This window comes from Marinobacterium sp. xm-d-579, from assembly GCF_013282935.1.
Taxonomy (GTDB): domain Bacteria; phylum Pseudomonadota; class Gammaproteobacteria; order Pseudomonadales; family Balneatricaceae; genus Marinobacterium_E.
The window spans coordinates 225513-340855 of record NZ_WBYP01000003.1; the positions used below are offsets into that span (position 1 = coordinate 225513).

Consider the following 115343-nt stretch of genomic DNA (forward strand, 5'->3'; position numbering starts at 1 on the left):
TAAGCACGGCTGAGGCCAATATGCTTGTCTCGTTTTTGAAGGCGCCCAAAAAGATATTAACGCGTGATCAACTTCTTGGTGATCAGATTATTCCTTACGACCGAAGTATCGATTCGCGTATGTCCAGATTGCGTAAAAAAGTCGAAGAAAATGTTAAAGACCCAAAAATTATTAAAACCGTTTATGGAGCTGGGTATATGCTAACAGTTGATGTTAGATGGGAAAATTAAGAATTATCTGGATTGATTGCTAACATCTGCTACTTAATTCAAAAACAATATAAAAACCATATTTTTTATGTCCAGGTCTAACAAGTAAATGTCTGTATTTAACATTTTTTCGTGAAATCCCTACCCCGATAATTGTACTAATTAAAAGTAGTTGCTGAGATAAATCACTCAGCAATTTCATACGTTTGCATTTAGTAATAATAAGGAACATTAAAATACATAACTCACCCTTTGAAACAAACCTTGACCAATGTGCAGCGAACTACGCGGCACTTACACCAATTAGTTTTCTGGAGCGTTCGGCTTTTGTTTATCCAGATCGCACCGCAACGGTAAATGGCTTGGTACGTCGTACCTGGAGCGAAACCTTTGCTCGCTGTAAGCAATTAGCAAGCGCCTTAAACAAGGCGGGTGTTAAGAAGGGTGACGCCACCACCAATAACCCCTGAGGCAATCGGCAGGGATTTGGCAATCAGACGCATAGTGATAGAACCTACCTGCCAGCCACTCGCTGCAAGACTTTCAAAGAAGGAATCCTGCGCAGATTCATCTGAAAGGTGGAATGGTTGAGGATCATAGTGTTCGGCAAAAGCTACGATATTCTCGTCAGTGATCTCATAGTTTTCACTTATATATTTATCGCCTGCTTTTAAATCTTCTAAATAGAGCATCGTAACGTCTCTTTAATGTTATTGGTTAGGCAGAGCTTTATAAAGTGGAATATCACTCTCAGCCCCCAGTGTTTGAATATTCTTTTCAGTCAACTGGTAGTTGATATAAGCCATCGTCTCACCATAAGCTAGGTGATGATCCAAAGGTGAGAGCGCCCTTGGAAAGAGAGCTCTCAGAATCTCTTCGGCAGTACTCGGTGTTAGGCAAAAGCTGAGTATTTTGTGAGCGTTTTCTAGATAACCTTTAATAAGCTCATCTACACGATCATGGAGATTGGAGATCGTCTTCTCATGTGATGGAAGAACCAATGTGTCTTTAGGCAGTGATTTAAGCCGCTCTAAACCGGCAATCCAAGTTTTTAGTGGGTTGCTATTAAGTTCTCCAAAACGGACGCTGACATTAGAGCTAATCCTAGCGAGCACTTGGTCGCCCGATATTAATATGCTCCGGTCCTGATTAAACAGTGATGTGTGTGCAACCGTATGGCCATCATTGATTTGTATCTGCCAGGTTTCACCATTGATGACTAATTTTCCCTCTTCCAGCGATAGGTATTTATCTGGGAGGGGGTGGAATGCTTTCTGAAAGCCCAATAAGCCTCTAATTATTAGCTCGTAATCTGTCTCAGGTATGCCCCCGCAATGATAAAAGTCGTTTAACTCAGTAGCTAGAGTGGTGTCATTTTTCGGATCCATTCCCAGAAAATGCTGTAATCCATCATACTCCGCTTTAGTGACCCAGAGAGGCACCTGCCAGGTTTCACAAATCCAACCAGCTACTCCAATGTGATCCACATGAGTGTGTGTTGCGAGGACGGCTTTAAGGGGCTTTGCTTTTGGTAGCGTATTTAGAATCTCTTTTAGAATAGTTTGCGAGTGTTCGCTCTTGATCCCAGTATCAACCAGAATCCATCCGTCATGATCCTCAATAAGGTATACATTTATATGATCTAATGCATAGGGAAGAGGGAGCCGTATTTGATAAATGCCATTAGTAATTTTAGTTGGCTTTCGAGTTAAGTTGATTAATTGATCTGAATGCATGAGCTCATTTGTTGTCGCTGGGTTATGGGGGCTTCTTAAACATTTTATTTTATAGATTTTTGTATATCGGATCGAGAAACTATCTTTGAGTTGATTTCCGTAGATCAGGTAGATTGCTATTATTTCAAACAATAAAAATAATTATCTAAAGTTAGGCTATGAAGGCTTTGTGGGAGTATCAGAAATGAATAATTCAATTGTATATGCTTTGGTAATGTTGCTTGCAGGGATTGGTATTCCGACTATGGCAACCTTAAATGGTGGCTTAGGTGGTCGTCTAATGAGTTCATCATTGGCTACTGCAATGGCGCTTGCATTAGGTTTTACATCAGTTGCAGTTTACTTGCTCGTAACAGAGGGCTTCCCGAGTAAATTTGTTGCAGATGATCTACCCATCTATTTCTACTTGGGTGGTTTTTGCGTTGCTTTTTACGTCATCAGCGTAACCTGGATTGTTCCTCGATTTGGCGTCTCTAATGCTATCGCTTTTGCGTTGCTTGGACAGCTAATAGCGATGAGCGCAATTGATCACTTTGGGCTATTCGGTGCGCAGCAATATGTTATTACCCTTAAGCGAATCGCTGGACTGCTGATAATGGCGTTGGGTATCTATTTAGTATTAGATAAGTCTGTTGCAAACAATCATTAAGACCTTCAATCAAAGCATTTTTATATTCGAGGTATAGAGTGACCATACCAATTTTAAAAGACGCTCTTATTCGCAAAGAAGGAAGAGTCGCTATTTTAACCATGAACCGCGACGATGTTCGAAATGCATTGACGGGGACAAATCTGGTTGAAGATATCCTTGCAACAGTTGAGTGGATTAATCGTGAATCGGAGATTTCTGTACTCATCATTACTGGAGCTGGTTCCTCATTCAGTGCGGGCGGTAATGTTCATGATATGGCTAATCGGGAAGCAGATTTTGCTGGTGATGTTGCGGAATGTGCAACGCGTTATAGGCATGGCATTCAACGGTTACCGGTGGCACTGCAATCATTAGAGGTACCAATAATAGCAGCAGTGAATGGTGCTGCAATTGGTGCAGGATTTGATCTGGCAAATATGGCCGATGTGAGACTTGCTTCAGAACACGCAAAATTTGGTGAAACATTTCTCAATTTGGGAATTATTCCTGGAGATGGAGGGGCTTGGTTTCTGCAGCGACTAATCGGTTATCAACGTGCCTTTGAATTGACTCTGACGGGCAGAGTAATCGATGCGATAGAGGCAAAAGAACTCGGAGTTGTACTGGAGGTTGTTCCAGATGATCAGCTTTTAAACGCATCATTGGAATTGGCAAACCGCATTGCGGCACAACCGCCAAAAGCAACGCGCCTAACTAAAAGGTTGATGAAAATGGCGCAGCGTATGGAGTTAAAAGACTTTCTCGATCTGTGTGCCTGTTTTCAAGGAATGTGTCATAACGAACCAGAACACCTTGACGCAGTACATCGATTACTGGAGTCGCTATCGAAAGCTAAGTGAATTTAAGTGCACCCTCGCTACAGCCTAAGTGGTCTCGAAAGGTCAAGCAGCAAAAACTGAGGCGTTTAATTTGATGTGTAGTAAAAGGCAATTTGTCTTTATTGATAAATTGCCATTTACACTGTTTATGCCAGCAGCTTTGGAAGTTACTAATTTATTGAGTTTTTATAAGCCTGCTTTAGATAATACCTGTTGGACTTCATCTAAAATCAGAGGGTCATCTATAGTTGAAGGCATCACGTATTCCTCTTTAGCAGCTATCTTACGAAGAACTGCTCGCAGCACTTTGCCTGATCTTGTTTTAGGTAGACGTTGGACTACAAAAGCTTGTTTGAAACACGCAACAGCTCCAACTTGGTCTCTAACCATATTAACTAGTTGAGTGACTAAATCTTCTTCAGAGATATTCTCGCCTGCTTTAAGCACAACTAGCCCAAGAGGGACTTGCCCTTTTAGCTCATCTGGCACTCCGATAACGGCACACTCTGCTATAGCATTGTGGGCTGAAAGAATCTCCTCCATCTCACCAGTTGAAAGACGGTGACCAGATACGTTGATTACGTCATCGGTTCTACCTGTAATGTAGATATATCCATCTTCATCGATATAACCGCCGTCGCCTGTGTGGTAAAAGCCTGGAAAGCTTTCCAAGTATGAAGAGCGATATCGTTCGTTATTGTTCCAGATGCTCCAGGCCACTCCTGGTGGCATGGGGAGGGAGACACAAATATTGCCTGCATTACCTCTCTCGACCTCGACTCCTTCATCATCGAGAACACGGATGTCATAGCCGGGAATTGGTTTGTTAGTCGAACCTAGTCGCTCTTTTGAGGGGCTCTCCCAACCCATCATGGGTGCGGTCATTGGCCAGCCGGTTTCAGTCTGCCACCAGTGATCCAATATAGGAACATTTAGCAATTCATCTAGCCAGCCGTAGGTCGACGAATCAAGTTTTTCACCTGCAACAAATACCCATTTAAGTGAGCTGAGGTCGTACTGATTGGCGAGACTGCCGCTCGGATCCTCTTTTCGAATGGCGCGGAAGGCGGTCGGTGCACAGAACATAGAGTTGACGCCGTACTCCGCAATCACACGCCAGAATGTGCCGGCGTCTGGCGTTTTAATTGGTTTACCCTCAAAAAAGATTGCTGAGCACCCCCCCATTAACGGGCCGTATACTATAAATGAGTGACCCACGACCCAGCCAATATCTGAAGCGCCCCACCAAACATCGCCTGCCTGCATCCCGTAGACGTTGTTTAGGGCATAACTCAGTGCAACAGCATGGCCACCGTTATCGCGCACTATCCCTTTGGGCTGACCTGTAGTGCCTGAGGTGTAGAGTATATAAAGTGGATCTGAACCTTTGACGACGACACACTCTGCAGGTTCAGCATCTTTTTGAAATTCTTGCCAGTCTAGATCCCATGGCTTGTCGAGTTCCGCAGATAGCATGGGGCGCTGACAAACGACAGTGTTCTGTGGTTTGTGAGTCGCTAAGTCAATCGCTTGATCGACTAACGGTTTATAGGCGATTTGTTTGTCGAATTCGATGCCGCATGATGCGGTAAGTATAATCTTGGGGTTTGCGTCGTCTATTCGGATAGCCATCTCGTGTGGGGCGAAACCACCGAACACGACCGAGTGCACTGCTCCTAGGCGTGCGCAGGCGAGCATCGCGACTGCCGCTTCTGGGATCATCGGCATGTAGATCAGCACCGTATCACCCTTCTTAACACCGCGTGCTTTGAGTGCACCGGCGAACCGCTGTACTCGAGTTAAAAGATCTGAGTAGGTGATCTCCTCTTTGGTATTACTAACCGGTGAGTCGTAGTAGAGAGCGACCTGATCTTGGCGGCCAGCGGCTACATGACGATCTAGAGCTAGATAACAGCTATTCAGTTCGCCATCGGGATACCAGCTGTAGGTACCAAAATCTGTTTTGCTAAGTGTCGTGCTTGGTGCTTTGAACCAATCGATGCGACTCGCCTGAGACGCCCAATAAGCTTGCGGATCTTGAAAAGCTGCGCTGTATTCGTTGTCGTATCTCATAACCTTCCACTTATATTTATTGTTGATAGTGAGTTAAGTCGTTACTGATCTTGATAGAGTTTTAAGATGCTAGAGAAGTCCAGTCCGCCATTACCTTTGCTTTTGTGTAGCATGAATAATGAGCGAGCTGCGGCACCCATTGGTGTAGGAGATGCACTCTGCTGACTCACATCCATTGCGAGCCCGAGGTCTTTGAACATCAGATCAACCTGAAAGCCGCCTTGATAGTTGTTGGACGATGGGACATTTGGCATTACGCCAGGAACTGGGTTGTATACTTGTAGAGCCCAGTTGTTGCCAGAACTCTGTTTCATGATTTCTGAGAGAACAGCTGGGTCTAGCCCATTTTTCATTCCCATATTGAGGGCTTCTGCAGTGCCAGTCATCAGTATTCCAAGCATCATGTTGTTACAGCATTTGGCGATTTGTCCTGCGCCACTATCGCCCGCGCGGAATATATTTTTGCCCATTCCTTGGAGAATCGGTTCGGCTTTAGCGAAAAGGTTTTCACTCGCACCTACCATAAATGCCAACGTGCCAGCAGTTGCAGCACCAACACCACCTGATACAGGCGCATCGATGAAGTCGATGCCTCGAGAGGCCCCTGCTGCAGCGACACGCTTGGCGGTCTCAGCGTCGATAGTTGAACTGTCGATCAACAGAGCTCCTGCCTCAACTGCATCAAATAGTGGTTGATCGCCCGTTACGTAAAGGCTCTCAACGTGCTTGCCGGCTGGAAGCATGGTGATTACAAACTCGGCACCTTTCACTGCCTCATAAGCTGAAGTGGTAGCTACTGCGCCGGCCTCTTCAGCTTGTGTAATAGCGGCACTGTTGAGGTCAAAAACCCTTACCATGTGGCCCGCTTTAACTAGATTAGCCACCATTGGGCAACCCATATTGCCTAAGCCAATAAATCCAATTGTTGCCATTTGTATTTCCTCTGTTTTTATTTTTAATGTGCTCAAGTTTAGAGCGAAGCGAGTGGGTTCTCGCTCCAGGGTGACTCGAAAAACTGCGCTACAAAGTTGCTATTAACATCTTGCACGGTTTTATAGATCCAATCAGGACTACCATCTTTATCGATCAAAAGCGCTCGGACTCCCTCGGGGAGCTCGCGATTACGACAGCACTGCACCGAAAGCACCAGTTCGGCCATAAATACCTCTTTAAGGGATAGGTGGCGAGAGCGCTGGAGTTGCTCTGCGATAATGTGTACTGAGAGAGGTGAACCATGAGAGATCGCTTTTTTCGAACGTTGAATCCATGGATCATCGCTTTCCAGTTCGTGCATCGCAGACATAAGGTCGGACAGTGAATCTTGGTCGGTGATCTGCTGGATAAATGCAAAGTGATTCTGAATAGGAGAGTCAGCCCGGAAACTGTCAGTAGAGTTCTGTTCAAACGCACGAAGCACCTGCGTCACTTTGGTGTAGGCATCGCCGCTCCAGTCGCTAGCTTGTAGCTGGGCCACCATTTCCCCATATTTACCCGCGTCGACGAAACGATCCGCAAGGCCTAAAAAGATAGCATCGGCTGCATAAATAGGGTTGCCGGTTAAGCCAAGGAACAGACCGGTTCGTCCTGGCATACGGTTGAGGAAGAAGCTTCCTCCAACATCAGGGTACAAACCAATGGTGACTTCCGGCATAGCAAGGTGTGACGTCTGAGTCACTACTCGGTGGCTACAGCCATTCATCAGTCCCATGCCTCCACCCATAACGATGCCGCTGGCCCAACATATGATTGGTTTGGGGTAGGTGTGGATCTGATAGTCGAGCTGGTACTCACGTGTGAAGTAGTTTTCAGGGAAGTTCGGCTGTTCACCTGATGTGATTGACTTGTAGAGTCCGACTACATCACCACCTGCACAGAAGGCTTTCTCGCCAGCACTCGTAAGGAGGACTGCTTTCACGCGTTCGTCGTTTGCCGCTGCGGTCAGGCGCGGTTGAATCAGCTCAATCATCTCCAGGGTTAACGCGTTTAGCGACCTTTCTGAATTGAGTGAAATTTCCAGGATAAGGTGGTTATCCTGGGTCGCGTGTTCGGTAAATAGTACGCAACTCATAATGATGCCCTTAGCAGTTTTTCCAGTTTGGCTTACGTTTTTCGAGGAAAGCATTTACGCCTTCCTTCTGGTCCTCAGAGTGGAATAGATCGACAAAAAGTTCACGCTCAAGCATATAGCCTGCATTCCAGTGATGTTTTCGGTTGTTTTGAATAAGTAGCTTACAGCTTGCAATAGACATTGGGCTCTGTTGATCCGCTTGTTTGGCCAGCTCCATAGCACGGTTGAATGATTCACCGGTTGCAACAAGCTCTTCAACTAAACCGATCTCTTTTGCTTTAGTAGCGTTTACGCGTTCGCCAAGGAGAATCATGCGCTTGGCCCAGCCTTCTCCAACCAGCATGGTTAAATTTTGAGTGCCGCCTGCACAGGGAAGTAGGCCAACTTTTGCCTCAGGTAAAGCTAATTGAGCCTGCTCTTCTGCAACACGGATATCACAAGCGAGAGCGACTTCTAAGCCCCCTCCCATAGCAAATCCATTTACAGCAGCGATAGATACGCCCCTAAAATTAGATAAAGCTTCAAATGCTTCTCCAAAATAACGTCCCATATCACGTGCTGTAGCGCGATCGCCGTCTGCAAACATATTTAGGTCTGCACCTGCACTGAAGAATTTATCGCTATCTGATTTCAAAACTAATGAAAAAATATTTCGATCTTCATTCAGTTCATTCACTAATGAAATAAGCCCTTTTAGACTCTCCTCTGTCCAAGTGTTAGCTGGAGGATTGTTCATTGTGATGATGGCTGTATGGCCTTGTTTTTCGAGTAGAAGTGTATCTGTCATGCTGTCTCCTATTTGTGATCAAAGAATTTTGGCGCAATCTTGCATTAGTGCGCGTCTAGCAATGATCAAACGCATTATTTCATTAGTCCCTTCAAGAATACGGTGTACACGGTTATCACGCAGATAACGCTCCATTGGGTATTCTTTGATGTAGCCGTTGCCTCCAAATATCTGCAGTGCTTCATCGGCGATGTTATAACCTGCATCCGTGGCAAACTGCTTCGCCATAGCGCAATAAACAGTTCGATCGGGATGTCCAGCATCTAGACGGCTAGCTGCCATACGTATCATCTGGCGAGCAGCTACTAACTGGGTCGTCATATCAGCTATTTTGAATTGCAGAGCTTGAAAATTGCTTAGGGTTTTTCCAAACTGACTGCGGTCGAGCATATAGTCGCGAGCACGTTGAAGTGCCGCTTGAGCAGTACCTATCGAGCAGGCCCCGATATTTATGCGTCCACCATCCAACCCCTTCATCGCTATCTTGAATCCATCGCCTTCGGCTCCAAGAATGGCAGAGGCAGGTACACGTACATCGTCAAAGGTGATCATTCGTGTTGGCTGACTATTCCACCCCATTTTTTGTTCTTTACGTCCGTAGCTAATACCCGGTAGTTTGGCATCTACCACAAATGCAGAGATGCCTTTCGCGCCAGCTTCACCAGTACGGGCCATAACGACTAGGACATCAGTTGAACCAGCTCCAGATATAAAGATTTTGCTGCCGTTGATTACGTAGCCATCACCATCGCGACGAGCAGTGGTTTTGAGGGAAGCTGCATCTGATCCCGCGTTGGGCTCTGTCAAACAGTAAGATGCGAATTGTTCACCAGCGGTTAGTTTTGGACACCAATCCATACGAGTATCGCTGTTGCCAAATTCCGCGATCATCCAAGTCGACATATTATGGATGGTGATGTAAGCAGTAGTTGAAGTGCAACCCATGGCTAGCTCTTCAAAGATGATACTAGCGTCAAGGCGGCTAAGACCTAGACCGCCAACATCTTCTGATGCGTAGAGTCCACAAAATCCAAGCTCTCCCGCTTTTTTAAGCGTATCAACCGGAAATATCTGCTCTTCGTCCCACATGGCCGCGTGAGGTTCGAGTTCTTTCTGTGCAAAACTGCGAGCCATATCTGCAAAAGCAATTTGGTCTTCGTTTAGTTCAAAATCCATACACTTTTCCTTTGTTATCTTTATCTGTTAGAAGTGGATGACTTACTTTAGCTGAATAGTAGTGTTTACCCCAGTATCGATATCCTCTTCAAACCAGCGTGCTGTTACTGTTTTGGTTTCGGTGTAGAACTTAACTGCCTGTTTCCCGTAAGCGTGCTGATCGCCGTAGAAAGATTTGCGCCATCCAGTAAAAGAGAACATTGGAAGCGGTACAGGTACAGGTACGTTAATGCCAACCTGACCAACCTTGATTTCATGCTGGTATTTACGCGCGACAGCTCCAGATGATGTAAAGATCGATGTTCCATTACCGTATGGATTTGCATTGATTAACTCAATAGCATCTTCGAGAGAATCCAACTCGATGGCGCAAAGTACAGGACCAAAGATCTCCTCTTGGTATATAGACATGTCAGTAGTTACACCGCTAAAAAGTGTCGGACCCACCCAGTTACCGTCAGGAAAGCCTTCAACTTGGCAGTCAGTACCATCAAGCAGACAATTTGCCCCCGAGTCTTTGCCTTGCTGAATAAAATTGAGAACACGCTGGCGTGCTGCTGGGTTGATTAGAGGACCGTATCCAGCTTCGGGGTCATTCCATGCGCCAGGGCGAACCTTCTTCATAGCTTCGCGCAACTCAGGAATCCACTCTTTAGCACTGCCTACAAATAGTGCGACAGATATGGCCATACAGCGTTGTCCGCCTGCACCTACAGAGGCGCCTACTAAATTGTTAATAACCTGGTTTTTCGAAGCGTCAGGCATTATCACCATGTGGTTTTTTGCTCCGGCGAACGCTTGCACGCGTTTTAGGTGTTCGGTACCTGTGCGGTAGATATGTTCACCAACTGCAACAGATCCTACGAAAGATATAGCAGGCGTGTCCTTGTGAGTGAGTAGTTGATCAACAACTTCTTTGGTGCCATGGACTACCTGGAGTAGGCCAGCTGGTGCACCAGCCTCGATAAACAACTCCGCGAGACGCATAGGTGTCAACGGGTCCTGTTCTGATGGCTTAAGTACAAATGTATTTCCGCATGCAATAGCCATGGGGAACATCCAAAGAGGAATCATTGCGGGGAAGTTGAATGGGGTAATGCCTACACAGACACCTAAAGGCTGAGTAATACTATAACAATCGATCTTGCGAGCTACGTTTTCAACAGTTTCGCCCATAGACAATGACGCGATGTTACAGGCATGTTCTACGACTTCAATTCCACGCCATACATCACCCTTAGCATCTTCAAACGTTTTGCCAGTTTCGCTTGATAGTAGGGTGGCAATCTCATCATGATGCTCTTTCAAAAGCGCCTGATAGCGAAGCATTAAGCGGGCACGTTCGCCGACGGGTGTCTCTTTCCAGGTTTCAAATGCTTTCTTAGCTGAGTCGATAGCTTGATCAACTTCTGCTTCAGTAGCGCAAGGTACCTCTGCGATAACATTTTGTGTAGCAGGATCGGTAACTGGAATGAATTTGTCTGATTGGCTTTGAACCATCTGGCCATCAATAAGTAAAGGAACACGAACAGTCATGAGAAACTCCTGATATATATTACTTTTGTATTTCGCTTACATTTGTAGCACCGTTTTAAGTGGAATGAGATTGATAATCTTGTTTAGTTGATGGACTATATTGCGATAACAATTAATTCATTAGTAGAAGATTCATAAAAATGAGCAGACCCTCCAATTGGCCTCTACCTCCTGAAAGTGTTCGCTATTTGGTCCCAAAAGCCCTTTATAAGGAACTCTCAAATAATCCACTCAGTTGCGATCTATTCCCTAAAGCGATGGGATATTATTGCCACGCTAAAGGGCACATGATGGAACGATTGATACACGATGATTATTTGATGATTTACTGTATCCAGGGGGAGGGGGTTGTTAGTGCAAGTGGTCATTCAAGCTCAGTAAAAATGGGAGATGTATTAATAGTCCCGTCGGGCTTATCACATCGTTACACTTCGTCTCTAGCTTCTCCGTGGACAATTTATTGGGTTCACTTCGAGGGAGCGCTAGTGAAAAAATTTTGCAGTAACACTCAAGTTGAACGGTCGCCTGGAGGGTTTTATTTAAAAAATATTGGTTCTCATCCGCAGTTAACTGGTAGTTTTGATGCCTTATTGAGTTGCCGCTACTCTGCCCATGATTTGACAGTTCATATCTTTTCGGCAAGCTTGCTTCGTCAAATTTTGTCACATGTTGCGTTTCTTAAGCCGCCTGAACAGTTGCGTCGCCAACGAGAGAGTTTGGACTTAGATAGCCTTCATACACTCATGCAAACGCACCTCCATGAACAGATAGACTTAGATACTTTGGCAGCCAGTGTGAATTTGTCGAAGTACCATTTTGTGAAGCGCTACAGAGCTATTACTGGCACAACACCGATTAATCGCTTCATTCAACTTAAAATAGAGCGCGCTTGCTACTTGCTCGATACCACTGCTATGGAAATAAAGGAGATCGCATTTGAGGTAGGTTATGAGGATGCTTACTACTTTTCGCGTATCTTTCGAAAGCAGATTGGGATTTCACCTAGCCAATATCGCAAGGCTCTGACTTAAAGGAATCTAAGCATGCCTAAATACCAAGCACGCTGTAGTTGTGGACAGTTAAACGCTGTAGTTCAGGCTGATCCATTACAAGTTTTTGTCTGTCACTGCTTCGATTGTCAGCGAAGGACCGGGAGTGCCTTTGGCCATCAGGCACTGTTTGAACAGGAGTCTGTTCATATTGAAGGCGAATCAAGGGAGTACACACAGATCGGGGACGAGGGGTTTAGTGTAACGTTTAATTTTTGTCCTTGCTGCGGGAGTCAGGTTTGGTATCGCGCCGAGCGTGCTAAAGGCATGATCGGTATACCTATTGGTGCTTTTGCTGATGCTGATTTCCCAGCACCGCGTACCTCAATTTATGAGTCGCGCAAACACCCATGGGTTGAATTAGTTGGTGATGTTAAAAGACTGCCTTAATTAACTAGAAACTGAAGAAAAGGGTTTACTAGTAATTCAGATTCGGATATTAATAAGGGAAAACCCCTACAGGAGTTCCCGTAATGAATCTGCAATTGAGTGAAGAACAGCTTCTGATACAAGAGACTGCAAAGCGTATTGCCGAGTCCCAGATAGCAGATGTTGCCGCTGATCTTGATCGCACAAAAGAGATCTCCCCGCTACTAGCGAATTGCAAGTCATTAGCTGAGTTAGGTTTCATGGGGCTGAATATTGACTCTAAGTATGGAGGTACTGAAGCGGGGACTGTTGCATTTAGTCTTGCTCTAACTGAAATAGGTCGCGCTTGTGCTTCAACTGCTGTCACCATGTCTGTAACTAATATGGTTGCGGAAGTTATACAGGCGGTTGGTAACGAAGAGCAAAAAAATCACTATCTACCTAAAATCTGCTCTGGGGAATACAAAGCGGGTAGTTTCTGTCTAACGGAGGCAGGAGCTGGTTCAGACCCTGCATCTATGCGCACGAAAGCGGAGCGGGTCGAAGGTGGTTTCTCAATCTCAGGTACCAAACAGTGGATTACCAGTGCACAGTTCGCTGGTGTATTTGTTGTTTGGGCTGTCACCGATCCAAATGCACCCAAGGGTAAGGGTATCTCATGCTTTTTGGTGGATGCTGATCTCGCTGGAATCAGCATCGGCCCTGCCGAACATAAGATGGGGCAACAGGGATCAGCAACTAACGAAGTACACTTCGATCAGGTTTTTGTGAAGGAATCGGCTCTGCTGGGAAAACTTAATGATGGCTTTAGGATTGCTGTTGCTGAGTTGGCTGGTGGGCGAATCGGTGTGGGCTCTCTCGCATTGGGTATTGGGCAAGCTGCGATGGATTACGCATCGCGATATGTTACTGAGCGTCAACAATTCGGAAAAGCGATTGCCGATTTTCAGGGCATACAGTGGATGATGGCTGATCGTTATACTGAGCTTGAAGCAGCCCGACTTTTACTGATGTCAGCGGCAGATCGAAAGGATCGCGGTATGAGCTTTGCCAAAGAGGCCTCTATGGCGAAACTATTTTCTACCGAGAAGGCGAATGCTGCTTGTTACACCGCGCTTCAGCTCTTAGGTGGATACGGCTACATGCGGGAGTTTCCGCTCGAGCGGTTCAGTCGAGATGCTCGAATCACCACGATTTACGAAGGGACTAGTGAAATTCAGCGGGTCATCATTTCGCGCGAAATTTTGCGTGAATTAGGTTAGTCGATGAAACCCTTAACAGGATTAAAAATACTCGATTTTTCGACACTCTTGCCAGGGCCATATGCCACTATGTTGCTCGCGGATTTGGGGGGGGATGTCATTCGCATCGAGTCCCCTGATAAGCCAGATATTGTGCGTGATCTTGAGCCCCAAATAGAGGGGCAGTCTGCTGCATTTCGTTACCTCAATCGAGGTAAAAGGTCGTTAGCGTTAGACCTAAAAAATCCTAATTCGATAGAGATAGTTCATAAGCTTCTGGAAGAATTCGATATTGTAGTTGAGCAGTTCAGGCCTGGTGTAATGGCCAAGTTGGGACTAGGGTACGAACAACTTAAACAATACAAACCTGATTTGATCTACTGCTCAATCACTGGTTATGGCCAAGATGGGGAGTATGCCGATCGGGCTGGCCATGACATCAACTATTTAGCACTTGCAGGTATATCAAGTCATACAGGACGTGTCAGCAGTGGCCCTTGCTTAAGTGGCCTACAGATGGCTGACCTAGCTGGCGGTTCTCAACCCGCAGTGATTGGTATTTTGAGTGCGGTTATTCATCGCACCCGCACGGGGGAGGGTGCTCACATCGATATTTCGATGGCGGATAATTGTCTTGCGCTTCAGCCCTTGTTGGCGCCCGGTCAGTTAAATGGTGCGTCCGACGAAGGGCTGGAGACGCACTTTCTAAACGGTGGTGGCTTTTACGATTACTACCCCACGCGCGACGGGCGATATATGGCTATTGGTAGCCTTGAGCCCAAGTTTAAGCAACAGCTACTAGAGCAATTAAATATTTCTGAGCTGGGTGCTTTGGATGACTGTACTCTCAAAGATAAGCTGCAAGAGCGTTTTTTATCGGCAGATCAAAGTTACTGGATCGAGAAATTTGCCGCAGCTGATGCCTGTGTTGAGCCTGTACTCAGTATAAAACAGGCGGCAGAGCACCCCTTGTTCAAATCGCGAGACATGGTGGCCCATAGCAATGGCGCAGAGCTTCAAGTAGCCCCCGCCATTCGTTTTAACGGCCATTCGAATCCGTTGCCAAAGCCTGCACCGCTGTTAGGTTGCGACAACAATGAGATTTTAAAACAACTAGAGCTCTTGTAGCTCTTAGGTAGTAAAAAACAATAAAAATAGTTTAAGGAGCGAAAATGAGCGCACAAAACTACCAGAAATTCTACGACCAGTTTAGCGTTGAATCAGTTGAACAGGAGATGTTAGGTACGCTAGAGAAAGGCTTTAACGTCTGTGAAGAGATGATCGATAAGTGGTGCTCTGATCCTACCGCCGTTGCCCTTAGGCATGAGTCGGTGAATGGAACTTCATCCGCTTATACCTTTGTGGAGCTGCGTGACAGAGCTGCGCAGTTCGCCAACTATTTGACCTCGCAGGGTATTGGTCAGGGTGATCGAGTTTCTGCACTCCTGCCTCGTTCAGCGGAATTGATGGTAGTGATTCTCGGTACTCTTCGAGTTGGAGGTGTCTATCAGCCGCTCTTCACTGCTTTTGGTTCAGGAGCCATCGAATATCGAGTGCAGCAAGCGGATACGCGGTTGATCGTGACAGATCCTGCAAATCGCTCAAAACTGGATGATGTCGAAGGTTGCCCAGCGGTGCTGTTAGTTAACGCGGCTCAAGCTCCGGAGCAATATGCTCAAGAGCCTGATTTCGTTACGTCTGTATATAATCAGTCCACTGAGTTTGTCCCCGTGCGTGTGGGTAAAGATGAGCCTTTTCTGCAGATGTTTACCTCGGGTACTGTAGGCAAATCTAAGGGGGTTGCAGTACCTACGAGAGCGATACTCTCTTTCTACGTCTATATGCGCTATGCCATTGGCTTGGTGCCCGAAGATAAGTTTTGGAACGTAGCCGATCCGGGCTGGGCCTACGGTCTCTATTACGCTGTTGTAGGCCCCTTACTCTTAGGAAACACTACTCATTTCTGCGAGGCTGGCTTTACACCTGAAACCACCTATCAGATGCTTCGTAAATATGGGATCACCAACTTAGCTGCGGCTCCTACGGCTTATCGCATGTTGATGGCAAATGATGATCAATTAGGGGCGGATGAACGCTTCAACCTTCGACTTGCGAGCAGCGCGGGTGAACCGCTTAACCCAGAAGTTATTTCCTGGGTTAAACGTCGCTTGGGGTGCCCTGTGATGGATCACTATGGGCAGACAGAGACAGGGATGACCGCTTGTAACCACCATGCGTTGGACCAGTCGGTTGTTCGCGTGGGTTCGATGGGCTTTTCAATGCCAGGGCATAGAGTCGTAGCTCTAGATGCTGATTTCAATGAAGTGAATGAGGGCGAACAGGGGCAGTTGGCGGTTGATATATCTAACTCCCCCCTCTTCTTCTTTCCAGGATACACCTGGCAGGAGAAAGAGCCCTATCATGGTAACTACTATCTCACGGGTGATGTGGTACTCAGTCATGGCGATGGAAGTTTCTCGTTTACTGGTCGAGATGATGACATTATTACTACCGCAGGGTATCGCGTCGGACCGGCTGATGTGGAGAGTACGTTACTAGAGCATGATTCGGTCGCGGAATCCGGTGTGGTGGGTAAACCCGACCAGAAGCGTGGTGCAATTATTAAGGCGTATGTTGTGATTAAATCTGGTTTTGCGCCGACAGAAGAGCTGGCGGAGACGCTGCAGACTCATGTCCGTAGTCGTCTTTCGACTCATGCTTTCCCAAGAGAAATCGAGTTTGTTGACGAGCTGCCTAAGACACCAAGCGGTAAAATACAGCGTTTTGTGCTCCGCAATCGTGCTCGCGACGAAGTCGACGCCTACTAAGGGTGAGTCATCAGATTTTTGGGACTTATCTCTTAGGGGTTCTTCCTTTAAGCAAGTTCATACGAGGTAAAAATGCAGTTAGATGAGATGCGGGCATTTCTTGCCGAACAGTTTCCTCAAGGGGATCGGTTTGGCGAGTTAGTTGAGTTGGAGCCTGGAAAAGCAACAATGGTACTAGCCGTGGGTGATGATCATCTTCGCCCTGGTGGTACTGTATCAGGTCCTACCATGATGGCTTTGGCTGATGTTGCAGTCTATGCAGCTTTACTGAGTGTTATTGGCCCGGTCAGCTTGGCCGTAACCACCAATTTGAATATCAACTTTCTTCGAAAACCCAAAGCTGATGCTAACATTGTAGCGATCGCTGAGATGCTCAAGGTAGGAAAAAGGCTGGCAGTAGGAGAGGTGACTATAGTTTCGGAAGGGGATACTGATCCGGTTGCACATGCCACCATGACCTACGCAATACCGGTCTAAGTATTACTTAGGGGCTAGATTGTTGTGAAGGCGAATCAGATCGGCAATGTTGCTTGCTTGCATTTTTGCCATTACACGGGAACGGTGTACCTCTACCGTCTTTGGACTGATATTAAGCTGATCTGCAATTTCGCGATTGGCATTACCCTGCACAACTAAATCCATAACCTCCACTTCGCGCTGACTGAGGTTGGCGTATAGCTCACGAATGCGTGTCTCTTCGGTACGCAGCTCGTAATTGTCCTCGGCGAGCGAAAGTGCCTTTTTTACCAAACGTATAAGTACATCACCATCGAACGGCTTCTCTATAAAATCTATTGCGCCCTGTTTCATTGCACTAACTGCCATCTGAATATCTCCATGACCAGAGATCACGATGATAGGCATCTTAATATTCCGTTCGATCATAATCTGTTGCAGCGCCAGTCCGTTGATCTCAGGCATACGTACATCCAACAACATGCATCCAAGGCCGCCGTCGTAGCGTTCTAGAAAACTCCGAGCACTTGAAAAACACTCAACCCTGCAGTTAACCGACTCCAATAACCAACTCATCGAGTTGCGGAAGTCTTCGTCATCGTCAACGATGTATATTGTGCTATTGGTTAGCTGATCCATGGCTAGTCTCTTATCGGAAGCTTGAGTGTAAATCGAGTTCCATCTTCTGCATCACTGGTCGCATACAGCTGCCCACCGTGTGTCTCTATAATGGTTCGTGATATGGATAAGCCCATCCCTAAGCCGGTCGATTTGGAAGTATAGAAAGGTTCAAATAGTCTCTCTAGCCCCTCTTGAGATATACCGCTGCCCTTATCTTCTACATGAATAACCAGTTGCTTTTCATTCAATTCTGTCTTTATGGTAACGGACCTCTGCGATCGCTCGCAATCACTGTATGCCTCAATCGCGTTACGGATCAGATTAAGAAGTACCTGCTCAATCTGTATTTTATCGGCCACCAGAAGAGGGTCCTGCTTAGCTAACTCGAAAATGAAGCGGATATTGTGATCCAGTGCTTCCTGATAGAGGAAGGTAGAAACCTCGCGGCAGCACTCGTTAATTGAGAACTCCACCTGATGGTGCTCGGTCTTTGCCACAAATGCACGCATACGTTTGATGATATCCGATGCACGTTTCGCCTGTTGAGTGATCAGTTTCATTGACTGGGTTACAGTTTCAACCGGATTTGTAACTCCCTCACTTAAACGTAAGGCCGTTCCGTGACAGTAATTGAGAATGGTTGCGAGAGGTTGATTGATCTCATGTGCCAATCCGGCAGCCATCTCACTTACAGACATCAGACGTGACATATGTGCAATTTCAAGCTGGTGTCGTTTTGCAGCTTCCTCTGCTCTTAATTTGAGGGTTATATCGCGACCAATAATAGAATAGTAGTCGACTTTATCGTCTTCGCGGCGATTGCGGTGCGCGATGATCTCACGAATTTCAGCGACCCGCTCTAGACTATCAGGCAACTCCATCGGGATGCTGCCGTACCAGACTCCGTGATCAAAAGCGTGCTTCAAAGCATCGCATACCAGTGAGTGATATATTTCTTGAGTGAATAGCTCTGGTAGGTAATAGCTTACTGGAGTCTCTTGTTCCGTTCCTAGTGTGTGGTAGGCGGATTCATTTAGGTATGTAAGCCTGTGCGTCTCATGGTTACAAAACATGATCATATCTGAAGATGCTTCGACTACTCTTGCAAGACGTGCCATAGTCTGCTGAATCTCTTCGCGTTCGGTTACGTCGCGTGAGACACAGATGATTTCCAGCGGTTTCCCGGCTGAATCACGGATGACGCGACTAGTGGTTTCTAACCAGATGTAGTGTCCCGCTTTATGACGATAGCGATATATGTTGCTATACAACCCTTCACGGTATCGCACGCTGGCGTCACGCTTGGTGAGGTTGTCTGCATCATTGGGATGGAATGCTGCATAACCAGAAGTGCCAATGATCTCTTCAGCGGTGTACCCTAGAATCTTCTCTACCGCAGGACTGACATCTATATAGGTCCAATCAGGCGAAGTGGTATGGCGAGAGATCATATCAGTCGACTGCTCTGCAAGCAGACGATATCTGTCGGCATCTTCGCGGCAGTTTTGAAGTTCGTCGATCGGTTTTATCATCTCGCCCTTGCTAATATTTCTACGACGCGTACCGCGTTATTAGAAATATTAAACACAATATTCTTTCCCATGGCTAAAAATTCTTGTCCAAAGATCATAGTAGGCGCTAGTTTTGCACGCGACTGTTGAGAAGTTGTTTCTTTGGCTACTTGCTTTTGGCGCCAGTTAAGCGCCTCCTCTGTCCAATCTTCTATTGACTGGATGTCGAAATCTGCAGACTTCAGTAGCTCAGTCATTTTTTCTATGCTGATTATATGCGATGTCGCGCTAGAGCGTGCCCAAGGAACAGGATAGACCATCATTTCGGGTGTGGTTCCTGTAAAAATTTCGTGCAGCAATAGTGAACCTTTCTCACGCAAAAGCCTATGGCACTCGTTTAACAGCGCTTGAGTATCGGGTATGTTGAGTAAAGAATGTTGAAATATAATTAGATCAAAACTGGAGTCTTTGAAAGGTAAAGCAAGTGCATCAGCTGTTACTACTCGACCTCTGAAATCGCCCACTGCAACACGGCTAAGCTCGCGGTTAAGGCGATTGAATTCGTGACAGATGTCGATTCCGGTGACTTGCATCGTCCCGTGTGACTCCACTTGACGCATTAATCCACCTAAACCTGACCCGACCTCCAAAACATGTAGCGGTTTCAGAGGTGTTAGTCGCTCAAGTAGCCTTTTTGATGCGCCCAAACCACCGACATGTAGTTGGTCAACTGGCGCTAGTTGAAAGTCTTCTGCGCCTTCAGAGAAATGTTTGCGAATTTGCCCGACGATCAGTTCTACATCGAGTTCATTTTGGTAGTGATTTTGAATTGTTACAGACATATTTACCTGAGAAGATAAGGGGAGTATTTAGCTCCCCTTGTTGACTATTACTCGCTCTCGATCTCTAACTCACTAATAGATATTTCACGCATCTTGAATTTCTGGATCTTGCCGGTCACGGTCATTGGGAAGCTATCAGTAAATTTGAAGTGCTTAGGAATCTTGAAGTGTGTGATCTGTCCTTTACAGAACTCCTTCAAATCATCTGCGCTTACCTCAGGTGCATTTGCAACCAGCTTAATCCATGCGACTAACTCTTCACCGAAGCGTTTGTCAGGAACCCCGATCACCTGTACGTCAGAGATGTGTGGATGGGTGTATAGGAACTCCTCAATCTCTTTCGGGTAGATATTTTCACCTCCACGAATCACCATATCTTTGATGCGGCCCACGATTTGGATATAGCCTTCATCGTCCATAATGGCGAGGTCACCTGTATGCATCCAGCGTGCCTCATCAATCGCATTGCTAGTCGCTTCTAAGTTGTTCCAGTACCCAAGCATTACGCTGTATCCGCGAGTACAAAGCTCACCAATCTCGCCTCGTGGGACCGTATGGCCCGTGGCTGGGTCCACCAGTTTCGTCTCCAGGTGCGGTTGAGTGCGACCAACAGTGGTGACCTGTTTTTCGAATGGATCACTGGCAGCAGTCTGGGTAGATACTGGGCTAGTCTCAGTCATACCGTAGGCGATCTGTACCTCTTTCATGTGTAGTTTTGAGTTGACAGCTTTCATCACTTCGGCGGGGCAGATAGAGCCGGCCATGATGCCAGTACGAAGAGTTGATACGTCGTACTTATCAAATTCCGGGTGCTCAAGTTCAGCAATGAACATTGTAGGAACACCGTAAAGTGCGGTAGCTCGTTCAGCCTCAACGGTTTCGAGCACTGACTGGGGCTCGAACGCATCGGATGGGTAAATCATTGTCGCGCCATGAGTCACACATCCGAGGTTACCCATCACCATACCGAAGCAGTGGTATAGAGGGACTGGAATAACCATGCGATCTTGATCGGTCAGGTTCATCGACTCTGCCACGAAGAAACCGTTGTTAAGAATATTATGATGCGACAGGGTGGCACCTTTCGGGAAGCCGGTGGTACCAGATGTATATTGAATATTAATTGCATCATCAGCCTGTAGTGCCGACTGAACAGATTCAAGGTGCTCACTTGAGACACCCTGTCCTAGCTCTACAAAGTCGTTCCAGCGCCACATGCCGGAATGTTTGTCTGAATCGAGATTGATCACTCCTTTTAGGTGGTTCAACTTGGTCGATTCGAGTGCTCCAACAGCAGCGTGTTGTAATTCAGGTGCTAATTCATAGAGCATGCCGCGGTAGTCGGAGCTCTTAAAAGAATCTGCGGTTACTAAATACTTGGCCTCTGATTGGTTGAGTGCATACTCAAGTTCATGTAAGCGGTAAGCAGGGTTGATATTTACTAGAATCGCACCGACTTTTGCAGTAGCGAATTGGGTAATAGTCCATTCAGCGCAGTTCGGTGACCACATGCCAACACGATCACCAGGTTCGACACCGATCGCGATGAAGGCTTTAGCCGCCTGTTCCACTCTTTCAGCCAGCTCAGCATAGGTCCAGCGGATGTTTTGATGACGCACAATTAATGCGTCATTATCAGCAAAGCGATGAGCAATTTCATCAAACTTGTCACCGATTGTAGTGCCGAGTAAAGGTGTAGTTGAAACGCCATTCGTGTAGCTTAGGTTTATTGTTTTCATTCCTTAGCTCCTTAGAGTTGTAGTGATTTAAGGTTAAGACCGATTCTGTGTGTGGTATTCAAGGTTTGGTTGCATATCGACAGCACTTGCTACGCGGTTGGTCATATTGTAGAAACCAGCGACATTGGCTATATCCCAAATGTCGCGATCGCTGAAGCCAACATCTCGGAGCGCTTGGCGATCAGCTTCGATCATAGCCTGTGGAGACTCTGTTAACTTTACTGCGAAGTCGAGCATTGCGCGCTGACGCTCGGAAAGCTCAGCTGCACGATAGTTCATCACCATTAATTCACCTAAGGTTGGATCACCAGAGTATCCCCGCACGGCGGCTCCGTGAGCTACTTGACAGTAGTAGCAGCTATTCGATGCTGAAACAGCAACAGCAATCATCTCTTTCTCTAATTTGGTTACGCCGCTTTCACCGAACATTAGCTCGTTGTAAATGCGAGAAAAGACGTCCAGTTGATCGGTTCTATGGCTGTAGGCTGCTAGAACATTTGGAACCATTCCAAGCTTTTCATCACAAACATTAAAGTATTTTTGAAAATTATCTGGCAGCTCTTCTCGTGCTGGTATGCCAAGTTCGAGAGCGGTTATATGTTTTGGTTGTGCACTCATTATTATTTCTCCAACTGTGATCGATTAGCTCCCATTGCCAATGCGACCTTTGAGTTATTTTTCTTATCCAGTTTTTCGGTAATCCAGTGGCTAGTTCTCACTAAAGCGTCCAGATTAATACCTGATGAAATGCCTAAACCTTCCAGCAAGTAGACCACATCTTCAGTTGCCACATTCCCAGAGGCACCCTTAGCGTATGGGCATCCTCCAAGGCCTGCAACAGAACTATCGATGACTGCAATTCCCTCTTCAAGAGCTGCGTAAATATTCGCCAACGCTTGCCCGTAGGTATCGTGAAAATGAACAGCCAAACGCTCTTTAGGGACGAGAGCACTCACTGCGGCCAGCATGCGCTTCACTTTTAATGGAGTTCCGACCCCTACCGTATCACCTAGCGATATCTCATAGCAGCCCATTTTGTACATAGCTTCCGCAACTTTCGCCACAGCCTCTGGATCGATATCTCCAGCGTAGGGGCAGCCAATTACTGTCGAGACATATCCGCGAACAGGAATACCAGCCTTTTCGGCGGCGGACATGACTGGCTTAAAACGCTCTAAACTTTCACTTATTGAACAGTTGATGTTTTTTTCAGTAAACGCCTCAGAAGCTGCACTGAATACGGCAATTTCATTAGCGCGAGCGCTAATTGCGCCTTCAAGGCCAATCAAGTTAGGAGTTAATGCTGAATAGGTCACACCCTTCTTGCGTTCAATACCACTCATGACTTCAGTAGCATCTGCCATCTGAGGCACCCACTTCGGTGAAACGAAGCTTGCAGCTTCTATATGGGTGAGCCCAGCATCCGCCAGGGAATTGATCAGTTCAACCTTAACCTCGGTGCTAATGAATTCACCTTTTTCGTTTTGAAGCCCATCTCGTGGGCCCACTTCAACGATTCTTACAGAATTTGGTAAGTTCATTATGCTTCAGCCTCTACAAGTGGCTCTATCGCAATAAGGTCTGCGCCTTCGCTAACCATGTCACCATCAGCATAAAAAATTGAGCTTACCTTCCCGTCACACGGTGCGGAAATTGTGTGCTCCATTTTCATAGCTTCCATAATCACAAGCGCTTGTCCCGCAGTCACCTCTTGTCCTTCTTCAACTAGAACGGCGACCACCGCTCCGTTCATTGGTGCTGAGAGTGAACCTTCGTTGTTCTCATTTGTATCAGTAAAGGTCTGACGATGGCGAATACATTCAAATTGTTCGCCTTGGTAAAATAGAGCCAGCTTGTCGCCATCTAAATTCCCATGAACAGAGAGTTTATGGCCATCAATCACCAGAGAAAGGAGATCCCCTGATAGGCAAGCTTTCACTTCATAGTGGATATCACCGAGACTGAGGTGATAGCAATTTCCTACCTCTAATACATTAAGATCATAGTGCTCATCATCAATTACTAACGTAACTGGCCGAGAATATGAAGCGTTCAAACGCCAGCTACTAGTTGAACTGAAAGGGGAGAACTGGTCGCCTGGAATGATTGAGTTGCTTCGTTCAGATTCGCAAAAGAAAGCCGTAGCAATAGCAAGTAAGCGATTTTTATCTGCAGACTGTGATTTGAAAATTAGTTTTTCGTGTTTTTCAATGAATCCTGTGTCTAATTCGCATTCTCTAAATGGAGTTGAATCAGCAAGTGCATGAAGGAATTGGGTGTTAGTTTTAACACCTGAAATACGATAATCCTCAAGTGCTTGTACCATGCGATCAACGGCTTTTTCTCTGCACTCATCCCATACAATCAATTTAGCAATCATAGGGTCGTAATAGATGCTGACTTCGTCACCCTCAACAACACCAGTGTCAACTCGGACATGATTGCTTTCTACAGGCGTTCTCAGGTAGTTCAGTTTGCCTGTAGCTGGAAGGAAGTCATTCTCTGGGTCTTCAGCATATATGCGCGCTTCAAGTGCATGCCCTTTAATTGTTAGTTCGTTCTGAGCAAGAGGAAGTGCTTCGCCACTAGCTATACGAAGTTGCCATTCGACTAGGTCTAGGCCTGTAATCATTTCTGTTACAGGGTGTTCTACTTGTAGACGTGTATTCATCTCCATGAAGTAGAAGGAGCCATCTACGTCATACAGAAATTCAACTGTGCCGGCGCCAACGTAATTAATAGCCTCTGCTGCTCGAACAGCGGCCTCTCCCATCGCACGCCTGGTTTCATCTGAAAGTCCTGGAGCAGGAGCTTCCTCGATTACTTTTTGATGGCGGCGCTGCACAGAACAATCGCGTTCAGCAAGGTAAATTGAATGACCTAATTGATCACAGAAAACTTGAATTTCTACGTGGCGAGGTTGAGTAAGATAGCGTTCAATAAGCATGTCGGGATTGCCAAAAGCGTTTTGCGCTTCTCGGCGAGCAGACTGCAATGCACTATCAAACTCTTCTAATGAATTTACAACGCGCATCCCTTTACCACCGCCACCCGCAATGGCTTTGAGAAGCTGTGGGTAACCACAACGCTCTGACTCTTTGCGCAGCAACTCAGGTGATTGATCTTCACCATGGTAGCCAGGAACTAATGGAACACCTGCATCTTCCATAATTGCTTTCGCGGCAGATTTGGAGCCCATCGCAGCAATAGCGGACGAAGGAGGGCCAATGAATGTTATTCCCTGTGCTTCAAGAGCTTCTGCAAAAGAGGTGTTTTCAGATAAGAAACCATAGCCTGGGTGGACTGCTTGTGCACCTGAGCGCTTGCAGATATCTATAATCGCATCTGTGCGTAAATAACTTTCTGAACTAGGTGCAGGGCCTAATAGGAATGCTTCATCGGCCATGGTTACATGTCGCGCATTCGCATCTGCTTCTGAGTAAACCGCAACACATTTTATGCCTAAACGATGTGCTGTCTGAATAACGCGGCATGCGATCTCGCCACGGTTTGCAATTAATATTTTACTAAACATCTTGGGTTACTCCTGAATCCAGTTCGGCTTGCGCTTTTCAAGGAAGGCACCTAGTCCTTCCTGACCTTCTGGGCTTACACGAATTTCTGCTATGCGGCGAGCTGTATCATTTATTAGAGGTTCATCAATTTCTTTATTGCTAACGGCAAAGATGAGATCTTTAGCTGCATGCATTCCCTGAGGGCTGTTCCCGATCAAAATGCTTGTGAACTTTTCTAGGGCCTCATCAAATTGAGTTGAGTCACTCACTACCTCATGAACTAATCCAAATCTATATGCTTCAAGTGCATTAAATGGCTCAGCACTTAGGAAAAATCTTCGTGATTGTCTTTCGCCAATTGCACGAACGACATATGGCGATATAACTGCTGGAATTAGTCCGATTTTCACTTCACTCAAGCAGAATCGACTTCCTTCTTCAGCAATCACGATATCGCAGCATGCGGCTAGTCCAACCGCACCGCCATAAGCAGCACCTTGAACGAGGCAGATAGTTGGTTTAGAAAATTGGTAAAGACAACGCATCAGCTCGGCAAGTCGGCCTGCATCAACGAGGTTTTCTGCATAACTGTTATTTGCTATCCGTTTCATCCAGCCAAGATCAGCCCCGGCAGAAAAGTTCTTACCATTAGATCGTAGTGCTAAGACGCGAACATCGGGATCGTTTTCGGCTTCTTTAAGTCCAGTAATGAGCTGCTCGATGATAGTGTCATCAAAAGCGTTGTGGACTTCAGGACGATTGATTACAAGATTCGCACAGCCTGATTTGGTTTTTTCGAGAAGAACTAAAGATTCAGACATATTCACCTCTTACATACGGAATACGCCGAACTTAGTGTCCGGGACCGGTTTGTTTAGCGCTGCAGAGAGCCCCATAGCTAGAACTTCACGAGTTTGTGCTGGATCTATGACGCCATCATCCCACAGTCGAGCGCTAGCATAGTATGGATGCCCCTGACGCTCATATGTGTCTAACACAGGCTTTTTGAACTCAGCCTCTTCCTCAGCAGACCAGGTTTGTCCTTGGCGCTCTAAACCGTCTCTTTTTACTGTGGCTAGAACGCCTGCTGCTTGTTCACCGCCCATCACAGATATGCGAGCGTTCGGCCACATCCACAAGAAGTTAGGGCTATAGGCTCTGCCACACATTCCATAGTTACCAGCACCAAATGAGCCGCCAATCAAAACTGTAAGCTTAGGAACATCAGCACAAGCAACTGCTGTGACTAGTTTCGCACCATGCTTGGCAATACCTTCCGATTCACTTTTTTGTCCAACCATGAATCCAGTTATATTTTGCAAGAAGATAAGAGGAATCTTTCTTTGGCAACATAGCTCAATAAAATGTGCCCCTTTCTGGGCTGAATCGCTAAACAGGATGCCGTTATTGGCCAAGATGCCTACTGGATATCCGTGGATGTGGGCAAATCCCGTAATAAGTGTTGTGCCGTATAGCTTTTTGAATTCATCGAATTCAGAACCATCGACGATACGAGCGATAATTTCTCTAACATCGAATGGTTTTTTAAGATCTGTTCCTACAATTCCGTAGATTTCATTCGCATCGAAAAGTGGTGCTTTTGGTGCTCGGATATCTCCTTCAACCTGCTTGCGGCGGTTTAGGTTAGCCACACAGGTTCGTGCGATCTGTAAAGCGTGTGCGTCATTTTCTGCATAGTGGTCTGCTACGCCTGAAATTTTACAGTGAACATCGGCACCGCCAAGATCTTCAGCGCTCACCACTTCACCTGTAGCGGCTTTTACGAGGGGAGGGCCTGCTAGGAAGATAGTGCCTTGATTGCGTACAATGATTGATTCGTCCGCCATTGCAGGAACATAAGCTCCACCTGCCGTACAAAGCCCCATTACTACCGCAATCTGCGGTATCCCTTTTGCTGACATTCTGGCCTGATTGAAGAAGATGCGACCGAAATGGTCACGATCCGGAAATACTTGATCTTGTTGGGGTAGGTTCGCACCCCCTGAGTCTACAAGGTAGATGCAAGGTAGATTGTTTTGCTCGGCAATCTCTTGCGCACGCAAATGCTTTTTAACCGTAAGAGGGAAGTAGGTGCCGCCCTTAACCGTCGCATCATTTGCGATAATCATGCATTCCTGGCCGCTAACCCTGCCAATGCCAGTAATAACGCCTGCAGCAGGTACGTTATCGTCGTAAACTTCATAGGCTGCTAGTTGTGATAGCTCTAGAAAAGGTGAACCTTCATCCAGAAGGACGTTTACTCGATCTCGAGGAAGCAGCTTGCCGCGTGAAAGATGGCGCTCTTGATACTTAGCGCCACCCCCTTGTTCGACTAGCTTTACTTTTTCTCTAAGATCGTTGACTGCATTGGTCATGCTTGTGTTGTTGTTAATAAATTCAATTGCACGTTTATTAACCTTGCTTTGCAGGATAGGCATACACTGTTCCTCACAACTTGTATCAAATGATGATGAGGTGATGAATGACTCTCCACCTCTGATTGGTTCTGTTACTTGTTTAGGAACAGCTCTCGGCCAATAAGCATTCGACGGATTTCTGATGTGCCGGCGCCAATCTCATAAAGCTTAGCGTCGCGAAGAAGTCTGCCAGTAGGGAATTCATTGATGTAACCGTTGCCGCCGAGGAGTTGAATAGCATCGAGTGCTAGCTTTGTCGCCGTCTCTGCTGTGTATAAGATAACACCAGCACAGTCTTTACGGCTTGTTTCACCACGCATCGCAGCTTGAGCTACCGTGTATGTGTATGACTTACATGCGTTCATCAACGTGTACATATCAGCCACCTTTCCTTGCACTAGTTCAAATTCACCAATGGCTTGGCCAAACTGCTGTCTGTCACGGATGTATGGGATGGAGATATCCATCGCCGCTTCCATAATTCCCAGAGGCCCACCAGCTAGAACTAGACGCTCATAATCTAATCCAGACATAAGTACACGAACACCACCATTTAGCTCGCCTAAAATGTTCTCTTTAGGAACAGGGCAGTCGATGAAAACTAGTTCACAAGTGTTGGATCCTCGCATACCTAATTTATCAAGCTTCTGGTGACGCGAAAAACCAGGGTAATCACGCTCTACGATAAATGCTGTAATGCCTTTTGCTCCAGCAGATGTATCTGTTTTTGCGTAGATAACATATGTATCAGCGTCTGGTCCGTTTGTGATCCACATTTTATTACCGTTAAGTAGGTAATGATCGCCGTTATCACGCGCAGTTAGTTTCATTGATACAACATCGGAACCAGCATTAGGCTCAGACATTGCGAGAGCCCCTACGTGTTCCCCACTAATTAACTTTGGTAAGTATTTCTGTTTCTGTTCTTCAGTGCCGTTTCGGTGAATCTGATTTACGCAAAGATTGGAGTGAGCGCCGTATGATAGGGCAACAGATGCAGAAGCTCGGCTAAGTTCTTCCATTGCTATTACGTGTGCAAGGTAGCCCATGTCAACGCCGCCATACTCTTCCTTAACAGTAATGCCTAACAGACCCATGTCTCCAAACTTGCGCCACAGGTCTTTGGGGAATTCGTTATTAAGATCAATTTCGGCTGCGCGAGGTGCGATCTCTTTTGCAGCAAAAGCATTGACTTGGTCACGCATCATTTCAATGGTTTCGCCAAGGCCAAAGTTGAGTCCAGAGTATTGTGAAATCATCGTATATTCCTATTATTTGTATTAAACAGCGTTGCGTTTGTTTGTTGATTGCTCACGAAGTTCGTTAAGTGCCTCGAGGCATCGAACCTCGGCAGCGGAAAGTTCGGTTTGGAGGTTGGCTATATCTTCAAGCTGTTGTGCCAGTTCTGCTCGCTTGGTGTTGATTACCTCTAGTAGTCGCTTGAGTTGCTTTTCACTGCCCGAACTAGTTTCGTCCCAGAGAGAGAATAGCTCGCCTATCTCAGCTAAAGAGAAGCCTAGGCGCTTGCCTCGTAGAATAAGCTTCAAACGCACGCGGTCCTGCTTGGAGTAAATTCGTGTCTGTCCTCTTCTTGTTGGGAAGAGAAGATTTTGGTCTTCGTAGAAGCGAACGCTTCGGGTGGTTAGGTCAAACTCTTTTGCAAGATCGCTAATTGAGAAGGTGGTTTGCTCGGTCATGGGCTGCCTTATAAAAAATATATAAAGCCACAATAACCCAGCTTTACGTTTACGTAAACATTAATAAGTGAAAACCTTTATTTATTATTAATGATGTGGATTTTTTCTTAAGTTGTTGAAAAATAATAATAATATTGAGTTTTTTTAGTAAAAATACCCTCTCGTATTACTAAAGTAGTACTTTGCTTTCCGGGTTATTACTTGCTAGGTTTACGCTCAAGCTAAAGCATTTTGAAAGTCGTTTTCTCATGCTGTGCTGCAATAAAAACAACATCGAATAGACGGGAAAAGCTAAGCTTCATGAGTGCCGATTACGTATTGCAGACGAAGAATCTGATTAAAGAGTTCAAGGGATTCACTGCTGTAGATAATGTGAACTTGAACATTGAGCGCGGAAGTATTCATGCGCTTATTGGTCCTAACGGGGCTGGTAAAACCACGGTCTTCAATCTGTTAACCAAATTTTTGATCCCGACCTCGGGGCAGATTCTTTTTAATGGCAACGACATTACGAATATGCGTTCCGCTGAAATTGCACGTCGTGGCGTGATTCGTTCTTTTCAGATCTCTGCGGTATTCCCTCACCTGACAGTCCTGGAAAATGTTCGTATTGCATTGCAGCGCAAAGAGGGTAATAGCTTTCATTTTTGGAAGTCTGATAAAGTTTTAGATCGATTAAATGATCGAGCTATCGAGCTATTAGATTCGGTTGGATTGGCGGACCATGCGAACTCTTTAACGGTTGATCAGCCATACGGTCGCAAGCGAGCACTTGAGATTGCAACTACGTTGGCGCTAGATCCTGAGTTGATGTTGCTGGATGAGCCAACTCAGGGTATGGGTCATGAAGATGTTGAGACGGTTGCTGAATTGATTAAAAAGGTATCGAAGGATAGAACGATATTGATGGTCGAGCACAATCTTCATGTTGTCTCAAAACTTGCCGATAATATTTCGGTGCTACAGCGAGGCGCTATCCTTACAGAGGGTGACTATGCAACTGTTTCTGCCGATAGCCGGGTACGAGAAGCTTATCTTGGTGTTAGCGAAGAGGAGGCTGAAGCATGATGACTGGTAATGAAAAAATCCGGATTCGTGATTTGCATGCTTTCTACGGTGAGTCTCATATCCTTCACGGTATTGATCTGCATGTAATGCAGGGTGAGCTTGTAACCCTGCTGGGTCGTAACGGTTCTGGTCGTTCAACGACGTTGCGCTCAATTATGAATATGGTCGGGCGTCGCACAGGTAGCATCAATATTAATGGTACTGAGACTCTTGAACTTCCTGCTCATCGTGTCGCTCATCTTGGCGTTGGGTTTTGTCCTGAAGAGCGTGGCATCTTCGCGAGTTTAAATGTTGAAGAGAATCTTATGCTTCCACCGACAGTTCGTAGTGATGGGATGAGTGTGGAGGAAATCTACGAAATCTTTCCTAATCTCTTAGAGCGTCGCTTTAGTCAGGGCACTCGTTTATCGGGTGGTGAACAGCAGATGTTGGCGATTGCACGTATTTTGCGTTCTGGTGCCAATATTCTATTGCTTGATGAGATTACTGAAGGGTTGGCTCCAGTAATTGTCAAGAAGCTGGGTGAGGTTCTAGTTGAGCTAAAACGTCGCGGACTAACAATACTATTGGTAGAGCAAAACTTCCGTTTTGCTGCTCCTATCGCAGATCGGCATTATGTGGTTGAACATGGCCATATAGTCGAAGAGGTCGCTAAGCATGAGCTTGAAGCTAAAACGCCTCTGTTAAACACACTTCTTGGTGTGTAAACGAACTGAGCAGTTTTTGAATTTCCTCAAGAACTATCGGTGAAGTTACTTCGGCCCTTAGGCTAATAAATATAAAAATGAAGGATATATCGATGAAATCAATTAAACCTCAGCTATTAGCAACTGCTATCGGTGCGGCTATGTCAATCAGTGCTGCAAGCGCTGCTGGCATTAGTGGTGATGTTGTTAAAATTGGTGTGCTTGCAGATATGGGTGGTGTTTACGCTGATATCTGTGGCGCTGGTTGTGTTACTGCTACTCAGATGGCAGTAGAAGATTTTGGGGGTACTGTATTAGGTAAACCAATCGAAATAGTTAGTGCAGATGACCAAAACAAAGCCGATGTTGGTGCTTCAATTACCCGTAAGTGGCTTGATACTGAAGGCGTTGATGCTGTTTCAGGTTTGGTGGCATCCTCGGTAACTGGTGCTGTTACAGAAGTTACAAAAGAGAAAGGTAAGCTTGCTCTTATTTCTACATCTGCATCGCATGCCTTTACAACTAAAGCATGTTCACCTTACAACGCTCATTGGACCTACAACGTAGTTGCACTAGCAAACGGTACAGTTAAGCCAATGGTTCAGTCTGGTAAGAAGAAATGGTTCTTCATTACTGCTGACTACGCATTTGGACATGCGCTTGAGGGTGTAGCTAGTAAAGTTGTTACTGATAATGGTGGTGAGGTGCTAGGTGCAGCTCGTGCACCACTTGGTACAACGGACTTCTCTTCATTCATTCTTCAGGCTCAGTCGTCAGGCGCAGATGTTGTCGCACTAGCAAATGCGGGCGCTGATTTCGTTAACTCACTTCAAGCGGCTGCAGAGTTTGGTTTGACTGAATCGGCTGATGTAGCTGGTCTGTTGGTATTTACACCTAACGCACAGGCACTAGATCCAGAAGTTGCTGGAGGAATGCTTACAACTACAGGTTTCTATTGGGATCTAGATGAGCAGACACGTGCATGGTCTAAGCGTTTTAAAGAGCGTCATGGTTCTATCCCTGCAATGGGACAGGCAGGGCAGTACTCTATGGTCATGCATTACCTAAACGCGGTTAAAGAAGCGGGTACTGATGAGGCTGAAGCAGTTATGGCTGTGATGAAGAAGAACAAGCCTAACGACTTCTTCGCACGCAATGCATACCTTCGTGCCGATGGTCGTATGGTTCATGATATGTACCAAGTGCGTATCAAAAAAGGTGATGAGCGAAGCTCTGCCGATGACATCTTCGAAGTGCAGAATGTCATCCCTGGTGACCAGGCATTTGGTCCAATGATGGATCAGTGTAACTTCGCAGCGAAGTAATCTGACCAACGTGTGCTGATGGGTTTTATGACCCATCAGCCATTCCCTCAAAGGAAAAGGTAATGGCGTCACTTTTTGATATTAATGTTTTCGGGCTCTTTGGGCAGCTTCTAATCGGCCTTATTAATGGCTCATTTTATGCGCTTCTGAGTTTAGGACTGGCAATAATTTTTGGTTTGCTAAAAATTATTAACTTTGCTCAAGGTGCACTTTATATGCTGGGTGCCTTCATGGCATGGATGGTGCTTCAGTATTTTGGAATCAATTATTGGGCAGCTCTTTTTATTGTTCCTTTGGCTGTCGGTTTAATAGGCGTAATAATGGAGCGTTTTCTATTGCGCCGCATCTCTAATGAAGACCATCTTTACAGTCTTCTACTAACCTTCGGTATAGCGCTGATTCTTCAGGGCGTATTTACTCATATATTTGGTTCGTCAGGCTTGTCGTACAAGATTCCTGCCGAGTTAAAAGGCGGTTTCAAACTGCCATTCATGTACCTACCGACCTATCGTGCGTGGATTATCGTAGTCTCGATACTTGTGTGTGGTTTGACTTGGTACATGATTGAAAAAACCAAGTTGGGCGCTTATCTACGCGCAGGCACTGAAAATCCCAAATTGATGCAGGCATTTGGTATCAATGTGCCATTGATTGTCACATTGACCTTTGGATTTGGTGTTGGCCTTGCAGGTTTGGGTGGCGTACTGGCTGCCCCTATATATTCGGTATCTCCATACATGGGGGCTGATCTATTAATCGTTGTTTTTGCGATAGTAGTTATTGGCGGAATGGGCTCTATTGGTGGAGCGATTCTTACAGGGTTGGCAATGGGCATTTTAGAAGGATTAACAAAGTACTTCTATCCCGAGGCTTCAACCACGATTATTTTTGTCGTAATGGTGATCGTGCTGTTACTTAAACCGTCGGGTCTTTTTGGTAAAGAGGCGTAGGAGTTAAGATGTTTAAAATTTCTAAATCGACACTTATTCTTGTGGCCTTGGGTCTGATTGCGCCTTATTTCCTGTACCCTGTTTTTGTGATGAAAGTGCTGTGTTTCGGTCTGTTCGCGATGGCTTTTAACCTGCTACTAGGTTATGTAGGTTTGCTCTCATTTGGACATGCAGCCTTCTTGGGTACCGGTGGCTATGTAACTGGCTACTTGGTTATGGAGACCGGCTTGTCGCCTGAGCTAGGCATACTCTGTGGCACCATTGCCGCAGGCTTGCTTGGTGCACTTTATGGTAAGTTGGCAGTTAAGCGAGAGGGCATCTATTTCGCAATGGTGACCTTAGCGCTCGCGCAGTTGGCTTTCTTCTTCTATCTACAAGCCCCATTTACGGGTGGCGAAAACGGCATGCAGGGTATACCGCGCGGTGAATTATTTGGCTTTATCGACTTAAGTGATAGTCTAAATATGTACTACACCGTTCTGGTAATTTTCCTGTTCGGCTTCTGGTTAATAAACCGTACTATCCATTCACCCTTTGGCCAGATACTTAAAGCGATACGCGAGAATGAGCCTCGTGCTGTTTCTCTTGGATACAATGTGAATGACTATAAGTGGGTCGCATTTATTATCTCGGCGAGTCTGGCTGGTTTGGCTGGTTCGACAAAAACCTTGGTGTTTCAGCTTGCGTCGTTATCTGATGCTCACTGGCATATGTCAGGAGAAGTTGTACTTATGACCCTTCTGGGTGGCATGGGAACGCTGTTGGGGCCGCTTGTTGGGGCAGCTTCTGTAGTTACTATTCAGAACTATCTTTCGGGTGGTGAGTTAGGTAATTACATTCATATCATCATGGGGCTAATTTTCGTTGTCTGTGTGCTGGCATTCCGTAGCGGAATCGTGGGTGAATTCCAGAAGTTCATGAAGAAGAATTTTAGTTAACTAATTGAGAGGCACTGCCTCTCTCTTTTTAATCTCAGGATTACGTTTACGTAAACTTTCATTTAGATAGGTAAGCCATGAACCAAGATCCAATTGTAATAGTAAGTGCAGCCCGAACTCCTATGGGAGGGATGATGGGTGTCTTTTCAGACGTGAGGGCGCCAGAGCTTGGGGCTACGGCGATAAGGGCGGTCATCGAACGTGCAGGTATAGCACCAGCCGATGTTGATGAAGTTGTCATGGGTTGTGTCCTTCCAGCAGGCCTTGGTCAGGCGCCTGCTCGTCAGGCATCACGCGGGGCTGGTATACCTGATGCTGCCGGCTGTACAACTATCAATAAGATGTGTGGATCAGGTATGAAAGCGGTTATGTTGGCTCATGATCAGCTTACGGCAGGCATGGTTGATGTTATGGTGGCTGGAGGTATGGAAAATATGAGCCAGGCGCCATACATACTTCCTAATGCGCGTTCAGGTATGCGTATGGGGCATTCACAGGTGATTGATCATATGTTTTGTGATGGTCTTGAAGATGCCTACGAAGGTGGCTTGATGGGTCTCTACGCTCAAAAAAGCGCTGATGATTATCAGGTTACTAGAGAGGCAATGGACGACTTCGCGATTGCTTCACTCGAAAAGGCTCTTGGTGCCATAGATCGTAAGGAATTTTCAGAAGAGATCGTTCCTGTGAATGTTAAAACTCGTAAGAGAGAGGTGATCGTCGATTTTGACGAGCAACCCGGTAACGCTCGTATTGATAAGATCCGTTCTCTTAAGCCTGCATTCAAAAAAGATGGCACAGTCACAGCTGCCAATTCTAGCTCGATCTCTGATGGAGCATCTGCGCTATTACTTATGCGAGAGTCCACGGCTAAGGCTAAGGGGCTCACACCGTTGGCTCGGATAGCTTCGCACAGTACCCATGCTCAACTACCTGCGGAGTTCACAATTGCGCCAATCGGTGCGATTAAGAAAGCAGCTGAACGTGCTAACTGGGATCTAAATTCCATTGATCTCTTTGAGATTAATGAAGCCTTCGCGGTAGTGACCATGTTGGCGATTAGTGAACTAGGTTTAGATGGTTCTAAAGTCAATGTTCGTGGTGGTGCTTGTGCGCTAGGACACCCGATAGGTTCAAGCGGCTCGAGAATCCTTGTGACTCTTCTGCATGCTCTAAAACAGAGCGGGAAAAAGCGTGGCTTAGCTTCGCTTTGCATTGGTGGTGGCGAGGCTACTGCAGTCGCGATTGAAATGATTTAAGACAGGGTGAAATCAACATGCAAATAAAAAATAACGTGTTTGTTATTACCGGTGGTGGACGTGGACTTGGCCGAGCAATGGCCGAAAGTCTTGCTAGGCAGGGGGCTGGTTTGGCTCTTATCGATCTGAGTGAAGAAAACCTCAGGGAAGTCGTTGCTTCGTGTCTGGCTTTAGGTGGTGAAGCGCGAGGATATATTTGCGATATCACTAATGAGGCCGCGGTAGAAGACTGCTTTGCTAAGATCAAAACAGAGTTTGGAAAGATCAATGGATTAGTGAATAACGCAGGACTCATGCGCGATGGTATGTTGATAAAAGTTAAGGATGGCGAGTTGCAAGACAAGATGTCACTCGATCAGTTCCAGTCTGTTGTGAACGTTAATATGCTTGGTAGCTTCCTGTGTGGTCGTGAGGCTGCTGCGATTATGGCGGTTCAGGGTGAAGGCGGCGTTATTGTAAATATCTCCTCAGTTTCACGTGCGGGTAATATCGGTCAGACCAACTACTCGGCAACTAAAGCGGCTGTTGCAACAATGGTAGCAAGCTGGGCGGGTGAGTTGGCGCGTCATAAGATTCGTGTTGGTGGAATTGCACCAGGTGTTATTGCTACAGAAATGACTGCGCAGATGAAACCAGAAGCGATCGACAGGATGATTTCATCTGTACCGCTACGTCGCTTGGGTGAAACCGAAGAGATGGCTCACACTCTACAATATATTATTGAAAATGACTTCTTCACCGGTCGAATCGTTGAGATGGATGGCGGGCTAAGAATCTAGTAAGAGCAACGGAGCTATATTTTATGCGTTATTTCGATGATTTCACTATTGGAGAGCGCCTCGAAGGCGGCAGTGCAACGTTAACTGAAGCTCAGATTATAGACTTCGCGATGATGTATGATCCGCAGAGTTTTCATGTAGATAACCAGGCGGCAGCTGAAAGCCATTTTGGAGGTTTGATTGCCAGTGGCTTTCAAACGATTGCCCTCTGTTTCAGACTATTTATTCAGCGGGATCACTTTAGGGCCTGCTCTATGGGTGGGCCAGCAATCGATGAGCTCCGTTTTTTGATCCCAGTGCGTCCAGGTGACACCTTGAGGTGTGAAGCGCAGATCGAGGAGTTAAACCCTTCAAAATCAAAACCAAACATCGGCATCGTACGTTACCGCATAGAGGGCTTTAATCAGCATAGAGAGAAGGTCGTGAGCTATCTTGTGACTAATATGCTTAAACGTCGACCTGAAGATAAGCCTTAGCGCAAAAGAGATTCCTATTATGGCTAAACAACTTTGGCAACCGACTCAGTCCCAGATTGAACATACTCAGGTGTGGCAATTTATGCAGACCGTTAATCGCAAATACTCATTAACTCTGCAGGAATATTCTCAACTTCACGAATGGTCAGTTGAGAACTCTGAGCAGTTTTGGTCTGACATTTGGGACTCGGCTGATGTGTTAGGCGATAAAGGGCGTGAGCCTTATCTGGTAGATAGGCAAAAAATGCCTGGAGCGCGTTGGTTTCCCGGCGCAAAGCTAAACTTTGCAGAAAATCTGCTTAAGTTTCGTGATAATCGCACTGCGATTTTATTTCGCAATGAGCAGGGTGGGCGACAGAGCCTAAGCTACTCTGATTTGTATACTAGTGTTGCTCAATGTGCATCCGCTCTGCGTAATCTTGGTGTTGGGAAGGGCGATGTAGTTGCTGGTTTCTTACCAAATCTGCCGCAGACCTGCGTTGCTATGCTGGCTGCAACAAGTCTAGGTGCAACCTGGACATCCTGCTCTCCGGATTTTGGTTTTCAGGGGGTTCTCGATCGATTTGGTCAGGTTGCTCCTAAAGTTCTTTTCACCGTTAGTGCCTATCTCTATAACGGCAAACGTATCGAAACGTGGGAAAAGAGCGCACAGCTTGTAGATGCTTTACCGTCTGTAGAGCAGTTGGTAGTGATTCCCTACATTGACGAGTACGTTGAACTCTCTGTGATTAGCAAGGCGTTGCACTGGGAAGACTTTGTTGATACGACAGCTTCCGACATCAGGTTTGAGCGGATGGCCTTTGATGATCCGCTTTATATTATGTATTCATCAGGCACTACTGGCCAGCCAAAATGCATAGTGCATGGCATCGGTGGGACACTTTTGCAGCATCTTAAGGAGCATCAGTTACACACTGATCTGAGGCGCGAGGATACCCTCTTTTACTACACAACTTGTGGCTGGATGATGTGGAACTGGTTAGTGAGTGGTCTTGCTACAGGCGCCACACTAATGTTGTTCGATGGTTCTCCCTTCGCTCCTGGGCCTCGCGTGTTGTGGGATATAGCGGAACAGGAGTCTGTGACTATCTTTGGTACGAGCGCTAAATATTTGGCAGCGCTGGAAAAGGCTGGCTTTAAACCGCGTGAGTCTCATAATCTATCGCAACTACGCACGATACTATCGACGGGTTCTCCTCTTAGTAATGAGAGCTTCGAATATGTATACCGTGACATTAAAGAAGATCTTTTGCTCGCCTCTATCTCCGGAGGTACGGACATTATTTCCTGCTTCGCACTCGGCTGTCCCATTTTGCCTGTATACGCCGGCGAATTGCAGTGTCGCGGTTTGGGTATGGCAGTGGCAATACTAGACGATGGAGGCGAAACAGTAGTTGAGCAGAAGGGAGAGCTAGTTTGCTGCGCTCCTTTTCCATCAATGCCAATCGGTTTTTGGGATGACCCCGGACAAGTGAAGTATCGTTCTGCCTATTTTGATCGATTTGAGAATATATGGGCACATGGTGACTACGGCGAAATTACGAAGCAGGGCGGTTTAATCATTCATGGTCGATCTGATGCAGTGTTGAATCCTGGCGGTGTGCGTATAGGAACAGCTGAGATCTATCGTCAGGTTGAGCAGTTGGTAGAGGTGCTCGAAAGTGTCTGTATTGGGCAGCCGTACAGAGATGATACGAGAGTAGTTCTATTTGTTGTACTGCGTGAAGATATTCGACTGGATGATGAGCTCAAACTGAAGATTCGACAGCAGATTCTAAAGAATACAACACCACGTCATGTGCCTGCCGTAATTATTCAGGTCTCTGAAATCCCTCGCACCATTAGCGGAAAGATAGTTGAGCTGGCCGTGCGCAAAACTGTCTTAGGTGAAAAAGTTAATAATGTGGAAGCGCTAGCGAATCCGAGCGCTCTAGAGCTATTCAAGAATTTAGCAGAGTTGCAGGAGTAATAGGGTGGAGAAACAGGTCAGTACCGATCAGGGGCAGGTTAACATAAAGATGTGGGGTTCAGAGCTTTATCCCGAACGTGCTCCTCTGGTACTTCTGCATGATTCCCTTGGTTCAGTAAACTTGTGGCGTGAGTTTCCAGAACAGCTCCTCGAACGGCTCAAGCGACCTATTATCGCATATGACCGTCTCGGATTTGGAAACTCTGACTCCAGAGCCGCCTTACCTAACCTCGACTTTATAGCTGAAGAAGCTAGGCACTACTTTCCACAAATTAAAGCCGCTTTAGGGCTGAAAGAGTATCTAGTTTTGGGCCACTCAGTGGGTGGTGCGATGGCTGTGGAAATTGGTGCTTCGGACCCTGATTGTTTGGCGGTAATTACAATTGCAGCACAGGCTTTCGTGGAGAAGCAGACGCTTAAATCTATTGGTGAAGCAAAGGGGCTCTTTACGCAGGATGGTCAGCTCGAAAAGCTTGAGCGTTGGCATGGAGCGAATGCCCGTTGGGTACTTAGTGCCTGGACTGATGTGTGGCTACATCCTGACTTTGCTGAATGGCATCTAACTGGTGCGCTTAATGCGCTTAAATCTCCAGTGCTCGCCATTCATGGTGAGTTGGACGAGTATGGCTCGCAGGCATTTCCCAAATATATTCACGATCAGAGTGCAGGTCTCTCTGAGCAGGTGATAATTCCTGGTTGTGCTCACGTTCCGCATAGAACAAATGCTGAGCAAGTTCTTGAGAGTATTGAAAGGTTTTTGAAAACTAATCTTGTTACAGACCAATAATAAGAGGAATGATGTGATGACAGTTTTAATACGTGAAGACAAAAGTGGTGTGGTGAAGCTAACCCTTAATCGCCCGGATCACTTTAATACTCTATCTGAAGCATTGCTTGAAGCGCTGCAGCGCGAACTCGATGATATTGCACAGGATGACAGTGTGCGCTGCGTGGTGATAGCAGGTAGCGGTCGCGGTTTTTGTGCTGGGCATGACCTGAAAGAGATGCGCGCTCATCCTCAGCAGAGTTATTACCAGGACCTCTTCGGGCGTTGTGGTAAAGTAATGCAAAGCATTGTGGCGCTTCCTGTGCCAGTAATAGCGAAGGTTCATGGAATTGCGACTGCCGCAGGATGCCAGTTGGCAGCTAGCTGTGATTTGGTAATTGCGGCAAGTTCTGCCCGCTTCGCAGTATCGGGTATCAAGCTTGGACTCTTCTGTTCGACTCCTGCGGTTGCGTTGTCTCGATCTATAGCACCAAAGCGTGCCTTCGATATGCTCGTGACTGGTGATTTTATTAATGCTGATACAGCATATGACTGGGGTCTAGTCAGTCAGGTCGTAGAAGAGGAAGAGCTTGATCAAGCTGTGGCCGACAAGGTTGCTAAAATTACCGAAAAGAGCCCTGATGCAATCCGCTTTGGCAAAGCAATGTTCTATCCGCAACGTCAGATGGCTCTATCAGATGCCTACGCATTTGCTGGCGATGTTATGGCTGAGAATATGATGTGCCAATCTGCCATCGATGGTATTGATGGTTTTTTGCATAAATCTTAAAGGATCTATTATGGGGCAGACCTGTTACCAGACCTAAATTCTCTAGGAGTTTGGCCGGTCCACTTCTTAAAAGATCGGGTAAATGCAGCAGTTTCAGAAAAACCAAGCTGTTGCGATATCCGCTGAATTGAAAGAGAGGATTGGTTTAGTAGATGTAGAGCACTGTCTCGTCTGAGCTCGTCTTTAATATCTTGAAATCCAGTACCCTCATCATCAAGTTTTCTTCGTAGCGTTCTAACAGTCATATTGAGTTGATGGGCGACACTTTCCATATCTATCTCGACAAACTCCATGTGACCCATGATATCTCTGACGCGACGGGTGAATACCGGTAGATACTCTTGTCGCGTGAACCATTGCAGCGGTGCACTTCTCAAATGATCTCGAAGGGTGTCGAGATTTTGGATAATTGGCGCTTTTAACGCCTCTACCTCAAAGATGAGTCGGTTAGCGGATGCTTCATATGAGACTGGGCAGGGGAAGATAAGCCGATACTCATCTGCGTGTGGTGGTTTGGGGCCTGTCATTTGCGCTTCAAATAGTTGGATCCTGCGGCCAATGAGCCAGCTTGGAAAGCGGTGCCACAACAGAAGTAGGAAGTCTCTTAGAAGGTAATCTGGATCCAATTCAGGTTTAGATAGCGACATCTCTAACGTCACTTTTTCTCCGTCGATAGATAGATTAAGCGAGAGGGATTCGTTCACTAAGCGGTAAAAGCGGCATAGGTGCTTGTAAACCTCTAACAGGTTTTCTGCACGCACGGCCTCTCTCGCGAAAAGACTAAACGTTCCGTACCGGGCTGGACGTTCGGCACAGGCCATGAACTCATCGTCACCCCGCTCCCATGAGAGTCGAGCTAGCGAGCCAAATTGCGCGGGCGTTAACCTAAACTTCTGGTTACCGAGAAGTCGCCCGTCCAGATTTGCGTCTTTAAGCAGTGAGCCAATATCAACACCCATTCGAGCTGCAGATTTAAGTGTTCCCAATGCAAAATGACTGGAGATGCTGTTGTTATCAAAATTCTGCATTGATCTGACCGAAAATCTATCTATTGGCTTCTACTTAGGTATTAGTGTCACAATATAGCGCAATTTCATGTCCGAAAATATCAATAAATAGTCTCGCCTTGTCATTTAGTCCTTGCTTTAATTGCTAGATAATTCCAAACATGCAAAAAAGCTTAAGGTTGGTTACATGATTCAGCAGGTTGGTGTCGTTGGTGCAGGTCAGATGGGGCAAGGTATCGCCCAGGTTTTGGCGTGCGCAGGCATCCAGGTTGTTTTGGTAGATATCTCCGCAGATCAGTTGGAGCTAGCGCTCGGTCGAACTGAAACGAGTGTTGCTAAGTTGAAAGAGCGCAACAAGCTGGCTGCGGGATGCAATCCACTCCCTTTCATTACCACATCTGTATCAATGGATGCGCTAGCTAATTGTGACCTGGTGGTTGAGGCTGCTACTGAAGATGAGATGACCAAGCGTAAGATTTTTCAAGCGCTCAATGGTGTATGTAAACCTTCAGCTATTCTAGCCAGTAATACCTCCTCAATCTCAATCGGTCGATTGGCAGCTTTAGTAGAAAATCCAGATCGTATGTTGGGTGTGCACTTCATGAATCCGGTGCCTTTGATGGCCCTGATTGAAGTGATAGTGACTAAGCACACCTCAGAAAATACTCGATCGGCTGTGCTCGAGCTCGCTGAGAAATTAGGTAAAACAGCGGTTGTTGTTAAAGACCGTCCAGCTTTTGTGCTTAATCGAATTTTACTTCCGACCATTAATGAAGCGATTCGTGTTGTCGAAGAGGGTACTGCAACACCAGAACAGGTCGATCAAATCATGACACTTGGGGCAGGCTTCCCAATGGGGCCGCTAGCTCTCGCTGATATGATTGGTCTAGATACCTGCTTAAGTATTTTGGATTTGATGTTTGTTGAGCTGAAAGATGCTCGTTATCTACCTGCACCTCTTTTGCGTGAAAAAGTGGTTGAGGGAGAGTTAGGTAAGAAAAGCGGAAAAGGTTTTTATACCTACTAAAATTAGGGAATTAACGCTGTTTAAGCTGCTCAAAGCGGTTTAAGCTGTGACGATAAACAGAATAAACGAGTGGTAAAACTCGCAAAAAATAAATGAGGGATAATCAGATGCACAACTCACCCTTTGAGACCAACCTTGATCAATGCTCTGCAAACTATGCAGCATTAACACCTATCAGCTTCCTTGAGCGTTCTGCGTTCATCTACCCTGATCGAACTGCAACAGTGAATGGCGCTGTTCGTCGTACTTGGTTAGAGACTCTCACACGTTGTAAGCAGTTAGCGAGCGCCCTCAATAAAGCGGGTGTAAAAAAGGGTGAGGCTGTATCAATCATTGCATCTAACCTTCCAGAGCATTTTGAATCGCACTTCGGTGTGCCAATGGCTGGTGCTGTTCTTAACTCGATTAACACGCGTCTGGATGCGGCAGCTGTTGCGTTTATCCTTCAGCACGCTGAAGCAAAAGTATTCCTAGTCGATAAAGAGTTTGGTGAATTGGCTACGGCTGCACTAGGCATGCTAGACAACAAACCGCTTGTGATTGGTATTGATGATGCTAGCTATGATGGCGGTGTGATGATCGGTGAGATGGACTACGAAGCGTTTATCGCTGGTGGTGATCCGGAATACGATTTCCCGCGCGTTACTGATGAGTGGAATGCGATCTCATTAAACTACACTTCAGGTACTACAGGTGATCCGAAAGGGGTTGTTTACCACCACCGTGGTGCTTACCTGAATGCTGCAAGCAATGCGTTATCTTGGGGTATGGAAATTCACGCATCGTACCTTTGGACTCTACCAATGTTCCACTGTAACGGCTGGTGTTTCCCTTGGACCATTGCCGCACAAGCGGGCGTCAGTGTGAGCTTGCGTCATGTCCGTGCCGATAAGATTTTTGAACTAATCAAAGAAGAAGAGGTTGGCTACTTCTGTGGTGCGCCAATCGTTCTTAATATGCTGAACTCATCTCCTGCTGAGATGAAAGCGGGCATCAACCACAAAGTTAAAGTAATGACCGCGGGTGCTGCTCCTCCAGCTCCAGTTATCGCTGGTATGGAAGCAATTGGTTTTGAGGTAACTCATGTCTACGGTCTAACTGAGACCTATGGTCCATGTGCTGTTTGTGCATGGAAAGATGAGTGGAATGAAAAATCACCTGCAGAAAAATCTGTGCTTAAAGCTCGCCAAGGTGTGCGTTCGCCAATGATGGAAGGCATGGTGGTTATGGATCCAGAGACCATGGAACTTGTGCCTAAAGATGGTGAGACCATGGGTGAGATCTTCATGCGAGGTAACCTTGTCATGAAGGGCTATCTGAAGAACCCATCAACTACTGAGAAGTCATTCAAAGGCGGCTGGTTCGCATCGGGTGACTTGGCAGTATGGTATGAAGATGGCTACGTGCAGATTAAAGACCGTTCGAAAGATGTCATCATCTCGGGTGGTGAGAACATCTCTAGTATCGAAGTTGAAGGTGTTCTTTATGCTCACCCTCACATTCAAGAGGCTGCAGTTGTCGCGAAGAATGATGAGAAGTGGGGCGAAACGCCGTGCGCATTCGTCACTCTTAAAGAGGGTGCGCCAGAGGTTAGCGAAGCGGATGTGATCGAGTTCTGTCGTGAGCACCTAGCACGTTTCAAAGTACCTAAGAATGTTGTTTTCGGTCCGCTACCAAAAACATCGACCGGTAAGATTCAGAAATTCGTACTGCGCGATCAAGCAAACGCGCTGTAAAACAGATTATGTAAAGTGGCCCTGGTGGCCATGATTTAAGGAGTTAACATGAAAGCATTAGTCGCAGTAAAACGCGTTATTGACTACAACGTTAAGGTTCGCGTTAAAGCGGATAATAGCGATGTAGATTTGGCAAACACTAAAATGTCGATCAACCCATTCTGTGAGATTGCAGTTGAAGAGGCTGTGCGTCTTAAAGAGGCGGGTGTTGTGTCTGAGATCGTTGTTGTATCGATCGGCGATAAGTCTTGCCAAGAGCAGATGCGTTACGCAATGGCCCTTGGTGCAGATCGAGGTGTGCAGGTCGAAGCGGAAGGCAAACTAAACTCTCTTGATGTTGCTCGCATTCTTGCGAAAGTGAACGAGTCTGAAAATGCTGGCATCTTTATTCTTGGTAAACAAGCGATCGATTCTGATAACAACCAGACTGGTCAGATGCTTGCGGCTCTTCTAGATGTGCCACAGGCAACTTTCGCATCTGAAGTAAAAATTGCAGACGGTAAAGCTCAGGTAACTCGTGAAGTGGATGGCGGTCTTGTGACTGTTGAGATGGATCTTCCAGCAGTTATCACTACTGACCTTCGTTTGAACGAACCACGTTTCGCAGCACTGCCAAAAATCATGCAGGCTAAACGTAAGCCACTAGATGTTAAGACTCTAGCTGACCTTGGTGTTGAGCTAACAAACAGCGTAGAGCTTATCTCTGTTGAGACTCCAGCAGAGCGTAGCGGCGGTATCAAAGTTGATTCAGTAGATGCACTGCTCGACAAGCTACGTAACGAAGCACAGGTTATTTAAGGGAGAGTTGATGATGAAAACGTTGATTATTGCTGAACACGACGGTCAGTCGCTTAAAGGTGCAACTCTTTCTGCAGTGACTGCTGCAACTAAACTAGGTGCGCCAGTTGATGTGCTAGTGGTAGGTTCTTCTGTAGCTGCGGCTGCAGCGCAGGCAGCTTCAGTTGCGGGTGTTGATCGTGTCCTAACAGTTGAAGATGCTGCTCTTGAACACTCACTTGCTGAGTTTGTTGCACCAATCGCTAAGCAGCTTGCAGGTGATTACACGCACGTTATTTTAGGTGCGAGCACTTTCGGTAAAGATTTGGCACCACGTGTTGCTGCACTTTGCGGTGTGAATCAGCTATCTGAAGTTATCGAAGTGATCGATGCAGATACGTTCAAGCGTCCAATCTACGCTGGTAACGCTATCGCGACTGTGAAGAGCAGCGACGCGCTTAAAGTGATGACTGTTCGTGGTACTGCATTTGCTGCTGCTGGTAATGGCGGTTCAGCTGCTGTTGAAGCGGCATCAGTGACTGTTCCAGCTGCGAAAGTACGTTTCGTAGGTGCAGAGGTGAGCGAATCAGATCGTCCAGAACTTGAATCTGCAGATATCGTTGTTTCAGGTGGTCGTGGTGTAGGTTCTAAAGAGGACTTCGCTAAGGTATTCGAACTTGCAGATAAGCTTGGTGCTGCAGTGGGCGCATCGCGTGCTGCTGTTGATAGCGGTTTTGTCCCTAACGATATGCAGGTTGGCCAGACAGGTAAGATGGTAGCGCCTAAGCTATACATCGCTGTAGGTATCTCAGGCGCTATTCAGCACCTTGCAGGTATGAAAGAGTCAGGCACTATCGTTGCAATCAACAAAGATGAAGAAGCGCCGATCTTCGGTATTGCAGACTACGGTCTAGTGGGCGATCTTCACGATATCCTTCCAGAGCTTGTCTCTAAGGTATAACCAGCACACCTTGGGGCAGTTAGCCTGCCCCGTTTTATTCATTCCGGAGACTAACAATAATGAGTATCTATAACGCACCGGCTCAAGACACCGCTTTTGTATTGGATCAATTGGTTGAATTCGATCAACTTTGCCAGGCGATGGGCCTGGATGAAGTTAATCTTGAACTGGCCAATGTCGTCGTTGAAGAGGCGGGTAAGCTCGCATCTGAAGTACTGGCTCCGCTCAATGCAGTGGGTGACCAAAATGGCGCACGTCTTGACGGTGATAAGGTTATAGAGACCTCAGGTTTCTCGGATGCTTACCAGCAGTACATGGAGAACGGTTGGGCAACCTTAACCGCGCCGGAAGCTTTTGGTGGGCAGGCCCTTCCGAATGTAGTGGGTACCGCCGTGAACGAGCTTTGGCACTCGGCCAATATGGCGTTTGCACTCTGCCCGATGTTGACTCAGGGTTCGATTGAAGCGCTGATCGCTCACGGCAGTGATGAGCTAAAAGATCAGTACCTATCGCGCTTAGTCAGCGGTGAGTGGACCGGCACCATGAATCTGACTGAACCTAACGCGGGTTCAGATTTAGCAGCCGTTTCAACCAAAGCGGTACCGAATGGCGATCACTACCTGATCTCAGGCCAGAAGATCTACATCACTTGGGGCGATCATCAGATGACCCCGAACATTGTGCATTTAGTCTTGGCGCGACTTCCAGATGCACCGGCCGGTGTAAAAGGGATTTCGCTGTTTATCGTGCCTAAGTTCTTGCTGGATGAGAACGGAAAGCCTGCAGAGCTAAACGATGCAAAATGCATCTCTCTAGAGCACAAATTGGGCATTCATGGTTCGCCAACCTGTACGATGAGTTTTGGCGATAATGGCGGTGCAGTAGGCTACCTGGTCGGTGAAGAGAACAAAGGCTTGGCTTACATGTTCACCATGATGAACCATGCACGTCAGTCGGTGGGTCTCCAGGGCTTGTCGATCTCTGAGCGTGCTTATCAGCAAGCGGTTGCCTACGCGAAAGAGCGCACTCAGGGCAGTCGTAAAGATGGTTCGAAAATACCTATTATTGAACATCCCGATGTGCGCCGAATGTTGATGGCAATGCGCTCGGGCTGTGAATCGATGCGCGCATTAGCCCTGGTTGCAGCGGCTGAGATTGATCGTTCGCACATCGAGGGTGATCAATCCGCAGCTAAAGCGCGTGTTGAACTGTTAACGCCGATCGTGAAGGGCTGGATGACAGAGATGGCCAATGAACTGACCTCTCTTAATATTCAGGTTCATGGTGGCATGGGCTTTATCGAAGAGGCTGGCGCGGCTCAGCACTACCGTGACGCGCGTATCTTAGCCATTTATGAAGGTACTAACGGCATTCAGGCACTGGATCTGATTGGTCGTAAAACCTTGAGCGATAATGGTGCAGCGTTAGCGGATCTGCTTGATGAGATGGCGGCTATTGAGGCCGATCTTCGAGCGTGCGGACTTGATAAAATGGCCAATCGTTTTGTGGCATCCGTCGCCCGCGCACGAGAGATTCGAGAGTTTATTCTTGATCGTGCTGCTGCCGATCGCAGCTTAATGGGCGCGGTCGCATTCGATTTCTTAATGCAGATAGGCTACCTCACCGGTGCCTACCTAATGGCAAAAGAGGCCATTCGTGCTAAAGCCTTAACCGGAGCAGGTTCTGCTTACTCGGATGAGTTTTTGGCCGCTAAAATTGCCACCGTGCGCTTTTATGCAGAACACTACTTGCCACGAGCAGAAGCTCATGCACAGACAATTATGACGGGCCTTGATGCCGCGTTTGTGCTGAATGACGAACAGTTTTAATTTACATTTCAGTGATTGAGTCGTTTTAGGAGAGATCAATGGATTATGAAGTAATGGACTTTGATGTCCTGATTGTAGGTGCAGGCCCTGCGGGACTTGCAGCTGCTTGTAAGATCAAACAACTCAATGCTGATTTGATGGTCTGTGTTGTTGAGAAAGCGGCTGAGGTCGGTGGTCATATCCTTTCAGGTGCGGTGGTCGATCCTAAAGCGTTAACTGAACTCTTCCCAGATTGGAAAGAGCAGGGCGCACCCCTGGTCACTGAAGCGAAAACAGACGAAATCGTCCTTCTAAAAAACCAGACAAAATCGATTACGGTGCCTAACTTTGCTGCACCTAAAACGATGCACAACCACGGCTGCTACATCGCCTCTGTGGGCAACCTTTCACGTTGGTTGTCAGAACAGGCTGAAGCCTTGGGTGTTGAGGTGTTTCCTGGCTTCCCAGCGGCTGAAGTCCTTTATAACGAAGACGGCAGTGTCAAAGGTGTTCTCACCGGTGCGATGGGCATTGGCGAAAACGGTGAAGAGAAAGATAGCTACGTGCCGAGCATGGCGCTGCAGGCTAAGTTCACACTCTTTGCCGAAGGCTGTCGCGGTCATTTAGGTAAAGAGCTGATCAGTCAGTTCAACTTGGATGAGGGCAAAGATCCTCAGCACTACGGTCTTGGTATTAAAGAGCTATGGGATATCGATCCTGCGCAACATAAAGAGGGCTTGGTGATTCATGGCTCTGGTTGGCCATTGAGTGACGGTACAAGTGGTGGCTTCTTCCTTTACCATGCTGAGAATAATCAGGTCGTTGTGGGCCTAATCGTCGATTTGAACTACTCAAACCCTTGGGTCAGTCCTTTTGATGAATTCCAACGTATGAAGCACCACCCGAAAATCGCGCAGTACTTAGAGGGCGGTACTCGTGTCTCTTACGGTGCACGTGCCATTGCTAAGGGTGGTTACAACTGTCTTCCAGAGATGACCTTCCCTGGTGGTCTATTGATCGGTTGTGATGCCGGTACCTTGAACTTCTCGCGCATCAAAGGTGTTCACACGGCAATGAAGTCGGGCATGTTGGCGGCCGAAGCGGTAGTCTCTGCTATTGCTGAAGAGTCAAACACGGCAACCACATTTAATGATCTCTACAAAAACTCTTGGTTGTACCAAGAGTTGTACAGCTCACGTAACTTTGGCCCAGCTCTACATAAGTTTGGTCCAATTCTTGGTGGCGCTTTCAATACGCTCGATCAGAACATCTTTGGTGGTCGTATCCCAGTGACACTGCACGATACTCACGTCGACCATGAGATGCTGCGTCCAGCAAGCGAGTGTACGAAGATCGATTACCCTAAACCAGACGGAAAGCTCTCATTCGATAAGCTCTCGTCTGTGTTTATTTCGAACACCGTGCACGAAGAGGATCAGCCTTGTCACCTACAGCTGAAGGATAGCCGTGTTCCTATCACCGTTAACTTTGCTCTGTATGCCGAGCCAGCACAGCGTTACTGCCCAGCCGGTGTATATGAAGTGCTTGAAGATGAAGCCGAACCACGCCTTCAGATTAACGCAGCCAACTGCCTGCACTGTAAGACCTGTGACATCAAAGACCCCACGCAGAATATTCGTTGGGTGGCACCAGAGGGTGGCGGTGGCCCTAACTACCCGAACATGTAAATCAGGCATTGGTTTAGCGGCCTGGTGAATTACTAATTAAAGAGAGCTTTTTAGCTCTCTTTTTCGTTTCTTAAAGAGACCGCTTTATGTTGCCAGCTTTAGGGTTGAAAGGTGAATAGGAAAGATCTATCAGCACCATAGAAAATTAAAATTAAGCCAATTTTGAGATCCTGGCGTATTTTTAAGTGAGACAAGAAATTTTCTTGTCCAAGCTCTGTTTAGTTAGCTAACAAAAATAGGAGAGAACATCATGGATCTCAAAGGTACTAAAACAGAAGAGAATCTAAAGGCAGCATTCGCTGGCGAATCAAAAGCAAACCGTCGTTACCTATATTTTGCCAACATGGCAGACATCGAGGGTGCTCCAGAAGTAGCCAACGTATTCCGTAATACGGCTGAAGGTGAAACTGGTCACGCGCACGGCCACATGGAATACCTAATCGATGGTGGTTCAGGTGACCCTGAAACTGGTCTAGCTGCAGGTAATGTGGCGGAAGCACTGGAATCTGCGATTGCAGGTGAAACTCACGAGTACACTGACATGTACCCAGGCATGGCGAAAGCAGCTCGTGAAGAGGGCTTTGACGAGATTGCTGATTGGTTCGAGACGCTTGCAAAAGCAGAACGCAGTCACGCTAATAAGTTCCAGAAAACTCTGGAAGCTTACAAAGCGGAAGCGTAATCAGCCTACGATAGGTCGGGCAAGCTGTTCGACCTATCGATCTTTGCCTGGAGAGTGTTATGAGTACAAAAAAAGAGGGCAACCTAGAAGCCCCAACACGCCATCCTCTGGATTGGAAAAATCCAACTTTTTACGACAAAGATGACCTTCACCAAGAGATGGAGCGCGTCTTTGATATCTGTCACGGTTGCCGTCGTTGCCTGAGTTTATGTGACGCCTTCCCAACGCTGTTTGATCTGATTGATGAAAGCGAAACTATGGAAGTCGATGGTGTTGCTAAAGAGGACTACAAGAAGGTTGTTGATCAGTGCTACCTCTGTGACATGTGTTACATGGCGAAGTGCCCCTACGTACCTCCACACCCGTTTGATTTAGATTTTCCGCATCTTATGCTGCGCGCTAAAGCGGTCGAGACCAAAGAGAAGGGTCTCCCCATGCGCGACAAGATTTTATCCAGCACTGACACCACCGGTAAGCTAGCCGGTATCCCCATTGTCAGTGAGACGATTAATACGGTTAACCATTGGAAGCCGACGCGCAAAGCACTCTCTGCAACCTTAGGCGTTGACGAAGAGGCATGGTTACCGCCATTTGCAAGTAAGAAGTTACGCAGCAAAGCCAAGCCGAATGAGACTTTTGACGTTGTAGCGGGTGAACGCACACCCGGCAAAGTGGCACTGTTTGCGACCTGCTACATCAATTACAACGAGCCGGGTATTGGTGAAGATTTTATTGCAGTACTAGAGCACAACGACATACCTTGGACCTTTGCTCAGAAAGAGGTCTGCTGTGGCATGCCGAAGCTAGAGCAGGGCGATCTTGAAGGGGTGGACTCACTAAAACGTATCAACATCCCGCAACTGGCTAAGTTAGCCAAAGAGGGTTATGCGCTGACGTCGGCTGTGCCAAGTTGTACCTTGATGTTTAAACAAGAGCTGCCACTAATGTACCCGGATGACGAAGAGGTTAAGTTGGTCCAGGAAGCATTTTGGGATCCGTTTGAATACCTGATCGCACGTCAAAAAGATGGTCTATTGAAAGCGGAGTTTGAACAAGGACTAGGTAAAGTCTCTTACCATGTTCCCTGTCACGGTCGCGTGCAAAACGTCGGTAAGAAAACCGAAGAGATGTTGAAGCAGATTCCTGATACCGAACTAAAAACAGTAGAGCGATGCAGTGGTCACGCTGGCACCTACGGTGTTAAGAAAGAGTTTCATGAAAAAGCGATGAAGATAGGTAAGCCGGTATTCCGTCAGATGGCTGATTTTGATCCGGATTATATTTCGAGTGACTGCCCATTGGGAGGAGCTCACATCGCACAAGGTATCGATAAAAATCACGATAAGCAGCCAGAAAAGTCACACCCAATATCACTATTGCGCAAGGCTTATGGCATTTAAGGAGTAGAGTATGACCCAATTAGTACGCGACTCGTTAATGTCGCTGGAAACCTACCACAAAGAACGTCCTGAATTTCGTAAAAAGGCACTGGAGCACCGCCGTCGAAGAACGGTCTTTATTGGTCCCAACGTCACGCTTCAGTTTGAAGATGAGTTGACCATCCGCTACCAGATCCAAGAGATGCTTCGTATCGAGAAAACCTTCGATGAAGAGGGTATTCAAGATGAGTTGGATGCCTACAACCCGCTGATTCCTGATGGGACCAACCTGAAGTGTACACAGCTCATTGAATTTGCCGATCCAGACGAGCGCAAAGTGGCACTGGGTAAGTTGGTCGGGCTTGAACACAAAACCTATGTTCAGGTATTCGGCCATGAAAAGGTGTTTGCGATAGCCGATGAAGATTTAGAACGCAGTACTGAAGAGAAGACCAGTGCCGTCCACTTCATGCGTTTTGAATTGACCGATGAGATGATCGCGACACTCAAAGCGGGTGCGGCTCTTGCTGTCGGTGTGGACCACCCCAACTATCAGCACCATGTTGATGAAGTGGACCCAGAAACTCAGGTTACTTTAACCGCTGATCTTAAATAGTTCTGATCCCTGAAGAGAGGGTGCAGTCGGCCACCCTCTCACTCTTTCATTTTGCAATGCACCATTCCTTGCTAGACTGCGTAGATATCGGTCTAGATCTTTAGACCATCCGTCACAATCGAGGTTAATGATGCGCTCCCTTCTTTTTGTTCTAGTGTTTGGCATAGCTAATAGTGTTCACGCAGCACTTGTGGTGTCGACCCAGTCTTTAGCGGACTTGGTCTACTACCCAACATTCTCAGCACCTGCTGAAGTGATCAGTGCCAATGATGCAGCGCTGAGTGCTGAACTCTCCGCACGTATTGTGAAGATTAATGTTGAGGTGGGTGATCGAGTGAAGCAGGGCGACTCACTGGTGAATTTAGATTGCCGTACCTACGAGAGTCAGTTGGCGACGCAAAAAGCGGTTTTGAGTGAGTTGCGCTCACAACGCCCACTTTTGAGTGATCAATACGAACGTGCCAAGACCTTGAACAAACGAGGCAATCTAGGTGACGATGCTCTGCAACAGCGTGAAACGGCGCTTACCTCATTGGATGCCCGCATCGATGTGCAAAACCGTCAGATTGAACTGGCTGGTATTGCGACTGAAAATTGTTCGCTGGTTGCTCCATTCGATGGAGTCATTGCAGCACGAATGGCTCAGCTAGGTGCCTTAGCCGCTCCCGGTATGCCTCTGCTTCAGTTGGTTCAAACGGATGGGGCAGAACTAGAAGCCAAAGTCGTCCCTGGAAAAGGGGTTGCTGAGAGCAAGGTGTGGTTTGAAAGCAACGGCCAATCTTTCGCGGTTGAGTTAAGAGCTAAATTGCCCATTATTGATCGTCGCGAACGCACGCAGACCTACCGTTTTATTTTTACTGAAGCGACGCCCGAGATTGGTGCAACGGGTCGTTTAACCTGGACCGCCAATCAACCGCACGTCTCCTCTGAACTGTTGGTTCGTCGTAAAGTCGATGGCGAATGGAAGCTTGGTCTGTTGCTTGAAGAGCAGGGTGTCGCACAATTTGTCGTCGTCGACGGTGCCATAGAGGGTCAGCCTGCGGCGGTTGATCTTCCCAAGGGGTCACAGGTCATTACCGAGGGTCGATTGCTCGCAGTCGAGGGCGAAGCGGTAGAGGTGCGCTGATATGTGGCAACGCTTCATTACTAACCATGTGCTAGCTAACCTGACCTTCTTGCTAGTACTGGCGGTCGGTCTGTTGAGTTATCAAGGACTACCCCGCCAACAAGATCCAACCATCAACTTCAACTGGATCATCGTCACCACACCGCTGCCGGGTGCTACAGCGCTTGATGTTGAGAGTAAGGTGACGGATCCGCTTGAAGATGCGTTACGTTCACTGGCCGATGTAAAGTTTGTCTCGAGTAATTCACGTGAAGGGATCTCTAGTATCCTAGTGCGCTTTGAGGACATCGATGATCGTACCTTCGATAAACGCTTAGCCGATCTGCGTCGTGAAATACAAAACACTGAATCTGAACTGCCGGATGCTGCGTTAGATTCACTGATTCTGGAGATCACCAGCTCCAATGCCTTCCCTGCCGCAACGGTGGCGGTGACCAGCTTGGCGGATGACGAGAACCTGCGTCTGCAAGCGACTCGTATCGACAAAGATCTGTCCCAGCTTAAAGGCGTTTCTCGCATCGACCCTGTGGCACTGCCTGACCCAGAACTGCAGGTCAATCTGGATGTCTCTGAACTGGAAGCCCTAGGCATTACCCCACAACAGGTTGCCAACACCGTTACTGCCTTCTTCCAAGATGAGGCGGCTGGTAACTTGGTACAAGGCGATCGTAACTGGTTGGTGCGTGTTGTCGGTACGGCCGCTGACCCAAGCTATCTGGCCAATCGACCGGTATTGGGGGCATCGGGAGAAGTGCCACTGTCACGTGTCGCCAGTGTCGAGCGCGCTCGTGAAGATTCTAGTTTCTTAGTACGTGTCGATGATAAACCGGCTGTGCTGTTGGCGGTAATGAAGAAAGAGGGTGCCAACACCCTGGAATTGGTTGAGCGTGTTCAGACCTACATGGATGAGCGAAATGCTCTATCGGTTGAGACCGGTGTCGAGATGGTCTTGATTGATGATCAGACCATTGCGACGCGCAAGTCGATCCAAATCATGGAGAACAATGCACTGATCGGTCTGATCCTGGTGTTGGTTGTGGCTTGGCTCTTCTTAGGTACACGTATCGCACTGCTCACAGCGATCGGCATACCCTTTATTTTGGCAGCCACTTTCTGGGTACTGGCGGGACTGGGCGAAACGTTGAACGTCACCGTGCTGTTGGGTGTGGTGATTGTGTTGGGTATGTTGGTTGATGACGCCGTCGTTGTGGTCGAATCGATCTACTATCGGCTACAGCGAGGATTTACTGGGATTGCCGCCGTTCAGGGTTCGTTGAAAGAGGTAGCGGCTCCCGTCACAGCGGCGGTACTGACCACCATCGCCGCTTTTTTACCGCTGATGCTACTGCCCGGTATTTTGGGCAAGTTCATGAAGGTTATTCCTATGGTGGTGTCGATCGCCCTAGCGATCAGTCTGATTGAAGCCTTTTGGATGCTGCCTGCCCACATTTTGGCGGCTAAGGTTGGGTTTGATAAACCGAGTCGAATTCAGCGTCTGCGTGAAACCATGACCCACCGCGTGCAGATCACCTATGTTCGTCTGTTGATCAAAGCGCTGCGCCGTCCGGTTCTCTCACTGATTGTCGCCGTATTGCCACTGATAGGCGCGGTCGGTGCCCTAGGCAACGGCTACATTAAGATGGATTTCTTTGCGGCCGATCCTGTCCGCCTATTCTATGTGAACGTTGAAATGCCGGCAGCGACGCCTGTCGCGAAAACGATGGAGGTGGTCTCACGTGTGGAAGAGCGTGTCCGTCAAAATGTGCGTGACGGGGAAGTGCGCGCCATCGCAAGCTATGCCGGTCAGATGTTTACCGAGACAGAGCCGCGTATTGGCGAGCAGTACGGCCAGATTCTTGTCGGTCTAAACCCTAAAACACCTGAACTGCGCACAGTTGAAGAGATGACCGATGCGGTGCGTGAAGATTTGGGTGACATTGCCGGTCCGATTCGCATCTCATTCTTGCGCCTATCGGGTGGTCCGCCTGCCTCTAAACCGATCTCGGTCAAGGTACGTGGTGATGATTACCAAGAGATTCGCGACGCTACCAACATTCTGATTGAAATTCTGAACAGTCACGAAGATTTCGTGGATGTTGAAGACGATGCGGCTCGTGGTCGTTATGAGTTGAGTCTGGAGTTAGACAGTGATGCGATCAATCGTACAGGTTTGAACCCTGCGGATGTTCGTCGCACCCTGCGCCTATTGGTCGACGGTGAAGTTGTCGCGAGTATGCGAGATGCCGGTGAACGCCTGGATGTTCGTGTTCGTGCTAATCCTGAGTCGCTACCCTCTCTTGAGCGTCTGCTTAGCTACCGTATTCCTGTTCCCGCGGGCGGTGCTATTCCTCTGTCGGAGTTGGTAATAGAGGAGCGTAAACAGTCGTTGGGTAACATTCGTCACTACAACTTCCGTCGTGCAATCACCTTAGAGGCTGACCTTCGCTCTGGCGGTATGGATACCGTACAAGCCAACGCCTTCTTGCTAGAGCGCTGGAAGGAGTACGAAGCGCAATATCCTGCCATCGATCTCGACTTCTCGGGTGAGTTGGATGATATCCAAGAGAGTATGGATTCGATTGCGATTCTCTTCTTGGTCGGCGTCGGCTTGATGTACCTAATATTGGGCACGCAGTTCCGCAGTTACTGGCAGCCACTGATGATATTGGCGACAGTGCCCTTGGCGTTTACCGGTGTCGTATTGGGATTGATCGTGACGCAAAACCCGCTCAGTCTCTACACCATGTACGGTGTCGTGGCGTTGGCAGGCATCGCCGTGAATGCCGCGATCGTGCTGATATCCGCCGCTAATGACCGAATTGGTAACGGCATGAGTCTGATGCATGCGACGCTTTATGCTTCGCGTCGACGCGTGATTCCGGTATTGATCACCACCCTGACCACCATGGCGGGTCTATTCTCGCTTGCAGCGGGTCTGGGGGGTAAGTCACTGATCTGGGGCCCAGTCGCCACATCGATCGTATGGGGTCTGGGCTTCTCGTCTGTGCTAACGCTGTTTGTCATACCGCTCCTCTATCGTCTATCGATGCGCAGAGCGGTTAAGCGACTCTCTTAAAACGGCTGAGGGTGGCGTTTAAACACCGCCGCTAGCTCGCTTTGCAACTCTTCAGACAGTGGCATATCGAAGGCGGCGATGTCCTCTTTAAGTTGTTCCATTGAGGTAGCACCAATGATGGTAGAGGTTACGCCATCGACTTGATCACACCACGCGAGTGCCAGCTGCGAAGGGGTGTAACCAAATCGATGTGCCAGTTTGACGTACTCAGCAACGGCTTCGTGAGCCTCAGGCGTATTACGATGCAGTGCGGCAGGGTTAGAGATACTCCAACGGCTACCTTCCGGCATCGCTCCGCCCGCGTATTTACCAGAGAGTAATCCGGATGCAAGTGGTGACCAGGGCAGGTAAGCGATCTCTTCATGAACGCAGTTTTCGATCAAATAGGGCCAATCTTTGGCATGCAATAGACTAAACTCATTCTGAATCGATACGGGTTTTGGCAGATCGTATTCACGGCTCAGTTTTAGATAGGTGTTGATACCCCAAGTGGTATCGTCAGACAGGCCAAAATGACGAATTTTTCCCGCTTTTATGCAATGGTCTAACCCTTTCAAGATATCGAGCATCTGAGCTTCATGCTCCGCCGCGTTAATGTCGCTGAACTTGAAGAAGTTTGGCGTATGCTTACCAAAGTGGGGTGATGTCCGGTTTGGCCAGTGCAGTTGGTAAAGATCGATGTAGTCAGTCTGTAGACGCTCAAGTGAGTTGTCGACCGCTTCAATTACTGCCTTGCCAGTAATGGGCCCCCCGCTTCGAACCCAGGGTAGTCCAATTCCAGCGATTTTGGTGGCGATGATCATCTCACTGCGACGAGAAGGGTTGCGGGCAAGCCAGTTACCAATAATCGCTTCTGTTTTTCCGTAGGTCTCAGCCGTTGGGGGTACTGCGTACATCTCGGCGGTATCAAAAAAATTAATGCCAACCGACAATGCATGCTCGATCTGTTCATCGGCTTCGGCTTGGGTGTTCTGTTTCCCCCAAGTCATGGTGCCTAAACAGATTCGCGAAACGTCTAAACCACTGGTTCCTAAACGGCTGAACTGCATGCTAACTCCTTCTAAGCTGAATCAAATTCTAAGTGGGCAGGTTAATGCTTTACGCTAACACACTCTGTATAGATTCGGTGACTCTATTGTTAGTTGCCCTCTGCTGGTTCTAGTGTTTCGGTTCTATCCCTAAACAGGAGCCTTATGTTGTTATATCATTCTCGGCTTATTAATCAGGGTGTCAGTTATGTCAGCAGCTCAGGGCTTTCTTTATATCATTTCCGCTCCGTCCGGTGCCGGTAAAACCAGTCTCGTTAAAGCGTTATTAGAGCGCGATCAGCGCATTCGTGTGTCGGTATCTCACACTACCCGTGCTGCTCGTCCTGGCGAGGAAGATGGTGTTGCCTACAACTTCGTTGATCTAACGGAATTTGATCGTCTGATCGAAGCGGGACAGTTTCTCGAGTACGCTGAAGTCTTCACCAATAAATACGGTACATCCAAAGGCTGGGTGGAGTCGCAACTGGCTCAGGGTATCGATGTGATTCTCGAGATCGACTGGCAGGGTGCTGAAATCGTTCGTCAAAAGATGCCCGAAGCGCGCTCTATATTCATTTTGCCCCCGAGTCGTGAGGAGCTTCTGCGTCGTTTGACCGGTCGCGGCACCGACAGCGACGAGGTGATTGCCGGTCGTATGGCGCAAGCTGAATCTGAGATGAGCCACTACGGCGACTTTGACTACTTGGTGATTAACGACCAATTCGACACTGCACTGGATCAATTGGCCGCAATATTTACCGCAAATCGTTTAGAAATGGTGGTTCAACAGCAGGCGCAGCAAAGTTTACTCGCTGAACTCTTGTAGAGAGCTGCCTAAACTCTGTACAATCGCCGGTTCGAATTTGTTACTACTCTTTAAAGAGGTTACTCATGGCACGTGTTACTGTAGAAGATTGCCTAGACAATCTTGATAACCGTTTTGAACTTGTAATGGTTGCGTCTAAACGTGCGCGTCAGATCGCTACTGGTGGTCAAGATCCTAAAGTTGAATGGGAAAATGACAAACCAACGGTTGTTGCTCTTCGTGAAATCGCTGAAGGTCATACAACTCGCGCTGTCCTTGACGAGCCAGTTCTAGACTAACTCTTCCAACTCTCTTCAAAGTGGGGCATCATCCTTATCATATTGTTTGTTAAGCGATAACTGATGCCAACTATAGACGCTCTATCTGAACGCCTTACCGAATATTTGGACTCCGATGAGATCCGAAAGGTAAGGCGTGCTTATTTTTACGCGGAACAGGCCCATGATGGTCAGCGTCGTAAAAGTGGTGAGCCCTACGTTACCCATCCCCTAGCCGTTGCCAGTGTTCTTGCTGAGATGCACATGGATCGCGACTGTCTAATAGCAGCCATGTTGCACGATGTCATCGAAGATACTGAGATCGATTTTGACGGTATCTCTGGCCAGTTTGGTGAAACCGTTGCACGAGTTGTTGATGGTGTCTCTAAACTGACGCATCTTGAGTTCGAGAGCAAAGCGGAAGCGCAGGCAGAAAACTTCCAGAAGATGGTCTTAGCGATGGCAGAAGATATTCGCGTCATCATCGTTAAGCTAGCGGATCGTCTTCACAATATGCGTACGTTGGGTGCTATGCGCCCAGATAAACAGCGTCGTATCGCTAAAGAGACTCTGGATATCTACGCGCCGATTGCTGCCCGTTTGGGTATGCGTGATGTTCAGGTAGAGCTAGAGGATTTAGCGTTTAAATCTTTCCACCCGATGCGTGCTAAGTACATTCGCCGTGCGGTGGTGCAAGCGCGGGGGCAGCGTAAAGATATTATCTCTGAGATTCAGGAGGCCATTAATCGCCGCTTGAAACAGGAGGAGTTAGTCGGTGAAGTGACCGGCCGTGAGAAACACCTCTACTCAATCTATCGCAAAATGAAGAGCGAAAATCGCAGTTTTGCCAGCATCATGGATGTGTTCGCTTTTCGTATTGTTACGACATCTGTTGATAACTGTTACCGAATTTTAGGCGCAGTACATAACCTGTTTAAACCCGTACCGGGGCGCTTCAAAGATTACATTGCTATCCCAAAAGCAAATGGCTACCAATCGCTGCATACCGATCTGTTTGGTGCACGCGATATTACTATTGAGGTACAGATCAGAACCCATGAGATGGATGCCGTCGCTGCGCAGGGTATTGCCGAACACAGCCACTACAAACAGAGTGGCGATGGCAGCAGTGCCGAAGGCTCTTACAACCGTGCGCGCAAATGGCTACAAGGCCTGCTTGAAATGCAGCAGGCTGCCGGTGACTCGATGGAGTTCATCGACAGCGTTAAGAAAGAGCTCTTCCCAGATGAGGTCTATGTCTTCACTCCGAAGGGACGCATTCTTGAGCTACCGAAAGGGGCAACCCCGGTCGACTTTGCTTATGCGGTTCATACCGACGTGGGTAACTCCTGTATCTCCTGTCGTGTTGATCGACATCTATCGCCGCTGTCAGAGCCGCTGAAAACCGGTCAGACCGTTGAGATCATCACAACCCCACGTGCCCAACCCAATATGGCTTGGCTCAACTTTGTTGTGACCGGTAAAGCAAGGACAGCGATTCGCCACTTCTTGAAGAACCAAAAACAGCATGAGTCGATCGAGTTGGGTCGTCGCCTGTTGAACCAGTACTTGGCTCAATATGAGATCAGTGATCAACAGCTTGATCAGAATAAGCTGGACAAGCTGTTACAAGATTTGAACTTCGAGACTCTCGATGATCTGTTAGAAGATATCGGATTGGGTAATCGAATGGCTTACGTCATCGCTCAGCGTCTACAACCGACGGATGGTGAATCTGACGAACCAGAATCACTTATTGGTACAGACGGTAAACCGATCTCGATTCGGGGTGCAGAAGGCATGGTCATGCACTTTGCTCGCTGTTGTTACCCCATTCCTGGCGACAATATTGTCGGTAATATCTCGGCAGGACGTGGCTTGGTGGTGCACCGCTCTGACTGTCGCAACCTCAACGGTAAGCGTGACGAGACCACCAATCGCAACATCTACATCGAGTGGGGCGAAACAGGTGAGGATGAGTACACCACCGTTTTAGAAGTTCAGGTTGAATCACAACGAGGCATCATCGCACAGCTGGCGATGGCGGTCTCTTCAGTAGGCGGGAACGTCAATCAGCTACTGTCAGGCGAGAAAGATGGTCAGATGAATGCCGTTACCATTGAACTGACAGTGACCAACCGTGTTCATCTGGCGCGGGTTATGAAAAAGCTGCGTGCTATTAAGCAAGTGACCCGAGTGAGTCGAATTTAGCCTAGGCGTGCTCTTGTTCAAGCTCTTCGAGCTGCTCTTGAGTTTCAAACCACTCCAGCTCAACACCCTCTAATTCGCTTTTAGCTTCGGCCTGCTGGCTTAGTAGGGCCTTTAACTCATCTTTGCGTTGATCCGTATACAGATCCGTGTCGGCAAGCTGTGACTCTAGGGCTTCCAACGATTGATTGAGCTTCTCCATTTTCGCATCAAGCTTCTCAAGCGCTTTTCGCAAAGGGCGTAATTTAGAGCGTTTTTCAGCCTCGATGCGTTTCTGCTCTTTCCGATCGGCGGCGCTTTGTGAGCGGCCTTCCGATGCGATGACCGGTGAAGAGTCCTCTTGCCGTTGGGTCGCTAGCCATTTGTGGTAATCATCGAGGTCACCGTCAAACTCGGTCACTTTGCCCTCGGCGACCAGAAGAAACTGATCGACGGTGTTCGCCAGTAGATGGCGATCGTGGGACACCAAGATAATCGAGCCTTCAAAGTCCTGAAGGGCTAGAGTCAGTGCGTGACGAACTTCCAGATCCAGGTGGTTGGTGGGCTCATCGAGCAGCAGCAGATTGGGTTTGTGCCAAGCGATCAATGCTAATGCAAGGCGAGCCTTTTCACCGCCAGAGAAACGTCCAATCGGATCCAGTGCATCATCGCCACTGAAACCAAAAGAACCGGCAAACGAACGCAGTTGAGCTTCGGTTGCCTTAGGAGCAATACGCTGCAGATGCAACAGAACCGAGGCGTTCATATCCAGTGCTTCGAGCTGATGCTGTGCGAAGTAGCCAATCTTTAGATGCTCACCACAGGAGCGCTCGCCACTGATTAGAGGTAGATCTCCGACCAAGCTTTTGACTAGGGTCGATTTACCAGCGCCGTTTCTACCCAGTAGGCCAATTCGCTGACCGGGTACAAGACTCAGTGATACACCGTTAAGAATTTTACTCTGTTCGCTGTAACCCAGTTCCGTGTTGTAGAGATTCAGCAGGGGCGATGAGAGTTTGTCGGAACAGTCGAATCGAAAACTAAACGGTGAATCGATGTGTGCCGCGGAGATCATCTCCATGCGCTCTAGCTCTTTAATGCGGCTCTGCGCCTGTTTGGCTTTGCTCGCCTTGGCTTTAAATCGACGCACAAAGCTTTCGATGTGTGCTATTTGTGCCTGCTGCTTGTCGTAAGCGGCTTGTTGTTGCGCGAGTCGTTCAGCGCGCATGCGTTCAAAAGCGGAGTAGTTGCCTTTATACAGGGTGAGCTGTTGCTGATAGAGGTGTACGACTTGGTTAGCGGTTGCATCGACAAAGGCGCGGTCGTGCGAAATCAGAATCAGGGTGCCTGGGTATTGATTCAACCACTGCTCTAGCCAGATGGTGGCATCCAAATCTAAGTGGTTGGTCGGTTCATCCAGTAGTAGCAGTTCAGATCGGCACATCAATGCCTGAGCAAGGTTAAGACGAATGCGCCAACCACCCGAAAAACTCTGAACGGGTTTGCTAGCGTCATTAGGTGCAAAGCCTAAACCATTGAGTAGAGTGTGGGCGCGGGATTCGGCACGGTAGCCATCAATGGCATCCAGTTGTGCGTAAAGCTCACCTAACTCTGGGCTATGTTCCTGCTCGGCAATGGCCAGTTTGCTCTGCAGCTGGCGCAGCTCTTTATCACCATCGAGCACATAATCCAACGCGCAACGATCACTGCTGGAGACCTCTTGGGCCATATGCGCAATCTTGCCTGGAGCGGGTTTGTGTAGCTCCCCAGTGTCCTGAGATAACTCACCCAGAATTAGCTTAAATAGACTCGATTTACCGACGCCATTGGCACCAATAAGGGCGACCTTCCAACCAAAATGGATGTTTAGGTCGGCGTGGTCAATTAGGCGCTGGGCGCCACGTTGTAAACTGAGCTGTTCAAGTCGTATCATGGGCGGCAAGTCTATCACAGCAAGGGCCGTAATCCTCTCTGTTAGATTCCTTATATTTGGAGATATCGTGGTTCCTTCAGGATTAAAACTCGACAACCCTTTGTGGTCTTTCGCCCTAGAGATCTACCCGTCAGTCGCTAAGCCGATGCTATCGATTCAGTCGAAAGGTGGGCGAGTCAATTTAATGTTGGCCGCGCTCTGGTCGGCTTCTGAGCAGATCGAATGGCCTGATTCGGTTCCCGACGCTATTGAGGCGTGGCATCAAAAAATTTTGCCGATTCGGTCGCAGCGTATGTCGTTAAAACCTCAGCTTAATGACTACCCCGAACTTGAAGCCCTGTATCAGCATTTAAAAGGGGTGGAGCTGAACATGGAGCGCGTCGAGATAGCGATGCTTCATCAGTGGCTTGCGCCCAAGCCTAAAGCGATGAACCTGATAACAGCGCAATCTAATTTGGACAGAGTCTCAGCCGGCGTCAGTGATATTGATCAGGATAAGGATGCCGTTCTTCAACGCCTGAAACCGCAAACCTAATGGGTTTTAATCCTGCGGTGTATAGGTTTTAATGTTTCTTTCATCTCATTCAGAGACACTGGTCTCATTGATAACACGAATAAGGATTTTCCAATGAAAAAAGCGGTATTAGCGCTTGCTCTATCTTCTGCAATGCTAGCGACACCTTCTCAGGCGACTGAACTTACGACCGATGATCAAAAGTTGAGTTACGGCATGGGCTTGGTACTTGGTGAGCGTCTAATGGCTGATTTCGACTCTCTTGACTACGATCTACTGAGTCAGGGTGTTAAGGACATGTTCGAAGGCAACAAGCCGTTGATGACCATGCAGGAGCTGTCTGATGTGATGATGGCATTCCAAGCGAAAAAGCTAGAAGCTGAACAGGCGAAAGAGCAAGCACTAGCGGATGCTAACCTGAAAAATGGCCAAGACTTCATGGCAGAGAATGCTAAGCGTGAAGGTGTTGTCACTACTGATACGGGTCTTCAGGTAGAGATTTTGGAAGAGGGCGCAGGCCCTACACCAACAGCAGAAGATAACGTCAAAGTGCACTACAAAGGTATGCTGATCAATGGCCAAGAGTTCGATAGCTCTTACGGTCGTGGCGAACCAGTGACCTTCCCGCTGTCTGGCGTTATCAAAGGGTGGACTGAAGGTCTGCAGATGATTAAAGAGGGTGGTAAAGGACGTCTAGTGATCCCATCTGATCTGGCTTACGGCCCTGGCGGTGCTGGCGGTATGATCGGACCAAACGCGACGCTAGTGTTCGAAGTTGAACTGCTTGCGATCAATCCGGCTGAGTAAATTGCTCATATATAAAAGAGGCTGCCATTTGGGCAGCCTTTTTTGTTTCAGTGTCCCGCAAATTTAGCTAACGGCTTCGCGATGTGTCTCATGCAGCATGGCGATCATCTGATCCTCTAACTCAAATCGATCAGCCAAGGCTTCGCCCAGTTTAGAGACCTGTTCGCTGAAGTAGCGGATATCTTCAACGGTCGCTGCAGGCAGATCAGAGAAACGGTCGTTAAAATCGAGCGCAAGATCGGTTGAAATCTGAATCTTGGGAAGGAGTGCTTGAGCCTCTGCTAGTTGTGAATCGCTGAAGGCTTCTCCCTCTGCTACCAGCTGTTGGTAAACTTCAAAGTGTCCTGATGAGAGGTAGTCTACCAAGAGTTGGCAAAATTCACCCAGTCGCGCATCCAACTCTTCGCCCACTTGAGTATGGGGAATTTCCATTAGAATTCGAATTAACGCGGCACGTTCATCCAGCCAATGGTCAATAATGGTGCTGACACCGCCCCAGCGTTCACGAGCATCTTTGCAGTTCTCTAACATAACAAAACCTCCAACTGAGATTTCAGTCTATGCCGATCGATAGAGTGCTGGCAAGTGATAACTAAGTTCCACTTAGGAGGCTAGGTAGTGCTGAAGGAATTCATCAAAGGGTGCTTCATCTTGTGATTCAGCATCGCGCTGTTTGGCCAGTGACTGTTCAGCCTCTTCAGTTAGTCGATGTTTAACAGCTGGATCAAGCGGTTCGCGTGACAGGGTCTCGCGGTGCACCTGTCCCATTTTGAGCGTCCACTGTTGGAAGGTGAGTGAGCTCGATTTCAGCTCGCTAATAATTTTAGCTGAAGGAGTCAGCTGCGGATCAGCTACCAGTTCATACTGTTTTTGAACCGCTTGTTGATAGGCATTTCCGCCGTGGATCTGATCGAGTAATTCAGCGACCAGAGTCACCTGATCGAGGATGTCGCGAGCAAACTGCTCACGTGACACTTCGCCCTCAAGAGTCTCAAGCATCAGACCTGGGCGACGCCCTTCAGAGACAATCTTGTCTTTGTTGTGAGCTACCATAGCGCATTCAGTGCTAGTAAGTAGTTGCTCACCTGCAAATAAACAGGTTAACAGGAAGGCGTCCATAAAGAGGCTCTGCTGCAGATCGATACCAATCGGCAGCAGTGGGTTGATATCGGTGTTACGTACTTCGATGTACTGAACCCCTCGTTCCATCAGTGCGTGGACAGGTTTTTCACCGCTGAAGGCAACGCGTTTCGGACGAATGTCACTGTAGTACTCATTCTCAATCTGCAACACATTGGAGTTGAGCTGGCGATACTGGCCATCGACTTTAATACCAATCGCTTCATAGGGTTGGTGCGGTTGGTGTATCGCAGCCTGAAGAGAGTCTGAGTAGGTATCAAGATGGTTGAAGCAGACGTTCAGCCCCTCTTGGGCTCTGTTTGAATAGCCCAGATCACTCATACGCAGTGACGTTGCGTAGGGGAGGTAATAGGTATCATCGTCGAGAGGCTCTAGGTGGTGCTCTACAGAGTGCAAGAAATCTTTGCTGACAGCCGGTGATGCACCGAACAGGTAGAGCAGCAACCAGCTGTAACGACGGAAGTTACGAATCAGTGCAAAGTAACGATCGGAGGCGAAATCTTGGTCGCTAAGTTCCGAGTCGCACACCTGTTTCCACGCTGGCCAGAAGGCTTCCGAAATCGAGAAGTTGTAGTGAATGCCTGCGATGGTCTGCATCATCTTTCCGTAACGATGCTCAAGGCCCACACGATAGATGTACTTCAGTTGTCCAATGTTGGAGCTGCCGTATTCGGCAATGCGTATGTCATCTACCGATTTGATCGCACAGGGCATGCTGGCACACCAGAGCGATTCATGACCTAGTAAAGAGTAGGTGAATTGATGCAGTTCGGTCAGCTCTTTGAGTGAGTCGCGCACATCGGTGCTGACTCCGGTAATGAACTCCATCAGAGCTTCAGAGTAGTCGGTCGTGATCTGTCCATGGGTCAGCGTAGAACCCAGCGCGGCGGGGTGGTCTGTCTTGGCAATATGACCGGCACTGTCGATTCGAAGTGCCTCTTTCTCGATGCCGTGACCTAGCTCACGCAACAGATGTTGATGACCGCTTGCAACGAGGCGATCCAGATTCTCTTTAACTGCTTGTAACACCTTGAAGCTTCCTTACTCTTGGTTGGCGAAGTATATCAGAGAGCCTTCAGAAACCACGAGGATTGCAGACGATTTAATTTCATATTCAACATCGGGGTTGTGGGATGCCCTGCAAGGTGGAAAAATCGATATCTGTTTATTTAAAACGCCTATACAGGATAGTCGATGCCCGAGCGTTATACGCCCAAACAGTTCTTACCTTTCCGACCCGAAGTGATTTTAGGTGTGCTTACGCTGTTTGTCGTCTCTTTGATCTACTTGACCCTGTTTACCCGTCAACAGGCATTAGAGGAGCTGCATCAGCAGGCCTCCAGTGAGCTTGATCGTTACCGAGTGTCAGTGGAGCAGAGACTGGATCGTTTTCGTAGCTTGCCCGAACTGTTAGCCGATCATGAATTACTGGCTGATGCGGTCACTGGCGCCGAAGAGGAGCGTGTTGGGCAGGCGAATCTCTATCTGCAACGAGCCGTTGATCTGGTCAATGCATTGGATATCTATGTGATGGACAGTGCGGGCTACACCAGAGCCTCCAGCAACTGGTTTAAAGAGACCAGTTTTATTGGGCGGAACTTCTCATTTAGGCCCTATTTCACCGATGCCATGAAAGGGCAGTCGGGGCGCTATTTTGCTTTGGGCAGTACGACGAATAAACGGGGCTACTACTTCAGTCACCCGATGCACCGCAATGGTGAAATCATTGGGGTTGTCGTCGTTAAGATCGACTTGGATCAGATCGAAGAGCGCTGGAACAACCCGGCCACCGAAGTGATGGTGTCAGATGAGGATGGCGTTATCGTTATCAGTACCGAGCCAGATTGGATGTTTAAGACACTCAGCCCGCTGTCAGATGAGCAGATGAAGCGGATAGCCGAAAGTCTTCGATACGGTGATCAGCCGCTTAATTCTTTGAATATTGCTAAACGCAGTGTGGAGGATGAGCAGTTTGAGATCATTACTGTGCTGCACAATGAGAGTGACAACCCTGCAGCATCGGCCGAGCTCGACACACGACAGTATCTGCTGTTGGCGGACCAGATCTCTAACACTGGTCTGACCGTTCGCCATCTCGCCAATCTGCAAACGGTTGAAGATCGCGTATTGGTGGTGCAGTTGATTACCACGATACTGGGTGTGTTGATCGTTCTGGCCAGTCTTGTGGCCTTTCAGCGACGCCGCATTCGCATTGAGCGTCAGCGCTATACTGAGCGTGAAAGCCGAGTTCGAAAAGAGCAGGAAGCGCGCATTGAAGGCGTGATTAATAATACTCAGGTTGGCCTCTCTCTGATCGATACAGAAGGTAAGATTGAGTACTTTAATCCGGTGCTGGAGAGACTGCTGGGGTATCGCTTGGATCAGATCATCGGCAAGCCGTTTCATGAGCTACTGTCGCCGCAGGATCAGTTACTACTGAAGCGCTATATTGAGTTAGAGGTCGCAACCCGTGAACAGCATCTGAAGCTGGAGGTGGATTGCCTCAACGCTAATGGTAGCGTTATCCCGGTTGAACTGACCCTCAGTAACATGGAGCAGAGTGGCCGTTATCACCTGATTGTCACCTTGGTTGATATCACCGAACGTCGCGAGCATTTACAGGCCTTACAGCGTGCACAAAATGAGCTTGAACGTCGTGTTGCAGAGCGTACTCAGGACCTTCAGGCCGCCAACAAAAAGCTATTGTCCGAGATCGAAAATCACCAGTTAACTCAGAACGAGTTGGTACAGGCGGCTAAGTTGGCGACCATTGGTCAGATGTCAGCCGGTATAAACCACGAGTTGAATCAACCACTGACGGCAATTCGCAATTACGCCGATAACGCCTTGAAGTTTCAGACACTGAATAATGCAGAACGAGTCACGAGCAATCTGCAGCAGATTGCCAATCTGACGCAGCGAATGGCCAACATACTGCACCCCCTGAAAGAGTTCTCGCGTAAGCAAGATCCGCAACAGAGTAGTGTGTCGCTGCGTGATCTGCGCGATGGGGCTATGTCTATCCTTTACGGGCAGTTAGAGCGTCAAAATGTTGAGATCACCTGGCCCGATAACTCGGATCAAATTTGGTTGAAAGCGGATCTTCTGCGTATGGAGCAGGTGATGGTGAATCTGATCAACAACGCTGCTCAAGCGATGGAGCAGAGTGAAGATAAGCAGATTCAGGTTCGTACAGAGTTTCTCGGGGAGCAGATCGCCATCTCTGTATGCGATACCGGACCCGGTTTAAGTGATGAGGCGTTAGAGCAGATCTTTACACCATTTTTTACCACAAAAGAGCATGGGCTTGGTTTGGGGCTTGGTCTCTCTATTTCGCAGCGGATTGTCGAGTCGCTTGGTGGTATGCTTAGCGCCCACAACTTACCCGAGGGTGGCGCCGAGTTTCGTATTCTTCTAAATAGGGCTCAACCACCCAGTGCACAAGCAACTAAGGAGTCCGAGTGACAGAGTCTAGAGCTGACGAGATTCAAGTATTACTGGTAGATGATGACGCCTACATCTTGGATTCGGCTGGGCAAACGCTGGAGCTTGAAGGTTACTCTGTGGTGACCTGTGATCGTGCTGAAAAGGCGTTGGGTATCATCAGTTCAGGTTGGTCGGGGATTGTCGTCACCGATATCAACATGCCGGGTATGACCGGTTTAGAGCTACAGGCTAAGATCAAAGCCATCGATTCTGATATTCCGGTCATCATTATTACCGGTCATGGCGACATCTCTATGGCGGTAACGGCGATCCGTGATGGCGCCTACGATTTCATTGAAAAACCCTTTGCCTCTGAGCTGCTGATTGATGTCGTACGTCGTGCGATCGAAAAGCGCTCGTTAACTCTCGAAAACCGAGCGCTTAAAGAGGAACTAGCCACTCACAACGCGGCAGGCCCTCGTTTAATTGGCGCCAGTCCGCGCATTCAACAGCTGCGTAATATTGTTCGAGCGGTTGCTGATACCCCTGCGGATATTTTGATTCACGGTGAGACCGGAGCGGGTAAAGATCTGCTAGCTCGCTATATCCATGAAAACAGCAGCCGTCGCGGGGCCAACTTTGTCGCCATTAACTGTGGGGCGGTTCCTGAAAACCTAATTGAGAGTGAACTCTTTGGCCATGAGGCGGGCGCCTTTACCGACGCCAAAAATCGTCGAATTGGTAAGTTAGAGCATGCTCAAGGTGGAACACTGTTCTTAGACGAGATCGAAAGCATGTCGATCTCTTTGCAGGTTAAACTGCTGCGTGTGTTGGAGGAGCGTGTCATTGAGCGTTTAGGTTCGAACGACCCTATTTCACTGGACTTAAGAGTCATCGCCGCCTCTAAAGTGGACCTGCGTGAGGCTGCCGACCAGGGCGATTTCCGAGAGGATCTCTACTATCGACTCAATGTCGTTCGAGTCGATCTACCCGCCTTACGGGAACGGCGTGAGGATATTCCACTGCTGTTTAAACACTTTGCTCTGGTCGCCTCAGGTCAGTTTGGCCGTGAAGTCGAACCGCTAACACCGGAGCAGATTCAGCAACTTGTCGCCTATGATTGGCCAGGTAACGTGCGCGAACTGCGCAATGTGGCGGAGCGTTTTGTGCTACTCGGTGAGCTCAATTGCGGGGAAGCGGGCGAGTTGGAGAGTAATCAGAACACCGTAATGAGCTTGCCTGATCGCGTTGAGTACTTTGAGAAAACGTTGATTCAAACCGAATTGGCTCGTCATGCCGGCTCAATCAAAGAGACGCTGGCCGCTTTGGGTCTACCTAGAAAAACCCTCTCTGACAAAATGCGTAAGTACGGTCTTGATAAAGCGGACTACAAATAACGCACCCGGTTGTCAGGACCAGACTATTCGTTATACTTGCCCGCTTGTTTGAATATAAGGCGACTCTCTATGTTGGGTTCAATTGCAGCTGTTTGGGGTATTGTTGGCGTTGTTGCTCTGTTGAGCAGTGCAATCTATCGCTTAGCACCTATGGCTTTGGAACTTCCGTTTGCTGAATTGAGTTTTGGCCATTGGGTGGCACTGGCTTTCTCGTTGGTCTTTATGGGCTTTGCCGAGGGATATCGCGGCTTCCAGCAAAACTTTTCACCTCGTGCCGCTGCTCGAGCGCGATACCTTCGTCACCATGTGACGCCTGCGCGTTTGGTACTCGCACCGCTCTTTTGCATGGGGTTCTTCCATACCACTAAGAAGCGCAAAATCGTCAGCTATTCACTGACCACATTTATCATTGTGTTGATCATTGTGGTGCACTCTATCCCGCAACCTTGGCGCGCCATTGTCGATGCTGGTGTCGTACTGGGTCTGACCTGGGGAACTATTTCGTTGCTGGTATACGGAATGAAAGCGCTAACTAAAGAGGTGTTCGACGTCTCACCCGAGACCCCAGAACACCACTGATGTTTTTCGGTTAACCTAGGAAGAGCTGGTAGGCTGGGTTGGTGGTCTCTTCAAACCAGGTGTAGCCCAACTCGTCTAAATACTTACGCACTTCAGAACGCTCTTTCTTAGGCACTTCCATACCCACTAAAACGCGTCCATAGGCAGCGCCGTGGTTGCGGTAGTGGAACATTGAGATATTCCAACGCCCACCCAGAGTATTTAGGAACTTCATCAACGCGCCTGGACGCTCTGGAAATTCAAAGCGGAAAAGCGCTTCGTCACCACAGGCATCAGGCTTGTGACCGCCAACCATATAGCGAATATGACTTTTTGCCACCTCGTTATCGGTAAGATCTGTCACTTCATCTAATGCGTCGTTGAGTTCGGCCAGTAACTCTTCGCGACCATCATTGTTTTTACGGATTTGCACACCGGCAAAAACCACGGCCGCATCGCTGTCGCTATAGCGGTAGTTGAACTCAGTGATGTTGCGATTCCCCAGCGTTTTACAGAACTGCTTAAAGGCACCTGGTCGCTCTGGGATTTTGGCCGCTATTAATAACTCACGTTTTTCACCGATCTCTGAACGCTCAGCAACATGACGCAGACGATCAAAGTTTACGTTGGCCCCTGAGTTGATGGCGATTAGATTTTTGCCGGTGCACTGCTCGCGCTCGACATAGCGTTTGAGGCCGGCAACCGCTAGGGCACCTGCGGGTTCTGACACCGCACGGGTATCGTCAAAGATATCTTTAATGGCCGCACAGATCTCATCCACGCTGACGGTGATCACTTCATCGACATGATCTTTACAGATTTCCCAAGTGTGCTTACCGATCTGAGCTACGGCGACACCGTCCGCAAAGATGCCAACTTGTGGCAGTGTGGCACGACGACCCTTCTCCATAGCCAGTGCAAGACACGCGGACTCATCCGATTCAACGCCAATGATCTTGGTCTCGGGACGAAGGTATTTAACGTAAGCAGCAACACCGGCAATCAAGCCGCCACCGCCGACCGGTACAAAGATCGCCTCGATGGGGCCAGTATGCTGGCGCAACATCTCCATCGCAACGGTACCCTGTCCTGCAATGACATCGGGATCATCGTAGGGCGGGATGTAAGTTAAGCCTTTCTCTTGCTCCAGTTTTGCAGCATGCTGGCGCGCATCGTCAAAGGCATCACCGTGCAGAACCGCTTTTCCTCCCAAGCGACGCACGTTGGTGACTTTCACGTCTGGTGTGGTTTTGGGCATGACAATGGTCGCTTTGATACCAAGGTACTTAGCCGCATTTGCAACGCCTTGAGCGTGGTTACCGGCGGATGCAGTAATTACACCGCGCGCCTTCTCTTCATCGGTCAGCTGAGCCATACGGTTGTAGGCACCACGAATTTTGAACGAGTAGACAGGTTGTTCATCCTCACGTTTTAGTAGGACTTTGTTGCCTGTGCGCTCGGACAAACCGGGTGCGTCATCCAGTGCGGTTTCGACGGCTACGTCATAAACACGCGCTTCGAGAATTTTTCGTATGTATCGCTGCATAGTGATCAAGAGCTGTTTTGCTTAAGAAATATGGATGCAAATGGTATAGACTCACTGCTATTGCGTCTAGATAGCCAGGCAAATGGCTGCTAAAACACCCGAAAATTGACTGTTTAGAGATGGATTGATGACTCAAGACGAAATGAAACAGGCGGTCGCACAAGCGGCACTGGATTATGTATTGCCAAAATTAAAAGCGGATTCGGTGATTGGTATCGGAACCGGCTCTACGGCTAACTGCTTTATTGATGCTTTGGCAGCACACAAAGGTGCATTCGAGTCGGCCGTGGCCAGCTCGGAAGCTTCTGCCGAGCGTCTGCGCTCACATGGCATTGAAGTGGTTGATTTGAACTCAGTATCAGGTATTGAGGTCTACGTCGATGGCGCCGATGAGTTCGATCCACACCTAAACTTAGTCAAAGGTGGCGGTGGTGCGTTGACTCGCGAGAAGATTGTCGCAGCAGCATCCAAAGAGTTTGTTTGTATTGTCGACCAGACTAAACAGGTGGATGTCTTGGGCGCTTTCCCTCTGCCGGTAGAGGTGATTCCGATGGCTCGTTCCTACGTGGCTCGCGAATTAGCGAAGCTGGGTGTTCAGCCTGAATACCGCCAGGGCTTTGTAACCGATAATGGCAACATCATCTTGGATGTCCACGATATGGAGATCCTCAATCCAAAAGGGCTAGAGCGAGAGTTGAACGACTTGGTGGGTGTTGTCACCAATGGTCTGTTTGCGCTTCGTCCTGCAGACCTTGTCCTGATGGCAACGCCAGAGGGTGTTGAGACACTGACTGTTTAAGTCGTAAAAGTACAACCAAAAAAAGGAGCCATTAGGCTCCTTTTTTGTTAGTTGAGTGGCTTACCACTGAACAACCTGAGTGAGTGCGATGCTGACTGGCATAGTGATCCAAGCAAGAGCAACTAGGTTGATTGCGATCCAGCCCCAGCCAGATTTGTCACGGAAGTTTTCGTCGTGTGCCATGGTTTTAAACCCTCAAATTTGTTGATGTAGATCAAAATTTGAGCGAATTCTACACATCTTTAATGAAAAATAACACTACTCCAATAGTGGAATTAGCCGTTGTTATTACCCATTGGATTTAAGAATGGCATAGCACTGCTCTATCTTAAGTGGAGCACGCAGCAGACTGGCTATCGCAATAAACGCGAAACTAGCCAATATTGGCAGAGTGAACCACAGCTCCCAGTGAGCAGAGAGCGGTATCTTCAACAAAAACTGATTCATGGCTGCCAAGGTGATCTCTGCACTGAACACAGCAAGTGAGCCACACACTAGACCCAAAAGACCAAACTCCAAGAGATCAAGCTGTTTGGTCTCAGTCGCTCTTGCCCCTAATGTTTGCAGCAGTGCCACCTCAGTTTTACGCTGTTCTAATGCTTGGAGCAGGGTGATAGTGACCAGAATAAGGCCAGTCGCCAGCGTCATAATCAACACAAAGGCCGAGCTTTCAGCGAGTCTTTCTAACCAGCCAGCGAGCTGTTTCATCAGTTGATCGATATCGATCAAGGTTAACGACGGGAATTCGCGAAGCAGTTCGTTCGCTTGTGCTTTGCGCTCCTCAGCCAGTTTAAAGCTGGTGATCCATGTGCCCGGATAAGATTGCAGTGCTGCTGGCGAGAAAATGACGTAGAAGTTGGGTTGGAAAGATTCCCACTTCACTTCACGCACACTGGTGATGACACCACTGACGGGCTGGCCACCAACGTCAAAGCCGAGCTTGTCACCCAGTTTAAGCCCTAGATCCTCCAGCATGTCCCGCTCGATTGAGATCTGGTGCTCGCTAGAGTCTGAATCCCACCACTCACCTTGGATGATTTGGTTATGCACCGGTGGTTGCTGACGCCAGGTCAGGTTTAACTCACGGCGTAGAGAGTTATCTTTTAGTTGCTCTTCGTTAAGCTGAGGTCTAATCGGTGCATCGTTAAGATCCACTAATCGCCCGCGTATCATGGGATAGAGTTCGGTATCAATGTCGCGTTCTGCTAGGAACTGATCGACTCCCGGCTTTTGCCACTCCTGGATATTGATTAAGAAGTAGTTCGGCACGTCTTCAGGGAATTGCGCTTGCCACTCTTTGACTAAGTCCTGACGAGCCACCCAGATAACGCTCAACAACATCAGTAACAGAACCATGACACCCGCTTGTAATCGGTGCCATTTACGTTGCTGGCGCAAACGCATGGTGAGCAAACGCCCAAGGGCAAGGCGGTTAGCTAAAAAACGCCCGAGGCTATGCAAAATCAGTTGGGCCAACCAACCGAACAGCAGGCCGCTGATACCCAGCATGATCAGTAAAACCGCAGCAGCGGCAGGCGCCGCCAAAAATAGCAGTAAGACAGCGCTTAGCAGTACCAGACTGATGAGGTAGAGCCCCCAGCTGGCTTTTTGAGTCGTGTTCGTCTGGTCGCTTCGTAGTAACTGTGCAACTGGGACCTTGGCCTGCTCCAGTGCGGGAGGCATGCCGAGTAGAAGTAGCATCGCATACCCCAACGCAGGGCCTATTATGTAGCTACTCCACTGCGCGTTAGGGAGCGCTTGTGGAAGCAGACCGGATAGCCAGATATCGGCTAGGCCAGCGAGAAGAGCGCCAGCCATCCCGCCAATCACTGCGATAACGGTTGCGGCTATGCCAAGTTGCCAAAAATAGAGCCTTACTAAGGCGTTGGGTGTTAACCCCATGCTTAAGAAGAGCGCGCTGCGACTCTGCTGGGCATGTCCGAAACGACGCAGTGCCAACAGAATGGTCAGTGATGCAAGCAGTAGGGTCGTCAGTGAACTCAAACGAACATAGGAGAGACCGTTAGCGAGGGCGTTACCGGTGACCGGTTGATCATTGATCAGTGACAGTATCCGCTCGTGGTTCTCCAGCGTCGGTTTTAGACGTGCCTCGTACGTTTTAAGCTGATCATTGTCACCACTGATCAGTAGACGGAACTCGGCTCTAGAGCCAGGACCTAGTACCGCGCTCTTCTCAAGATCTTGCTGATTGACCAGAAGATGTGGGTTGAGTGTGTTGAAACCGCTGCCTCTATCGGGGGACTGCTTTAACCTGGCGGTAAGCACTAGATCGGCGTAACCGAACTGCAGAGTGTCGCCAATCGACAGGCCTAGTTGATCAATAATGCGCTCTTCAGCCCATGCGGTTCCCGGCTCAGGTACCGCTACTTGCATAGGTGGATCAGTAATCACCTCTCCCCTGAGCGGGTAGGGATCAGAGATTACTTTGGCTGAGCTTAGGATGAGGTTGTCACCAGCACCGACCATGGTGGGGAATTGAATCACTCGGGTGGTGGTTAGCCCCAGCTCTTCAGCTAGGTCCGTGCGTTGTTCATTAATGGGTCGACTGGATCGAACGACTAGATCGGCCCCTAGCACTGAGGCACTCTCTCTGAGGAGGCCACTCTCTAAACGATCACTGACGATCGATAAAAAGCTGGTCAGTGTCACAGCGAGTAGAGCCGCAAGGATTAATACTCGCCACTCAATGGTCCGCAGTTGGACCCACAGCTGACGCCTTGCAATACGGGGGATGGCAGAACTCATGATAGCTCCTCGATAGCCCCATTACTCAGTTGAATTCGACGCTGACAGCGTTTCGCTAGCTCAAGGTCGTGAGTGATCAATATCAGCGTTGTGCCCTGTTGTTCGTTCAATGAGAAGAGTTGTTCAACGATCTGTTGACCTGTCGCTTCATCGAGGTTGCCGGTAGGCTCATCGGCAAAGAGCAGGGCAGGGTTGCCTGCAAAAGCACGCGCTATCGCCACGCGTTGCTGTTCGCCACCGGACAGTTGTGAAGGGTAGTGATCAGTTCGATCACCCAGCCCGACGTTTTGTAGCCATTCTGACGCTGTCGACTCCGCGTTGGGTTGCTGGCGAATCTCAAGGGGTAGTGCGACGTTGTCCTGTGCTGTTAGCTCGGGCAGCAGGTGAAAGGATTGGAAAATAAAGGCAATTTTATCGGCTCTGAGTTTTGCTCGTTCTGCATCCGACAGTGACTCTAAAGGCTTGCCTTCAAATTCGACTGTCCCAGAGGTGGCCGTATCCAACCCCGCAAGCAGACTGAGTAGCGTCGATTTACCGGCGCCAGATTTACCGATGATCGCTATCGTCTCCCCGGCATTAATGGTTAGGTTGAGATTGACGAACAGATCCAGTGTTCCGCTTCCGGTCTTAAACTGTTTTCCCAGCTGTTTTGCTTCAAGTAGAACGGAGCGGCTAGTCATGGTGTCCTCTTAATGATCCAATAGTCTTCTAATACCCTTACGACTATTATTAATTTTGGGTTCGTTACGTCGCTTTTAAAGGTTCGAGGTCGTTTTGTTAAAGAATTTCATACTGCACTTATTCATCGCTTTTTGGTTAGCGCTGCCGGTTAAGGCAGCGGATATTATGGTGTTGGGAGATAGCCTCTCGGCCGGTTATGGATTAACCCCGGGTGAAGGTTGGGTAGAGTTGATGGAACAGCGTTTGGAAAGTTCCGGTCTGACGTTATTAAATGCCAGTGTCAGTGGTGAAACCACAGCCGGGGGGCTGGCGCGACTTCCCGATCTGTTAGAGCTACACGAACCTAAATGGGTCCTGCTTGAGTTAGGAGCCAATGACGGTTTACGCGGTACTCCTCTGAATATTATTCAAACCAATCTTGAAGCTTTGGCCAGTAAGATTACTGAGTCAGGTGCAAAGCTGATTGTGATTGGTATTCAGCTACCGCCCAACTATGGTCCACGATACACCCGCGCTTTTTTTAATCTATTCCCCCAGCTGGCTGAAACATTTGATGCACCACTCGTGCCATTCCTGTTAGAGGGCGTGGCGACCGATTGGGATCTGATGCAGTCAGATGGCCTACACCCTAAAGCGGTCGCTCAGCCGATCATTCTTGAGACCGTGATGAGTGTTGTGGGACCGGAAATAGGCGTGCAGTAGACAATAAAAAAGAGAGCCGAAGCTCTCTTTTCAATGACGGGCTACTGATTAAGCCGCTAGGTTTGCGTTTGCAAAGTCCCAGTTCACAAGTGACCAGTAACCGTTTAGGTAGTCTGGACGTACGTTGCGGTAATCGATGTAGTAAGCGTGTTCCCAAAGGTCTACAGTCAGGATCGCTGTTTGACCGTTAGTCATTGGCGTGCCTGCGTTGCTAGTGTTTACGATCTCTAAAGAACCGTCAGCGTTTTTAACCAACCAAGTCCATGAAGAACCGAAGTTGTTAACCGCTTTGTCGTTTAGCTCTTCTTTGAACTTGTCGAAAGAGCCCCACTGAGCGTTGATCGCGTCAGCAATAGCGCCTGTTGGCTCACCGCCACCGTTTGGTGATAGGCAGTTCCAGTAGAAGGTGTGGTTCCATACCTGTGCTGCGTTGTTGAATACGCCGCCAGCTGGTGCCGTTTTGATGATCTCTTCTAGAGATTTACCTTCAAACTCAGTACCTGGTACTAGGCCGTTTAGCTTAACCACGTAAGTGTTGTGGTGTTTGCCGTGGTGGAATTCTAGAGTTTCAGCAGAGATGTGTGGTTCTAGTGCATCTTTTGCGTATGGCAGTGCTGGAAGTTCAAAGCTCATTTTATGCTCCAATCATTTCAGTTAGTCAGGGCATAAAAACCCTGGCGGTAAGTTAGTGGATGCGATCATATCACCTTTCGCCCGACTATTAATGGCACAAAAAGTAATGTCTTTAGATCACTCGGTTGTTTCGTATCTGCAACTAAAGATAGCTGAAATTATGTTCACCTCTGATTACAATGCGGCCATCTTGATCATTTACAAGGCTTAAAGCATGTCAAAGGTTCTGTTGTGGATCGCCGTTGTTATGGGCGCCATCTACATTGTTCGTGTTAACTACTTTGGATCCAAAACCTACGAACCGTTTATGAACGGTTGTCTGGTGTCAGGTGCCTCTGAAGCGCGCTGCAGCTGTCTAACCGATTATGTCCACGAGCGCTTTGACGACTTGGAAGTCGGTCGCATTCTGCGTAGTGATCGGTCTGATGCTGGTTTTTCTGAGCGCGTGGATCGCGTTATTGCAGCTGGTACGTTGGCCTGTAAGTCTGCGGATCAGTAACTACTGCTCGGCAAGCCATTGCTTGACCAGAAACAGTGCGGCAATGGCTCGGCCTTCATGAAAATCACTCTGCATCGCCAGTGTCTCGATATCCGCCAGTGGGTATTTCACAACTTCCAGAGGCTCTGGTTCATCACCTTCTAAACGACTCTCATAAAGATCCTGCGCCACAACCAGCGTCAGTGAGTTGCCCATGTAGTTGGGCACCGCGCTCATATTCCGGATAACCTGAAGTTGATTGGCAGCAAAACCAGCCTCCTCTTGAAGCTCTCGATTGGCTGCTTGTAGGGCATCTTCGCCGGGATCGATCACGCCTTTGGGTAGTGTTAAGACATAATCATCAAAGCCGGTCGCATACTCTCGAATCAGAACGATGTTCTGTTGGGCATCGATGGCAAGCACCATGACGGCGCCTCGGCCCTTGGATGCCAGACGTTCAAATCGACGCTCCTCACCATTGCTGAAGCGAAGGTCGACCTGCTCGACATGAAACAGTGCACTCTTCTCTGGCTTAGTGACCTTCAAAATTTCCGGTTTGATCGGCATACTGGTATCCAAATAACGTTTCCTAGAGTGTTCCCCGATTATGCTTCAATGGCAAGAGATAGACACCGTCTTCTTAGATATGGACGGCACCCTGTTGGATCTTCACTTCGATTCACACTTCTGGCTTGAGTTTCTGCCTGCTCGTTACGCAGAGATTCACCAAATCGATGTTGAAGAGGCTAAGAAATATATCCTGTCGAACATTATGGAGGAGCAGGGGACATTAAACTGGTACTGCTTTGACTACTGGAGCGAACGCTTTCAGCTTCCGATTGCTGAGTTAAAACATGAGGTGGCCGATAAGATTGGCTATCGCCACTCTGTGCCCGAGTTTCTTGCTTGGCTCAAACAGAGTGGCCGACGTGTGCTGATTGTCACCAATTCGCACCGTGCAGGGGTTGATTTAAAGTTCTCTCGTTCCAATTTAGCGGATGAGGTACAGGGTGTGATCAGTTCACACGACTATGGCTATCCGAAAGAGTCGCAAGCCTTTTGGGAGACTCTTATGAAGCATGAGCCCTTCGACCCTGAGCGTACATTGATGGTGGATGACAGTCTACCGGTTCTGCAGTCCGCACATGATTTCGGCATCAAGCATCTGCTAACGATTGATCAGCCTGATCTGCAGATGCCCCCACGCGACATGAGTGATTGTGATTTTATGTCGATCAATGATTTTAATGAGGTAATGGTAAACGAATGAGTAGCGGTATCCGTCTAGATAAGTGGCTTTGGGCTGCCCGGTTCTACAAGACCCGAGGCATTGCCAAAGAGATGATTGAAGGCGGTAAGGTGCACTACAACGGGCAAAGAGCAAAGTGCAGTAAAGCGGTTGAGATTGGTGCCAAGCTTAAGATTCGTCAGGGCTACGACGAGAAAGAGATCGAGATCGTTGCACTCTCTGATCAACGTCGTGGCGCGCCAGAAGCTCAAAAACTCTACGTTGAGACTCAAGCCAGTATCAATAAGCGCGAAGAGAACGCAGCGATGCGTAAGCAGTTGGGCTCAGGGCCTGATGCACGACCGGATAAAAAGAGCCGTCGTGAGTTGTTGCGGGTTAAAGGTTATTTACGAGATTGATAGCTGAAACCTGCACCAATTCCGCGTAAAATCGCGCCCCAATTGTTAAATTATTATAGGTCTTCTGATGAGCACACCTGATCAAATTCAACGCGTCCTGTTTGATAATGCCGACGTGCGAGGCGTTGTTGTCGGTCTTGAAGAGAGTTTCCAGCAAGCGATTGCTTATGGTGACTACCCAGATGAGATTCGCCACCTGTTGGGCGAGATGTTGGCGGCGGTTGTGCTACTCAGTTCAAACTTGAAGATCGAAGGTCGTTTGTCACTTCAAGCACAGGGCGACAGTGGACTGCGTCTGCTTCTTGCTGAGTGCAACGATAAAGGCCAGGTCCGTGCGATTGCTCGTTTTGACGAAGAGACTCTAAAGCACGGCGAGCGTTTCGATCACTCCTTTGTTAATGGTCGCATGGCGCTGACCATGGAGCCTGAACAGGGTCAGCGTTACCAAGGCATTGTACCGCTTGAAGGGGCGAGCGTTGCCGAGTGTATCGAAGGCTATTTCCGCCAATCAGAGCAGCTACCCACGCAACTGATTCTGACCACCGATGGTCAGCGTGCCGCTGGCATGATGCTGCAAGTGTTACCGGCTGCTGGCAATGGTGATGAGGATTGGAATCACATCTCTACTCTGGCGCAAACCCTGCAAAACGATGAGCTACTCGAGTTGGATAACGAGACACTGTTGTATCGTCTATTCCACCAAGAGAGCGCACGTATCACAGATCCTGAGCCGTTAAGCTTCTCGTGTGACTGTTCACGTCAACGCAGTGCAGCCGCTCTGCAAACGATGACCGAAGAGGAGCTTCTGAGCCTTGCTGAAGAGCATAACGGTGTCGTATCAACAACTTGTCATTTCTGTAATCGCAGCTATGATTTTGATGCGCAAGACATTAAAGCACTGTTCCACAACGATGGGGCATTGAACGAGAGTGACTCGTTACACTAAAGGTTATCGATCTGGGGGTTTGTTAGAGCCCCCGGCTATGAGATAATCGCGCACCTACAAAAAGAGTTGGCCACGACCTTTCAAACCAACCACCAATTATATTATTTAAATTATTTTCCGCGTTCCGCCCTCTTTGAGGACGGTAACTTTTAGGTACAAATGGGTTAAAGCCCAAGGGATCAGTTGATGACTAAAGAGTCAATCGCAGAGAATCACCTTAACCTGACGCCTGCCGCGTTGGTTGAGGCTGCTATCGCACGCAATGAAGGCGTACTAGCAAACACAGGTGCACTTGTCGTTACTACCGGTAAGCGTACAGGTCGTTCACCAATGGATCGTTTCATCGTCCAAGAGCCAAGCACATCCGATGCCATCTCTTGGGGGCCAATCAACCGTCCATTCGACGCAGACAAGTTTGATGCATTATGGGCGCGTGTTGAAGCGTACATTTCTGAGCAAGAGTCTTTCACTTCTGAAGTGCATGTCGGTTCTGATCCAAGTCACTACCTTGCAGTGCGTATGACCACTGAAACTGCATGGCAAAATCTTTTTGGTCAAAATCTCTTCATCCGTCCAAGCGACTACAACCCTAAGGGTAAAGAAGAGTGGCAAATTCTTAACGCTGCTGGTTTCGAGTGTGAGCCAGAGCGTGATGGCACCAACTCTGATGGCTGTGTCATTCTGAACTTCGCACAACGTAAAGTGTTGATCGCCGGTATGCGTTACGCGGGAGAAATGAAGAAAGCGATGTTCTCTGTACAGAACTTCCTTCTACCTGAAAAAGACGTGCTACCAATGCACTGTTCAGCGAACATTGGTGAAGATGGCTCAACGACGCTCTTCTTCGGTCTTTCAGGTACTGGTAAAACAACCCTTTCTGCAGACCCAAGCCGTTACCTAATCGGTGATGATGAGCACGGTTGGGCGAAAGGCGGTGTCTTCAACCTAGAAGGCGGTTGTTACGCTAAGACAATCAACCTTAGCCAGAAAAACGAACCGATCATCTGGGATGCAATCCGTTTTGGTGCAATCGTCGAGAACGTTGTTCTAGACGAGTGTCGTGAAGCGGATTACAACGATGTCAGCCTGACAGAGAACGGTCGTTGTGCCTACCCGTTGAGCCATGTTGAGAAGCGTTCGGCGACTAATATGGGTGACGAGCCAGATAACATCGTATTCCTAACCTGTGACCTAACCGGCGTACTGCCTCCTGTCTCTATCCTGAGCAAAGAGGCAGCGGCGTACCACTTCCTATCTGGCTACACAGCGTTGGTTGGCTCTACAGAGATGGGTTCAGGCGGCGGCATCAAGTCGACTTTCTCTACCTGCTTTGGTGCACCATTCTTCCCACGTCCACCAAGCGAGTACGCAGAACTACTGATCAAGCGTATCGAAGAGTACGGTTCTAAAGTTTACCTAGTGAATACCGGTTGGACAGGCGGTAGCTACGGTACAGGTGAGCGTTTCAGCATCCCAACGACTCGCGGCATCATCTCAGCGATCCAAAACGGTTACTTGAAAGATGTAGAGACTAAGCACATTCCTGGTCTAAACCTAGAAGTGCCAGTAACTGTACAAGGTGTTGATGACAACCTACTCGTGCCACGCGATACTTGGGCAAACGGCGCCGATTACGACGCTGCCTGTGCAGATCTAACATCGCAATTTGTTAACAACTTCGAAAAATTCGAAGGCGTTGATGAGAAGATCATTGCAGCGGGCCCTCAAATATAAGAGGCAGCATGCAGTATAGAGAGGCGACCTTAGGTCGCCTTTTTTATTGTTTAAAAAATGAGTTTTAAAGTTTCTCGACGGTATTGAGTTCTAGTTTTACAACTTTACCTTTATTTACACCTTAGAAACCCAACTTAATATTTTGATACACAATAATGTATTCATCGTTACCACCGGCAACGATGAATACATTATTGGAGCTTATTATGAAAAAGATGATTACCGCAGCATTAGTTGCCTCTTTATCTACAGTGTCGATCAACTTTGCCATTGCCGATGAGGCACTACAGACACAAACTCAACAGAAACTTATGCTACACGTTGAAGATGGCGCCGGCTCAGATTTGGGTACTATGGCACAGACCAAAACACAGACTAAAACGATGAAAAAGTCTGGCGATGGCTCGGGCAGTCAGCTAAAAAAACAGTACAAAAAAGGTAAAAAGTAATTACATTGCATATCTTTGATTGGAAGGCGACCTTAGGTCGCCTTTTTTGTTACTGTAAAAGCTGATATCGACGCTAATCCTTAAAGTAAAATGAGACAGATATCGTCTCAGGACAAGGGGCTCTTCTATGAACAATCAAATTGCAGCTGTGTTGAGCGTGTTTATGCTAGCGGTTCCAGTTCAAGCTGAAGAAAACCCAACGCGTGACGATTTCTCCGATGTATTAGAACAACCAATGCCTGACTATCTCACAGACGTGATCGACAAACCGGACTATCGGATGAAATGGAACGGACTGTTTGAAGGCGAGGTTGGTGTAGATCAGTGGTTGGCTGAATACCTGGACAACGGTGCCGTGGAGCATCCAGTTGAGTACGTAGAGGAGGGCGGTTTCGTTTTCGAAATTTACAGTATTTGTGAGCCTCACAACTGTTGGGGCAGCAAATTTACGTTTGTCGCCTCCAAAACATGCCCTCTCGCTCATGGGGTGATGACTAGTTTCGACGAGGTGACTCGCCAATTCGGCGTAAAGCTGAAGTTCTATGATGGGGGCAAGCCAATTTATGTTCTGCCTCAGTTTGCAGACCTTTGCAGAGCTGAGCTCAAATAACTCTCGTTATCAACTATAGCCAAAAGGTTATCAGACCGATAAACAGATCTAATTTCATATTACTGAGGCTTGGGGGTAAATTTTAACTATCTAACAAACAGGAGAAACGCGATGAGTGGTTTCAATGAAAGACTTGATCATATATTGCCTACCATACCGTATTACTGATCAGATTCATGATGAGTACGGTTAGGAAGAATATGGCAGCACAACATTTCGTCACCCAGCAACCCCTATCGATAGGCCCCGTGACTGAGACCTATGAACGAATGGTGGATGCGGGGGAGGTGCAACGAGATGAGGCACAAGTCACACTAGCCGCAAAACTCGATGCTCTGCATGATTCGCTTGCCTTGCTACCGCCAGTCCCTGTGGGTTCTGATAAATCGATAGCGAGCAGTACTACTAGCAACAGCCCGCTTCCACTTGGACGATCTTTGGTCTCCGCTCAGTTCTCTCTTCGAAAGAAACTCAATTTGTGGTCTTTTAGTCCACCACCGCGCGGTATCTATATCCATGGTCCGGTCGGAGTCGGCAAGAGCTTTCTAATGGACCTCTTTTACGCGTCGGTTAAGGCTTCTATTACCAAGCGCCGCGTCCACTTTCATGAATTCATGCTAGACGTGCACCATCGCCTATTTGTCTTCAAACAGAAGCACCCACTAGATGATGTGATGCCTGTTGTTGCACAACAATTGGCACAGGAAGCTCAACTCCTCTGTTTTGATGAATTTCAAGTAACCGATGTTGCCGATGCCATGATTTTGAAGCGACTGTTTTCATTATTATTGGATAGGAATGTCGTAGTGGTCGCCACCTCAAACCGCTCCCCGGATACATTGTATGAGGGAGGCATTAACCGATCCCTCTTTTTGCCATTCATAGACATGTTAAAAGACAGGTTCGACATTATCTCCATGGAGGATTCCGCCAGAGATTATCGACTCGAAACTCGAGCAGATGGTCATTCCTATTTTTGGTCAAACAAGGATGTACATGGCAATAACAACATTCAGTCGCAGCTTAAAGATATATTTGGTGGCACTGTATCGGGAACTGAGGACGAGGTCATTGACGTACGCTTCGGCCGCACCGTCCAGGTCAAACGACATAATGACCGGTGCGCCTGGTTTGATTTTTCCGAGTTGTGTCACCAGCCGCTTGGCGCGTCCGATTATATTTCCCTTTGCGACCGATTTCCGGTCCTCATCATCGACGGTGTTCCGCAATTAGACGTCAATCACCTTGACGAAGGGCGACGATTTTTGACCCTCATTGACCTGTGTTATGAATCTCGCACCCGCTTGGTGCTGGCAGCCAACGTCCCACTCGATGAACTGTTTGTCGATTTCTCAGCGCAAATTGAACGCAGCGATGGCAATGAAGAGTTGTTTGTTAGTGAAAAAGGGGGCAACTCAAGCTCCTTTGCGACGACCATGATTCGTTCCAAAGAGGGTGAAGATATGGAGTGGTCGGCAACGGGTCTAAATGGCGCGTCACTGGCAAAATTATCGGCCGCCAATGATCTAGCCTTCTCTTTTCGACGAGCCGCGTCTCGGTTGGTCGAAATGAGTGGTAAGGATTGGGGGCGGTAAAAACTTCAACGACTCAAAGCCGCCTCTCAGTTTTTAATATTACTCCTGCTTTCTCATGAAGAATCGATAGAAGGTTTGATCTGATATCAGAGGTAGTAGCCGCGTTAGTAGGGCAATGATAATCAGTGCAAAAGCCAATCTAGCCCAGAGTATGCCGTGCAGTTCTGCACCGGTTAGTGCGATCAGTAGGGTATCTTCAATCAGGCTGTGACACAGGCCAAGAAGGGCAAAAGAGGCAAAAATATCGCGTCCACTGATGGTGCCTCGCTCTGCTTCACGAATCAGTAATCCACCACCATAGGCTAATCCCAGTGTCATCCCTATTAAGCTCATCGGTAGGGCTTCTCGTTTAATACCAATCAGTTTGAGAATCGGTCTAAGTAGATATTCGATGGCGCGCTCTAAACCCGTCACTTTGGCAATTCTTAGAACGGCTACCAAACCAAAAATGACGACAACGGTCCAAAATAGCATCTCGAGTTGTGCACTTAGCCACGCGGTCCAACTGTTGTCACCAATCTCTGGGGCAAAATCGAAGCTAACCAGCTGCTGCATGCTGGGCATATCTTGGTAGACCCAGTGCATACAGATCGCAAGCCCGAGTGCGCCGCCGATGCGAATTAGAATCATCGGCAATAATCGGCAACCCCCTCGATAGGTGATGGCGATCTCAACAATCAAGTTGTGCGCACCCAGCATCAGGATGCCCATCAACGTAATCTGCTCAAGTGTCCAGGCTTGTGAGTAGGTGAATAGGACAATTAAGCCTGCGTAGATGTTGGTGAGCAGCGTGGTGGCCCAGACAATGCCGGCAATGGCTGGTAGACCTAGCCACTCCATAGGTGCACTGAGTGTGTCGGCTAAGAAGTCGGCTGCACCGATTAGCTCCAATAGGCGTACAATGACGATGGCTGGGATGAGTATTTTGAACAGGGTCAGGGTAACGCGAACACTGTCCTCTGTGACTTCACGCAGGTGTTTCATTAGTGGATTCATCACAGTTCTCGACATCATTCCCATTATTGGTGAGCAGATGCTATTATTGGGCAAGTTATTTTGCAATTTAAGGTTGATGTCTTGTTAAGACAAGTCTTGCAACCGCTTCGCGTAAAACGCATTGGAGATAAGAACAGATGAGCGAAAACATCCTAAACGTAACTGACGCAAGTTTCGAAGAGGACGTCCTAAAGGCTGAAGGTCCAGTACTGGTTGATTACTGGGCAGAGTGGTGTGGCCCTTGTAAGATGATTGCACCGGTCCTAGAAGAAGTTGCGACTGAGTACGCGGGTCGTTTGAAAGTGTGTAAGTTGAACATCGACGAAAACGCTGAAACCGCTCCTAAGTTTGGTATTCGTGGTATTCCAACACTGATGATCTTCAAAGGCGGCAACGTTGAAGCAACCAAAGTTGGCGCACTGTCTAAGTCGCAGCTAACGGCGTTTGTTGACGCAAACATCTAAATATTAGGTAAAAGGCGGGATATCCCGCCTTTTCTTTGTCTATTGGCTAGACAGCACCACCAACTGGTTATATATTAACTCCGTTGGTTGATTTCTGACCAACCCAAATAATCTTCTTCTAATTTCAATCATTCCTGTCTCGCGGCTCTCGTCGTGCACGACACTATTCATAACGAAAAAATGAACCTTACCGAACTCAAACTAAAAAGCATGCCTGAACTGCTCGATATCGCAGCAGAAATGGGCCTAGATAACCTTGCTCGTTCTCGTAAACAAGATGTCATCTTCTCGATCCTTAAGAAGCACGCCCGCAGTGGTGAAGATATTTACGGTGACGGTGTTCTTGAAATCCTACAGGATGGCTTCGGCTTCCTTCGTTCAGCGGACTCCTCTTACCTAGCTGGACCTGATGATATTTATGTATCGCCAAGCCAGATTCGTCGTTTCAATCTGCGCACGGGTGACACCATTGCCGGAAAGATCCGCCCACCGAAAGACAGTGAGCGTTACTTCGCACTGCTTAAAGTGGCTGAGATCAACTACGACAAGCCTGAAAATGCCAAGAACAAAATTCTGTTTGAGAACCTTACGCCACTCTTCGCTCAAAAGCGTCTGCGTATGGAGATCGGTAACGGTAGTACAGAAGATATTACCGCTCGTGTCTTAGACCTAGTGACTCCGGTTGGTAAAGGTCAGCGTGCATTGGTGGTTTCTCCACCTAAAGCCGGTAAGACACTGATGCTACAGAACATTGCTAATAGCATCACACGTAACAACCCAGAGTGTTACCTGATTGTTCTTCTGATTGATGAACGTCCGGAAGAGGTAACCGACATGCAGCGTACGGTGCGTGGTGAAGTGGTAGCTTCAACGTTTGATGAGCCGCCATCACGTCACGTACAAGTGGCTGAAATGGTGCTAGAGAAAGCGAAGCGTCTAACCGAGCACAAGAAAGACGTTGTCATTCTACTTGATTCGATTACCCGTCTAGCCCGTGCCTACAACACGGTTGTGCCTTCTTCGGGTAAAGTACTGACCGGTGGTGTCGATGCGCATGCACTTGAGCGTCCTAAGCGTTTCTTTGGTGCGGCACGTAACATCGAAGAGGGTGGTAGCTTGACGATCATTGCTACGGCTCTGGTTGATACGGGCTCTAAGATGGATGAAGTCATCTTTGAGGAGTTCAAAGGTACTGGTAACGCCGAAGTTCACCTGGATCGTCGCGTTGCTGAGAAGCGTGTCTTCCCTGCGATCAACATTCGTCGTTCAGGTACGCGTCGTGAAGATCTTCTTACAACAGAAGAAGAGCTCCAACGTATGTGGATTCTGCGTAAGCTGTTGGATCCAATGGAAGATGCGGCCGCAACTGAATTTGTCATCGATAAACTGAAGGACTTCAAGACCAACGAAGAGTTCTTCCTTTCGATGAAGCGTAAGTAATCAATCTGAGCGTTTATTTGGCTTAGTATTGAAACAGGGCGAGCATTTACCACTCGCCCTTTTTTGTTTTTGCCGAGGATTGTATGGCGACACCTAAGTACAGAGATCTGCGTGATTTTATTAGCCAGCTGGAAGCTCGTGGTGAGCTTAAGCGAATAACGCATCCTGTCGACCCCAATTTAGAGATGACAGAAATCTGTGACCGCACGTTAAAAGCCGGTGGTCCAGCACTGCTGTTTGAAAACCCGGTTGGTTATGACATGCCGGTATTAGGCAACCTGTTTGGTACACCTGATCGCGTTGCACTGGGCATGGGGGAAGAGTCCGTTTCGGCACTGCGCGATGTCGGTAAATTGCTGGCGCAACTTAAAGAGCCTGAACCACCCAAGGGCTTTAAAGATGCACTGGACAAAATACCGCTCTACAAACAAGTGCTGAATATGGGGCCTAAGGTAGTCAAAAAGGCGCCCTGTCAGGAAGTGGTACTTGAGGGTGATGCTGTCGATTTGGATCTGATTCCGATTCAAACCTGCTGGCCAGGTGATGCTGGTCCTTTGGTGACCTGGCCATTGGTCATTACTCGCGGCCCAAACAAAAAGCGTCAAAACCTAGGTATCTACCGTCAGCAGAAAATTGCTAAGAACAAACTGATCATGCGCTGGCTGTCGCATCGCGGTGGTGCGTTGGATTTTCTTGAGTGGAAGCAACAGCATCCAGGCGAGCCGTTCCCGGTTGCGGTGGCTTTGGGTGCGGATCCGGCGACCATTCTGGGCGCTGTGACACCGGTTCCCGATACTCTGTCCGAGTACGCTTTTGCTGGACTGTTACGGGGTGGGAAAACGGAAGTGACGTCCTGTATTGGTAGCGACCTGCAAGTGCCTGCTAGTGCAGAAATCGTATTAGAGGGTTACATCTACCCTGACGAAATGGCGGACGAAGGTCCGTTTGGTGACCACACCGGCTACTACAACGAGGTCGACAGTTTTCCCGTCTTTACGGTGGAACGCATCACGAAACGTGCTGATGCGATCTATCACAGTACTTACACGGGCCGTCCACCGGATGAACCGGCTGTTCTGGGCGTTGCATTGAACGAGGTGTTTGTACCGATTCTGCAGAAGCAGTTCCCAGAAATTGTCGATTTTTACTTGCCACCAGAAGGATGCTCTTACCGCATGGCGGTCGTCAGTATGAAGAAGCAGTACCCGGGTCATGCTAAGCGTGTGATGCTGGGGGTATGGTCCTTCTTGCGTCAATTCATGTACACCAAATTTGTTGTCGTTGTGGATGAAGACGTGAACACTCGTGACTGGCAGGATGTCATCTGGGCCATTACTACGCGTATGGATCCGGCTCGGGATACGGTGATGATTGAGAATACCCCGATCGACTATTTGGACTTTGCATCCCCTGTGTCTGGGTTGGGTTCCAAAATGGGATTGGATGCGACCAATAAGTGGCAGGGCGAAACGGATCGTGAATGGGGAGAGCCCATTACCATGGATGAGTCGGTGAAACGTCGAGTAGATGATATCTGGGCTGATCTTGGAATCGACGACTAAGTCCCCACTATTTAGTTACCTGACTAGAGTAAATTGTTAATTCACGCATCGCGTGGACTGTTATTTGGAGAGTGAACGTGGCAAGGAAAGTTACGACGATTTTATCGGCTGATCTGTTAAATAGGGATGTTTACCGTATCCGCCTTTTGCTTCCTGAGTCTGAGCAAGCGGGCGCTGAATTTAAAGCGGGACAGTATCTAGATATCTGCCTGCCAGACGGGAAAAAAGCTTCATTCTCTATTGCCTCGGCACCCGAGGCAGGTCGTGAATTAGAACTTCACATTCGCCATATGCCTGACAGTGAGTTTAACGATTCGATTGTCCAACATCTGCTGCATCAACCGAGCGTTGAAGTGGAGTTGGCGATGGGCGACTGCACCATCAATCTAGATGAGCTCAATGACGATCAGCCCATCATCTTTGCTGCCGCCAGTACCGGTTTTTCACAGGTGAAAAGTATTGTTGAGCACCTGATCGCCAGTGCGCGCAAAAATCCGATCCATGTCTATTGGGGCGCGCGGGTTGAAGAGGATATGTATCTCGAAGCGTTGCCGAAGAGCTGGGCAGAGCACCACGCCAACATTCACTTTATTCCTGTCGTTAGTGAACCAGATAAGAGCCCGGGTTGGAGTGGACGTACGGGCTTACTACCAGCGGCCATTGTGGAAGATGTTGACGACCTGACAAAAGCAGAGGTGTTCGCATGCGGATCGCCGGCAATGGTGTATGCACTGTTGGATGCTTTAGAAGAGCAGGGCTTTACTCAGAGTCAGATGAAATCTGACGTGTTTGCCTACGCTCCGCGTCCTTAATCATTAAATTCACCTATGACCCCTGCTATTGATGCTGCCAAAAAGGCAAAAATATCCTTCAATACGCATCAGTATGAACATGCACCCGGGGCCGCTTACGGCCTCGAAGCTGCAGATAAGTTAGCCCTCGACCCAGGTCAGGTTTTTAAAACTTTGATGCTTGAGACTGACCGAGGCCCAAATGCGCTAGCGGTCGCAGTCATACCAGTAGCAGCAACGTTGGATCTCAAAGCCGCAGCCAAAGCGCTAAAACAGAAAAAAGTATCGATGGCGGATCCTCAGGTTGCTCAGCGCTTAACCGGCTACTTGGTTGGAGGGATCAGTCCACTGGGGCAGAAGCGAGTTTTTGCTACCTTAATTGATCAGAGTGCCGAGTCTTTGAAGACTTTGTATGTCAGCGCTGGCAGACGTGGACTTGAGATTGAGTTGGCACCAACTGACCTGTTGAGAGTCACACAAGGTCAGTTTGCAGCGATTGCTAAGTTTAAAAATTAATTAGTTTGGGTCGTTTTAATTCCTAAACTCCTAACCCTTCAAACAGCTCTAACGCCTCTGGATTAGCCAGTGACTCTCTATTTTTAACCGGCTCGCCAACCAGCACGTTGCGTACTGCTAGCTCAACGATTTTTCCGCTTTTGGTTCTCGGGATGTCCGTAACCGCTTTGATGATACCGGGTACATGTCTCGGCGTGGTGTTGTTGCGGATGGTGCGTTTTATCTCGGCCACTAGGTCGTCGGTGAGTTCCAGGCCGTCTGCGAGCACGACATAGAGCGCTACCACGACATCATCCTCTTTGGGTAACCCGACGCAGATGCTATCGGTGATTCCCGCGACCTTTTCGACTTGACGGTAGATCTCGGCTGTACCGATTCGGACACCGCCTGGATTCAATACCGCGTCAGAGCGACCGTGGATGATCACGCCCTTTCGTTTTGTCAGTTCAGCGTAATCACCGTGCGCCCAGATGTTATCGAAGCGTTCAAAGTAGGCTGCTTTGTAACGTTCACCCTGCGGATCATTCCAAAAACCGATGGGGCGGCTAGGGAAGGGGGCTGTACACACCAATTCACCCTTCTCCTCGAGCAAAGAGTTGCCTTCATCGTCATAAATATCAACGGCCATACCTAAGCCTCTGGCCTGTAACTCGCCTGAGTAGACGGGGAGGGTCGGCACACCCAACGCAAAGCATGAGACGATGTCGGTTCCGCCTGAGATAGAGGCCAGATGAAGGTCTTGTTTAACTGAGTCATAGATAAACTCGAAACTTTCCGGTGAGAGTGGCGATCCGGTCGAGAGTATCGATCTAAGCTGAGCAAAGCTGTGGTGCTGATTGGGTAAGTAACCGGCATTCTGAATCGCGGCTATGTACTTGGCGCTGGTGCCGAAGGCAGTGATCTCCTCTTGCTCCACGATGTCCCACAGTGCCGAGGCAGTCGGGTGGAAAGGGGAGCCATCAAACAGAACGAGTGAAGCACCAACTGCTAAACCAGATGCCATCCAGTTCCACATCATCCAACCGCAGGTTGTGAAGTACATTAACCGGCTGTCAGGGCCTAAGTCTGTATGTAGGGCTAGCTCTTTCATGTGCTGGAGCAGTGTTCCGCCAGCGCCATGCACGATGCATTTAGGAACTCCTGTCGTGCCCGATGAGTAGAGGATGTAGAGCGGGTGATCAAAAGGGAGTTCAACAAAATCGATGTCGCCGGCTTGGTCGTCCAGTGCCTCTGACCAAGGCTGTGCTCCCTTGATCCCCGTTAGATCGGGTGAATCATTCAGAAACGGGTAGACCACGACCCCTTCTACACTGGGAATGCGATCAACGATCTCCGGTAGTTTGTCGAGGTTGTTAATCTGTTTGCCTGCGTAGTGGTAGCCATCTATCGTAAAGATCAGTTTCGGTTCAACTTGCCCAAACCGGTCGACGACGCCATTGACACCAAAGTCAGGTGAGCAGGATGTCCAAACCGCTCCCAGTGCTGTGGTGGCCAACATCGCAATGATCGCCTCTGGCGCATTGGGTAGGTAACCTGCAACACGATCGCCGGCGCCGATATTCATCTTTTTCAGGTAGCCCTGTACCGATGCAACCTGCTGAAAGAGCTCTGCATAGGTCAGCGTTCTGCGTTTGCCATTCTCACCCCGAAAAATGATCGCAATGCTGTCATCGCGACGTTTTAATAGATGCTTGGCAAAGTTGAGCTTGGCCCCTTCAAACCAACGGGCGTCACGAATTCCAATCCCGGTTTGTAGAACCTCTTGTGCTGGCTGACTGAACTCAATATCGAGAAACTGGCACACCGAGCCCCAAAACTGATCGGGCTGATCGATACTCCACTGCCACAGATCATCATAAGTCGACAGTGCCAGTGAGCACTGGTCGTTCACGCGGTTTTGGAATTCGGTTAAGCGTGCAGCTGCAATGCGTTGATTACTTGGCTGCCATAGCAGTTTAGACATGAGGTTACCTAGGGTTAAGACACTATAAGAACCTTAAGTTAAGGCGTTCATTCACTCAAGCGGAAAAACAGCGGAATTCACTTCGCGAAACCGTTGATGTGCGCAATAAAAAAGGCACCCTGAGGTGCCTTTGATCCTTGGATCTGAACTTAGTTCTGCTCAACAAAGATGTTGGAGAAGAAGTCGGCCAATTCGTCGGTTGCCGATAGTGGCAGTACGTGTGCGATGTACTGGTCTGGACGAACGACGATCATACAGCCTTGCTCACGATCGATACCGCGCATATCGAAGATGTCGCCATTACCTTTATGATCAACACAGAAGACTTTCTCATGATCCTGGATACCCAGCTTGCCCTTCTTAGGAATCAGTAGAGAAGGCATTTTATCGTAATCCAAGTCGTAGAATGTCTGCTGGAATACAGCGCGAACATCAATGACTGAATCGATGTCAGCACCTGACTTGGTGTACTTAACAACCGGTGAGTTGCTGTCGTTCTCTAACCAGTCCGCTAGCGTATGAATGGCAGAGCTTGAGCTGGTGTCGTTTTTGCCTGCAAATGCGTAGATTCTCCAACGAGCATCGGCCTGAGCTGCGTGACCAAGTTGCATGTGCTTAGCATCTGATAGGCGTAGAACCGGCGCTGAGTGGAAACGACGTCCAATCTCTTCTCCTGTTGCTAGTGCTTGGTAAGTTTGTGCACCGGTTAGAATTGATTCATCATATTTAACGGCCAGACCGCCGGTGAACTCCAGATTCTCTTTGAAGGCACGAACGAAACGAGGCTCATCGCCTTTATCCAGTTCAGACGTACCAGGAGGTGCCGACATGATGCGCGCCCACTCGTGGTCGGTCTCAACAAGACGTTTCGCTTCTGTCCAACGCTCTTTAGAGTAAGTGTGTAGTAGAGATGCGTCTGATTGACCAGTCAGTACGTGGACTAACTTCCAGCCTAGGTTGAAGGTATCTTGCATTGATACGTTCATACCCTGACCCGCTTTCGGGCTGTGCGTGTGACAGGCATCGCCCGCAGTGAATACGCGAGGGTTGCGAGTTGCACGCTCTTCATCAGTCACATCATCGAAACGGTCCGTCATGCGGTGACCAATCTCGTAAACAGACCACCAAACAACCTCTTTCACATCGATGCTGTATGGGTGCATGATGCGGTTAGCCGCTGCGATCGTGTCATCCGATGTGAACTTGCGGTTGGCAACGCGCTCATCTTCTTTTAGTTTTTCCAGCTCCACGTACATACGGAACATGTAACCACCTTCACGAGGAAGGATCAGTACGTTGCCCTCAGTGGCAGAGGTGATCAAACATTTCTGGCGAACATCAGGGAAATCTGTGTTAGCTAGGATGTCCATTACACCCCAAGCCTGGTGAGCAGCATCGCCGTGCAGCTCGCCACCAATGGCGGTACGAACGTTAGATCGTGCACCGTCACAGCCGACCACGTAGTTAGCGCGAACAATCTTCTTCTGGCCTTTGTTTACACCGGTGTTCACCAGAGTCACTGTCACTGGGTATTCATCAAGAGATGGGTTTACTTCCAACGTCTCTACCGACCAGTTGTAATCTGGTTGCATACGCGTCGGTGAGTTATCCATCACCTCAAGGAACCACTGGTGGATGCGTGACTGGTTAACAATGATGTGAGGCATTTCAGATGAGTCATCAGCAACATCCTGTACACGGCCAATGCGTTGGATATTCTTTGGATTTTCTGGGTCTGGCATCCAGAAGTTGGTCTGGTTTACCCAGTAAGCTTCACGCTTAACGGCATCGGCAAAACCAAAGGCTTGGAACATCTCCATGGTACGCGTGTTGATACCATCGGCTTTACCTTTTTGGATATTCATTGGGCTTGGTTCAACGATCATCGTGCTGATCTCGGGGAACTGAGAGAGCTGAGCCGCCAGACAGAGGCCTGCAGGGCCTGTACCTGCAATCAGTACATCGACTTTTTCAGGAAGAATGGCATTAGGCGCGAATTCGCGACGGTTAGGTGCAGCATTTTTGCGATCTGGGTTACCACCACGGAAACCATCTTCGTAATATTGCATCACTAGACTCCTTATTATCTTCTGTCTCTTAGTGCGGCTCAGAGAACCTTGTTAGTAAGTATGCTTACTATTTGTGCTCATAGTGTAACCAAAGTTTTATGTGGTTGTAAACTAGTAAGTATACAAACTAGTTCTTTTCAAATAGGATGGAACAAACAGTAAAAAGTGTTGGAGAACGAGTTGTCCTACTACGAGATGCCTGGTCACCTGATACGTCGCTTAAGTCAGCAGTCGAATCAGGTGTTTCAAGATGAGATGAAGCGTATCGGTGCCGATGTCACGTCGGTGCAATTTGCCTCAATGCAGGCAATAGAGTTGCATGGCGAGATGGAGCAGTCACAGATCGCGCAGTCGATTCACTACGACAAAGCGACGATTGGAGGCGTGATTGATCGACTCGAAAAACGTGGTTGGGTAGAGCGTAAATCAAACCCCAAAGATCGACGCGCTAAATTGGTGACGCTAACCAAAGAAGGGCGTAAGGCTCTGGAGGAGATCACCCCGGTGGTTAAGGCGTTACAGGATCAAGTGGTAGCCAATTTAAGTGATGACGAGCGCGCTCTGTTTATCAAATTGGCGCAAAAGGTTGTCTCTTAATATGTTTTGACTACTGAAGTCTATGAGTGAGGATCGCCTAACGGCACTAAGCAGTCATAAGAAGCTTAATTGCGTGATACTAAGTAAGCCCCTGCTGCGACCATTATAGAGCCTGCACTTCTGTTAAGCCGCTTTACTGACAGTTCAGATTTAAAAAACTTCCGTGCTTTAGCTGCAAAAACAGCAATTCCCATTAAGCCAATCATTAACGCTATTAAAGTTAGAAAAGCAGCAAGTGCTATATCACTTAAATCTAGAGCATTTAAATCCATAAACGTTGGTAAGAATGCGATGTAAAAAAGAATAACTTTAGGGTTGGATGCAGATATTAAAAAGCCCTGCACAAAACTCAAAAGACCACCTGAAGTTGATGAATCGGAATCTACGGAATCCAAATCAAGCGGGGCATTCCACATTTTCCAGCCAAGATAGATTAAGTAGACAGCTCCAACTACACGGATAACTGTAAACACTTCGCCCCAGTGAGTTGCCAGTGCCGCAAGCCCGATGCATGCAGCTATTAGATAGAGAATGTCACTAATCGTCATACCGAATGCTAAAAAAAGACATGAACGTGAGCCAGATACCAATGCTCTAGCTAAAATTGCAAATACTCCTGGGCCAGGTGTTACCCCAAAGACCAAAACAGCCAAGAAGAATGAAAGGGAGCTTTCTAGAGTCATCTTTCTACCGATTAAATGTCACAATATTTAATGATGTGGTTTAAAACAAAGAACTGCAAGTAAACGATTAAATGTGGGCTTTGGGTCGTCTTTGAACACTCAGTTAAGCTTCGCTTTACGGCACTTATGCGACATCTACATCTGACCAACAGATGTCGGCTAAGCGCACATAGCCGCCCTAACACGACTGGGACAAGCACTCAAAAGCAGACTTTCGAAAAGCTACAAGATAAACAGGGAACTAGCGATTTACGAGTTTTGAGACTCTCGCAGGTAAAACTATTCGAGCTTGTTTCATCACCAAACTTTCGATCCCATTCAACGAAAGATCTGTCCACTGTCCATGAGAGTTCCTCATACACACGGTTTTAATACCGCTCGTTCATATGGAGTTCCAACTTTTTCGTCTTCAATCCTTGACCTATGAGCGACTCACAGGTTTAAGCTAAGATTAGATCGACTATTTCCTATAGTAATGCGCAAGCAGGAGAACGACTTATGGATAAAAGATTAAGGCTATACGCAGCAACGTCAATGCTCCTCAGCGGAATTGCGGTCGCAGCCCCCGACGGTGATTACCACCCTATGGCCTGGGGATTTGGAATGTTTGGTGGTTTCGGAATGCTAGTGTTCTGGGGCATTCTCATATTTATCATCGTACTGGCCGTCAAATCTGTTCGAACTGGACCCAAAGAATCCAATAATGCCCGCCGGATTCTCGATGAACGCTACGCTCGCGGCGAGATTGATGAAGAGGAATATGCGAAGCGTAAACGTGTACTCAGTGACTTCGAGTCAGATTAAGGGAGGCGATATGGATACGCATAAAATTGGTATTAACGAAGCATTTTTGGTTAAACGCAAACTAAAGCTCAGTGGTCTGAAGGAACAAAATCTGGAGGAACTTAACGCTGAGATCCAACTGATAAGAGGTATCGATACTGTGGGGTTTGACTCGACACCTGAGCGGATGCAAGTGTCATATGATGCATCCATCACAAGTATAGATTCCATCCTACAGGTACTTAAACAACACAGCGTCGAACCAAAAAAAGGCTGGTGGAACCAATATAAGCTGGGGTGGGATCGACAAATCGACCAGAACGTTCGCGATAATGCCAAGCATGTGCCTCACTGCTGTAGTAAACCGCCACCAGGACATTGATCCAGTTTTGTGAGTCGAGAAATAAAATGGAGTCTTTCATGCAGGTAAATGAAGTTGCAAAGCTACTGTCTATCACGCCCGATACCGTGCGGTTTTACTCTCGCGCTGGTCTGCTGAAACCTCAGATCAATCCAGACAACGGGTACAAGCTTTTTTGTCCATCGGACATCAACCGGCTCAAGTTCATCCTGGCAGCGCGTAGCCTGGGATTCAGTATCGATGATGTTAGAGAGATATTCGCGCGGACGGATAATCAGCATTCGGCCTGTGGTTTGGTTAGGGACATTATCAACCAGCGTCTGGAAGAGACTGAAGCTAGGTACCGTGACATGGTCGCGCTAAGAAACCGCATGATTGCAGCCGCTAAAACCTGGAACGAAATGGAAGACCAGTGTCCTACCAACGAGTCTATTTGCCACCTCATTGAAACGTTTACAGAGGATGAAGCTCATGAACAGCATTAAGGTCGCGAAGCATCCAATTATTCTGGATATTCAAGGTGCCAGTTGCGCTGGATGCGTCGCTAAAATCGAGAAATCGTTGAAAGCAGTACCCGGGGTGACTTTGGCTGAAATGAACTTTGCTGATCGCACCGCGACGATTGAAGGCGACGTAGAGTCTGATACGCTGATAATTGCGGTTACTCAGGCAGGGTACGGTGCAAAAGAATCCGAAAACGAGTCCGAAGCTGACAGCTTGGCGGAGAAAGAAGCCGCTGACGCACAGTATTACCGGCAGCTGATGCGCAACGTCGTGGTCTCCTTGAGCATCGGTGTACCGCTGATGATCTATGGACTATTCATCGGTGAAATGTCTGTCACCACCAGCACGGAGAGACTCGTTTGGGGCATTATCGGCCTGGTTACGCTGGCAACTATGGTACTCGCCGGTCGTGGTTTCTATATCGGAGCCTGGAAGGCGTTTCGAACCCACTCAGCCAATATGGATACTTTGATCGCGCTCGGAACAGGAGCCGCCTGGCTCTTCTCGTTTGCGGTAGTGACAGCACCCTCGCTTTTCCCAGAAATGGCACGACACATCTACTTTGAAGCGACAACGATGATCATTGGTCTGATCAATCTGGGTCTGGCACTGGAAGTTAAAGCGCGTGGACGCACCTCGGAAGCGATAAAGCGGTTAATCGGCCTGCAACCAAAAACAGCCCGTGTCCTCCGTGGTGATGAAGAGGTAGATCTCCCTATCGATGATGTCGTTATGGGCGACAAGCTACGCGTTCGCCCAGGCGAAAAGATTGCCGTCGATGGCCGCGTTGTCGAAGGGCATTCTTCAATTGATGAATCGATGCTGACTGGTGAACCTATTCCAGTCGTCAAAGAGATCGGTGATGAGATCATTGCCGGCACGCTAAACAAGAGTGGATCGCTACTCTATGAAGCGACACGGGTGGGCAAGAACACGGCGCTGTCGCAGATTATCGCTTCAGTTAAAAAGGCGCAGAACTCCAAACCACCGATTGGACGCCTTGCCGATAAGATCAGCGAGTATTTTGTACCCGCGATTATGATCATCGCCATTGTCAGCGCGCTGATCTGGGCCAACTTTGGACCCGAACCCACGATTGCCTTCGCCATTATCTCAGCGACAACCGTGCTGATTATCGCCTGTCCCTGTGCGCTTGGGCTGGCAACACCGATGTCCGTCATGGTTGGGATGGGTAAAGCGGCTGAGGCCGGTGTACTGATTCGCAACGGGGAAGCACTGCAAACCGCTTCTCAGATCACGGCGATGGTCCTTGATAAAACCGGCACTATCACTGAAGGCAAACCGGCTGTGACCGATATAATACCGGTTACTGACCTCGACAAATCAGATCTATTGGCACTGGTCGCCAGCCTCGAGACTGGATCAGAGCATCCACTGGCAGAAGCGATTGTAGAAGCGGCAAAAGCGCAAAGCTTGAGCCTGGAGAAAGTCACAGATTTTCACGCGCACTCCGGTCAGGGCGTTTCTGGCAACCTCAGTGACAAGACGGTGTTATTGGGTAACGCCTCATTTATGCAGCATAACAACATCGACATCAGTGCTCAGGTCGATGAAGCCCAGCGCCTCGCCAGTCAGGCGAAAACTCCGATGTTTATTGCGATCGACAATCAGTTCGCGGGGATTGTTGCCGTTGCTGATCCGATCAAATCTGATTCCAAACTGGCCATTCAGCGCCTGCATGCTCAGGGTATGAGAGTCATTATGCTAACTGGTGATAACAGTGCCACGGCTAAAGCCGTAGCCGCCCAGGTAGGTATCGATGAGTACCATGCCGAAGTGATGCCTGAGGATAAGCTTGCCCATATTGAATCACTTCAAATGAAGGGTGAGATTGTCGGCATGACGGGGGATGGTATTAACGATGCGCCGGCGCTTGCTAAGGCTAACGTTGGCTTCGCGATCGGCACCGGGACGGATATTGCGATCGAGAGCGCGGATATCACCCTAATGCGAGGTTCACTGCACGGACTGGCCGATGCCGTTGCAGTAAGCAAGGCTACGCTAGCGAACATCAAACAGAATCTGGTAGGCGCGTTCATCTACAACGTTGCGGGCATACCGATCGCTGCGGGTCTGTTGTACCCAATCTTTGGCGTTCTACTCAGTCCCATTATAGCCGGCGGCGCGATGGCCTTTTCGTCACTAACAGTCGTCACCAATGCCAATCGACTGCGCCTGTTTAAAGCGCAGCAGCATTAATTTTTAGGGCGCAGAAGCGCTGAGGAGGAGTAACCGATGATACTCATCAACCTAGTAGGTCTAGTATTAATCGGACTGATTGTCTGGTGGTTCTGGCTCTACAAGCCTGTCGCCTCGGTTGCGTCAGCGAAGCAGACCATCAAAGTCGCTGACGGTGTGTTTACACCCGCACATATCAAGATACCGGCAGGCAAACCCACAACGCTCAATTTTTTGCGCGAAGATAAAGCCCCCTGCTCTGAAATGCTGCTGGTCCCCGATCTCGGCATTAGCGTATCGCTACCCATAAACAAGGTAAAAGCGATTCAGATTCCAGCGAGCCCTGCGGGCAGCTACGCGTTTCATTGCCAGATGCAGATGTACCGGGGTGATATCACGGTCGAATAGATAGAGTCGTCAAACATCTTAATTTCCATAGACCTATTTTGGATGGATTATGAATAATGGAACAAAATTAGGCGTTGCTGCTGGCGTAGTTGTTCTGGGTACAGCCATTGCCTTCGTTTCGACTAACAGTGCTCAGGGCAAAATTCCTTACACTGATGCCAAGGCGGTGAGTGCTGGGAAAACGATTTATCAAAACGAGTGCGCTAGCTGCCACGGTGCCGATCTAAAGGGTGAGCCGGATTGGCAGAAGCGTGACGAGAACGGCTACTTACCTGCACCACCGCATGATGTGTCAGGTCACACTTGGCATCATGATGATCAGCTTTTGTTTAAGCTAACTAAGTTTGGTGTACAGTCGATTGCAGGAAAAGAGTACAAATCTAATATGCCAGCGTTCGAGAAAAAGCTCACAGATGAGCAAATCTGGCATGTTTTAGCCTATATTAAATCTGAATGGCCAAAGGACTTAGCTCAGCGCCATACAGAGATGGTGAACAACAAATAACGAAGAGGAATCACTGTGAATAACATTAAATTGTATGTTGAAGGGATGAACTGCGGAGGGTGCGTATCATCAATTCAGGAAGCATTGGCTGCAGATACTGTAATCAGTGAGGTCAGTGTAGAGCTTGATAGTAAAACAGTTTCACTGGCGACAGAAAAATCTATAGATGAAGTTCTAAGTCTACTCCAAGATGCAGGCTATGAATCTGAAGTGGTAAATCAGTGATAAATAAAAGTTTAAAAATGCTTCTTTGTTCTTCGTTTGTTCTGGGGTTAAGTGTTCCAGTACACGCAGGTCATAAAGAGAATCACGTCGATGTTAAAACTGGTGCGCTGAGCGATAGAGCAAAGTTTGGTGCCAAAGTATTCAAGGATAACTGTGCGCAATGCCATGGTGAAAATGGATCAGGTAGTGATAAGGGACCTCCTTTAATTCACTCGATTTACAATCCAGGGCATCATTCAAATCAGTCTATTGTGAGTGCTATTAAAAACGGTACACGGCAACATCACTGGCCATTTGGTGATATGCCTGCACAAGAGCAGATTACATTCATGCAAGTTCCTGCAATCATTCAATATATACGTGAAATGCAGGAGATAAATGGAATCAAAACGGTTCCACATAAGATGTAAAAAGATTGTCTGGACGTGGCTCATGGTTATTTTTTGTGAGCCACAACTGACATTCTTTAGCGACTGCTATGTGCCGAATGGGGTCACTAGCCCAGAGTCTCTTGAGGGTCGTGAGTAGCCGTCTGCGTTGTGCCGATAAGAAACAAAAAGGAGAGCTACTGCTCTCCTTCGTTGGTTTTAAATGCAATCAGTTAGCATTCAGCTTTAGCCAGATATCTTCTTTTCCCCGGCTGCGACACACTGGAATATTAGAGTGTTGATGGTCATAGGGCCAACGCCGCCTGGGACAGGAGTCAAAGCAGCAACACGACCCTCTAGTGGTGCAAGTTCGATATCACCCACACCGCCTGGGTGGTAGCCAGCATCGACAACGATGGCGCCATCTTTGATCCACTCTGCTTTAATGAATTCTGGGCGGCCAACCGCACCCACGACGATATCAGCCTGTTTGATAATGTCGGCTAGTCCTTGGGTGCGTGAGTGACAGATGGTCACAGTCGCATCAGCGTTTAACAGCATCATGCCCATCGGCTTGCCTAGAATAGGGCTGCGACCAACTACGACAGCGTTCTTACCTGAAAGCGGAATGTCATAAGCGTCTAGAAGACGCATAATGCCTTGAGGAGTTGCGGAGCCGTAGGCCTTTTCCTGCATCGCCATGCGACCGAAGCCAAGACAGGTGACACCGTCTACGTCTTTTTCTAAAGCGATGGCATCGAAACAGGCACGCTCATCAATCTGTTCTGGTACTGGGTGCTGCAGCAGGATGCCGTGACAGTTGGGATTGCTGTTCAGCTCTTGGATTTTCTCTAACAGCTCTTCGGTGGTTGTCTCTGCACCCATCTCAACCGTGATTGATTCCATGCCGATGCGTTTGCAGGCGTTCTGCTTCATACGCACATAGGTTGCTGACGCTGGGTCAGCCCCTACCAAAATCGTAGCTAGCGCAGGCGTTTGACCGCCGCTTTTCGCTTTAAGGTTTTCAACGCGTGTCGCGAGTTCAGCTTCGGTTTTTTTAGCAACGGCGCTGCCATCAAGAATCAGTGTGGTCATGGTTTTCCTGTGGTTGGGGTCTTGCAAATTGAATTGTACGGATTCTATCACTACTGATCGGATTATGCTCGATCAGCTCTCTCATTTAGGGCTTTTGCGGGTGATCTTGTCGAGCATACCCATTGCCACTGCTGAGATAACAAAGGTTAGATGAATGACAACGTACCAGAGCAGTTTATCGTTATCGATGTTGCTCGCATTCATAAAGACCTTAAGTAAGTGGATTGAAGAGATGGCGACGATGGAGGCGGCGACTTTGTTCTTCAGCGAGTTGGTATCGAGTGTGCCAAGCCATTCGAGCTTTTCGGTCGATTCACGAATATCGAGGCGCGAGACAAAGTTTTCGTAGCTGGTAAACATGACCATGACGATCAAACCCGAGACTAACGCGATATCAATAAGAGAGAGAATGATCAAAATGAGATCAGCCTCTGGTAGAACCGTGACATCGGTCAGGACGTGTATCACTTCTTGGAAAAACTTAATGGCCAATGCGACTAGGGCTAAGCTAAGTCCTAAGTAAATGGGCGCTAAAATCCAGCGAGTTGAATACATCAAGCGCTCAATAAAACGTTCAGCCACGGTGCAATCCTTAATGAGTTAAATGGTGTCGTGTCGTGCGATCCGCTTCCGACGGAGTTGGCAGTTGAAGCGGTGCATTCTTGGAACTCAACAGTTGAGCCGCTTCGCGTTGTTCACCCAGCTGTAGGTAGAGCTCGGTTAGTTCGATCAACGTCTGTGCCTGATGGTTGAGTTCGAGTGATTTTCTGTAGTGCGTTAACGCGGCTCCCCATAACTGAGCGCGACGAGATAGACGTGCCAGAACCAGTTCTACCGCCGCATTGTCAGGCTGCTGTTTTAACCAGCCTTTAGCCGTTTTGATCATGGAATCTGGATCGTCACAGGGCAGTTCGCTGAAGCGAACGGCTAAATCGTTATCCCAGTGTTTAGCTAACCACTTAATGATCTGCGAGCAGGCATCAGCGGTTTCGTTTAGGGCGGTTAGCTGGCCAATATAAGCGCGGCGAACTTCTGGATCTTGTTGTGCTTCGTAACTCAGATCTTCCCAACACTGATCTAGCGCAGTGCGAGACGTCTCTTCTAGATTGTTCAATTTAGAGAGAGCGGCTGTGCGTCTTAAAGTTTGTATGTCGCTGCTGTTTAATACCTTGCGCTTTTGCAGGCTCGGTAGCATTGGCAGTAGCGCATTCCAATCGCGTTTCGCACTCAGCAACGCCGCTTTTTCACGATCTACAGCGGTTGAGTTTGAGCGCTCTTTTGCAAGTCTGCTGAGCAGTTCGCCAGCCCTCTCATGGTGACCTGATTTAACGTCAAAACGTACCTGCTCGAGTTGAAGGCGTAACTCTGACTCAGGTGACTCTTTAGCCGCTTTGATAAGAATGCGGTGCGCCTCTTTTTCATCCCCTTGCTCTGCCGCGCATCGAGCCGCTTCTAAATAGAATAGGGCAGGAGTTCGACTGAGTTCTGCAGCTTGGATAAACAGGCGGCGAGCTTTCCATAGGTCACCATCCAGTTCCGCTTCCAGTGCTTGATTGGATTTTGTGCCGGCTTTTCTATCACCACGCGCTTCGCTCCAGCGGCGGAGCTTCTCGGCAGGTGAGCGCCAATTCGAGAATAGATTGAATAGCCAGTGGGTCAATGTGAACAGCAGAACCACCGCGATCAGAAGCACCCACAGACTGGTCTCAATGGAGACCTGTTGGTAGGCAATCAAGACATATCCACTGTCTTTCATCATGGCCTGCCCGACCCAAGCACCTACTAATAGCAGGAGTGAGAGTAGGATTAAAAAGCGTCTCATTACTCTGCCTCCCTGCGCAGGTTAGCCATCTCTTTTTGATGCTGCTGCAGAGCCTTCAATGATCCCGAGATGTCCGGAATCGTTGGCGACACATTCAAGGTTGTCAGTTCCGCTAGGGATTGGATTAGAACACTGGTTGTGTAGTTATCCTTATCAAAGTACTGCATCAACAGAGACTGCGCGCGTGACAAGCTGGTTGTGAATATAGACTGCTGTTGACGTAATAGCGCCAGTTGCGCCTGTTCTAACAACATCTGGATATTTTGGCGAAGGTAGTGACCTTGATCCGGTGATAGGATCGGTTCTACTGGTTGATCGTGTCGTTGAATAACGATCAGTGACTCAAGTTTGCTGATCGCTTTGGCAAAACCGCTGGTGATGTTCTGCTGTGTCTCGGCATCAACCTGTTCAGTAATAACATTGCCGATCAGCTCAGGCAGTTGGCGTTGTTGCTCTAAGGTGAGTGTGGGTAAGTCTTTACTACGCTCAATCAGTGCTGCAACTCGAAGGTAGGTACCTTCTATGTCCAAATTGGGTACTGATTCGAGTTTCGAGATATCACTGGCAAGGCTTTGGCGCAGTGGGTAGAGGCTGACATCATCCAGCTCTTTAAGAATGGTGTCGGTACTGCGCAAGAGGGCCAGTGCACCTTCGGCGCGGTTCTCCATCAAGATGCGTTGGTTCGCCAAGCGTAATAGATACTCAGCCTCAGCTAGGCGCCAGTCACTCTCTGATCGTTCACGACCGGCTTCGACCTGTTTGATGGCATCACTTAGGCGTTCTTGTAGAGTGGCGATTTCGGCCGTTTGTGCCACTTTTTCTGCTTGGATCTGTTGGAAGCTCTCAGTCAGCTCGGCAACTGCTGCATTGGCATCATTGACCGCTGCAGTGGCTTCCAGCTGTTGAGCGGCACTGCGCTGATTAAAGCTCTCTTCGAGTTGGGTGAGTTTTTGCTGGGCCAGGTAACCGCCAGCACCAACCGCCCCTAGAGCAACCAAGCTGATGATCGTCGCTAAGATTGCTGACGCGCTTTTTTTGGCTGGGCCAGTCTCTTTTACATCTGAGGCCTCTGTCAATTCGGAGCTATCTTCAGCCTGCTCGCTGGCCGTCTCTTCTGCCTTTGACTCGACAACTTCAGCTTCGAGAATCTCGGCATCTTCTACTTGATCGGTTTGATTCTCTTTATCGGAGTGACTCATCGCTCTATTCCTTTATTGAAATCGCTGCTCTAAGGCCGCGATCATGGCACTGTCATCAGCACCCTCTGCGACTGTGATATCGGTAAAACCTAAGGTATTTCCCAGATCGGCAACACGCTGACTGGGAACAAAAATGGGTGTATCAGCAAACATGCCCCACTCATCGGCAAGCTTCGCTAAATGCTCTAACGCTTCGCCACTACTAATGAGTATAGCGCCTGGTGCCTGTTTAAAACATTCTGAAAGTTCAGCGTCACTGTATTCAGGCATTTGACGTTGATAGAGACTTATCGTTTCGACCTTTGCACCGCGCTCGGCTAGGGTCTCTTCTAGAAGTGTTCTACCGCCTACGCCTTTGAATATTAGGATTCGTTCTCCAGAGGGTTGTGCAAATGCAGGCAGTGTTAAAAGGGCTTCAGAATCGAGCCCTTCATTAGTATTGGCATAAATCTCATAACTGGCCAGTTCATCAGCCGTCCCTTTGCCGATGGCGTGCCACTGAACCCCAATAGGCAGTTGAGGCCAGAGTTGATCGAGTAGATCAATGGCAATACTGGCCGCATTACGGCTGACAACAATGACGTGTTGATAGAGGTCGAGATCCAGTAGTTTGCTTTGCAGACCCGGAGTGGATGGGTTCTCTAGATCTTCAGGAATGATTTCGAGAAGAGGCAGTGGGATAGGCGTAAAGCCTCTCTCTTTCAGGGCAGACGTTAGCGCGCCCTGCATGGCTGCCGGGCGCGTGGTTAGTACGCTGGGTTTAGCCGCGCTCGGCATACACCTGCTCTAGAATCTCACCAGCACCTGCTTCAAGGAGCTTTTCAGCTAACTCAATTCCCAAGGCTTCGGCACTCTCTTTATGACCACGAATCTCATCGCGCAATACCAGTGTGCCATCAGGGCGACCTACAAGACCACGTAACCAGATTTGATCGCCTTCCAGTTCGGCATAGCAACCGATTGGAACCTGACAGCCGCCCTCTAGGCGTTTGTTCATAGCGCGTTCGGCAATGACACGAGCCGCCGTTTCGTCGTGGTTCAGGGGTGCTAACAGAGCCTGAGTCTCTAGATCATCCATTCGACACTCGATACCGACTGCGCCTTGGCCACCCGCGGGAAGACTCTCGGTAGAGTCGATTTGATGTTTAATGCGATCTTTCAGCTCAAGGCGAATCAGTCCGGCTGATGCAAGGATAATGGCGTCATATTCACCGGCATCGAGTTTTCCAAGGCGGGTCTGAACATTGCCACGCAAGGTTTTGATCTCTAAATCAGGACGGCGTTCACGCAGTTGCACCTCGCGACGAAGCGATGAGGTACCCACCACAGCCCCCTGCGGCAGTTCATCAAAGTGGTTGTAAGTATTGCTGACAAACGCATCCGTTGGTGTTTCTCGCTCACAGATAACAGACAATCCTAGACCTTCTGGAAACTCCATCGGTACATCTTTCATTGAATGCACGGCGATATCAGCGCGTCCTTCCAGCATAGAGACTTCTAACTCTTTAACGAACAGGCCTTTGCCGCCGATTTTGGCGAGAGGGGTATCCAAAATCTTATCGCCGCGGGTCACCATAGTAACTAGCTCAACGTTAAGATCGGAATGTAGCTCTTCAAGACGGGCTTTTACGAATTCTGCTTGCCATAAAGCGAGTAAGCTCTGGCGAGTCGCAATGCGGAGTGTGCGTGACATGAAACTTCCAAATAGAGATCTTTTTTTCGAATTTTCTAAGTGTATCAGATGTCTCTACTAAATTGAGCGTCCGGACGGGTTATTAGATCGGCTGAGAGTGCTATAATCGCGCCACTATTTTATGCGGTGTCATCCACCGAGACAGTTTCAAGAGAGGTAAATGAGATGAGTGATCAAACGAACCAGCAGTGGGGTGGTCGTTTTAGTGAGGCAACCGATGCGTTTGTGGCTCGATTCACAGCCTCTGTTGATTTTGATCAGCGTCTCTATCGCCAAGACATTCAGGGCTCTATTGCGCATGCACGCATGCTGACCAAAGTGGGTGTTCTGACTGAAGATGAGCGCGATGCAATCATTAAAGGTCTGGGTGAGATTCGCATTGAGATTGAACGTGGTGAGTTCGAATGGTCTGTTGCACTGGAAGATGTGCACATGAACATTGAAGCGGCACTGACTAAGAAGATTGGCATTACCGGTAAAAAGCTGCATACCGGACGTTCGCGTAACGACCAAGTAGCGACCGATATCCGCCTCTACATGCGTGATGAGATTGACCAGATACTGTCTGAAATCACGCGTCTGCAAGCGGGTCTTTTGGATCTGGCTGAGCGCAATGCTGACACAATCATGCCTGGCTTCACTCACCTGCAAACGGCACAACCTGTTACCTTTGGTCACCACCTGTTGGCCTGGTACGAGATGCTTTGTCGTGATTACGAGCGTTTTGCGGATTGTCGTAAGCGTGTCAATGTGATGCCACTCGGTGCCGCGGCTTTGGCGGGTACAACCTACCCAATCGATCGTCACTACACTGCCGAGCTGCTAGATTTTACGATGCCAGCTCGCAACTCGTTGGATGCTGTGTCAGATCGTGATTTCGCGATTGAATTCTGTGCTGCTTCAAGCGTGTTGCTGATGCACATGACTCGTATGTCAGAAGAGTTGGTGCTTTGGACCTCTGCACAGTTCAACTTTATCAATCTTCCAGATCGCTTCTGCACCGGCTCTTCAATCATGCCACAGAAGAAGAACCCAGACGTGCCTGAGCTGGTACGTGGTAAATCGGGCCGTGTTTACGGACATCTGATGTCGTTGCTGACGTTGATGAAGTCACAACCGCTGGCGTACAACAAAGACAACCAAGAGGATAAAGAGCCTTTGTTTGATGCTGTCGATACGGTTCAAGGCTGTCTGCGCGCGTTTGGTGATATGGTGCCTGCGATTGAGGCTCGTCCTGAAGAGATGCGCGAAGCGGCTCGCCGTGGTTTCTCTACCGCAACGGACTTGGCTGACTACCTAGTGCGTGCAGGTGTTGCCTTTCGTGATGCCCATGAAATCGTTGGGCTGTCGGTGGCTTATGGTATTAAAACAGGCAAAGATCTATCCGATATGACTCTTGAAGAGCTACGTCAGTTCTCAGATCAGATTCATGAAGATGTCTTCGAAGTGCTAACCCTCGAGGGCTCGGTGGCCGCTCGTGACCATATTGGCGGTACGGCACCTAACCAAGTTCGATTGGCGGTTGCGGCGGGTCGAAACGAGTTGGCGCAACGCGCTGAGTAATATTCGGCTATCCTAAGCAAAAAAAACTGCCTACGGGCAGTTTTTTTGTTTTAGGGGATCGTTATGCGAAGGTGATGTCGACCATCAGATCGGATGCGATCTCTTCAAGTGCTGCTTGTACGCTGTCTAAATCAACGCTTTTCGGTACTTGCAGTTCACCTTTGGCTTTAAACAAAAGCTCAGATGACATTGAGCCGGGTGTCAATTCGGTTTCTAAACTGGCGACGTTAACGCCCAGTAGGGACAAGGTATTGGAGATATCACGAACGATACCCTGTTTGTCATGTCCAACCAGATCAAGCGTCACGGTTTCATACTCGGTATCACTCTCTTGACTGTTGCTGACTTCACAAGAGACGCGAATGCCTTGCTCTTTTAGGTCGTCTAATGCGCGAGTTAAACCATCTAAGTTTGCGGTAGGTACATCAACCACTACAACGCCCGCGAATTTACCCGCCAGTTGCGATAGACTGGATTCAGACCAGTTGCCTTGGTGCTCTGAGATGGCTGCAGAGATAAGGTTTACCAATCCTGGTTTATCATCAGCAATAAAGCTGAGCACTAAAGATTTCATTGTCGTCGCTCCACAGATAGGATGCTCTAAAGCATGATCGTTACTAGATTTGTCTCAAAGACTAGCACTTTGTTTGGCAAGAGTGCATAACTGATGGATATTTTTGCGGCCCTTTGGCCTGTCTTCGCACTTCTGTTGTTAGGTGTGTTGATCAATCGAGTCCAGTTCGTGGATCACAACTTTTGGAACGGCGCAGAGAAGATCATCTACTACCTCTGCTTCCCAGCCCTGTTAGTGACACGGCTGGCCGCGGCTGACTTTAATGGCAGTGAATCTCTGGTGTTGATTGAAGCGGTGCTACTACTTCTAGCGCTAGGCTCGCTGTTCTTACTCGCGTTGCAGAGGCTTTTCAAATTCAGTGCGGCTTCATTTACTTCGGTTTACCAAGGCGGACTGCGTTTTAACACCTACATCACACTGGCTATTGCTGCGAGCCTGATTCCCGGTAAGGGGTTAGTGATTGCGGCGATCATCGCCTCCGTCATGATCCCTCTGCTCAATCTACTCTGTGTGTTGGTGTTTGCCCTCTACAGCGATAAACGCCCCTCTGTTTTAACTGTGTTGAAACAGATATTGAGCAATCCACTGATTCTTGCCTGTCTGCTGGGTTTGGCGCTGAACCTCTCTAAGTTGGGCATACCTTCTCTTGTTACACCGGTGTTGGAACTGTTGGCTCAGGTTGCCTTACCGCTAGGTCTGTTGGCGGTGGGTGCGGGGATCAATTTAAAGGCGATGCGATCTTCAGGGTTACCGCTGATGATGGGCGTTGCTGCTCGATTAATCGTTATGCCTCTACTGGCAGTGGCGGTTGGTGCGATGCTTCAACTCTCATCAGAGTCGCTGCTGATTTTTATGGTGTTTGCGTCGGTACCAACGGCTTCAGCGGCCTATATTCTTGCAAAACAGCTGAATGGAGATGCGCCTTTGGTTGCAAATATTCTCTCTGCACAGACTCTGTTATCGATGCTGACATTGCCGGTGGCGCTATCCTTGCCGAGCCTGATTTTGTGAATTGATATTAATTTTGAAATTTTTTTGAACTTATTTTGAACTTTTTTCTGATGCTGAGGTCTTACTTAATAAGCCTCCTAGTTTCAGTTCAAAATATGAAAATGAAACAATCTCCAGACCTATTACTGCTACTCACGGTTACCTTAGTAACCGGAGTTGCAGTGACCGGGTTGATCCAATCGATCTAATCTCACTCTTTAAGCAATATAGCGTCCCTTGTCAGTCGCAATGCCGTGCATTGGAACGTCCCAAGGTTGTATCGGTAGCTTCTCAACCTTTTGCAGGTCGTGTGCCACGCCAATGAGTTTAGGGCCGTGCATGAACCCTTTTTTCTGTGTGAATTCGAAGGTTCGATCGTAGTAACCGCCCCCCATGCCCATGCGTCCACCTTGCTGATCAAATGCAACCAGCGGCATCAGTACTAGATCCACTGCCCAGGCAGGAGAGTGTGAGCGCTTTAATTTTGGCTCCCAAATCTTGTAGCGATTTTGGTTCATTGAGGTGTTGGGTTGATATTGAGTAAACCAGAGTCGATTGTGTCGAACCGGATGCAGTACCGGCAGGTAGACCGATTTCTTAAGTTTCCAACACAACTTGATGAGCGGTTGAAGATCGATTTCACCATCGTTAGCTAGGTAAACGGCAATGCGTTTAGCGCGATGAAAGTAGGGGGCTTTTCTTAGTTGGTGAACTAATGAGAGTGCAGCACGCTTCTGCTGTTTACTGGAGAGCGCACGACGTGCTCGACGTTTCTCAAGACGAATGGTTTTTCTATCTTCGATACTGAGCATAGAGAAAAGACCCCAGGATGCCGGTGGTGTTCTTGGCCCTGAACCCGAAGGTTCAGAGTGGATACGAGTATAGATATATTAGGCTTTCCGCACGCGGACATGCTCACAATACCTATTCCCCGCATCCGGGAAAATGATTATCGGCTCGAGGGACTTGAACAACTGTCGAACATCCCAGGGTTGAGTTAATTATAACCCTATGAAGCCGCTATTAAAGGGTTTAAGACCGGAAAAACTATGAAAATTTTGCAAGCGTCGCGTCGATCTTATCGATCAACTGCTTGGATTCATCGTTTGAGCTCGCTTCGGCTTTTGATGAGTTCAAATTGTCATAACTCAGGTTGAGAGCCGCCATCACTGCGATACGTTCCATGCCCAGTAGTTTGCCACTGCTAGAGATCTCACGCATTTTCTCGTCCAAGTTTTCTGCTGCAGCAATAAGGCCTGCCTCAGCACCGGCTGGGCAGCTAAGTGTGTACTCTTTATCAAGAAGGGCAACGGTCAGTGTGTTACTCATGAGCTTTTCTCCAAAACACGAAGGCGATTTAGCATCGATTCAACACGACTACGGGTGCCCTCATGTATTTTGAGTAGCTGAGCACGCTCCTCTTTCAACTTCAGGTTCTGTGTCTGTAAGTGACGATTCTGCTCATCCAACTTTTGTACCAACTCGATCAATTGATCCACTTTGGTGGCGAGCGTTGATGGGTTTGCTTCTGACATTGACTGCCTCGAACGTTTTGAATTCCGACCATATTAGCAGGCAGTTGCATTGGGTCAATGTTCTGCATAGCTCCAAAGGCCGCAAAGTGCTAGGATCATCCCCAATAAATGCTCTTGAAAGCGGTCGTCTTAAACGCCCTCTGAATAGCATCTGAACCTTTATTTCTACCGTAATAAGTGAGAGTCGATGAGCGCGCCAGATTTTGATCAACTAGCCAATTTAATGATTGAAGAGGGGGCTATCGCCTTTTCACCCTCTGAGTTACATGGCGCGATCGTTGGGCAGCTCACCGCCGCTAAACGTTTTGATAAAGCGAGTCTTGAGGCGTTTTGTGTCACTCAAATGGATATCACTCGCATCGCTCTTGAGAGCAGCAGCGAAAAGTTGATGGCACTCTACACCCAGATTTTAGAACAGCTGGAATCATCCGCTTTTGAGTTGGCCATTTTACTACCGGATGATGAGCAACCTCTGGCTGAGCGTGCAGAGCAGTTAGGCCTTTGGGTGACTGGGTTCCTAGCAGGTTTTGGCATGGCGATTGGCGATCAAGGGCAACATCTCTCTAATGATGCGCAAGATGGTCTTAAAGATCTGGTGCAAATTGCGCAAATTGAGGCGGACGGCCAGGCCGAAGAGGACGAGAATCTCCTGATGGAGGTGGAAGAGTACGTTCGTATGGCTGCCATGCTGCTATTTAGTGAATGTAATAAAGCGGAGTCTACTGAGTCTGATAAACCGGTAATGCACTGATGAAAATTGATCTCTCAATCTACAAAGAGCGTCGAGCTAAACTGCTCTCTGAGTTACCTGACAATTCGGTCATGATTATCGCTGCGGCCTCTTTGGTCAGCCGCAACGCCGACGCTGAGTTTCCGTTTAGGCAGTCGAGTGATTTCTACTACCTTACGGGATTTAATGAACCGGATGGTTTGTTGCTGCTTAAGCCAAGTTCAGATCAGCCGGTGGTACTGTTCTGTCAGCCACGTGATCCTGAAATGGAGATCTGGACTGGTTACCGAGCAGGTCCAGAGGGTTGCATTGAGACCTTTGGCGCGGATGCTGCATACAATCTTTCAGAGATTGATCAACAGCTTCCCAGCCTAATCGATGGCGTTGATCAGCTGTTCTACCCGTTAGCACGCGATGCTGCATTGGACTCCCGGGTAAAAGGTTGGATTCAGGATCTGGCTAAACGTGTTCGAGCGGGCGCTGAAGTTCCCAAGGCTTTGAGTGATTCAGATCCTATTTTGCATGAGATGCGTCTGTTTAAATCCGATGCTGAGATCGCCATCATGCAGCGAGCGGCCGATATCTCTGCAGAGGCTCATGTTAAAGCGATGCAGCAGTGCCGGGTTGGCATGAATGAGTACCAACTGGAAGCGATTATTCAGAGTCACTGCATGGCTGAGGGTGCTCGTTTTCAAGCTTACACGCCTATTGTGGCGGCAGGGAAAAATGCCTGTATTCTTCACTACATCGACAACGATCAGACCATTAATGAGGGTGATCTCATTCTGATAGATGCAGGTTGTGAATTGGATAACTATGCCAGTGACATTACCCGGACTTTCCCTGCTAACGGCCAGTTCAGCGAAGAGCAGCGTGCCATCTATCAGTTGGTCTTAGACGCCAACAAAGCCTGCATTGACGCGGTCAAACCGGGTTGTAATTGGGACTCTCTGCATCAGTTGTCTGTCGAAATATTGACTAAAGGGTTGGTTGAGCTCGGTTTGCTGTCGGGTGAGGTGGATCAGTTAATTGAATCGGGCGCTTATCGTCGATTCTATATGCACCGCATTGGTCACTGGTTAGGTATGGATGTTCATGATGTTGGCTCTTACCGTGTAGAGGGTGAGTGGCGCGAGCTTTCTCCTGGCATTGTCACGACCATTGAACCGGGTCTCTACATCGCCCCCGATGATCACAGCGTCGAAGAGCGCTGGCGCGGCATCGGTGTTCGCATCGAAGATGATGTTATGGTAACAGATGAGGGTGCGCGAGTTTTAACCTCTGCAGTACCCAAAGAGATAGATGAGATAGAGGCATTGATGCGCCGTGCATGAATCGCAGTTTGATCTAATCATTTGTGGTGGTGGCATGGTGGGCGCCAGTTTAGTCGCTGCGTTAACACCTTCTGCCAAATCCTTAGGTCTTAAGATCGCTCTTGTTGAGCAGAGCCCTATGCAGGCTAAGCCCAATCCTCAGTTTCAGCCCAGCTTTGATGCACGCTCTACCGCATTGGCTTATGGATCCCGAACCGCCTTTGAGTCTATGGGTGTGTGGGAGCTTCTCCATGAACACCTGACTCCCATCGATCGGATCCATGTTTCTGACAGAGGACGCTGGGGTCAAACGACCATGAGTGCTGAGCAGGAGCGCGTCGACGCACTGGGCTATGTTGTCGAGAACCACTGGTTAGGTCAGGTGTTAATGAGCTCGGTACTGGCCGCGCGCGATCAGGTCGAACTCTATTCGCCGGCAACCGTTGAATCGGTTGAGTGGGTGGAGGGTCAGCGTCATGTGGTGATAGATCAAGATGGTGAGTCGATAACCTTAACAGCACCACTGGTGGTCATGGCGGATGGTGGACGTTCTGAGCTAAGACAGCGTATGGGTATTGAGTATCGCCAGACCCCCTATCATCAGCATGCACTCATTGCCAACCTAGAGGTCGATCGCCCTCATGATGGCGTTGCTTATGAACGTTTTACCGAAAATGGTCCTATTGCTCTGCTTCCGATCGAAGATCACGAAGGGCGCCACCGTATGGGGTTGGTTTGGACGCTGTCTGACGATCAGGTCAATTCCCGCATGGAGCAGATCGATCAGCAATTTTTGGCCGATCTTCAACAAGCCTTTGGCTATCGCGCCGGTCGCCTGATTGGAGTGGGTGAGCGATTCTCCTACCCACTGCATTTAACCTTGGCTGATGAGCAGGTTCGCCGTGGTTTGGTGGTTCTTGGTAATGCCGCTCATGCTCTGCACCCCATTGCAGGTCAGGGGTTCAACCTAGCCTTGCGCGGTGTTTGTGAGTTAGCGGAGCGGATTATTCTGGCCAAGCAAGCGGGCCAAGATATTGGTGCATTAGCCATGTTGGAGGAGTTCATTGACGGGCGTCGAAAAGATCAAAGTCGTACGATCGGGTTTGGCGACTCTGCATTGAAAATCTTTAGCTCTACTAATCCGGCTCTCCGTTTGGGGCGAAGCTTGGCATTGCAAACCCTAGACTTAATTCCATCGGCACGCACTCTATTGGCGAGGGCTGCGATGGGCTTGGATACCCCAGCGGCGAGGTTAAAGTCTAATGACTGATAGGAGTGCTATTCGCTCAGTGGACGTTGCCATTGCTGGCGCAGGTATGACTGGCTTGGCTGCAGCGATTCAACTGGCGGATCTTGGTTTGAAGGTTGAGGTGTTGGATCAATTTGGTATGGATCTGTCGACCATTGATGACCAGGCTGCTCAGCTCATGCAGGGGGCTTTTGATTCTCGTGTGAGTGCTCTCACACTGGCCTCTGTCGAGTTACTGAAATCCTTGGGGGCTTGGTC

General features: G+C 48.3%; 114 protein-coding genes and 1 other RNA gene (2 of these 115 cut by a window edge). 70 read left to right on the forward strand and 45 right to left on the reverse strand.

Going from position 1 to position 115343, the window contains the following annotated elements:
* Both XMD579_RS08325 and XMD579_RS11535 read left to right on the forward strand, forming a co-directional pair.
* Positions 1-230, forward strand: the final stretch of a protein-coding gene (locus XMD579_RS08325) for a response regulator transcription factor (RefSeq protein WP_173481676.1). It extends 469 nt beyond the left edge of the window; the window shows 230 of its 699 coding nt (coding positions 470-699); its start codon lies beyond the left edge, outside the window; the stop codon is at positions 228-230.
* 341 nt (positions 231-571) lie between these two features.
* Positions 572-679, forward strand: a complete 108-nt coding sequence (locus tag XMD579_RS11535; RefSeq protein WP_371740525.1) for a hypothetical protein — start codon at positions 572-574, stop codon at positions 677-679.
* On the opposite strand, the gene XMD579_RS08330 is transcribed toward XMD579_RS11535, so the two are convergent.
* Positions 629-901: a MaoC/PaaZ C-terminal domain-containing protein gene (locus XMD579_RS08330; RefSeq protein ID WP_173481677.1), complete on the reverse strand. Its 273-nt coding sequence runs from the start codon at positions 899-901 to the stop codon at positions 629-631. The two genes, XMD579_RS11535 and XMD579_RS08330, sit on opposite strands and share 51 nt — an antisense overlap.
* A gap of 18 nt (positions 902-919) precedes the next feature.
* Entirely contained in the window at positions 920-1945 is a 1026-nt protein-coding gene (locus tag XMD579_RS08335; RefSeq protein ID WP_173506207.1) for an MBL fold metallo-hydrolase, read from the reverse strand.
* 184 nt (positions 1946-2129) lie between these two features.
* Here XMD579_RS08335 and XMD579_RS08340 point away from each other — a divergent pair, with 184 nt between their 5' ends.
* Complete coding sequence (locus XMD579_RS08340) at positions 2130-2594, forward strand: DMT family transporter (RefSeq protein ID WP_173506208.1); 465 nt, start codon at positions 2130-2132, stop codon at positions 2592-2594.
* Positions 2595-2632: 38 nt separating this feature from the next.
* The gene (locus tag XMD579_RS08345; protein ID WP_173506209.1) at positions 2633-3436 is read left to right on the forward strand and encodes an enoyl-CoA hydratase-related protein; all 804 of its coding nucleotides are present in this window, start codon (positions 2633-2635) and stop codon (positions 3434-3436) included.
* 165 nt (positions 3437-3601) lie between these two features.
* Here XMD579_RS08345 and XMD579_RS08350 read toward each other — a convergent pair whose 3' ends face one another.
* From XMD579_RS08350 to XMD579_RS08375, 6 genes are read right to left on the reverse strand one after another with little or no spacing between them, the layout of a single operon-like run.
* Positions 3602-5488, reverse strand: a complete 1887-nt coding sequence (locus tag XMD579_RS08350; RefSeq protein ID WP_173506210.1) for an AMP-binding protein — start codon at positions 5486-5488, stop codon at positions 3602-3604.
* A gap of 41 nt (positions 5489-5529) precedes the next feature.
* Entirely contained in the window at positions 5530-6420 is an 891-nt protein-coding gene (gene mmsB, locus XMD579_RS08355) for a 3-hydroxyisobutyrate dehydrogenase (RefSeq protein WP_173481682.1), read from the reverse strand.
* 38 nt (positions 6421-6458) lie between these two features.
* Positions 6459-7556, reverse strand: a complete 1098-nt coding sequence (locus XMD579_RS08360) for an enoyl-CoA hydratase/isomerase family protein (protein WP_173481683.1) — start codon at positions 7554-7556, stop codon at positions 6459-6461.
* Positions 7557-7566: 10 nt separating this feature from the next.
* The gene (locus XMD579_RS08365) at positions 7567-8343 is read right to left on the reverse strand and encodes an enoyl-CoA hydratase (RefSeq protein WP_173481684.1); all 777 of its coding nucleotides are present in this window, start codon (positions 8341-8343) and stop codon (positions 7567-7569) included.
* Between the two features lie 18 nt (positions 8344-8361).
* The gene (locus tag XMD579_RS08370) at positions 8362-9519 is read right to left on the reverse strand and encodes an acyl-CoA dehydrogenase family protein (protein WP_173481685.1); all 1158 of its coding nucleotides are present in this window, start codon (positions 9517-9519) and stop codon (positions 8362-8364) included.
* A 42-nt stretch (positions 9520-9561) separates the two neighbouring features.
* Positions 9562-11055, reverse strand: coding sequence for a CoA-acylating methylmalonate-semialdehyde dehydrogenase (locus XMD579_RS08375; protein ID WP_173481808.1), 1494 nt, complete (start codon positions 11053-11055; stop codon positions 9562-9564).
* A 257-nt stretch (positions 11056-11312) separates the two neighbouring features.
* On the opposite strand from XMD579_RS08375, the gene XMD579_RS08380 reads away from it, so the two are divergent.
* From XMD579_RS08380 to XMD579_RS08405, 6 genes are all read left to right on the forward strand, one after another.
* Positions 11313-12086, forward strand: coding sequence for an AraC family transcriptional regulator (locus tag XMD579_RS08380; protein WP_256423111.1), 774 nt, complete (start codon positions 11313-11315; stop codon positions 12084-12086).
* Positions 12087-12098: 12 nt separating this feature from the next.
* The gene (locus XMD579_RS08385) at positions 12099-12494 is read left to right on the forward strand and encodes a GFA family protein (protein WP_173481687.1); all 396 of its coding nucleotides are present in this window, start codon (positions 12099-12101) and stop codon (positions 12492-12494) included.
* 83 nt (positions 12495-12577) lie between these two features.
* Positions 12578-13735 (forward strand): acyl-CoA dehydrogenase family protein, encoded by a 1158-nt coding sequence (locus XMD579_RS08390; protein WP_173481688.1) that lies wholly within the window; start codon positions 12578-12580, stop codon positions 13733-13735.
* A 3-nt stretch (positions 13736-13738) separates the two neighbouring features.
* Entirely contained in the window at positions 13739-14842 is a 1104-nt protein-coding gene (locus tag XMD579_RS08395) for a CaiB/BaiF CoA-transferase family protein (RefSeq protein ID WP_173481689.1), read from the forward strand.
* A gap of 44 nt (positions 14843-14886) precedes the next feature.
* Positions 14887-16542: an AMP-binding protein gene (locus XMD579_RS08400; protein ID WP_173481690.1), complete on the forward strand. Its 1656-nt coding sequence runs from the start codon at positions 14887-14889 to the stop codon at positions 16540-16542.
* 72 nt (positions 16543-16614) lie between these two features.
* Positions 16615-17019 (forward strand): PaaI family thioesterase, encoded by a 405-nt coding sequence (locus XMD579_RS08405; RefSeq protein ID WP_173481691.1) that lies wholly within the window; start codon positions 16615-16617, stop codon positions 17017-17019.
* A gap of 3 nt (positions 17020-17022) precedes the next feature.
* Here the strand turns inward: XMD579_RS08405 and XMD579_RS08410 are convergent, their stop codons facing one another.
* The 11 genes from XMD579_RS08410 to XMD579_RS08460 all read right to left on the reverse strand — a co-directional run bounded on the left by XMD579_RS08410 (position 17023) and on the right by XMD579_RS08460 (position 29340).
* Positions 17023-17637, reverse strand: a complete 615-nt coding sequence (locus tag XMD579_RS08410; protein ID WP_173481692.1) for a response regulator transcription factor — start codon at positions 17635-17637, stop codon at positions 17023-17025.
* 2 nt (positions 17638-17639) lie between these two features.
* Positions 17640-19151, reverse strand: a complete 1512-nt coding sequence (locus tag XMD579_RS08415) for an ATP-binding protein (RefSeq protein WP_173481693.1) — start codon at positions 19149-19151, stop codon at positions 17640-17642.
* On the reverse strand, positions 19148-19972 hold the full coding sequence (locus tag XMD579_RS08420; RefSeq protein ID WP_173481694.1) for a class I SAM-dependent methyltransferase: 825 nt from the start codon (positions 19970-19972) through the stop codon (positions 19148-19150). The genes XMD579_RS08415 and XMD579_RS08420 overlap by 4 nt, the downstream gene beginning before the upstream one ends.
* A gap of 47 nt (positions 19973-20019) precedes the next feature.
* A complete protein-coding gene (locus XMD579_RS08425) occupies positions 20020-21711 on the reverse strand; it encodes an AMP-binding protein (protein ID WP_173481695.1) in 1692 nt (563 codons plus the stop codon).
* Between the two features lie 33 nt (positions 21712-21744).
* Positions 21745-22329, reverse strand: a complete 585-nt coding sequence (locus XMD579_RS08430; protein ID WP_173506212.1) for a peroxidase-related enzyme — start codon at positions 22327-22329, stop codon at positions 21745-21747.
* 2 nt (positions 22330-22331) lie between these two features.
* Positions 22332-23252 (reverse strand): hydroxymethylglutaryl-CoA lyase, encoded by a 921-nt coding sequence (locus tag XMD579_RS08435; protein ID WP_173506213.1) that lies wholly within the window; start codon positions 23250-23252, stop codon positions 22332-22334.
* Positions 23252-25246, reverse strand: coding sequence for an acetyl/propionyl/methylcrotonyl-CoA carboxylase subunit alpha (locus XMD579_RS08440; RefSeq protein ID WP_173506214.1), 1995 nt, complete (start codon positions 25244-25246; stop codon positions 23252-23254). The genes XMD579_RS08435 and XMD579_RS08440 overlap by 1 nt, the downstream gene beginning before the upstream one ends.
* A 6-nt stretch (positions 25247-25252) precedes the next feature.
* Positions 25253-26047 carry an enoyl-CoA hydratase/isomerase family protein gene (locus tag XMD579_RS08445; protein ID WP_173506215.1) on the reverse strand — a complete coding sequence of 265 codons (795 nt, stop codon included), beginning with the start codon at positions 26045-26047 and terminating at the stop codon, positions 25253-25255.
* Positions 26048-26056: 9 nt separating this feature from the next.
* Positions 26057-27664 carry a carboxyl transferase domain-containing protein gene (locus tag XMD579_RS08450; protein WP_173481700.1) on the reverse strand — a complete coding sequence of 536 codons (1608 nt, stop codon included), beginning with the start codon at positions 27662-27664 and terminating at the stop codon, positions 26057-26059.
* Positions 27665-27735: 71 nt separating this feature from the next.
* Positions 27736-28902 carry an isovaleryl-CoA dehydrogenase gene (locus XMD579_RS08455; RefSeq protein WP_173481701.1) on the reverse strand — a complete coding sequence of 389 codons (1167 nt, stop codon included), beginning with the start codon at positions 28900-28902 and terminating at the stop codon, positions 27736-27738.
* 21 nt (positions 28903-28923) lie between these two features.
* Positions 28924-29340: a MerR family DNA-binding transcriptional regulator gene (locus XMD579_RS08460; RefSeq protein WP_173481702.1), complete on the reverse strand. Its 417-nt coding sequence runs from the start codon at positions 29338-29340 to the stop codon at positions 28924-28926.
* Between the two features lie 300 nt (positions 29341-29640).
* On the opposite strand from XMD579_RS08460, the gene XMD579_RS08465 reads away from it, so the two are divergent.
* The 11 genes from XMD579_RS08465 to XMD579_RS08515 all read left to right on the forward strand — a co-directional run bounded on the left by XMD579_RS08465 (position 29641) and on the right by XMD579_RS08515 (position 40346).
* Positions 29641-30408, forward strand: coding sequence for an ABC transporter ATP-binding protein (locus XMD579_RS08465; RefSeq protein WP_173506216.1), 768 nt, complete (start codon positions 29641-29643; stop codon positions 30406-30408).
* The gene (locus XMD579_RS08470; protein ID WP_173506217.1) at positions 30405-31115 is read left to right on the forward strand and encodes an ABC transporter ATP-binding protein; all 711 of its coding nucleotides are present in this window, start codon (positions 30405-30407) and stop codon (positions 31113-31115) included. Before XMD579_RS08465 ends, XMD579_RS08470 begins: the two co-directional genes overlap by 4 nt.
* Positions 31116-31207: 92 nt before the next feature.
* Positions 31208-32419 (forward strand): ABC transporter substrate-binding protein, encoded by a 1212-nt coding sequence (locus tag XMD579_RS08475; RefSeq protein WP_173506218.1) that lies wholly within the window; start codon positions 31208-31210, stop codon positions 32417-32419.
* A gap of 62 nt (positions 32420-32481) precedes the next feature.
* Positions 32482-33369 (forward strand): branched-chain amino acid ABC transporter permease, encoded by an 888-nt coding sequence (locus tag XMD579_RS08480; protein WP_173506219.1) that lies wholly within the window; start codon positions 32482-32484, stop codon positions 33367-33369.
* 8 nt (positions 33370-33377) lie between these two features.
* On the forward strand, positions 33378-34307 hold the full coding sequence (locus tag XMD579_RS08485) for a branched-chain amino acid ABC transporter permease (RefSeq protein ID WP_173506220.1): 930 nt from the start codon (positions 33378-33380) through the stop codon (positions 34305-34307).
* Between the two features lie 77 nt (positions 34308-34384).
* Entirely contained in the window at positions 34385-35566 is a 1182-nt protein-coding gene (locus tag XMD579_RS08490; RefSeq protein WP_173506221.1) for an acetyl-CoA C-acyltransferase, read from the forward strand.
* Positions 35567-35583: 17 nt separating this feature from the next.
* The gene (locus XMD579_RS08495) at positions 35584-36345 is read left to right on the forward strand and encodes an SDR family oxidoreductase (RefSeq protein ID WP_173506222.1); all 762 of its coding nucleotides are present in this window, start codon (positions 35584-35586) and stop codon (positions 36343-36345) included.
* A 23-nt stretch (positions 36346-36368) separates the two neighbouring features.
* Entirely contained in the window at positions 36369-36821 is a 453-nt protein-coding gene (locus XMD579_RS08500; protein ID WP_173506223.1) for a MaoC family dehydratase, read from the forward strand.
* A gap of 19 nt (positions 36822-36840) precedes the next feature.
* The gene (locus XMD579_RS08505; RefSeq protein ID WP_173506224.1) at positions 36841-38790 is read left to right on the forward strand and encodes an acetoacetate--CoA ligase; all 1950 of its coding nucleotides are present in this window, start codon (positions 36841-36843) and stop codon (positions 38788-38790) included.
* Between the two features lie 4 nt (positions 38791-38794).
* Positions 38795-39577 (forward strand): alpha/beta fold hydrolase, encoded by a 783-nt coding sequence (locus tag XMD579_RS08510; RefSeq protein WP_217364107.1) that lies wholly within the window; start codon positions 38795-38797, stop codon positions 39575-39577.
* The gene (locus XMD579_RS08515) at positions 39561-40346 is read left to right on the forward strand and encodes an enoyl-CoA hydratase (RefSeq protein WP_256423110.1); all 786 of its coding nucleotides are present in this window, start codon (positions 39561-39563) and stop codon (positions 40344-40346) included. The genes XMD579_RS08510 and XMD579_RS08515 overlap by 17 nt, the downstream gene beginning before the upstream one ends.
* Before the next feature lie 8 nt (positions 40347-40354).
* Here XMD579_RS08515 and XMD579_RS08520 read toward each other — a convergent pair whose 3' ends face one another.
* The gene (locus XMD579_RS08520) at positions 40355-41374 is read right to left on the reverse strand and encodes an AraC family transcriptional regulator (RefSeq protein ID WP_173481713.1); all 1020 of its coding nucleotides are present in this window, start codon (positions 41372-41374) and stop codon (positions 40355-40357) included.
* Positions 41375-41540: 166 nt separating this feature from the next.
* On the opposite strand from XMD579_RS08520, the gene XMD579_RS08525 reads away from it, so the two are divergent.
* The 11 genes from XMD579_RS08525 to XMD579_RS08575 all read left to right on the forward strand — a co-directional run bounded on the left by XMD579_RS08525 (position 41541) and on the right by XMD579_RS08575 (position 56229).
* Positions 41541-42380, forward strand: coding sequence for a 3-hydroxyacyl-CoA dehydrogenase family protein (locus XMD579_RS08525; RefSeq protein WP_173481714.1), 840 nt, complete (start codon positions 41541-41543; stop codon positions 42378-42380).
* A gap of 107 nt (positions 42381-42487) precedes the next feature.
* A complete protein-coding gene (locus tag XMD579_RS08530) occupies positions 42488-44116 on the forward strand; it encodes an acyl-CoA synthetase (protein ID WP_217364108.1) in 1629 nt (542 codons plus the stop codon).
* Between the two features lie 48 nt (positions 44117-44164).
* A complete protein-coding gene (locus XMD579_RS08535) occupies positions 44165-44914 on the forward strand; it encodes an electron transfer flavoprotein subunit beta/FixA family protein (protein ID WP_173506227.1) in 750 nt (249 codons plus the stop codon).
* 13 nt (positions 44915-44927) lie between these two features.
* Positions 44928-45854: an electron transfer flavoprotein subunit alpha/FixB family protein gene (locus tag XMD579_RS08540; protein ID WP_173506228.1), complete on the forward strand. Its 927-nt coding sequence runs from the start codon at positions 44928-44930 to the stop codon at positions 45852-45854.
* A 59-nt stretch (positions 45855-45913) separates the two neighbouring features.
* Positions 45914-47683, forward strand: a complete 1770-nt coding sequence (locus XMD579_RS08545) for an acyl-CoA dehydrogenase (protein ID WP_173506229.1) — start codon at positions 45914-45916, stop codon at positions 47681-47683.
* A gap of 38 nt (positions 47684-47721) precedes the next feature.
* The gene (locus XMD579_RS08550; protein WP_173506230.1) at positions 47722-49350 is read left to right on the forward strand and encodes an electron transfer flavoprotein-ubiquinone oxidoreductase; all 1629 of its coding nucleotides are present in this window, start codon (positions 47722-47724) and stop codon (positions 49348-49350) included.
* A 250-nt stretch (positions 49351-49600) separates the two neighbouring features.
* On the forward strand, positions 49601-50032 hold the full coding sequence (locus XMD579_RS08555; protein ID WP_173481720.1) for a rubrerythrin family protein: 432 nt from the start codon (positions 49601-49603) through the stop codon (positions 50030-50032).
* Positions 50033-50091: 59 nt separating this feature from the next.
* Entirely contained in the window at positions 50092-51432 is a 1341-nt protein-coding gene (locus XMD579_RS08560) for a heterodisulfide reductase-related iron-sulfur binding cluster (RefSeq protein WP_173494626.1), read from the forward strand.
* A gap of 10 nt (positions 51433-51442) precedes the next feature.
* On the forward strand, positions 51443-52027 hold the full coding sequence (locus XMD579_RS08565; RefSeq protein WP_173481722.1) for a DUF3501 family protein: 585 nt from the start codon (positions 51443-51445) through the stop codon (positions 52025-52027).
* A 127-nt stretch (positions 52028-52154) separates the two neighbouring features.
* A complete protein-coding gene (locus tag XMD579_RS08570; RefSeq protein ID WP_173506231.1) occupies positions 52155-53153 on the forward strand; it encodes an efflux RND transporter periplasmic adaptor subunit in 999 nt (332 codons plus the stop codon).
* Position 53154: 1 nt separating this feature from the next.
* Positions 53155-56229 (forward strand): efflux RND transporter permease subunit, encoded by a 3075-nt coding sequence (locus tag XMD579_RS08575; protein ID WP_173506232.1) that lies wholly within the window; start codon positions 53155-53157, stop codon positions 56227-56229.
* On the opposite strand, the gene XMD579_RS08580 is transcribed toward XMD579_RS08575, so the two are convergent.
* Positions 56226-57278 carry an aldo/keto reductase gene (locus XMD579_RS08580; protein ID WP_173506233.1) on the reverse strand — a complete coding sequence of 351 codons (1053 nt, stop codon included), beginning with the start codon at positions 57276-57278 and terminating at the stop codon, positions 56226-56228. The two genes, XMD579_RS08575 and XMD579_RS08580, sit on opposite strands and share 4 nt — an antisense overlap.
* Before the next feature lie 187 nt (positions 57279-57465).
* Here XMD579_RS08580 and gmk point away from each other — a divergent pair, with 187 nt between their 5' ends.
* The 3 genes from gmk to spoT all read left to right on the forward strand — a co-directional run bounded on the left by gmk (position 57466) and on the right by spoT (position 60551).
* On the forward strand, positions 57466-58083 hold the full coding sequence (gmk, locus tag XMD579_RS08585; protein WP_173506234.1) for a guanylate kinase: 618 nt from the start codon (positions 57466-57468) through the stop codon (positions 58081-58083).
* A gap of 65 nt (positions 58084-58148) precedes the next feature.
* Entirely contained in the window at positions 58149-58361 is a 213-nt protein-coding gene (gene rpoZ, locus XMD579_RS08590) for a DNA-directed RNA polymerase subunit omega (protein WP_173481728.1), read from the forward strand.
* Positions 58362-58424: 63 nt separating this feature from the next.
* Positions 58425-60551 (forward strand): bifunctional GTP diphosphokinase/guanosine-3',5'-bis pyrophosphate 3'-pyrophosphohydrolase, encoded by a 2127-nt coding sequence (gene spoT / locus XMD579_RS08595; RefSeq protein ID WP_173481729.1) that lies wholly within the window; start codon positions 58425-58427, stop codon positions 60549-60551.
* Between the two features lies 1 nt (position 60552).
* Here spoT and XMD579_RS08600 read toward each other — a convergent pair whose 3' ends face one another.
* On the reverse strand, positions 60553-62460 hold the full coding sequence (locus XMD579_RS08600) for an ATP-binding cassette domain-containing protein (RefSeq protein WP_173481730.1): 1908 nt from the start codon (positions 62458-62460) through the stop codon (positions 60553-60555).
* A gap of 67 nt (positions 62461-62527) precedes the next feature.
* On the opposite strand from XMD579_RS08600, the gene XMD579_RS08605 reads away from it, so the two are divergent.
* Positions 62528-62995, forward strand: coding sequence for a TIGR02444 family protein (locus XMD579_RS08605; protein ID WP_173481731.1), 468 nt, complete (start codon positions 62528-62530; stop codon positions 62993-62995).
* A gap of 93 nt (positions 62996-63088) precedes the next feature.
* Positions 63089-63781: an FKBP-type peptidyl-prolyl cis-trans isomerase gene (locus XMD579_RS08610; protein ID WP_173482565.1), complete on the forward strand. Its 693-nt coding sequence runs from the start codon at positions 63089-63091 to the stop codon at positions 63779-63781.
* Between the two features lie 63 nt (positions 63782-63844).
* On the opposite strand, the gene rsd is transcribed toward XMD579_RS08610, so the two are convergent.
* Positions 63845-64312 carry a sigma D regulator gene (gene rsd / locus XMD579_RS08615; RefSeq protein ID WP_173481733.1) on the reverse strand — a complete coding sequence of 156 codons (468 nt, stop codon included), beginning with the start codon at positions 64310-64312 and terminating at the stop codon, positions 63845-63847.
* A 72-nt stretch (positions 64313-64384) separates the two neighbouring features.
* Positions 64385-65950 carry a glutamate--cysteine ligase gene (gene gshA / locus XMD579_RS08620; RefSeq protein ID WP_173481734.1) on the reverse strand — a complete coding sequence of 522 codons (1566 nt, stop codon included), beginning with the start codon at positions 65948-65950 and terminating at the stop codon, positions 64385-64387.
* A 165-nt stretch (positions 65951-66115) separates the two neighbouring features.
* Here gshA and XMD579_RS08625 point away from each other — a divergent pair, with 165 nt between their 5' ends.
* The 3 genes from XMD579_RS08625 (at position 66116) to XMD579_RS08635 (ending at position 70323) form a co-directional block, all read left to right on the forward strand.
* Positions 66116-68386 (forward strand): ATP-binding protein, encoded by a 2271-nt coding sequence (locus tag XMD579_RS08625; protein WP_173488787.1) that lies wholly within the window; start codon positions 66116-66118, stop codon positions 68384-68386.
* A complete protein-coding gene (locus tag XMD579_RS08630; protein WP_173506235.1) occupies positions 68383-69744 on the forward strand; it encodes a sigma-54 dependent transcriptional regulator in 1362 nt (453 codons plus the stop codon). The genes XMD579_RS08625 and XMD579_RS08630 overlap by 4 nt, the downstream gene beginning before the upstream one ends.
* A gap of 69 nt (positions 69745-69813) precedes the next feature.
* Positions 69814-70323, forward strand: a complete 510-nt coding sequence (locus tag XMD579_RS08635) for a hypothetical protein (protein ID WP_173506236.1) — start codon at positions 69814-69816, stop codon at positions 70321-70323.
* 10 nt (positions 70324-70333) lie between these two features.
* Here the strand turns inward: XMD579_RS08635 and ilvA are convergent, their stop codons facing one another.
* The gene (ilvA, locus tag XMD579_RS08640) at positions 70334-71848 is read right to left on the reverse strand and encodes a threonine ammonia-lyase, biosynthetic (protein ID WP_173481738.1); all 1515 of its coding nucleotides are present in this window, start codon (positions 71846-71848) and stop codon (positions 70334-70336) included.
* A gap of 127 nt (positions 71849-71975) precedes the next feature.
* On the opposite strand from ilvA, the gene rpiA reads away from it, so the two are divergent.
* The gene (gene rpiA / locus XMD579_RS08645; RefSeq protein ID WP_173481739.1) at positions 71976-72647 is read left to right on the forward strand and encodes a ribose-5-phosphate isomerase RpiA; all 672 of its coding nucleotides are present in this window, start codon (positions 71976-71978) and stop codon (positions 72645-72647) included.
* A gap of 60 nt (positions 72648-72707) precedes the next feature.
* Here rpiA and XMD579_RS11450 read toward each other — a convergent pair whose 3' ends face one another.
* From XMD579_RS11450 to XMD579_RS08655, 3 genes are all read right to left on the reverse strand, one after another.
* The gene (locus XMD579_RS11450; protein WP_256368141.1) at positions 72708-72830 is read right to left on the reverse strand and encodes a hypothetical protein; all 123 of its coding nucleotides are present in this window, start codon (positions 72828-72830) and stop codon (positions 72708-72710) included.
* A 105-nt stretch (positions 72831-72935) separates the two neighbouring features.
* Positions 72936-75413: an ABC transporter permease gene (locus XMD579_RS08650; protein ID WP_173495332.1), complete on the reverse strand. Its 2478-nt coding sequence runs from the start codon at positions 75411-75413 to the stop codon at positions 72936-72938.
* On the reverse strand, positions 75410-76093 hold the full coding sequence (locus XMD579_RS08655) for an ABC transporter ATP-binding protein (RefSeq protein WP_173484107.1): 684 nt from the start codon (positions 76091-76093) through the stop codon (positions 75410-75412). Before XMD579_RS08655 ends, XMD579_RS08650 begins: the two co-directional genes overlap by 4 nt.
* Before the next feature lie 94 nt (positions 76094-76187).
* Here XMD579_RS08655 and XMD579_RS08660 point away from each other — a divergent pair, with 94 nt between their 5' ends.
* Entirely contained in the window at positions 76188-76796 is a 609-nt protein-coding gene (locus XMD579_RS08660; RefSeq protein WP_254443080.1) for an arylesterase, read from the forward strand.
* Between the two features lie 48 nt (positions 76797-76844).
* On the opposite strand, the gene XMD579_RS08665 is transcribed toward XMD579_RS08660, so the two are convergent.
* Complete coding sequence (locus tag XMD579_RS08665) at positions 76845-77429, reverse strand: superoxide dismutase (RefSeq protein WP_173481742.1); 585 nt, start codon at positions 77427-77429, stop codon at positions 76845-76847.
* Positions 77430-77643: 214 nt separating this feature from the next.
* Between XMD579_RS08665 and XMD579_RS08670 the strand changes: the two genes are divergently transcribed.
* On the forward strand, positions 77644-77928 hold the full coding sequence (locus XMD579_RS08670) for a hypothetical protein (RefSeq protein ID WP_173481743.1): 285 nt from the start codon (positions 77644-77646) through the stop codon (positions 77926-77928).
* On the opposite strand, the gene nudE is transcribed toward XMD579_RS08670, so the two are convergent.
* Positions 77929-78474 carry an ADP compounds hydrolase NudE gene (nudE, locus tag XMD579_RS08675; RefSeq protein WP_173481744.1) on the reverse strand — a complete coding sequence of 182 codons (546 nt, stop codon included), beginning with the start codon at positions 78472-78474 and terminating at the stop codon, positions 77929-77931.
* A gap of 40 nt (positions 78475-78514) precedes the next feature.
* Here nudE and yrfG point away from each other — a divergent pair, with 40 nt between their 5' ends.
* The 7 genes from yrfG (at position 78515) to zapE (ending at position 84888) form a co-directional block, all read left to right on the forward strand.
* Positions 78515-79177 (forward strand): GMP/IMP nucleotidase, encoded by a 663-nt coding sequence (yrfG, locus tag XMD579_RS08680; RefSeq protein WP_173506237.1) that lies wholly within the window; start codon positions 78515-78517, stop codon positions 79175-79177.
* A complete protein-coding gene (hslR, locus tag XMD579_RS08685) occupies positions 79174-79554 on the forward strand; it encodes a ribosome-associated heat shock protein Hsp15 (RefSeq protein ID WP_173481746.1) in 381 nt (126 codons plus the stop codon). Before yrfG ends, hslR begins: the two co-directional genes overlap by 4 nt.
* Before the next feature lie 67 nt (positions 79555-79621).
* Complete coding sequence (gene hslO, locus XMD579_RS08690) at positions 79622-80500, forward strand: Hsp33 family molecular chaperone HslO (protein WP_173481747.1); 879 nt, start codon at positions 79622-79624, stop codon at positions 80498-80500.
* A gap of 186 nt (positions 80501-80686) precedes the next feature.
* Positions 80687-82234 carry a phosphoenolpyruvate carboxykinase gene (locus XMD579_RS08695; protein ID WP_173506238.1) on the forward strand — a complete coding sequence of 516 codons (1548 nt, stop codon included), beginning with the start codon at positions 80687-80689 and terminating at the stop codon, positions 82232-82234.
* Between the two features lie 206 nt (positions 82235-82440).
* Positions 82441-82683 carry a hypothetical protein gene (locus tag XMD579_RS08700; RefSeq protein WP_173506239.1) on the forward strand — a complete coding sequence of 81 codons (243 nt, stop codon included), beginning with the start codon at positions 82441-82443 and terminating at the stop codon, positions 82681-82683.
* A 127-nt stretch (positions 82684-82810) separates the two neighbouring features.
* Positions 82811-83293, forward strand: a complete 483-nt coding sequence (locus XMD579_RS08705; protein ID WP_173506240.1) for an Ivy family c-type lysozyme inhibitor — start codon at positions 82811-82813, stop codon at positions 83291-83293.
* A gap of 200 nt (positions 83294-83493) precedes the next feature.
* The gene (zapE, locus tag XMD579_RS08710) at positions 83494-84888 is read left to right on the forward strand and encodes a cell division protein ZapE (protein WP_217362096.1); all 1395 of its coding nucleotides are present in this window, start codon (positions 83494-83496) and stop codon (positions 84886-84888) included.
* Positions 84889-84927: 39 nt separating this feature from the next.
* Here zapE and XMD579_RS08715 read toward each other — a convergent pair whose 3' ends face one another.
* Entirely contained in the window at positions 84928-85884 is a 957-nt protein-coding gene (locus XMD579_RS08715) for a hypothetical protein (protein WP_254443081.1), read from the reverse strand.
* Between the two features lie 137 nt (positions 85885-86021).
* Between XMD579_RS08715 and trxA the strand changes: the two genes are divergently transcribed.
* The 5 genes from trxA to ybaK all read left to right on the forward strand — a co-directional run bounded on the left by trxA (position 86022) and on the right by ybaK (position 90657).
* The gene (trxA, locus tag XMD579_RS08720; RefSeq protein ID WP_173481753.1) at positions 86022-86348 is read left to right on the forward strand and encodes a thioredoxin TrxA; all 327 of its coding nucleotides are present in this window, start codon (positions 86022-86024) and stop codon (positions 86346-86348) included.
* Between the two features lie 180 nt (positions 86349-86528).
* On the forward strand, positions 86529-87788 hold the full coding sequence (gene rho, locus XMD579_RS08725) for a transcription termination factor Rho (protein ID WP_173481811.1): 1260 nt from the start codon (positions 86529-86531) through the stop codon (positions 87786-87788).
* An 83-nt stretch (positions 87789-87871) separates the two neighbouring features.
* Positions 87872-89350, forward strand: a complete 1479-nt coding sequence (gene ubiD / locus XMD579_RS08730) for a 4-hydroxy-3-polyprenylbenzoate decarboxylase (RefSeq protein WP_173494634.1) — start codon at positions 87872-87874, stop codon at positions 89348-89350.
* 77 nt (positions 89351-89427) lie between these two features.
* The gene (locus XMD579_RS08735) at positions 89428-90162 is read left to right on the forward strand and encodes an NAD(P)H-flavin reductase (protein ID WP_371739863.1); all 735 of its coding nucleotides are present in this window, start codon (positions 89428-89430) and stop codon (positions 90160-90162) included.
* Positions 90163-90177: 15 nt separating this feature from the next.
* Positions 90178-90657, forward strand: a complete 480-nt coding sequence (ybaK, locus tag XMD579_RS08740; protein ID WP_173481756.1) for a Cys-tRNA(Pro) deacylase — start codon at positions 90178-90180, stop codon at positions 90655-90657.
* Positions 90658-90679: 22 nt separating this feature from the next.
* Here ybaK and XMD579_RS08745 read toward each other — a convergent pair whose 3' ends face one another.
* Together XMD579_RS08745 and XMD579_RS08750 are read right to left on the reverse strand one after the other, a co-directional pair.
* On the reverse strand, positions 90680-92620 hold the full coding sequence (locus tag XMD579_RS08745) for an acetoacetate--CoA ligase (protein WP_173482555.1): 1941 nt from the start codon (positions 92618-92620) through the stop codon (positions 90680-90682).
* Between the two features lie 149 nt (positions 92621-92769).
* The gene (locus XMD579_RS08750; protein ID WP_173498303.1) at positions 92770-94689 is read right to left on the reverse strand and encodes an FAD-dependent monooxygenase; all 1920 of its coding nucleotides are present in this window, start codon (positions 94687-94689) and stop codon (positions 92770-92772) included.
* A gap of 180 nt (positions 94690-94869) precedes the next feature.
* Between XMD579_RS08750 and XMD579_RS08755 the strand changes: the two genes are divergently transcribed.
* The gene (locus tag XMD579_RS08755) at positions 94870-95286 is read left to right on the forward strand and encodes a MarR family winged helix-turn-helix transcriptional regulator (RefSeq protein ID WP_254443635.1); all 417 of its coding nucleotides are present in this window, start codon (positions 94870-94872) and stop codon (positions 95284-95286) included.
* 65 nt (positions 95287-95351) lie between these two features.
* Here XMD579_RS08755 and XMD579_RS08760 read toward each other — a convergent pair whose 3' ends face one another.
* Positions 95352-95969, reverse strand: a complete 618-nt coding sequence (locus XMD579_RS08760) for a LysE family translocator (protein WP_173482553.1) — start codon at positions 95967-95969, stop codon at positions 95352-95354.
* A 498-nt stretch (positions 95970-96467) separates the two neighbouring features.
* Here XMD579_RS08760 and XMD579_RS08765 point away from each other — a divergent pair, with 498 nt between their 5' ends.
* The 8 genes from XMD579_RS08765 to XMD579_RS08800 are packed head-to-tail and all read left to right on the forward strand — an operon-like array spanning position 96468 to position 101364.
* Positions 96468-96773 (forward strand): SHOCT domain-containing protein, encoded by a 306-nt coding sequence (locus XMD579_RS08765; RefSeq protein WP_217364109.1) that lies wholly within the window; start codon positions 96468-96470, stop codon positions 96771-96773.
* Between the two features lie 10 nt (positions 96774-96783).
* Complete coding sequence (locus XMD579_RS08770) at positions 96784-97134, forward strand: hypothetical protein (RefSeq protein ID WP_173506241.1); 351 nt, start codon at positions 96784-96786, stop codon at positions 97132-97134.
* A 38-nt stretch (positions 97135-97172) separates the two neighbouring features.
* Positions 97173-97598 carry a MerR family DNA-binding protein gene (locus XMD579_RS08775; RefSeq protein ID WP_173506242.1) on the forward strand — a complete coding sequence of 142 codons (426 nt, stop codon included), beginning with the start codon at positions 97173-97175 and terminating at the stop codon, positions 97596-97598.
* Complete coding sequence (locus tag XMD579_RS08780; RefSeq protein ID WP_217364110.1) at positions 97585-99837, forward strand: heavy metal translocating P-type ATPase; 2253 nt, start codon at positions 97585-97587, stop codon at positions 99835-99837. Before XMD579_RS08775 ends, XMD579_RS08780 begins: the two co-directional genes overlap by 14 nt.
* Positions 99838-99873: 36 nt before the next feature.
* Positions 99874-100224 (forward strand): cupredoxin domain-containing protein, encoded by a 351-nt coding sequence (locus XMD579_RS08785; RefSeq protein ID WP_173506244.1) that lies wholly within the window; start codon positions 99874-99876, stop codon positions 100222-100224.
* A gap of 49 nt (positions 100225-100273) precedes the next feature.
* On the forward strand, positions 100274-100729 hold the full coding sequence (locus XMD579_RS08790; protein WP_173506245.1) for a c-type cytochrome: 456 nt from the start codon (positions 100274-100276) through the stop codon (positions 100727-100729).
* 15 nt (positions 100730-100744) lie between these two features.
* The gene (locus XMD579_RS08795; RefSeq protein ID WP_173506246.1) at positions 100745-100954 is read left to right on the forward strand and encodes a heavy-metal-associated domain-containing protein; all 210 of its coding nucleotides are present in this window, start codon (positions 100745-100747) and stop codon (positions 100952-100954) included.
* Positions 100951-101364: a cytochrome c gene (locus XMD579_RS08800; protein WP_173480629.1), complete on the forward strand. Its 414-nt coding sequence runs from the start codon at positions 100951-100953 to the stop codon at positions 101362-101364. The genes XMD579_RS08795 and XMD579_RS08800 overlap by 4 nt, the downstream gene beginning before the upstream one ends.
* A gap of 204 nt (positions 101365-101568) precedes the next feature.
* On the opposite strand, the gene folD is transcribed toward XMD579_RS08800, so the two are convergent.
* From folD to hemC, 6 genes are all read right to left on the reverse strand, one after another.
* Positions 101569-102417 (reverse strand): bifunctional methylenetetrahydrofolate dehydrogenase/methenyltetrahydrofolate cyclohydrolase FolD, encoded by an 849-nt coding sequence (folD, locus tag XMD579_RS08805; RefSeq protein WP_173506247.1) that lies wholly within the window; start codon positions 102415-102417, stop codon positions 101569-101571.
* Positions 102418-102498: 81 nt separating this feature from the next.
* Positions 102499-102999, reverse strand: coding sequence for a TIGR00645 family protein (locus tag XMD579_RS08810; RefSeq protein WP_173481764.1), 501 nt, complete (start codon positions 102997-102999; stop codon positions 102499-102501).
* 10 nt (positions 103000-103009) lie between these two features.
* Positions 103010-104239, reverse strand: coding sequence for a heme biosynthesis HemY N-terminal domain-containing protein (locus XMD579_RS08815; RefSeq protein WP_173481765.1), 1230 nt, complete (start codon positions 104237-104239; stop codon positions 103010-103012).
* Positions 104239-105438 (reverse strand): uroporphyrinogen-III C-methyltransferase, encoded by a 1200-nt coding sequence (locus XMD579_RS08820; protein ID WP_173506248.1) that lies wholly within the window; start codon positions 105436-105438, stop codon positions 104239-104241. The genes XMD579_RS08815 and XMD579_RS08820 overlap by 1 nt, the downstream gene beginning before the upstream one ends.
* A gap of 12 nt (positions 105439-105450) precedes the next feature.
* Complete coding sequence (locus tag XMD579_RS08825) at positions 105451-106215, reverse strand: uroporphyrinogen-III synthase (RefSeq protein WP_173506249.1); 765 nt, start codon at positions 106213-106215, stop codon at positions 105451-105453.
* Positions 106199-107131, reverse strand: coding sequence for a hydroxymethylbilane synthase (hemC, locus tag XMD579_RS08830; RefSeq protein ID WP_173484092.1), 933 nt, complete (start codon positions 107129-107131; stop codon positions 106199-106201). The genes XMD579_RS08825 and hemC overlap by 17 nt, the downstream gene beginning before the upstream one ends.
* A gap of 165 nt (positions 107132-107296) precedes the next feature.
* Between hemC and argH the strand changes: the two genes are divergently transcribed.
* Entirely contained in the window at positions 107297-108694 is a 1398-nt protein-coding gene (argH, locus tag XMD579_RS08835; RefSeq protein WP_173481769.1) for an argininosuccinate lyase, read from the forward strand.
* 61 nt (positions 108695-108755) lie between these two features.
* Here argH and XMD579_RS08840 read toward each other — a convergent pair whose 3' ends face one another.
* Positions 108756-109268, reverse strand: coding sequence for a glycine cleavage system protein R (locus tag XMD579_RS08840; protein WP_173488803.1), 513 nt, complete (start codon positions 109266-109268; stop codon positions 108756-108758).
* A gap of 93 nt (positions 109269-109361) precedes the next feature.
* Here XMD579_RS08840 and XMD579_RS08845 point away from each other — a divergent pair, with 93 nt between their 5' ends.
* Positions 109362-110279: an AEC family transporter gene (locus tag XMD579_RS08845; protein ID WP_173498295.1), complete on the forward strand. Its 918-nt coding sequence runs from the start codon at positions 109362-109364 to the stop codon at positions 110277-110279.
* Between the two features lie 197 nt (positions 110280-110476).
* Here the strand turns inward: XMD579_RS08845 and XMD579_RS08850 are convergent, their stop codons facing one another.
* The 4 genes from XMD579_RS08850 to XMD579_RS08865 all read right to left on the reverse strand — a co-directional run bounded on the left by XMD579_RS08850 (position 110477) and on the right by XMD579_RS08865 (position 111793).
* Positions 110477-111070 (reverse strand): 5-formyltetrahydrofolate cyclo-ligase, encoded by a 594-nt coding sequence (locus tag XMD579_RS08850; RefSeq protein WP_173482545.1) that lies wholly within the window; start codon positions 111068-111070, stop codon positions 110477-110479.
* A gap of 5 nt (positions 111071-111075) precedes the next feature.
* Positions 111076-111254, reverse strand: a non-coding RNA gene (gene ssrS / locus XMD579_RS08855) — 6S RNA.
* A gap of 51 nt (positions 111255-111305) precedes the next feature.
* A complete protein-coding gene (locus XMD579_RS08860) occupies positions 111306-111587 on the reverse strand; it encodes a cell division protein ZapA (protein WP_173482544.1) in 282 nt (93 codons plus the stop codon).
* Complete coding sequence (locus tag XMD579_RS08865) at positions 111584-111793, reverse strand: TIGR02449 family protein (protein ID WP_173481774.1); 210 nt, start codon at positions 111791-111793, stop codon at positions 111584-111586. Before XMD579_RS08865 ends, XMD579_RS08860 begins: the two co-directional genes overlap by 4 nt.
* Before the next feature lie 187 nt (positions 111794-111980).
* On the opposite strand from XMD579_RS08865, the gene XMD579_RS08870 reads away from it, so the two are divergent.
* The 4 genes in view from XMD579_RS08870 to XMD579_RS08885 are tightly spaced (each overlapping or abutting the next) and all read left to right on the forward strand, a layout consistent with a single transcriptional unit that may run on beyond the window.
* A complete protein-coding gene (locus tag XMD579_RS08870; RefSeq protein WP_173481775.1) occupies positions 111981-112544 on the forward strand; it encodes a UPF0149 family protein in 564 nt (187 codons plus the stop codon).
* On the forward strand, positions 112544-113857 hold the full coding sequence (gene pepP, locus XMD579_RS08875) for a Xaa-Pro aminopeptidase (protein WP_173506250.1): 1314 nt from the start codon (positions 112544-112546) through the stop codon (positions 113855-113857). Before XMD579_RS08870 ends, pepP begins: the two co-directional genes overlap by 1 nt.
* Complete coding sequence (gene ubiH / locus XMD579_RS08880; RefSeq protein WP_371815199.1) at positions 113850-115106, forward strand: 2-octaprenyl-6-methoxyphenyl hydroxylase; 1257 nt, start codon at positions 113850-113852, stop codon at positions 115104-115106. Before pepP ends, ubiH begins: the two co-directional genes overlap by 8 nt.
* Positions 115099-115343, forward strand: the 5' portion of a protein-coding gene (locus XMD579_RS08885) for a UbiH/UbiF/VisC/COQ6 family ubiquinone biosynthesis hydroxylase (RefSeq protein ID WP_173506251.1). Its footprint extends 1048 nt past the window's final position; the window shows 245 of its 1293 coding nt (coding positions 1-245); its start codon is at positions 115099-115101; its stop codon lies off the right edge, out of view. Before ubiH ends, XMD579_RS08885 begins: the two co-directional genes overlap by 8 nt.

Excerpts from the sequence above, each read along its gene's own strand:
- XMD579_RS08330 (WP_173481677.1), bottom strand. The coding sequence starts at position 901 with ATGCTCTATTTAGAAGATTTAAAAGCAGGCGATAAATATATAAGTGAA.
- XMD579_RS08335 (WP_173506207.1), bottom strand. The coding sequence starts at position 1,945 with ATGCATTCAGATCAATTAATCAACTTAACTCGAAAGCCAACTAAAATT.
- XMD579_RS08340 (WP_173506208.1), top strand. The coding sequence starts at position 2,130 with ATGAATAATTCAATTGTATATGCTTTGGTAATGTTGCTTGCAGGGATT.
- XMD579_RS08350 (WP_173506210.1), bottom strand. The coding sequence starts at position 5,488 with ATGAGATACGACAACGAATACAGCGCAGCTTTTCAAGATCCGCAAGCT.
- mmsB (WP_173481682.1), bottom strand. The coding sequence starts at position 6,420 with ATGGCAACAATTGGATTTATTGGCTTAGGCAATATGGGTTGCCCAATG.
- XMD579_RS08360 (WP_173481683.1), bottom strand. The coding sequence starts at position 7,556 with ATGAGTTGCGTACTATTTACCGAACACGCGACCCAGGATAACCACCTT.
- XMD579_RS08365 (WP_173481684.1), bottom strand. The coding sequence starts at position 8,343 with ATGACAGATACACTTCTACTCGAAAAACAAGGCCATACAGCCATCATC.
- XMD579_RS08370 (WP_173481685.1), bottom strand. The coding sequence starts at position 9,519 with ATGGATTTTGAACTAAACGAAGACCAAATTGCTTTTGCAGATATGGCT.
- XMD579_RS08375 (WP_173481808.1), bottom strand. The coding sequence starts at position 11,055 with ATGACTGTTCGTGTTCCTTTACTTATTGATGGCCAGATGGTTCAAAGC.
- XMD579_RS08380 (WP_256423111.1), top strand. The coding sequence starts at position 11,313 with ATGGGATATTATTGCCACGCTAAAGGGCACATGATGGAACGATTGATA.
- XMD579_RS08385 (WP_173481687.1), top strand. The coding sequence starts at position 12,099 with ATGCCTAAATACCAAGCACGCTGTAGTTGTGGACAGTTAAACGCTGTA.
- XMD579_RS08390 (WP_173481688.1), top strand. The coding sequence starts at position 12,578 with ATGAATCTGCAATTGAGTGAAGAACAGCTTCTGATACAAGAGACTGCA.
- XMD579_RS08395 (WP_173481689.1), top strand. The coding sequence starts at position 13,739 with ATGAAACCCTTAACAGGATTAAAAATACTCGATTTTTCGACACTCTTG.
- XMD579_RS08400 (WP_173481690.1), top strand. The coding sequence starts at position 14,887 with ATGAGCGCACAAAACTACCAGAAATTCTACGACCAGTTTAGCGTTGAA.
- XMD579_RS08405 (WP_173481691.1), top strand. The coding sequence starts at position 16,615 with ATGCAGTTAGATGAGATGCGGGCATTTCTTGCCGAACAGTTTCCTCAA.
- XMD579_RS08410 (WP_173481692.1), bottom strand. The coding sequence starts at position 17,637 with ATGGATCAGCTAACCAATAGCACAATATACATCGTTGACGATGACGAA.
- XMD579_RS08415 (WP_173481693.1), bottom strand. The coding sequence starts at position 19,151 with ATGATAAAACCGATCGACGAACTTCAAAACTGCCGCGAAGATGCCGAC.
- XMD579_RS08420 (WP_173481694.1), bottom strand. The coding sequence starts at position 19,972 with ATGTCTGTAACAATTCAAAATCACTACCAAAATGAACTCGATGTAGAA.
- XMD579_RS08425 (WP_173481695.1), bottom strand. The coding sequence starts at position 21,711 with ATGAAAACAATAAACCTAAGCTACACGAATGGCGTTTCAACTACACCT.
- XMD579_RS08430 (WP_173506212.1), bottom strand. The coding sequence starts at position 22,329 with ATGAGTGCACAACCAAAACATATAACCGCTCTCGAACTTGGCATACCA.
- XMD579_RS08435 (WP_173506213.1), bottom strand. The coding sequence starts at position 23,252 with ATGAACTTACCAAATTCTGTAAGAATCGTTGAAGTGGGCCCACGAGAT.
- XMD579_RS08440 (WP_173506214.1), bottom strand. The coding sequence starts at position 25,246 with ATGTTTAGTAAAATATTAATTGCAAACCGTGGCGAGATCGCATGCCGC.
- XMD579_RS08445 (WP_173506215.1), bottom strand. The coding sequence starts at position 26,047 with ATGTCTGAATCTTTAGTTCTTCTCGAAAAAACCAAATCAGGCTGTGCG.
- XMD579_RS08450 (WP_173481700.1), bottom strand. The coding sequence starts at position 27,664 with ATGCCTATCCTGCAAAGCAAGGTTAATAAACGTGCAATTGAATTTATT.
- XMD579_RS08455 (WP_173481701.1), bottom strand. The coding sequence starts at position 28,902 with ATGATTTCACAATACTCTGGACTCAACTTTGGCCTTGGCGAAACCATT.
- XMD579_RS08460 (WP_173481702.1), bottom strand. The coding sequence starts at position 29,340 with ATGACCGAGCAAACCACCTTCTCAATTAGCGATCTTGCAAAAGAGTTT.
- XMD579_RS08465 (WP_173506216.1), top strand. The coding sequence starts at position 29,641 with ATGAGTGCCGATTACGTATTGCAGACGAAGAATCTGATTAAAGAGTTC.
- XMD579_RS08470 (WP_173506217.1), top strand. The coding sequence starts at position 30,405 with ATGATGACTGGTAATGAAAAAATCCGGATTCGTGATTTGCATGCTTTC.
- XMD579_RS08475 (WP_173506218.1), top strand. The coding sequence starts at position 31,208 with ATGAAATCAATTAAACCTCAGCTATTAGCAACTGCTATCGGTGCGGCT.
- XMD579_RS08480 (WP_173506219.1), top strand. The coding sequence starts at position 32,482 with ATGGCGTCACTTTTTGATATTAATGTTTTCGGGCTCTTTGGGCAGCTT.
- XMD579_RS08485 (WP_173506220.1), top strand. The coding sequence starts at position 33,378 with ATGTTTAAAATTTCTAAATCGACACTTATTCTTGTGGCCTTGGGTCTG.
- XMD579_RS08490 (WP_173506221.1), top strand. The coding sequence starts at position 34,385 with ATGAACCAAGATCCAATTGTAATAGTAAGTGCAGCCCGAACTCCTATG.
- XMD579_RS08495 (WP_173506222.1), top strand. The coding sequence starts at position 35,584 with ATGCAAATAAAAAATAACGTGTTTGTTATTACCGGTGGTGGACGTGGA.
- XMD579_RS08500 (WP_173506223.1), top strand. The coding sequence starts at position 36,369 with ATGCGTTATTTCGATGATTTCACTATTGGAGAGCGCCTCGAAGGCGGC.
- XMD579_RS08505 (WP_173506224.1), top strand. The coding sequence starts at position 36,841 with ATGGCTAAACAACTTTGGCAACCGACTCAGTCCCAGATTGAACATACT.
- XMD579_RS08520 (WP_173481713.1), bottom strand. The coding sequence starts at position 41,374 with ATGCAGAATTTTGATAACAACAGCATCTCCAGTCATTTTGCATTGGGA.
- XMD579_RS08525 (WP_173481714.1), top strand. The coding sequence starts at position 41,541 with ATGATTCAGCAGGTTGGTGTCGTTGGTGCAGGTCAGATGGGGCAAGGT.
- XMD579_RS08530 (WP_217364108.1), top strand. The coding sequence starts at position 42,488 with ATGCACAACTCACCCTTTGAGACCAACCTTGATCAATGCTCTGCAAAC.
- XMD579_RS08535 (WP_173506227.1), top strand. The coding sequence starts at position 44,165 with ATGAAAGCATTAGTCGCAGTAAAACGCGTTATTGACTACAACGTTAAG.
- XMD579_RS08540 (WP_173506228.1), top strand. The coding sequence starts at position 44,928 with ATGAAAACGTTGATTATTGCTGAACACGACGGTCAGTCGCTTAAAGGT.
- XMD579_RS08545 (WP_173506229.1), top strand. The coding sequence starts at position 45,914 with ATGAGTATCTATAACGCACCGGCTCAAGACACCGCTTTTGTATTGGAT.
- XMD579_RS08550 (WP_173506230.1), top strand. The coding sequence starts at position 47,722 with ATGGATTATGAAGTAATGGACTTTGATGTCCTGATTGTAGGTGCAGGC.
- XMD579_RS08555 (WP_173481720.1), top strand. The coding sequence starts at position 49,601 with ATGGATCTCAAAGGTACTAAAACAGAAGAGAATCTAAAGGCAGCATTC.
- XMD579_RS08560 (WP_173494626.1), top strand. The coding sequence starts at position 50,092 with ATGAGTACAAAAAAAGAGGGCAACCTAGAAGCCCCAACACGCCATCCT.
- XMD579_RS08565 (WP_173481722.1), top strand. The coding sequence starts at position 51,443 with ATGACCCAATTAGTACGCGACTCGTTAATGTCGCTGGAAACCTACCAC.
- XMD579_RS08570 (WP_173506231.1), top strand. The coding sequence starts at position 52,155 with ATGATGCGCTCCCTTCTTTTTGTTCTAGTGTTTGGCATAGCTAATAGT.
- XMD579_RS08575 (WP_173506232.1), top strand. The coding sequence starts at position 53,155 with ATGTGGCAACGCTTCATTACTAACCATGTGCTAGCTAACCTGACCTTC.
- XMD579_RS08580 (WP_173506233.1), bottom strand. The coding sequence starts at position 57,278 with ATGCAGTTCAGCCGTTTAGGAACCAGTGGTTTAGACGTTTCGCGAATC.
- gmk (WP_173506234.1), top strand. The coding sequence starts at position 57,466 with ATGTCAGCAGCTCAGGGCTTTCTTTATATCATTTCCGCTCCGTCCGGT.
- rpoZ (WP_173481728.1), top strand. The coding sequence starts at position 58,149 with ATGGCACGTGTTACTGTAGAAGATTGCCTAGACAATCTTGATAACCGT.
- spoT (WP_173481729.1), top strand. The coding sequence starts at position 58,425 with ATGCCAACTATAGACGCTCTATCTGAACGCCTTACCGAATATTTGGAC.
- XMD579_RS08600 (WP_173481730.1), bottom strand. The coding sequence starts at position 62,460 with ATGATACGACTTGAACAGCTCAGTTTACAACGTGGCGCCCAGCGCCTA.
- XMD579_RS08610 (WP_173482565.1), top strand. The coding sequence starts at position 63,089 with ATGAAAAAAGCGGTATTAGCGCTTGCTCTATCTTCTGCAATGCTAGCG.
- rsd (WP_173481733.1), bottom strand. The coding sequence starts at position 64,312 with ATGTTAGAGAACTGCAAAGATGCTCGTGAACGCTGGGGCGGTGTCAGC.
- XMD579_RS08625 (WP_173488787.1), top strand. The coding sequence starts at position 66,116 with ATGCCCGAGCGTTATACGCCCAAACAGTTCTTACCTTTCCGACCCGAA.
- XMD579_RS08635 (WP_173506236.1), top strand. The coding sequence starts at position 69,814 with ATGTTGGGTTCAATTGCAGCTGTTTGGGGTATTGTTGGCGTTGTTGCT.
- ilvA (WP_173481738.1), bottom strand. The coding sequence starts at position 71,848 with ATGCAGCGATACATACGAAAAATTCTCGAAGCGCGTGTTTATGACGTA.
- rpiA (WP_173481739.1), top strand. The coding sequence starts at position 71,976 with ATGACTCAAGACGAAATGAAACAGGCGGTCGCACAAGCGGCACTGGAT.
- XMD579_RS11450 (WP_256368141.1), bottom strand. The coding sequence starts at position 72,830 with ATGGCACACGACGAAAACTTCCGTGACAAATCTGGCTGGGGCTGGATC.
- XMD579_RS08650 (WP_173495332.1), bottom strand. The coding sequence starts at position 75,413 with ATGAGTTCTGCCATCCCCCGTATTGCAAGGCGTCAGCTGTGGGTCCAA.
- XMD579_RS08655 (WP_173484107.1), bottom strand. The coding sequence starts at position 76,093 with ATGACTAGCCGCTCCGTTCTACTTGAAGCAAAACAGCTGGGAAAACAG.
- XMD579_RS08665 (WP_173481742.1), bottom strand. The coding sequence starts at position 77,429 with ATGAGCTTTGAACTTCCAGCACTGCCATACGCAAAAGATGCACTAGAA.
- XMD579_RS08670 (WP_173481743.1), top strand. The coding sequence starts at position 77,644 with ATGTCAAAGGTTCTGTTGTGGATCGCCGTTGTTATGGGCGCCATCTAC.
- nudE (WP_173481744.1), bottom strand. The coding sequence starts at position 78,474 with ATGCCGATCAAACCGGAAATTTTGAAGGTCACTAAGCCAGAGAAGAGT.
- yrfG (WP_173506237.1), top strand. The coding sequence starts at position 78,515 with ATGCTTCAATGGCAAGAGATAGACACCGTCTTCTTAGATATGGACGGC.
- hslR (WP_173481746.1), top strand. The coding sequence starts at position 79,174 with ATGAGTAGCGGTATCCGTCTAGATAAGTGGCTTTGGGCTGCCCGGTTC.
- hslO (WP_173481747.1), top strand. The coding sequence starts at position 79,622 with ATGAGCACACCTGATCAAATTCAACGCGTCCTGTTTGATAATGCCGAC.
- XMD579_RS08695 (WP_173506238.1), top strand. The coding sequence starts at position 80,687 with ATGACTAAAGAGTCAATCGCAGAGAATCACCTTAACCTGACGCCTGCC.
- XMD579_RS08700 (WP_173506239.1), top strand. The coding sequence starts at position 82,441 with ATGAAAAAGATGATTACCGCAGCATTAGTTGCCTCTTTATCTACAGTG.
- XMD579_RS08705 (WP_173506240.1), top strand. The coding sequence starts at position 82,811 with ATGAACAATCAAATTGCAGCTGTGTTGAGCGTGTTTATGCTAGCGGTT.
- zapE (WP_217362096.1), top strand. The coding sequence starts at position 83,494 with ATGGCAGCACAACATTTCGTCACCCAGCAACCCCTATCGATAGGCCCC.
- XMD579_RS08715 (WP_254443081.1), bottom strand. The coding sequence starts at position 85,884 with ATGAATCCACTAATGAAACACCTGCGTGAAGTCACAGAGGACAGTGTT.
- trxA (WP_173481753.1), top strand. The coding sequence starts at position 86,022 with ATGAGCGAAAACATCCTAAACGTAACTGACGCAAGTTTCGAAGAGGAC.
- rho (WP_173481811.1), top strand. The coding sequence starts at position 86,529 with ATGAACCTTACCGAACTCAAACTAAAAAGCATGCCTGAACTGCTCGAT.
- ubiD (WP_173494634.1), top strand. The coding sequence starts at position 87,872 with ATGGCGACACCTAAGTACAGAGATCTGCGTGATTTTATTAGCCAGCTG.
- ybaK (WP_173481756.1), top strand. The coding sequence starts at position 90,178 with ATGACCCCTGCTATTGATGCTGCCAAAAAGGCAAAAATATCCTTCAAT.
- XMD579_RS08745 (WP_173482555.1), bottom strand. The coding sequence starts at position 92,620 with ATGTCTAAACTGCTATGGCAGCCAAGTAATCAACGCATTGCAGCTGCA.
- XMD579_RS08750 (WP_173498303.1), bottom strand. The coding sequence starts at position 94,689 with ATGCAATATTACGAAGATGGTTTCCGTGGTGGTAACCCAGATCGCAAA.
- XMD579_RS08760 (WP_173482553.1), bottom strand. The coding sequence starts at position 95,969 with ATGACTCTAGAAAGCTCCCTTTCATTCTTCTTGGCTGTTTTGGTCTTT.
- XMD579_RS08765 (WP_217364109.1), top strand. The coding sequence starts at position 96,468 with ATGGATAAAAGATTAAGGCTATACGCAGCAACGTCAATGCTCCTCAGC.
- XMD579_RS08770 (WP_173506241.1), top strand. The coding sequence starts at position 96,784 with ATGGATACGCATAAAATTGGTATTAACGAAGCATTTTTGGTTAAACGC.
- XMD579_RS08775 (WP_173506242.1), top strand. The coding sequence starts at position 97,173 with ATGCAGGTAAATGAAGTTGCAAAGCTACTGTCTATCACGCCCGATACC.
- XMD579_RS08780 (WP_217364110.1), top strand. The coding sequence starts at position 97,585 with ATGAACAGCATTAAGGTCGCGAAGCATCCAATTATTCTGGATATTCAA.
- XMD579_RS08785 (WP_173506244.1), top strand. The coding sequence starts at position 99,874 with ATGATACTCATCAACCTAGTAGGTCTAGTATTAATCGGACTGATTGTC.
- XMD579_RS08790 (WP_173506245.1), top strand. The coding sequence starts at position 100,274 with ATGAATAATGGAACAAAATTAGGCGTTGCTGCTGGCGTAGTTGTTCTG.
- folD (WP_173506247.1), bottom strand. The coding sequence starts at position 102,417 with ATGACCACACTGATTCTTGATGGCAGCGCCGTTGCTAAAAAAACCGAA.
- XMD579_RS08815 (WP_173481765.1), bottom strand. The coding sequence starts at position 104,239 with ATGAGACGCTTTTTAATCCTACTCTCACTCCTGCTATTAGTAGGTGCT.
- XMD579_RS08820 (WP_173506248.1), bottom strand. The coding sequence starts at position 105,438 with ATGAGTCACTCCGATAAAGAGAATCAAACCGATCAAGTAGAAGATGCC.
- XMD579_RS08825 (WP_173506249.1), bottom strand. The coding sequence starts at position 106,215 with ATGCCGAGCGCGGCTAAACCCAGCGTACTAACCACGCGCCCGGCAGCC.
- hemC (WP_173484092.1), bottom strand. The coding sequence starts at position 107,131 with ATGTCACGCACACTCCGCATTGCGACTCGCCAGAGCTTACTCGCTTTA.
- argH (WP_173481769.1), top strand. The coding sequence starts at position 107,297 with ATGAGTGATCAAACGAACCAGCAGTGGGGTGGTCGTTTTAGTGAGGCA.
- XMD579_RS08840 (WP_173488803.1), bottom strand. The coding sequence starts at position 109,268 with ATGAAATCTTTAGTGCTCAGCTTTATTGCTGATGATAAACCAGGATTG.
- XMD579_RS08845 (WP_173498295.1), top strand. The coding sequence starts at position 109,362 with ATGGATATTTTTGCGGCCCTTTGGCCTGTCTTCGCACTTCTGTTGTTA.
- XMD579_RS08850 (WP_173482545.1), bottom strand. The coding sequence starts at position 111,070 with ATGCTCAGTATCGAAGATAGAAAAACCATTCGTCTTGAGAAACGTCGA.
- XMD579_RS08860 (WP_173482544.1), bottom strand. The coding sequence starts at position 111,587 with ATGAGTAACACACTGACCGTTGCCCTTCTTGATAAAGAGTACACACTT.
- XMD579_RS08865 (WP_173481774.1), bottom strand. The coding sequence starts at position 111,793 with ATGTCAGAAGCAAACCCATCAACGCTCGCCACCAAAGTGGATCAATTG.
- XMD579_RS08870 (WP_173481775.1), top strand. The coding sequence starts at position 111,981 with ATGAGCGCGCCAGATTTTGATCAACTAGCCAATTTAATGATTGAAGAG.
- pepP (WP_173506250.1), top strand. The coding sequence starts at position 112,544 with ATGAAAATTGATCTCTCAATCTACAAAGAGCGTCGAGCTAAACTGCTC.